Origin of the sequence: Celeribacter halophilus (assembly GCF_900114135.1) — a bacterium.
Lineage (GTDB): Bacteria > Pseudomonadota > Alphaproteobacteria > Rhodobacterales > Rhodobacteraceae > Celeribacter > Celeribacter halophilus.
Genome location: NZ_FORY01000015.1, coordinates 1 through 81,663 on the forward strand (window position 1 = coordinate 1; position 81,663 = coordinate 81,663).

Consider the following 81,663-nt stretch of genomic DNA (forward strand, 5'->3'; position numbering starts at 1 on the left):
CCCTATACGCAGGTCAAGAAGACCTGTTTCGATTTCGGTCGCGTCGATATCAAGTGGTATGAGGACGGCGTGTTGAACGTCTCCGCCAACTGTATCGACCGCCATCTCGCCAAGAGATCGCTGCAAACCGCGATTATTTTCGAGCCGGATGACCCCAACGAACCCGCCCGCCACATCACCTACAAGGAGCTGTCCGACAAGGTGAACCGCATGGCCAATGTGCTCTTGAGCCAAGGCGTCATGCGCGGGGATCGTGTGGTCATCTATATGCCGATGATTCCCGAAGCCGCCTATGCCATGCTGGCCTGTGCGCGGATCGGTGCAATCCACTCCATTGTCTTTGCAGGGTTTTCCCCCGATGCGCTTGCCAACCGCATCAATGACTGCGGCGCGAAGCTTGTCATCACCGCCGACACCGCCCCGCGTGGTGGTCGCCGCACGCCGCTCAAGGCCAATACAGACGCAGCACTCCTGCACTGTTCCGACAAGGTCCGCTGCCTCGTGGTCAAACACACGGGCGATCAGATCACATGGATCGACGGGCGCGATGTGGACGTCAAATACCTGATGGAACACGCCTCGCCCGACTGCCCGCCGCGTCCGATGAACGCCGAGGATCCGCTTTTCATCCTCTACACCTCCGGCTCGACAGGCAAACCCAAAGGCGTCGTGCACAGTTCCGGCGGCTATCTCGCCTATGCGGCTCTGACCCATAAATATGTCTTCGACTATCACGATGGCGATGTGTTCTGGTGCACCGCCGATGTCGGCTGGGTCACCGGTCACAGCTATATCGTCTACGGCCCGCTGGCCAATGGCGCCACCACGGTGATGTTCGAAGGCGTGCCCACCTACCCCGACGCGGGCCGGTTCTGGGCCGTTTGCGAAAAGCACAAGGTCAACCAATTCTACACCGCCCCCACGGCGCTAAGATCGCTCATGGGGCAAGGTAATGAATGGGTCGAGAAATACGACCTGTCCTCGCTCAAACTGCTGGGCACGGTCGGCGAGCCGATCAACCCCGAGGCATGGAACTGGTATAACGAGGTGATCGGCAAAGGCAGATGCCCCATCGTCGACACATGGTGGCAGACGGAAACCGGCGGTCACCTTCTGACCCCGCTGCCCGGCGCGATCCCGACCAAACCGGGCTCTGCGACCAAGCCCTTCTTCGGCGTGCAACCTGTGCTGCTCGACGCCACCACCGGCGAGGAACTGCACGAAACCGCCACCGAAGGCGTGCTCTGTCTCAAGGACAGCTGGCCGGGACAGATGCGCAGCATCTGGGGCGATCATGAACGCTTCCAGGAGACCTATTTCCAGCAATATAAAGGCTATTACTTCTCCGGCGACGGATGCCGCCGCGACGAAGACGGCTATTACTGGATCACCGGTCGCGTGGACGATGTGATCAACGTCTCCGGTCACCGCATGGGCACGGCCGAAGTCGAAAGCGCGCTGGTGGCCCACGCCAAGGTCGCCGAGGCCGCCGTGGTCGGGATGCCGCATGAACTCAAGGGTCAAGGCATCTACGCCTATGTCACGCTGATGAACGGCGTGGAGCCCACCGACGAGCTGCGCGCCGAGCTGGAGAAATGGGTCCGCACCGAAATCGGCCCGATCGCCAAGCCGGACTTCATCCAATGGGCCCCGGGCCTGCCGAAAACCCGCTCCGGCAAAATCATGCGCCGCATCCTGCGCAAGATCGCCGAAAACGACACCGGCAGTCTGGGAGACACATCCACCCTCGCAGAACCTGCCGTCGTGGATGAGTTGATTGGTAATTCGCTCTACCAGAAATCCGCGTAAACGCGCGCAAATATGGTAGGATACATGCATCACCCCCGACAAATGAGGGGTGATGCCCCGACCTAAATCCGGTCGGGAAGGAAAGCGGGTTCCGCGAGGAGGCGGGAGTCGCGTTTTGAAAATCCGGGCGATTTCAAAAGAAATACCCGCATTTGGGACAAAAGGGAGGACCGCATTATGGCGGAAAATTCAGACAACAATGCTTATTGGTCTGCAAACAGACGGATCATCGGCATCTCACTGGTCATTTGGTTCATCAGTTCTTTCGGCTTCGGCATCCTGCTGCGCCCATTGCTGTCCGGCATCAAGGTCGGCGGCACGGACATCGGGTTCTGGTTCGCGCAACAGGGCTCAATCCTTGTCTTTCTCGTGCTGATTTTCGTCTACGCGACGAAGATGAACCGGCTCGATAAAGAACACGGCGTGGACGAATAAGGAGCGACACCAATGGATCAGTTTACCCTCAACCTTATCGTTGTGGGCGCGACCTTTGCGCTCTACATCGGTATCGCGATCTGGGCCCGTGCCGGATCAACAGCTGAATTTTACGCCGCAGGCCGCGGCGTCAACCCCGTTGTCAACGGTATGGCGACCGGCGCGGACTGGATGTCGGCGGCATCATTTATCTCCATGGCGGGGATCATCTCTTTCGGCGGCTACAACACCTCTGCCTATCTGATGGGCTGGACCGGTGGCTATGTGCTACTGGCGATGCTGATCGCACCCTACCTGCGCAAGTTCGGCAAATTCACCGTGCCCGAGTTTATCGGCGACCGGTTCTATAGCCAGACTGCGCGCACCGTGGCGGTCATCTGTCTCATCACCGCATCCCTGACCTATGTGATTGGCCAGATGACCGGTGTTGGTGTGGCGTTCTCGCGCTTTCTTGAAGTGGACAACCTCACCGGCCTTCTGATCGGCGCAACCATCGTGTTTTTCTACGCGGTGATCGGCGGCATGAAGGGCATCACCTACACTCAAGTTGCACAATATGTGGTTCTGATCACCGCCTACACCATTCCGGCGGTCTTTATCTCCCTGCAACTGACGGGCAACCCTGTCCCGCCGCTGGGTCTTTTCTCCGACCATGTCGGCTCCGGTGAACCGCTCCTTGCAACACTTGACGGCATGCTTCGCGATCTCGGCTTCAACGAGTTCACCCAGCAGACCGACACCACCTTGAACATCTTCCTGTTCACCATGTCCCTGATGATCGGGACAGCAGGTCTGCCGCATGTGATCGTACGCTTCTTCACGGTTCCCACGGTTGCCTCCGCACGGTCTTCGGCCGGTTGGTCGCTTGTCTTTATCGCTCTGCTGTATCTCACCGCGCCAGCCGTGGGTGCAATGGGTCGTGTGAACCTGATTGATACCTTCTACCCGAACGGCACCTCCGCAGAGGCGTTGAGCGTGGAAACCATCGACAGTGAGGAAAAACTCGACTGGGTCCGCAACTGGGCGCAAACGGGTCTGCTGCAATATGAAGACAAAAATGGCGATGGCCTCATCACCTATGTGGCTGATGCCGAACTCAACGAGTTGAGTGTCAACAGAGACATCATGGTTCTGGCGAACCCTGAAATCGCGAACCTGCCGAGCTGGGTGATTGCCCTGATCGCTGCAGGGGGTCTGGCCGCAGCTCTCTCGACCGCAGCCGGCCTGTTGATGGCGATTTCTTCTGCAGTATCGCACGACCTGATCAAGTCGCAGATCAACCCCTCGATCTCGGAAAAGGGCGAACTTCTGTCCGCGCGTATTTCCATGGCTGTGGCGATCGTGATCGCGACCTACCTTGGGGCCAACCCCCCGGGCTTCGCCGCGCAAACTGTGGCTCTGGCCTTCGGTCTGGCTGCGTCCTCGATCTTCCCGGCCCTGCTGATGGGGATTTTCTCCAAACGCGTCAACAACAAGGGTGCTGTGGCTGGTATGCTTGCCGGTCTCGGGATCACCGTGGTCTATATCTTCCTGCATAAAGGCTGGTTCTTCATTCCCGGAACGAACAGCTTCACCGATGCCGATCCGCTGCTGCTGTCGATCAAATCGACCTCCTTCGGTGCGGTTGGTGCGCTGGTCAACTTCGCGGTCGCCTATCTGGTGTCCAATGCGACGGAAGAGCCGCCTGCGGAAATCCGCGAGCTCGTTGAAAGCGTCCGCATCCCGCGTGGTGCCGGTGGTGCCGTGGACCACTAAACAAGGGTCCGGACCGGCCTTCGGGTCGGTCCCTCTCCATATCGGGCGCGGGGGGAATAACCTTCCGCGCCCTTTTTCAAACGCTTTTCGGGGATTGAGCGATGCCTGACACCGCCAAAATCATGGAGTTTCTGCAAACCACGCATCCTTATGACGTGTTGCCGAAAGCCGATCTTGAAGACTTGACGGACGGGTTTTCCCGCAAGACCTATCACGAAGGCGAGGTCATCTATGCCAATGGAGACTTGCTTGAGGGGCTCTATCTCATCAAGTCGGGCTCGGTTGAAATCACCGATGCGAACGGGGCACAGATGTCCCTGTTACAAAAATCCAACCATTTCGGAGAACGCGGCTTGCTGCGTGACGGGCTTGCCGCGACCACAGCCAGAGCCGCCTCCGACTGCACAATTCTGCTGCTCGACCCTGAGACTTTCAAAAACAAAGTGGCCACGAATCCCGAGTTCGCCCGTTATTTCAACCGCGGTCGGGCACGTCCCAAAGCCGCATCCGGTCTGATGACCCAGCATGTCTCCGATCTCATGGCCACCGCGCCCGTCGCGTGTCAGGAAACCACCACGATCTCCGACTGTGCACGGCTCATGCGGATTGCGAAGGTTTCCTCCATAGCTGTCACCGAGGACCAGCGGCTCGTGGGCCTCGTCACCGTGCGCGACATGACGAACAAGGTGCTTGCCGAAGGCCGCGACACCGCCCTGCCCGTCTCCACCATCATGGCGCGCGAACCGATCACGCTGGCACCGGGTGCACTTGGCAGCGATGTGATCCACGTCATGCTGGAAAACCACATCGGGCATCTCCCCGTTGTCGAGGGGGGCAAGCTGGTCGGGATGGTCACACAGACCGACATCACCCGCTTTTTCGGCTCATCGCAAACCCAGATGGTGTTTGACCTCAGCAATGCCCAAAGCATTGCCGAAATGGCCGCTGTGACCGCCCGCCTGCCCGACTTTCTGATGCAGCTTGTCGGCAGCCATCTGGCCCATGATGTCGTCACGCGCAAGATCACGGATATTGCCGACATCGTCACGCGGCGATTGCTCAAAATGGCCGAGGACGACATGGGTCCCGCGCCCGTGCCCTACCTTTGGGCCGCCTGTGGCAGTCAAGGACGCCGCGAACAGACCGGTGTTTCAGATCAGGACAACTGTCTGATCATCGACAACGCTGCCACAGATGCAGACATCGCGTATTTCCGCAAGCTCGCGCGCTTTGTTTGCGACGGGCTGGATGCCTGCGGCTATGTCTATTGCCCCGGTGACATGATGGCCATGACGGAGCGTTGGTGCCAACCCTTGTCCGTCTGGGAAGGCTATTTCAACAAATGGATCTCCGCCCCTGACAACGAGGCGCAAATGCTGGCCTCTGTGATGTATGACCTGCGCCCGATTGCGGGGGATGAAAGCTTGTTTCTTCCGCTCCAGAAAACCGCGCTGGACGCCGCCGCGCGAAATTCGATTTTTGTCGCCCATATGATTTCCAACTCTCTCAAACACACGCCGCCTCTGGGGCTGCTCAGAGGGTTTGCGACCATCAAATCGGGCGAGTATCGCAACCATCTCGACATGAAACACAATGGCGTTGTGCCCATCGTCGATCTCGGTCGGGTCTATGCTCTTCAGGGCAAGCTCCCTGTGGTCAATACCCGCGCACGGATTGAAGCCGCGATTGAAAGCGGTCTGGTGTCGGACACGGGCGGCAAGGATTTGCTCGCCGCCTATGACATGATCGCCACGGCGCGGCTTGAGCATCAGGCCGAACAGGTCCGCGCCGGTCAAAAGCCCGACAATTTCCTGAGCCCCTCGGCCCTGCCGGCCTTTGAACGCTCCCATCTGCGCGATGCCTTTGTTATCGTGCGCACCATGCAATCCGCGCTCGGCTCCTCCGCCGTGCGGACATAACAAAAAAGGGTTAACCCCATGCTTCTGGAATTTATCGCCACAATCTCCGCCGGTGTCGGTGCCGCCGGTCTCATCCTCGGGATGCAGAAACTTCTGCGGCTACCCCTGCCCAACTGGCTGATGCCTGCCAGTGCAGGGATTGCCATGCTCGCCTTCACCATCTGGTCGGAATACTCGTGGGCCTCTCGCGCCGAAGCCGGTCTCGGTGAGGGGAAATTGGTGGCCATGACCGTCGACAAGAAACAGATCTGGCGCCCTTGGACCTTTGTGTTTCCTGTGACCACACAGTTCATCGCCCTCGACAAGGACAGTGCCAAGGTCGATGGTGAAATGGTGCAAGTCGACATGTATCTTGTCGCGCGCCGCTCCGAGAGTGCCATCGTGCCGGTGGCCTTCGATTGCCTCCTGTCACGCCGCGCCGACGCATTCGACTTGCCCGAAGGGGATCTGACGCAAGCAAACTGGTTCGATATGGACAAGAACGATCCTGTCCTGCGCACGGCCTGCGATCAGTTGAGGTAGGGCGTATCAAGGGAGGAGACATCATGGCAGAGAAACCGCGCATTCTTCTGGTCGAAGACGAAGACAATATCGCGATTGCCATCGAAGTTTTGCTGGGACGTGCGGGATATGATCTCGTGCGGGTCAGTGATGGAGACCAGGCCCTGCCCAATATCCGTGCACAACAGCCGGATCTGGTTGTGTTGGACGTCACGCTGCCGGGGTGTTCCGGCTACGAGGTCTGCCAACGCCTACGCAGCGATCCGACCCTTTCGCATATCCCTGTTCTGATGATGTCCGCCCGCGTCTCCCAAGCCGAACAGCGCAAGGGGCTTGCGATGGGGGCGGATGCTTTCCTGACCAAACCCTTTGCCATGGACGATCTCAAGGGGCTCGTCGCCCGACTGATTGCGGGAGGTCCTCATGAAAATTGAGAACTGGTCCCTCCGCCTGCGGGTCTTTCTGTTCTTCGCCTTTCTTGCCGCCGCCGCCATTGCGGCCGTCATAGCCGGGCTTGCTCTCGGGTTTTCGCGGCTGGACGTGCCGGAGGCCGCAGACGGATTCATCTTTGCCGGAGCGATTTCGGGCTTTGTGATCCTTGGCGTCGTGGCGTGGATCTGGCTGATGTTTGACGAGAATGTTGCCAAGCCGATCCAGCGTCTGGCCGGTGGCTTGCTGGCCAGCACACATGCCAATGTCGAAGATACCATAGACGACAAAACAGCACGCTATCTGGGCGATCTGGCCCCTGCGGCACGCGCGATCACGGAAAACCTCGCGGCGACACGCAACAAGCTCGCCGAGACCGTGGCGCAGGAAACCACGCGGCTCATCGAAGAAAAGGAAAAACTCACCGCGCTGTCAGCGGAGATGCCCTACGGGATGGTTCTGGTCTCCGGCCTGCACAAGATCGCCTTTTACAACGGGGCCGCCGCCGAGCTTCTGTCCTCCGATCAGGCGCCCGGTCTGGATCATTCGATCTTCGACTTCCTGCGTCCCCGCCCGATCCAGTCCGCCTACGCGCGGCTTTGTGCGGGCGAAGGCGGCGACGGTCATGTTCTGCCGCTCACAGTGGCAACGCGCCACGGAGGGCATGTGCTCTCGGCCCGAATGCGGTTGATGCATGCCCCCGACGAAGGCGATGTCGCGCCGCCCTATGTGCTGACACTGGACGATGTGACCTCCGATCTGACCATCCATGCCGAACGAGAGAAACTCCTCTCGCGGCTCTTTGCAACGCTGCGCCCCTCGATTGCCTCGCTGCAAACCACTCTGGCCGCCCGCGATACCGATGACGACCTACGCGCCGATCCGCGTCTGGACGCCGCTTTGGTGAGTGAGATGGCAAAGCTGACAAAGGTGATCGCCGCGCTTGATACCGAATATGAGACGGGTAAGGCGGAATGGTGGCCCATGGCACAGGTCCGCAGTTCCGAGCTCTGCGACGCCCTGACCGCTCAACTGCAACAGGACGACATCAAACTCGTCGCCGAGGCCGCAGATGCCATGGTGCTGACCTTGGACGCGGTGCAGATCATCTCGCTCCTGTCCCATCTCGCCCGCCACATCTCCCGCACGGGCGGACGTGCCCTGTCGTTTCTGGTCAGCCGCGACGATGCGGGCGGCGCGATGCTTGCCCTCGGATGGTCCGGCGAACCGCTTTCCGTCGATGAACTCGAAAACTGGCTCTCCGAAACCCTCGACGTAGGCCTCGTTGATATGAAAGGCCGCGACATTCTGGAGGCCCACGGCACGGAAGTCTGGCCGGAATTCGGCCCTGCCTCACGCACAGTTCTGAAACTTCCGATCCGGCAGGCACGGCGTCTGCGCCGCACACCGGGCGACGGGCGACGGGCTGTGACCTATGATTTCGACCTGCTGTCCCGAACGCCCGCAAAAGAGCTGATGGACACGCCGCTTTCCGACCTGTCCTATGTCGTGTTCGACACCGAAACCACAGGGCTTTTGCCCTCGCAAGGGGACGAAGTTTGCCAGATCGCCGCGCTGCGCGTGGTCAACGGCAAGGTCATCGAAAACGAAGCCATCGACCAGCTCGTCAATCCGGAGCGCAACATTCCGGCCTCGTCCACAGAGGTGCATCACATCACCAACGCGATGGTGAAGGACGCGCCAACGATTGATCTGGCCGGTCAGCAATTACACAGCTTTGCCCGCGGAGCCGTTCTGGTCGCGCATAACGCGCCATTCGATCTGGAGTTTTTCCGCAAACACGAAGTCCGGATCGGCGTGAAATTCACCAACCCCGTGCTCGACACCGTGCTTTTGTCCGCCATCGTCTTTGGTCAGTCCGAAGAACATACGCTGGATGCCATTGCAGACCGGCTGGGCGTCAAAATCCCTCCAGAGGCGCGCCACACCGCGATGGGCGACACGATGGCCACGGCGGAGGTGTTTATAAAACTGCTGCGCATGGCGGAGAAGAAAGGGATCATAACCTTTGGCGATGCGCTCACCGAAATGCGCAAGCACAAGCGCCTGTTGCAGGACGCGAATGCCTCTCACGCCGTGGACCTAGCGTAAGGCGCGGATCGCTCCAACGGGGCCGCGATGGTCGTAAAAGGGCACCTGCTCCGGCGGCATCCCCTTGTGCAGCGCTGCCTCCACCTCCGCCAACACAACGCGGGTGACAAAGGGCAGATCAAAGGCCCGCGCCCCTTGCAAGGTCACCCATTGCAAAAAGGAAAGCTCGTCCTCAGCCTGCGAGAAATCGTCCGGATCATTGGCGATGTGATCAGCATTCACCAAGAAGAACCGCGCATCGAACCGACGCGGACGTCCCGGCGGCGTAATGGCGCGAAAGATGAAATGCGCCTCGCTCATCTGTCTCAGGATCAGGCCGGTCTCTTCTTGCAACTCCCGCACCGCCGTATGGACCAATGCAGTCGCCAGATCGGGAGACGCGTCTTCGACCAGACGCCGCCATGTGACCGGCTCAAGAGTATCTGGCAAGGGCGCGTTGAAATCCTCCGGATCGACCGCGCCCCCGGGGAACACAAATTTACCGGGCATGAACACCGCAGACTGCCCGCGCTGCCCCATCAGAACGCGCGGCCCGTCAGGACCGTCGCGCAAAAGGATCACCGTTGCGGCATCGCGAATGGGAATATCGTATTTCATAACCGCAGCCTAAAACGCATTTAAGGCTCGCGGAAGGCCTCTCGTGACTTGTAAAGCGGTTTCAGGAGATATTGCAGAAAGGTCTTCGAACCTGTGTGCAACTCTACCTGCGCGCGCATACCGGGACGGATTTCAATCTTTTTCTGACGATCCGTGAGGCTCGACAGATCAACCGAGGCCGTCACCCGATAATAGGGCTGCGCATCCGGATCCCGCTCATCCTTGAACGTATCGGCAGAAACCACCTGCACCTTGCCCTTGAGCGTGCCGTAGATGGTGTAATCATAAGCCGACAGTTTGATAGTCGCGTCCTGCCCCGGCTCGACATGGGCGATGTCTTCGGGGCGCACCTGTGCCTCAATGAAGAGCTCCTCGTCCACCGGAATGATCTGCACCAGTTCCTCACCCGGACGGATCACGCCGCCGATGGTGGTCACGGTCAGGTTATTGACGATCCCGCGCATGGGAGCGGTGATAACCGTCCGGTTCAACTGGTCATTGGCCAGTGTCAGCGCCTGTTTGACCGAGGCAATTTCCTTGAGCGTATCGGAATAGTCCTCCGCCCGCTGCAACTCCGCCTGCGTGACGATCTCGTTATATTTGAGCTGCGCATCGGAATGGGTTTTACGCGCGCGGGTCACTTCGATCAGCGCCACGACGTTCTTTTTGAGCATGTCCTCCATCAAGGAGCGCTCGGTTTCTGCCTGTTTGAGAACCGCCAGAGCGCCATCCTTACGCGCCAGATAGTCCGCCACACGCGCCTTGAGCAACGCCTGCTCGGAGGCCAGGACATCCTGCGCACGGGCGGCCAGAGCCTCCGGCACCTCGAAACTCTCTTCCCCCGCCATTTCCGCCTCAAGGCGAAGCTGACGGACCTGCAGAGCATCGAGTTTTTCCTGAAGATCATCGGCAGAGGTGCGGAATTCCGTGCCCTGCAACCGCGCAAGCACATGCCCCTGTTCGACCTCTTCGCCCTCTTGGACCAGAAGCTCGGACAGAATACCGCCTTCAAGGTTCTGGACGATCTGCGGGCGCGAGCTTGAAATCATCTGGCCATCGGCACGCACGATCTCGTCCACCCGCGCAATCGCCGCCCAGAGGATGAAAACCAAAAGGACCAGCCCGCCGATGCGAATGACCCAACCGGGCCGATCCATATCGCGATCCAGCATGTCATCCAGCGTGACCATCAGGCGCGCCCATCCGTTTTTTGTGGCTTCGCCAAATGCGCCATCACCTGATCGCGCGGCCCGTCCACAACCATGCGGCCATCTTTAAACACCATCGTCCGATCCGTCAGACCGACAATGGGCATCCGGTGCGTCGCGATGATGGCCGTGCGGCCTTTGAGCCATACATTCAATCGCGCCACCAGCGCGGTTTCAAGCGCCTGATCCAGCGCAGCGGTCGGTTCGTCCAGAAGGCAGACCGAAGGATCTTGCAACCACATCCGCGCCCAGCCGATAGATTGCCGCTGCCCGACCGAGAGGCCTTCACCACCATCGCGAATTTCGAGATCAAGGCCACGGTGATGGCCTCGCACGAAAGCACCAAGACCCGCGAAATCAAGAGCGGCCAGAAGCCGGTCGTCATCACGTTCCATGCCGCCGAGATTGAGGTTCTCCCGCAAGGTTCCGGCAAAGAGTCGCACATCCTGTCCCAGATAGCCAACGGCCCGCCGAATGTCGCGCGGGTCGATCTGGCTCATCTCCGCCCCGTCAAGCAGGAGCCGCCCTTGCGTCGGCGCATAGAGACCGGCAAGCAGTTTCAGGAATGTGCTTTTGCCTGATCCGTTCGCGCCCAGAACCGCAATTTTCTGTCCGGGTTTGATGTCGAGCGCCGGCAAGTCCAGCGTCGGAGCACCCTCAGAATCGTAGCGGAACTGCATCTCGCGCAGCGCATAAGCCCCCGCAATCTCGGGACGGCGCAGGAAGTTCCGGTCCTCGCCTGCATCCTGAGGGGCGGTGGCAATGGCATCCAACCCGTCCAACGCGGTTTTGACATTGCTCCAGCGTGCCATCGTGCCCGAAAGCTGCGTCAAAGGCGCAAGTGTGCGCGAGGTCAGAATACCCGTGGCGATGATCGTCCCCACGGTGAATTCACCCGCAAACACCAGATAGGTGCCCGCCACAACGGCCAGCACATAGGTGAGTTGCTGCACGCCTTGCGACCAAAAGGTCAACAGACCCGCGAGCTTCCGTTGTTCTGACGATTTCGCGGCAGACAACAGGTTCAACTCGTCCCAGATGCGCCGCACACGGGTCTCCCCGCGCTGGGTTTTGATCGTGTCCAACTCGAACACAGCCTCATGCAGCAAGCGCGATGCCTTGGCCGAGGCCCCTTGGGTTTCCCGCGTCAGGCGCATCATGCGCTTTTGCATGAAATAGCCCGGCACCACCATGATGGTGGCCCCCAGCAGCAAAATCCAGACGACTGGCCCCGCGATAGAGGCGACAAGCATAAAGAACAGGAATATAAACGGAATATCCGCCACGGAACCGATGGTGGAGGCGGTAAAGAACTCGCGCACGGAACCGAATTCCCGCATTGCAGAGAACAGTCCCGTCGGCGTGGTCGGACGCGCATCCGAGCGCATCCCCAAAAGCCGCCCCATCAACATCGACTGCACCCGCAACTCGATCTGACGCCCGGCACCGTCCATCAACCGCGAACGCGCGAGTTTCAGCACCGCCTCGAAACCGATCGCCAGAGAGGCCCCCAGCGCCAGCACCCAAAGCGTGGCTTGCGACTGGTGCGGGATCACGCGGTCATAGACCTGAAGCGAGAACATTGCGACCGCCACGGCCAGCATATTGGCCAGAAGCGACCCGAGCGCGATTTCTCCGATTTGCCGTTTGAACGCCCCGAACTGCCCCCAGAACCAGTGGTTGCGCGACATATCCGGCAGGTAACTGGCCGCAATCGAATCCAGCGTTTTACCCGCCCGAATGGCCACTCCGGCAAAGAACGGCGCAAATTCCGCCAAGGGCACCTCAACCCGTTGATCCGGAGCGTTCTGTTCGAACAGGGTCAGCATTTGTCCCTTTTGCTTGAGCACCAGAACCACATGACCCGAAGACATATACGCCAGTGCAGGCCAGAGGCGGGGCGTCAATTCGCGGGGCTGCGCCACTTCGGCCTTGAGACCTGTCAGCTCCAGAGCCCGCAGCATGGCCTCCGGCGCGATATCGTCGTCGGGTTGTGCGGCGAAACTTTCGAGAATGTCGGACAGGATGGCGCGATGGCCGAACTGGCTCGCAAATTGGGCGACAAGCTCGGCACGCTGCAAGGCGCGGGGCGAAAAGACGGGCTGCGGCGGTGTCGCGGGCAGGATGTCTGCGGCGGGCATAACCTCCGCAGGGGCCGCCTCAACCGTCGCGGGTCCGGCGGGCGCAAAATCGTCCGGAAAGACTTGCGCCACCTCTTCATGAACAGGTGCTTGCGGCTCTTTTGCAGACAAATCCTGAGCGGTCGGCACCTGCGGTTCTTCGGCCTGAGCCGTCACGAGAGGAGCAGCCTCGGCCTGTGCCTTCTGCGCCTCAAGTTGCGTCTGTAACTTTTCTTCGCGCCGCGCTTTGGCCGCCGCTTTGACTTCTTCCGCATTGCGCTTGGGTCTGCGCGCCGTGTCTGCGACCTCGCGGGCACGCTCCCGACGCTGGGCCTTGGCCTCTTCCTGCGCTTTGCATTCTGCCTCGCGGGCTTTCGCGCTGGCCTCTTCGCGGGCACGGGTCTCTGCCGCAGCAGCGGACGCCTTGGCCCGCAAAGCCTCCTTGGCCGCGCGTTTTTTCTCTTCAAGCGGATCAAGGGGCGCTGCGACAGGGTCTTTTGCAGTGGGTTTGGCGCGTTTGGCCTCCGGTTTGGGCGCCTTTTTGCGCAGGGGTTGCGCTTTCCCGAGGTGCACAGTCAAAGGCTCCTTCGGAGGTTTGCGCTCATTTGAGACATCTGTCGGCACAACAGGTTTGGCCGAACTGAGTTTAAATGCAAGTTTCGGTGCTTTGCTCAAATCGATGCCCCATCGGCAAGTGCCCCGGAAACCCGCGCGATCTCCAACTCGGTCAGGGCAATTTCATATTTAAGATCAATATGTTTCAATTCTTCACGGATCATTTGCTCATACACGCTCAATACATCCATGACGGATTTTTGGCCCGCTTCGAACTGATCCTGGAAAATTCGGTAATTGGCGCGGGTCTGCTGCACCAGATCAGCGGAATCGCGTTCCTGCCGTTTGAGTGCAGACAAGCGATTATCAAGCTGCGCCCGTTTGCGTGCAGCCGATTCCCGCGCTTTGGCCACACCGGCCTGTGCCGCCGCCTCGCGGGCGCGGCTGGCCTCCATTTCAGCGGCAGTGCCAAGACCCAGACCACCGCCTTTGTAATCCACCGACGACTCGTCGCCTTGGCCAAGAAACCCTGTCACACCCAACGTCGGCAACATGGAAGCACGCTCAAGGCTGCCTTCGGCCTGCGCACGTTTGGCCTCGGCTTCGGCGCGGACAACATCAAGCTGGGTCAAGCTCTCCGGCGGCAGGCTCAAACCCGTCGCCTGTGTCAATTCGGGCAAGTTCGCCCCGCCCGTCAGCGTGGCCAGCTCTGCAGTCGCACTTTGCTGTGCCTCGCGATGGGTGCGCGCCTCATGTTCCATTTCGGAGATGATCGAGCGCACGACCCGCTGGTCCGACAGGGACGACGCGCCACCGCTCACCCGTTCACTGACAACGCGGTTGAATTCCCGCATACGTCCGAGACCACGCTCGGCCATGCTGGCCTTTTCCCGCGCTTCGGCGGTGGTGATATAGAGCTTCAGCCCGTCGAACACACGGTCATTCATGTCCTGAGACAGTGCCACGGCGGAGACTTCGACATCCGCCGCCGCGAAGGCCCGTTCGGCCTTGCGCTTGCCGTTATCGTAAAGCGTCACCTCGACCAGAAGACCGGCGACCAACTCGCCCAGAGAGTCGAGGGAGATATAGGGGCCAATTGTCGGCAGCCAGTTCTTCGACCGCGCAACCGCACGCATTTTGGATGCGCGCAATTCGGCTTCGGCCACGCCGGAAGAGGTGGAAAGAACCGCTTGGGCCACCTGATCATAGGCAGATCCCGAGGCCAGAACCGAGCGGCGATTCAACAGGTCAGTAATAATGGGGGAGGCCTCACCGCTATTCGCCACGGTCAGACTGGGGGCTTCGCTGTCTTTCACTTCGGACAGGGTGCCGGAATCGCCTTTGAGAAACGCGACAGGTTTCACATCAGACAAGCCCTGCGCGCCGACGCAGCCACTCAGGCACACCGCCGCACTCATCGCGATGCAAAGTGGTGTCCGAAATCGCATAGCTTCCCCTTGGCCCAATGTTGCGAAAGGCGGGGTTTTCACCCCGCCGCTCTCATTGTTTTCGCCCTTACGGCAACACCTGCACGTCGACATCCTGATCGACGAGCACCTGATCGTCGCCAAGCGTGTAGATGTCGTAAGTTTGTCCATCATCCGCGGAGCTTTGGCCCGTGACCTCAGCGCCTTGGAGCACCACCTTGTCATCTTCGCCACCGTGAATCGTGAGGCTTCCGTCTTCGCCGACCAGACGATCAAGGTCATCTGCCGAGAGGGTCACCTGACCACCGTTCACGAATTGCAGGTCAATCGCACCGAGGTCGAACTGGTCCAGACCGGCATTGTCGAGGTCCACTTCGAAATAGGCCCCTTCCGGACGTTCGTTCGTGGTGTCGAGCACCAGAAGCGTATCCGATTGGTTGCCCGCTTCATCCTCGGAGGCAATCACGATCTGGTCACCGTTGGACACTTCAGAGCCGAAGTTCAGCAAAGTTTCTTCGCCCAGATCGATATCCGAGTGGGAGATTTCCGTGGTCGTACCCTCTTCGTCAAGCGCATGGACCGCAATGTCGTCATCGCTTTCCGCAATATAGATCGAACGCACGCCATCAACACCGCGAGTAACGTACTCAACAACAGGCTCGCTGATCTCGGTATCAACCGTGATCGAAGTGGTTTCGGAACGGGTGTTGCCCGCAGCATCCGTAGCTTCGATCAGGACATCGGCATCATAGGTGCCTTCGCTGATTTCACCCGGTTCATAGGTAACCGTCCATGTGCCATCATCGGCCACAGCCGCCTCGCGACGCACCCCGTCCAAAGTCACATAGACCGTGGATCCGGCCTCAACCGTGCCGGTCAAGCTTGCGCCTTCGTTCACTTCCGCAAGGTTCAGGAACATGTCGCCGCCGGCATCTGCCGTCAAATCCAGCTCATTGACATAGGTGTCATAGGTGATCGTTTCCGTGAGCGACGAGGTGTTCCCCGCCGGATCCTTTGCGGAAATGGTCACATCAGCCGTGCCTTCGCCGGAGGGCAAAGCGGAAGTCGGAATGGTCGCGCTCCAGTTGCCTGCGCCATCGACCGTCGCCGTGTAGCTTTGGTTCTGATAGGTCACAGTCACAGTGGACCCGACTTCTACGGTGCCGGAGAGAGCCACGCCCGCTTGCGCTTCGGCATAGCTCACAACCCCGTCAGCCCCGCCCTGAACACCGGTCTCTGCAAAATTCGACACAAAGGTGTCAATCTCGACAGCGGACTGAACCGTGGTCGAGTTCCCCGCAGCATCGGTCAGGGTCGCGGTGACGGTGCTGTCATATTCGCCGGCTGTGATCTCGGAAGCCGCAAAGAACGCCGAATAGGTGCCGGAAGGGGTCGAAGTCACAGTGTGAGACACACCTGCCAGCGTCACGGTCACAGTTTCACCTGCGGTCGCCGTGCCGGAGATCCAGACCCCGTCGGAGGCTTCGGCCGCGTTGATCACGTTATCGCCTTCGATCGGCGTGGTCAGCGTGATATTGCCCGCAACCGTATCGACATGCACAGTGCTGGTGGTGGTGTCCGTGTTGCCCGCCGCATCGGTGGAAACTGCGGTCAGCGTGGTGTCATATTCCCCGCCGCTCAGCGTGCCCGCCGGATAGCTTGCCGTCCAGTTGCCGGAGGCATCCGCAATGGTGGTAACCGACACGCCAGCCAAAGTCACCACAACCGTCGCGCCCGCCTCGGCGGTGCCGGTGAAGTTCATGGCCTGCTGGCTTTCGGACAGGTTGATGGTCTCGTCACCGCCCGAATGCCCTGCGTCAATGGCCACGCCGGTTTCTGTGTCGATCTCGAAAGCGCCTGTCGCGGAGGTGGTGTTCCCTGCCAGATCGGTCGAAACCGCGCTGACATCCGTGGTGTAAGTGCCTTCGGGCAGGGTGCCGTTTTCATAGAGCACGGACCAAGTGCCATCCTCACCCACAGTGGTCGTGCGCTCCACGCCTTTGACCGTCACGGTCACAGATGCGCCCGCTTCGCCCGTGCCGGTGAGGGTCACGCCCGCGTTCATTTCGGAGAGGTTCACCGTGCCGTCGCCCCCCGCCGAGTCGCTGTCAACCGAGACCGAAGCCTCAAGGTCGATGGCAATATCATGGGTATAGCTCGCAGCATTGCCATAGGCATCGGTGACCGTCGCAGTGACGGTGCTGTCATATGTGCCGTCGGGCAGCGCGTCACCGTCAAAGGTCACGCTCCATGTCCCGTCTTCAGCCACGGTGGTTTCCACCACCTGACCTTCCAGCTCGACCACAACCGTCGCACCGGCTTCGGATTGACCGGACACGATCACATCATCGCTGGCCTCGACAATATTGATGACATCGTCGCCCTCGACCGTGTCAAAGCTCAGGTCCTCAGCCTCTGTGTCCACAACCAGAGTGTCCGTCACCGTTGTCGAATTGCCGGCCTCGTCAATGGCGGTCACAGTCACATCGGTGGTGTATTCGCCGGTGTCGATGGTCTCGCTATCGAACTCGGTCGTCCATGTGCCGTCTTCACCAACCACAACGGTTTGCGATCCGCCGCCAACTTCGACGGTTACCGAAGAACCGGCCTCGCCTTCGCCGGAGATCGTGAAGCTGCCGCTGTCATAAATCTCGCCGTTCACATAGTCCTCGGTGCTTTCGACACCGGAGTTGATGCTGACCGTGGGCGGGGTTGTGTCTTTGGTTCCGCCATCGCTATCATCATCGTCGCCACCGCTCAGGATCACGCCGGCACCAGCCACAGCAGCCGCTGCGGCGCCTGCGGCCCCGAGACCGGACAAGGCCGCACCTGCAACCAAAGGTGCAACAACCGGCTCGACACGTTCCAGGTCGAGAAAGGCAAGCTGGTCGTATTCGCTCCATTTGCCGGTCAGATCGATGTCCTGATAGGTCGCGACGAGTTGCCCCTCGTCCTCGGCCATGAAATCGACCTTGGTCATCAGACCGCGTTCGGAAAGCAACAGGTCATGCTCGCCTTCGAAGAAACCGTCCAACACAATAGTCTTGCCACCGATCAGCTCGATAACGAGATCCCCCCCCTCGCGCGTATAGCCCGAGATTGCAGCACTCGACATGTTGAGGGAGATGTCCTCAACCGCCTCAACCGCTATGGTTTCGCTATTGCCGGAAAGGGAAAGTGTGCCTGTGGTTACGATGCCCGCGCCATCACGGACGGAATATTGAATGCCCAACATTTTACCAATTCACTTCTGCTCGATAGGTAGCTGCATTCACACAATGCGATGCCGCTTTTGCTTTTCACGGGCGAATTTACACAAAAGTGATTCGCAGACTAGGGGAGAAATTGATGGTTGGTCACATTTTTGACGTTTTTGCCACAAAATCAACGGCAGGTTGTGGGGCAGACCCCGAAATCTGGTCCTATGACCCAAATATTGACGCATAAGCGCACAGCGCGCCGTCCTACATTGCGGCGGGAATGCGGCGCAGGCGCAGGGCGTTGGACACAACGAAAACAGACGACAGCGCCATCGCACCCGCCCCAAGCATCGGCGAGAGTTGCACCCCGAAGGACGGGTAGAGCACCCCTGCCGCCACGGGGATAAGCGCGGCGTTATAGGCGAAGGCCCAGAAGAGGTTCTGGCGAATATTGCCCATCGTCTTGCGGCTCACATCCACAGCGGTCACCACCGCGCAAGGATCACCGCGCATCAGCACCACATCCGCCGCCTCGATGGCCACATCCGTCCCTGTCCCCACCGCAATTCCCACATCCGCTGAAGCCAATGCAGGTGCGTCGTTGATGCCATCTCCAACAAACCCCACAGCGCCATGCACCTCTCTGAGTGCTGCGACCGCTTTGGCTTTACCCTTCGGCAGGACTTCGGCCTCCACATGGTCAATCCCGAGATCACGCGCTACAGCTTCGGCGGCGCGGCGCGTATCGCCGGAGACCATCGCCACTTTGATCCCGCGCGCGTGAAGTGCCGCGATGGCTTGGCGCGATGTCGAGCGGACCGGATCGGAAACCCCCAACACCATCACCGCCACCCCGTCACGCGCGACCAGAACCGGCGTGCGCCCCTGATCGGCCAGTCCCGCGAGCGGGATCTCAAAGGCGGAGGTATCAATCTTTTCGCGGGTCATGAGACGCATGTTGCCGACCAGAAGCGCGCTCTCCCCGACCTGCGCCTTAATCCCGTGCCCCGCAATCGCGCGCGCTTTCGCCACCTCGGGCAGGACCAGCCCCCGCGCCTCGGCGGCACGCTCAATGGCGCGGGCAATCGGATGTTCGGATTTGGCTTCGACAGCGGCCACTTCGGCCAGAAGTGCGGCCTCCTCCCCCGCAAGCGTCACCAGATCGGTGACATCGGGACGGCCTTCGGTCAGCGTGCCGGTCTTGTCAAAAGCGATCACCTTGACCTCTTGCAACCCTTGCAACGCATCGCCTTTACGAAACAACACGCCAAGCTCTGCGGCGCGGCCTGTGCCCACCATGATCGACGTCGGCGTTGCCAGACCCATCGCGCAGGGGCAGGCAATAATCAGCACCGCCACCCCCGCGACCAAAGCATGCGCCAGCGCAGGCTCCGGTCCGAACATCAACCAGATCACCACAGTGAGCGCCGCCAAGGCCATCACCGCAGGCACAAAATACATAGTCACCTTGTCCACCAGAGACTGGATCGGCAGTTTTGCGCCCTGCGCCTCTTCGACCATGCGGATGATCTGGGCCAGCATCGTATCCGCGCCGACTTTTTCGGCCAGATAGGTCATGGCACCCTCGCCATTCACCGTGCCCGCGATCACCGGCTGTCCTGCGGCCTTGGCCACGGGGATCGGCTCACCGGAGATCATCGCCTCGTCCACATGGCTCTCGCCCGTCAGCACCTTGCCATCCACGGCAATTTTCTCACCGGGGCGCAGGTGTAGCACATCGCCCACCCTGATCTCTTCGATCGGCAATTCGACCACAGCACCATCCCGCGCGACCCGCGCGGTTTTGGCCCGCATTCCGGCCAGTGTGCGGATCGCCTCCCCCGTGCGCCCCTTGGCGCGCGCCTCCAGCCATCGGCCCAGGAGGATCAAGGACACGATAACGGCGGCGGCCTCGAAATAAACGTTCTGCGCGCCCATCGGGAGGGATTGCGGCCAGAAGGTGACCACCGAGGAATAGAGAAACGCCGCGCCCGCCCCCAAGGCGACCAAAGCGTTCATATCCGGCGCGCCTTTCATAAGTGACGGGAGGCCTTTGGCAAAGAACACACGCCCCGGTCCGGCCAGTACGACCGCCGTCAGAGCGAATTGCACCATACGCCAGAGCCATTCCGGCACGGTCATCATCCACCAGTGATGCAGCGCAGGAACCAGATGCCCGCCCATCTCGATCACGAACACCGGCAGGGTCAGCGCCACGGCCCAGATCAGCCGCTTGCGCAATGCTCGGGCCTCGTCGGCCTTCCGGTTGACCGGTGCGGCCTCACGGTCGATGCGTGGCTTGGCCTTGTATCCTGCGCGCGCAATGGCTTTGGTCAGACTATCCGCGTCCTGAACCCCGCTCAAAACCTGCACGGTCGCGGTTTCCGAGGCCAGATTGACCGAAGCCTCGCTCACGCCTTCCTCCGCTCTCAAAGCCCGCTCGACACGCCCCACACAGGAGGCACAGGTCATGCCCTCGATGTCAAAAACCAGTTCTTCGACACGCGCCGGATAACCCGCCTTGTCCAGCACCCCGACCAGATCGGGCAGTGTCACGGCATCATCGAACATCACCTCCGCCGTTTCCGTGGCAAGGTTCACATTGGCGTCCGCGACGCCCTCCATCCCCTTCAACGCACGTTCGACACGCCCCACACAGGAGGCGCAGGTCATACCTTCGACGGATAAACGGGTGCTGTGCATTTTGTCACTCTGGCCTATGAGCATAATTCGGTTACTTATGTAGAGCACAGACCAAGCAGAGGCGAGGAGCGCCGCGCAAATTTTCGAAGAGGTGACAAGATGTCCGTTTTTTCCGTTCCCGATATGAGCTGCGACCATTGCAAGACCGCAATCACCGAAGCGATTGAGGCGGTGGATGACACGGTGGAGATCGACGTCGACATGGACGCACGCGAAATCGACGTGTTCTCCGACGCAGGCGACAAGGCTATTCTGGCTGCGCTCAAAGCAGCGGGCTATCCGGCTGAATTGAAGTCCTGAGCGAGCCTTGCGACATATATGCGGCCATACGGCTATCCGCCGCACATCAGAAAACAGGAGATCGTCGTGAAAGCAGGGATTTGGAACGGGGAGGCCTTGCGGCTCTGGTCTTTGGACACACAAGACACCGCGCCGCAGGACGCCCCCTGTCAGGCGGGGTTGGATGCCGCTCTTGAGACACATGCCCCCATGATCCTCGCGGGTACGTCCGCCGCGCCGCGCGGGCTTCCTTGCAAACCTCTGCCCGACGCCTTACAGGGCAGCCCCGCACATATTCCGCCGCTGTCACAGGACACTCCTCTGACCGTGACGAATGGTGAAGAAGTGGCCATCGCGGGGTTCATCGCGCTGCATCCCAAGTTTGACGGCATCCTCTGTTTGCCGACGGATGCAAGCACGCTTTGGGTTCATGTGAGCGCCGAAGAGGTGGTCTCCATGCGGCGTGTCCTGACGGGGGCCTTGGTGTCTGCCCTCTTTTCCGAAGGGCTGTCACTAAAGGAGGTCGAGCCGTTCAAGGACGCGCTTTCCGACACCATGTCCCGCCCCGAAATGGCCGCCTTGAGACTTGGCAGCTTGCAGACCGAAACCGCGCAACATCGTCTCGACACACCGGAAGCCGCCTCCCGCGCCAGCGCCGCTTTGATCGGCGCGGAGCTTGCGGCGACGCGGGCTTATTGGCTGGGGCAACCCGTGGCACTGATCGGCACGGCCCACCTCCGTGCGCCCTACCGTGTTGCGCTGGAAAGCCAGTTCGTGCCACTCACAGAGGTCGAGGACGCAGCGATGTATCACGCCGGATTTGCCCAAGCCAAAGATCGGATCACCGCATGAAACGCCTTTTCGGCAAGCTCGAAGACGGGCGCAACGTCGAAGCGATCACGCTACACGCGGGCGATCTCTCCGCGACGATCCTGACCTATGGCGCCATTCTCAATGATCTACGCCTGCGAGGGGTGCCTTACGGGCTGACCTTGGGCAGTCCCGAGATCAGGGCCTATGACCACGGGCCGATGAATTACTTCGGCGCATTGGTCGGACCCGTCGCCAATCGTATTGCCAAGGCCCGAACCGTGCTTGATGGCGAAACCCTGCATTTCGAACCGAACGAAGGCCCCACCCTGCTGCACAGCGGAGAGCACGGCCTGCACACAGAGCTCTGGCACACCGCTGCTTTGAGCGAGACCTCGGTGACACTCACGCTGGACTTACCCGACGGCAAGGGCGGCTTTCCCGGCAACCGGACCGTGACCGCGCAATATAGCGTGACGGATCACGAGGATGCGCCTGCGACACTCACCCTGGTGATCACCGCCACCACAGATGCGCCAACGCTGATGAATATCGCCAACCATTCCTATTGGAACCTCGACGGCACCCCCACCACGGACGGGGATTGGCTACAGGTTCATGCAGAGCACTACCTGCCGGTTGACGCACAGATGATCCCGACCGAAATCACGCCCGTGGCGGGAACCGGATTTGATCTGCGCGCGGGACATGTGCTGCGCCCCACGGATGCGCAGCGCTATGACCATAACTTCTGCCTGTCGCAAGAAGATCGAAAGATGAAACCCGCCGCCGTTTTGCGCGGCACAAGCGGGATCGAGATGCGGATGGAGACCACCGCGCCGGGGCTACAGGTCTTTGATGCGGCCCCCATTGGCAGCGGCGACATGCCAGGGCATCGCGGTGTGCCCGAGGTGGGGTTTTGTGGCGTGGCTCTGGAGGCGCAACACTGGCCGGATGCGCCGAACCATGCCACCTTCCCCTCTATCCGGCTGGGCGCGGAGGACACCTACCGGCAGGAAACGCGCTGGCAGTTTTTGACACCGTAACGCGCCCGAAGCCTCAGCCTTCGAGACCTGTTTCATACCATTTGCGGATGGCGGTCCGGCTCTCGTCATCGAGATACATATAGCTGCCCGCAGGCGGCATGGCGTGGGTCACACCGGCCTGAAGCCAGATCTCTTTGGCCAGCGTGGCCACCTCTTGCGTGGTTTCGAGCCGGATTCCCTTGGGCGGAGAGGCCATCCCCTCCCAGTAGGGTTCTTTGGCGTGGCACATGGAACAGTTGGTCACAACGATGTCATGCACATCCTCGAAACCTTCTGCGGCAGCGAATTTCTGGGCCATCGGGCCAAGTGCGGCCTCTTCGTCGCTGTCGTCCTGCATGTAGATGCCCGCAGTCGAAAGCCACATCACCGCCAGAAACAAAGCCACCGTCGCGCCCCATGTCCACCAGAGCAGGCCCTTGCGCGCGTGCATGGTGTTGAAGAAATGCCGGATCGTGACGCCCATCAGGAAGATCAGAGCCGCAATGATCCAGTTGTATTTCGACGCAAACGCCAGCGGGTAGTGGTTCGACAGCATCATGAACAACACCGGCAGCGTCAGGTAGTTGTTGTGGGTCGAGCGCTGCTTGGCGATCTTGCCGTATTTCGGGTCGGGCGTGCGTCCGGCCTTCAGGTCGGCCACCACGATCTTCTGGTTCGGAATGATGATAAAGAACACATTCGCGCTCATCACCGTGGCCGTAAACGCGCCCAGATGCAGAAAGGCCGCGCGACCGGAGAACACTTGGGTATAGCCCCACGCCATCGCCACGAGGATGACATAGAGCAGGATCATGAGCCGCGTATTGTCGTCTCCGAACTTCGACTTGCACAGCAGATCATAGAGAATCCAGCCGATAGACAGCGACACGATCGAGACAACCACCGCCACAGCGGGCGACATTTCCAGCACATTCGGGTCGATCAGATAAAGCTCCGCCCCGAGGTAATACACCACGGCCATAAGCGCAAAGCCCGACAGCCATGTCGCATAGCTTTCCCATTTGAACCAGATCAGGTCTTCGGGCATCCGCGACGGGGCGACGAGATATTTCTGGATGTTATAAAAACCGCCACCGTGAACCTGCCACTCCTCGCCATCGGCCCCCGTGTCGAGCTTGCGGTCCCGATGCAGGCCAAGATCAAGCGCGATGAAATAGAAAGACGAGCCGATCCACGAGATCGCCGTGATGACATGGAGCCAACGCAGGGCGAACTCGGCCCATTCCCAGAAAATCGGTAGCAAACTCATTTTAGCTCCCCCGGTAAGTCGAATAGCTGAAAGGTGATAGCAAAAGCGGCACATGATAGTGGCTGTCGGCGTCACTGATCCCGAAGCGGAGCGGGATCAGGTCCAGAAACAGGGGCGCATCCCCCGCCTGTCCGGTCCTGCGCAGGTAGTCCCCCGCGTGAAAGACCAGTTCATAAGTGCCGGTTTCAAACTGCTCCGCCGGAAGGATCGGTGCATCGGTCCGGCCGTCTTCATTTGTCACCGCACGCGCGATTTTCTCGCGGCTGTCGCCTGTCACGCGATAAAGCACAATCTCGACACCCGCGGCGGGAAGCCCCTTGGCCGTGTCGAGAACATGGGTGGTCAAAAAACCGGAAGTCATGGAATAGCTGCCCAAATTGTTAGCGTTTCCCCTCAAGACTGTCGGAAAGCGCGGGCAGCGGCAACAATCATTCTCGTCAGATTGGATACAAAAGAGTATTCGATGTTCTGCTAGCCTAGCATTTAGTCAAAAAACACGAAGGCCAAAGGAAATGCCAAAAAATCCGCCGCGTTATGTTCGAAACATGTCTGGTTATGGTGCCAATGCCCCCGATCCCCAGTGGCCGGGCGGTGCAAAGGTCGCTGTGCAATTCGTGCTCAACTACGAGGAAGGCGGAGAGAACTGCATTCTCCACGGCGACGCGGCCTCAGAGGCGTTTCTGTCCGACATCGCCGGTGCCGCCATGTGGCAGGGCCAGCGTCACTGGAACATGGAATCGATCTATGAATATGGGGCGCGGGCCGGTTTCTGGCGGCTTCACCGTCTCTTCACCGGCGCGGATATTCCCGTGACAATCTATGGCGTCGCAACCGCCCTCTCGCGCAGCCCCGAACAGGTGGCCGCGATGCAGGATGCCGGCTGGGAGATCGCGTCGCACGGGTTCAAATGGGTCGAACACAAAGACATGCCCGAAGACGAGGAACGCGCCGCCATTCAGGACGCCATCCGTCTCCATGAGGAAGTCACAGGCGAACGGCCCTATGGCTGGTATACGGGGCGTTGCTCGGAAAACACCGTGCGTCTGGTCGCTGAAGAAGGCGGGTTCGACTATATTTCCGACACCTATGACGACGACCTGCCCTATTGGCTCGAAGTCGGCGAACGCGACCAGCTCATCATCCCCTATACGCTCGAAGCCAATGACATGCGCTTTGCCACCTCTCCGGGCTACATCACGGGCGAGCAATTCTTCACCTACCTCAAAGACGCCTTCGATGTGCTTTATGCCGAAGGGACCGAAAGCACGCCGAAGATGATGAACATCGGGCTGCACTGTCGTCTGATCGGGCGTCCGGGAAAGCTTGCGGGCCTCAAGAAATTCATCGACTACATCAAAACCTTCGATGATGTCTGGACGCCGCGCCGGATCGACATTGCGAAACACTGGGCCAAGACCCACCCCCATAGCCGCAAAGAAAAACCCTCGCAGCTTGCGAAAGAGGAATATGTCGCGCGGTTTGGTGGCATCTTCGAACACAGCCCTTGGATCGCGGAGCGTGCTTGGGGGCTGGAACTGGGACCGGCACATGACAGCTGGATCGGGACTCACTCGGCGCTGTGCCGCGCCTTCCGCTCGTCCTCTGAGGCGGAGAAAACCGGCGTGCTCACCGCGCACCCCGATCTCGCCGGAAAGCTCGCGCAAGCCAAACGTCTGACAGCGGAAAGCACATCGGAGCAAGCCTCCGCAGGGCTTGATGCGCTGACCGACGACGAGCGGGCGACTTTCGAGAAATTGAACACCGAATACACCGAAAAATTCGGCTTTCCCTTTATCATCGCCGTAAAAGACAATACAAAAGCATCAATCCTCGCGGCTTTCCACGCCCGACTGGAACATTCCAGAGACGAAGAATTCAAAACGGCCTGTCGTCAGGTCGAACGAATCGCGTGGCACCGTTTGAAGGACATGAACTTCTGAATCGAGATTTCAATGAGCTACGAATACTCCTATTGCGCGCCGACAGGCGGCCTGCCCGATCAAAACAATCACGCCCGTGAACGCGCTGTGTTCACCAACTCTTATGCGGTGATCCCGCATGGGGTGATGTCGGACATCGTTGTGAGCTACCTGCCCGGCTGGGACAAGACCCGCGCATGGACCCTTGCCCGTCCGCTAACAGGTTTTGCCGAAACCTTTGCGCAACTGATTGTCGAGGTCTCTCCCGGCGGCGGCTCTTCAGACCCCGAACCGGACCCGATGGCCGAATGCGTCCTGTTCATCCTTGCCGGTCATGTCCGCGTGACCATCGGGGCGCGAGCCTATGAGCTGGACCCCGGCGGCTATGTCTTTGTTGCTCCCGGTGACAAATACACCGTGCAAAACGACAATGACACGCCCGCGACATTTGTGTGGATTCGCAAACGCTACGAACCGGTGCCGGGTATCGACATGCCCGAAAGTTTCGTCACCGCCGACATGGAAAAACCACCGATCGAGATGCCCAACACGTCGGGCTACTGGTCCACATCGCGTTTCGTCGACCCTCATGACCTGCGCTATGATTTCCACGTCAATATCGTGACCTTCCTGCCGGGCGGCACCATTCCCTTTGCCGAAACCCATGTGATGGAACACGGTCTTTATGTGCTTCAGGGCCGTGGCGTTTACCTGCTCAATCAGGACTGGGTCGAGGTCTCCGAAGGCGATTTCCTCTGGCTGCGCGCCTTCTGCCCGCAAGCCTGTTACGCCGCAGGTCGCCAGCCCTTCCGCTATCTGCTCTACAAAGACGTAAACCGTCACGCCAAACTGGAACTGGGATGAGCCGCACCATCACCACAGAACCTCTGACGCCGGACGCCTTTGCCCCATATGGCGATGTGCTCGACGCCAGAGGCGCACCGGACAAGATCATCAATCAGGGCAAATGTGGCCGCTATCACGACCGCGCCTTGGTGGACGTCAGCCCCGAGACCGGCGGGCGCGTCGGCCTGTCGATCTTCAAGGCGGAGCTGCGGGACTTCCCCTACACGCTCGATCTCATCGAACGCCATCCCGAAGGCTCGCAGGCCTTTGTGCCCATGTCCGCGGACCCGTTCCTTGTGATCGTCTCGGACGGACCCGACGCCACGCCCCGCGCCTTTGTCACCAACGGGGCTCAGGCGATCAATTTTCACAAGGGCACATGGCACGGGGTTTTGACCCCGATTGCGGGCAATGGTCTTTTTGCCGTCATGGACCGGATCGGCGACACGGCCAATCTCGAAGAGCATTGGTTCGACACGCCGTGGACTGTCACAAAAGGCTGAAACACACAGAGATCACGGCATTGAGCGCAATCTGCAAATTTCGCTCAATTTCCCTCTTGACCCTCTGCGCCGGGCAGTCTACCTACGCGGCACTTCGGCGGAGTAGCTCAGTTGGTTAGAGCAGCGGAATCATAATCCGCGTGTCGGGGGTTCAAGTCCCTCCTCCGCTACCATATCCCCTCACATCGCAAAGCAGACCAGATTCGCTCTTGAGCGTGCACCCGCATTTCTTGCGCCCCTTTCATGGATGCGTTCCAAAAGCCGCACTCACCTGAAGACCCAAACGGGCCAGAACACGCATACGGGTTTCCGTTTCACGCCAGAGCAGGTAACATCTCCCTATGTCGACACCCGCGCCTCTCTCTTGTGACCTTGACCGGATGATCGCCTGTCCGGCCTGTGATGCCTTGCTTGCGGATATATCCGTGGAGACGGGCGAAACCGCATCCTGCCCCCGCTGCCATACGGTGATCGAGGCCCCGCGCCCGCTGGCCATGACACGGATCATCATGTTGGCACTGGCCGCTCTGATCCTGATGATTGCAGCGGTGTTTTTCCCCTTTCTCGAACTCGGCGCGGCAGGCATGGTGCGACGGAGTTCCTTGCTGGACACGGTGATGGCCTTTGCCACCGGATTAACCGCACCGCTGACCATCGCCATGGCGGCGCTGATCGTGATTCTGCCCGTCAGCCGGTTTCTGGCGCTTCTTTATGTGTTGGGGCCTATGGCCTTTGGCTGGCATCCGGCGCGCCATGCGGCAAAGGTCTTTCGGCTGGCCGAAGCCCTGCGTCCATGGGCTATGGCGGAGGTCTTCATCGTGGGGGTGGCTGTTGCGCTGGTCAAAGTGGCCGGTCTGGCCCATGTCTCGCTCGGCCCAGCTTTCTGGGCCTTCGTCGCCTTGGTCGTTGTGACCGTATTGAAAGACAATTTCATGAGTAGAGTGACCGTTTGGAAAACACTGGAAGCCCGCCGCACATCCTGACCGCGCGTGACGCGGGTCTGATCGGCTGCACCCAATGTGGCAAGGTGCATCTGCCCACCACAGCCACCTGCTCGCGCTGCGGAGCCACGCTACAGATGCGCGACAAGGCCAGTCTGCAAAAGGTCTGGGCATGGCTGATCGCCGGAATCATCGTCTATATCCCCGCCAATCTCTATCCGATGCTCGCCACGGCCAGCCTTGGGCATACCACAGAGAACACCATTGTCGGCGGGGTGATCGAGTTGATGCATCACGGGTCTTACGGTGTGGCCGGAATTGTCTTTGTCGCCTCCATCGTGATACCGGTCGCCAAATTCATCGCCATCGCCTTTCTCGCCCTCACCGTCACCCGCCGCGTGCGCATGTCGGCGCACCATCGTCATACCCTGTTTGAAGTGGTGGAATTCATTGGACGCTGGTCGATGATTGATGTCTTTGTTGTCGCGATCCTGTCCTCTCTGGTAAGACTGGATTTCGCCGCCACAATCACTCCGGGGATTGCGGCCATAAGTTTTGCGCTTTCCGTGGCGTTTACCATGATAGCGGCGCTGAGTTTCGATGAACGCCTGATCTGGGATGCGAGTGAAGATGAGCCAAGAGAATAACCCCACCCCTCCGGTCCAGCCCGCAGACATGGTGATCGCACCGGCAAAGCGGAGCTTCTGGCGCAACCTGTCCTATGTCTGGCTCGTGCCTCTGGCCGCGCTTGTGGTCACCCTGTTCATCGCGTGGCAAAGCTGGGCGGAACGCGGTCAGCGCATCGAAATCCTCTTCGAGAACGCGGCGGGTGTGACGGCGGATGAAACCACCCTGCGCTACCGCGACGTGAATATCGGTGTGGTGGAAGACATCACCTTCGCGCCGGATCTCTCTTCGGTCGTGGTCACCGCGCGGATTGATCGCACTGTCGCGGCCTCGCTCCCGGCAGATGCAAAGTTCTGGATCGTCCGCCCTGAAGTCTCCGCAAGCCGGATCAGCGGGCTTTCGACCGTGCTGTCAGGGGCCTATATTCAAGCGGCCTTCACCCCCTCGACAGAGAACCGCGCCACGACATTTACCGGATTGGAGGAAACCCCTCTTATTTTGCCGGGGATGGAAGGCACCAAAGTCACGCTGCGCACGGAAGCGGGCACACAGCTTGTCCCCGGTGCACCGATCTTCCACCAAGGCATCGAGGTCGGCAAAATCGAGACCCCGCGTTTGCAGGACAGTGGCGAGGGCGTCATGGTTGATGCCTTCATCAACGCGCCCTACGACCAACGCCTGACCAGCGCGACGCGTTTCTGGCAGGTCTCCGGCTTTTCGGTGAACTTCGGCCCCGGCGGGCTGAACCTCTCGGTCGGCTCCATCGCCAGCCTCGTGCGCGGCGGCATTGCCTTTGACACGGTGTTTTCCGGCGGCGAACCGGTCCGCACCGGACAGATTTTCGACCTTTACGATGGCGAGGACACCGCGCGGGCCAGCGTCTTCCGCGAGAGCATCGAGAATGCGGTCGATCTGACCGTGGAATTCGACGAATCCGTGAGCGGTCTGAGCGCGGGATCCTCGGTGGTTTATAAGGGCGTCAAGATCGGCTCGGTCTCCTTCCTCGGGGCTTTCATCGAAGAGAAAGACGGAGAGCAGGAGGTTGTCTTGCGCGCCGTGATCTCTATCGATCCGCAAAGGCTCGGCCTCGCCGCCGATGCCCCCGCCGCAGAGGTGATCGCCTTTTTCTCCAACGCCGTGCAAAACGGATTGCGGGCGCGTCTCGGCACACAGAGCATGTTCAGCCGGTCGCTCATCGTCGAACTGGTCGAATTGCCCGACGCCGCCCCCGCCACGCTTGGCATTTTCGCGGAAACCGCACCGCTTCTGCCCTCCGTCCCCTCGGACCTGCCGGATGTGGGCGCGACGGCGCAAGGGTTGCTGCAACGGGTCAATGACCTTCCTGTCGAGGAGCTTCTGGACCAGACCATCGCCACGCTGGCCGCCGTCGAAAGCCTTGCGGGGGATGAAAACCTGCGTGCGGCACCGGATGCCTTTGTCGGGCTCATCGACGATGCACGCGGTCTCATCGGCAGTCCGGAGACCCAAGCCCTACCTGCAGAGTTGAATACCGCCGTCTCGGAACTGCGCGCCGTGTCCGAACAGTTGCGGCAGGCTGATGCGGTGAACCGGCTCGTGGCCGCCCTTGATGCCGCCGAAATCGCAGCCACCTCGGTGACGGATGTCGCGGCCAATATCGATGAGGCCACGCAGACCCTGCCCGCTCTGATTGAGGACTTGCAGGCCCTGACCGCAAAAGCCAATGCGCTTGAAGTCGAACAATTCCTCGCGGCGGCGCAGGCCTTTCTCGAAGGTGCAGACCGGCTGATCGACACACCGGACACCCGCGCCCTGCCCGCCAGCCTGACCGGCGCGCTGGACGAAGCACGCTCCGCGCTCTCCGAATTGCGTGAAGGCGGGTTGATCGAGAACACCAACGCCACGCTCGCCTCGGCGCGTGATGCCTCTGCGGCGGTGGAACAGGCGACAGCAAACCTGCCGGACCTCTCTGCCCGTATCGAAGCTCTGGTGGCCGAGGCTGAAAAAACGCTGTCCGAATATGGTGCGCAATCCAGCTTCAACCGCGAAACGCTTTCCTCGCTGCGCGAAGTCCGTGCCGCCGCCGAAGCGCTCAGCAAACTGGCCCGCGCCATCGAGCGCAACCCCAATTCCCTCTTGTTTGGACGGTGATCAATATGGTTCGTTTTCTCCCCCTCGCCCTTCTGGCGCTCACCGCATGCGGCAGCACGGAACCGCGCTACCTGATTGACAGCGCTCCTGCCGAGACCTCGGCCCAAGTCCGGATGCAGGTGGCGACGCTGGAAGTCCGCGATGTGTCCCTTCCGGCCTATGCCGAAGACTCGCAAATCCTGATCGAAGGGGCCGACGGGGCGTTGACGCCCTTAGACAATGCGCTCTGGGCCGACGAGCCGACCCGCGCCGTGACCATGCGCCTTGCCGAAGCCATCGGACGCGGCGGCACTGCCACGGTGGCGGTGGAGCCTTGGCCTCTTGAAACTCCGGCGCAAGCTGAGATACATGTGCTGGTGTCAGAGATGGTTGCACGCGCCTCCGGTCAGTTCGACCTGAAAGGCCAGTTCGCAATTTCGTCATATGACCATGTTATCCGTGAACGCATAAAGCGTTTCGAAATCTCGGTGCCCCTGAACGAAGCCACCCCTCGCGGGATCGCTCAAACTTCGGGGCTGGCGCTGCAAAAACTGGCAGAGCAGATCACCCGAGAACTGGCACGGTGAGTCGCGACTGATTCATTCCTGTCAAGCGCCAACTACATATTGACAGAGCGCCCCCAAAAACATCTATATGATGTTGCTTCGGTTCTATCGGCGCGAGTCGATAGCCCATAGGGCAGACCGGAAAATTCCGGCACTTCCCTTGCAACTGCAAGCGGTTAACACGGCTCACAGCGCCACGGGGAACACCTCGGGAAGGCCGGACAAGCCATATCCGCGCAGTCAGGTGACCGGCCGCAGCGGACAAAAACACGAACGGAGGGTTCGGAGGTGCGGGAGATGCCGTTTCCCTCCGCGACACGACAAGAGGACGAAAGAGCAATGACCACGCAGAACACCACCGACACCATCATCGTCTATTCCAAACCGGCCTGCGTGCAATGCACTGCGACCACCCGCGCGCTCGACGCGAAGGGCCTCTCCTACGACGTTATCGACCTGACACAGGACGACGATGCAATGAGCCGAGTGGCCGGTCTTGGCTACCGTCAGGCCCCTGTTGTCGTGGCAGGAGACGATCACTGGTCCGGTTTCCGTCCCGACATGATCGCGCGTCTGGTCTGATGCCTGCCCCGGTGCCCGGGGGGCTGTCACCAGATTGCATCCCGGATATCGTCTATTACTCGTCCTCATCGGAGAACACCGTGCGTTTTATCGACAGGCTGGGCCTGCCGGCAAAGCGCATTCCTATTTCTCCGAAGGATGAAAATCCGGTGATCGACCGACCCTTTGTCCTGATCTGCCCGACATATGCCGATGGCGAAGGGCGCGGGGCGGTTCCCAAACAGGTTATTCGCCTGTTGAACGATCCCGCCAACCGCGCCTTGATCACAGGCGTTATTGGCACCGGAAACAGAAATTTTGGCACTTTGTTTGCCTCGTCGGGCGATGTGATCGCCCGCAAATGCAATGTCCCGCTGCTCTACAAATTCGAGCTGGCGGGATTCGACGATGACATTGCCCGGGTCCGCTCGGGGTTGGAAAAAATGGGCCGGAAATTAGGGCTCACAGAAACGGGGAATGCGCCATGCTCGACGATGGGTTGAACGGCACAACAGACTACCACGCGCTCAACGCCATGCTGAATCTCTATGACGAGAAGGGGCATATTCGTTTTGAGGCTGACCGCATGGCCGCGCGTCAGTATTTCTTGCAGCATGTGAACCAGAACACCGTGTTCTTTCACTCGCTGGACGAGAAACTCGGCTATCTGGTCGAAGAAGGCTATTACGAAGCCGCCGTTCTGGACCAGTATTCCAAGAACTTCATGCGCAAGATCTGGGACGAGGCCTATGCGAAGAAATTCCGCTTTCCGACCTTTCTGGGCGCTTTCAAATATTACACCTCCTACACGCTGAAGACCCGCGACGGTCAGCGCTATCTCGAACGCTATGAGGACCGTGTGGTGATGACCGCGCTGGCTCTGGCGCGTGGGGATGAAGACCTTGCCATGTCCTTTATGGAAGAAATCCTGTCGGGCCGGTTCCAACCCGCCACGCCGACCTTCCTCAACGCAGGCAAGAAATCCCGTGGCGAGTTGATCTCCTGCTTCCTGCTGCGTCTCGAAGACAACATGGAAAGCATTGGTCGCGGCATCAACTCCGCGCTGCAACTGTCCAAACGTGGCGGCGGCGTTGCGCTTCTGCTGACCAACATCCGCGAACATGGTGCACCGATCAAAGGGATCGAGAACCAGTCCTCCGGCGTCATTCCGGTGATGAAACTTCTGGAAGACAGCTTTTCCTACGCCAACCAGCTTGGCGCACGCCAAGGGGCCGGCGCGGTCTATCTGCATGCACACCACCCCGACATCATGCGTTTCCTCGACACCAAACGCGAAAACGCCGACGAGAAAATCCGCATCAAGACGCTCTCTCTGGGCGTGGTGATCCCTGACATCACCTTTGAACTCGCCAAGAAAAACGCCGATATGTATCTCTTCTCTCCGCATGACGTGGAAAAGGTCTATGGCGTTCCCTTCTCGGAAATCTCGGTCACCGAGAAATACGAGGAGATGGTGGACGACAAACGCATCCGCAAAACAAAGATCAACGCCCGCGAGTTCTTCCAGACCATTGCGGAAATCCAGTTCGAGTCCGGCTATCCCTATGTGATGTTCGAAGACACTGTGAACCGGATGAACCCGATTGCGGGCCGGATCAACATGTCGAACCTCTGCTCCGAGATTTTGCAGGTCAACGAAGCCTCCGAATTCAACGACGATCTGAGCTATTCCCATCTGGGCACGGATATTTCCTGCAACCTCGGTTCGCTCAACATCGCGAAAACCATGGACGGCAAGAACCTCGGCCAGACCGTCGGCACCGCCGTGCGCGCGCTGACCGCTGTGTCGGAAATGTCCGCGATTGATAGCGTGCCTTCGATCCGTCGCGGCAATGACGAAAGCCATGCCATCGGTCTGGGCCAGATGAACCTGCACGGGTTCCTTGCCCGCGAACGCATCCATTACGGCAGCCCCGAAGGGATCGAGTTCACCTCCGTCTATTTTGCCGCCGTGGCCTATCATGCGATCCGCGAGAGCAACGCTCTGGCACGTGAATATGGCGAGACCTTCAAAGGGTTCGAAGACTCCGATTACGCCAACGGAAGCTTCTTCGACAAATACACCGACCGCGACTGGCTCCCTGAAAACGAGGCTGTCAAAGCGCTGTTTGATGGGATGGACCTGCCGACCCGCGAAGACTGGGCCAAGCTCAAGGACGCGGTGATGAAAGACGGGCTGTATAATCGCAACCTGCAAGCCGTGCCGCCGACCGGTTCGATCTCCTACATCAACAACTCCACCTCTTCGATCCATCCGATCGTCTCGAAAGTCGAGATCCGCAAAGAAGGCAAGATCGGGCGCGTCTACTATCCGGCGGCCTATATGGACAACGACAATCTCGAATACTATCGCGATGCCTACGAGATAGGGCCGGAGAAACTGATCGACACCTATGCGGCGGCCACCGAGCACGTCGATCAGGGCCTGTCGCTCACATTGTTCTTCCCCGCAGAAGCCACCACGCGCGACATCAATAAAGCCCAGATCTACGCGTGGAAAAAAGGCATCAAAACCATCTATTATATCCGCCTGCGTCAGGCTGCCCTTGAGGGCACCGAGGTGCAAGGCTGCGTGTCCTGCACGTTGTAAGATAAGTGAGCTGCTTGCTTCGGTGAGCAGCTCGCAACCAAAAATGTGAAATCGCAATGAAAAAGGTGTCCGAGCGCCAACTCAAACACCTTCTTCTTTCGATCCCGTTCTAATCAGACAAGGCGGGGCCTATCGAATCAGAGAGGGATGAAGTTCACATCTCATAACTACTTCTCTGTGGTTGAGTAGGCAATCCTTTTAGGAGCGCGTCTGAATAACCATTTCGAGGAGCTGGGCATGACAAAACGTCATTCTCCCCCGCCTCCCGGTAAACGGTATGTATATCGCCCATGGCGTATATGTCCGAAGACTGGGAAAAAGCTATATGCGAAGCATTATGGCTTTAAGGCATGGCCAATCTTAGTCTCTGACGACTAAAATCACTTTGAAAATATTACTGGCGGGAAACCGCCTGTAATTTTGCATTATTGGTGCGCGCATTTCTTCGCAGGCGAAAGGTGATCTTTGGCGTTCCTGCTGTTTGCTTTCCTTTCTGTATCCGATAGACTGTCAGTCTTCGTAGAATGTTTTTAAGGTAGTAAAAACATGCAAATAAAGACGGCGGACAAATGATGGGACAAAAAGTGAAGATACCCAAGGCCATCAACTGGAACCGTTTGGAAGATGACAAGGACCTTGAGGTCTGGAACCGTCTGACGGTGAACTTCTGGCTGCCGGAAAAAGTGCCGCTGTCCAATGACATCCAGAGCTGGGCCACGCTCAAGGATCACGAGAAACAGCTCACGATCCGCGTGTTTACCGGCCTGACGCTTCTGGACACGATCCAGAACACCGTTGGCGCGCCCTCCCTGATGCCCGACGCGGTGACGCCGCATGAAGAGGCGGTGTTGACCAACATCGCCTTTATGGAAGCCGTCCACGCGCGGTCCTATTCCTCGATCTTCTCGACCCTGTGTTCGACGAAAGAGGTGGACGAAGCGTTCCGCTGGTCCGAGGAAAACCCGCATTTGCAAGCCAAAGCCAAGGCCATTCTGGAGACCTACGCCCCCGGAAACGATCCGCTCAAGCGCAAGATCGCCTCGGTGTTTCTGGAAAGCTTCCTGTTCTATTCCGGCTTCTACCTGCCGATGTATTGGTCCTCGCGTGCGAAGCTGACCAACACGGCCGACCTTATCCGCCTCATCATTCGGGACGAAGCGGTGCACGGCTATTACATCGGTTACAAATTCCAGCGCGGTATGGAAAAGCTGCCCGAGAGCGAACAACAGGCGCTCAAGGACTATGCGTATAACCTCTTGCTGGAACTCTACGAGATCGAAAACCAGTATACCGAAGAGCTTTATGACGAGGTCGGCCTGACCGAGGATGTCAAAACCTTCCTGCATTACAACGCCAACAAAGCCTTGCAAAATCTGGGCTTTGAGGCGCTTTTCCCGCCGGAAGTGTCCAATGTGAACGCCGCCATTCTGGCCGCGCTCAGCCCCGACAGCGAAAACCACGACTTCTTTTCCGGTTCGGGCTCAAGCTATGTGATCGGCAAGGCAGTCGCGACCGAGGACGAAGACTGGGACTTCTGATCCCGCTTCAACACAACAAAAAGGGCAGGCATCAACAGCCTGCCCTTCTTTTATCTATACACCGAAACCTTAGCGAATCGCCAAACCCGCCTCGTCAAAGAGATGCGTGCGGCCCTCACCGAATTTCAGGCCGACCTTTTCGCCCGGCTGGTGCGGCGCGTCGCCGAGGTCGCGAATGGTCATCTGTCCGGCACCGTTTTCGGCATCGACGATGATATAGGCGTCAGCCCCCAGATACTCGACCACATCAACCACACCGTCGACATCCCCCTGACCGGCGGCTGTGATGGAAATATGTTCGGGCCGAATGCCCAGATCCTTGCCCTTGTCGCCCAGCCCCACGGCCTTGGCCGGAATGACATTCATTTTCGGACTGCCGATGAACTGCGCCACAAACAAGTTTCCGGGCCGTTCATAAAGCTCCTTTGGCGACCCGACCTGCGCGATCTTGCCGGCTTCCAGCACCACAATCCGGTCGGCCAAAGTCATGGCTTCCACCTGATCGTGTGTCACATAGATCATTGTCGATTTCAAAGAGCGGTGCAGTTTCGCCAGCTCATAGCGCATCTCCACGCGAAGCGCCGCGTCGAGGTTCGACAAGGGCTCGTCAAAGAGAAACGCCGTGGGATCGCGCACGATGGATCGCCCGATGGCAACACGCTGACGCTGGCCACCCGAGAGGTCTTTGGGGCGACGGTCCATATAGTCTTCGAGCTTGAGCACTCGCGCGGCCTCGTCGACCTTTTCCTTGATCACCTCTTTCGGTTCGCCTGCCGCCTTCAGGGCAAAGCCGACATTGTCGCGCACCGACATATGCGGATAGAGCGCGTAGCTCTGGAACACCATTGCGAGTCCCCGTTTCGAAGGCGGCTCTGCGGTGGCGTCGCGGTCCCCCACAAAAATCTTGCCGCGAGAGGTCTCTTCCAACCCCGCAATCATCCGCAGCAAGGTGGATTTCCCGCAGCCAGAAGGGCCGACGAAAATGATGAACTCACCTTCGTCAATCTTGAGGTCGACCCCCTTGATCACCTGGACTTCGCCGAACCATTTCTCGACGGCCTGTAGTTCAATGCTAGACATAGTTTACTCCTTCCCTGCCCGTTGCGCAGCGCGGCCCTGACCGCACCACGTCAGCCAGACGGCGGCCGTCCAGCCAAAAGATGCGCCGCCACATGGCGTGCCATCCATCGGATCGTAATATTCCCAAAATCCGCCCTTCTCGATGAGCTTTGCGGTCTCGTCCCGCAACCGTGCTTCAGCCTCTGTGCGGCCCATATCCTTGAGCCCCATAGCGATGAGCGAGTTGACCACCGGCCATGTCGGTCCGCGCCAATAGCGGCGGGGTTCGAACCTCTCGCTGTCGGGGTCCGCCGATGGGATGCCGTAAGAGACCTTATCCCAGATGCGGGCGAAATGCGCGTCCTGCGCCGGACGGGACACGCCCGCAAAATAGGCCAGAAACGCGCCGGACCCCAAGACATTCGCAAACCGGCCCGTGCGCATGTCATAGGCATCGAACCAGCCCTTTTCCGCGTTCCACATCTTGTCGAGACCGGCACGCAATTTGGACTCTTGCGCCTGCAAGCCTGCGGTCTCTTCTCCAAGCAACTCGCCTAGAGCGATGAGGTCGGAAAATGCCCGCAAAAGCACAAAGCTGATCCCCGGATCGGCCATCAGGAACGGTCCGTTTTCAACCATCTCCCGATCATCCCAGTTCACAGAGCGGCCAAAGGCAAGGATCGCGAGATAGCGGTCATAGTCCCATTTTTGCGGACGTTCCGTTTCCTGCACATGCGTGGTATCGCGCCGCAGATAGGGGTCATCCTCGTTGACCGGAACGCCCTCCATTCCGAGATCCCAATCGGGGCAGTTGTCCCGTCCGGACTCCCACGGGTGGATGATGGCCACAGGCCCGTCCTTGCACCGCTCCCTGATCCACCAGTCATGCCATGCAACCAGTTTGGGATAGAGCGCCTTGATATGGGGCAGGCTCGCCTCGGGGTCCATCTCATACATCTTGCGAATGAGCGTCGCGGCCACAGGCGGCTGCGAGATGCCGGAGGTCGGCGGCTCATGCGTCGCGCCCCAGACCTTCGGTCCCGGAAAGTAATCCGGATCCACCTTGTGAAAGATGATATGGGGCACCATGCCCGTGTCCCATTGCGAGGCAAAGAGCAGATGCACCTCCTGCCATGCGCGCTCCATATCAAAACTCGCATAGCCCCAAGCGGAGAACATGCTGTCCCAGTTCCACTGGTAGGGATAAAGCCGCGCCGTCGGGATCGTGTAGCCGCCACGGTCATTCCCCAAGAGGACATCACGCGCGGCTTGATCGAGCGGGTTTCCAGAAGTACTTTGAACTGTCATCTCAATGCTCACCCTTTGACGGAGCCTGCGGTCAGCCCCTTGGTCATGAATTTCTCCAATCCCAGAAACAGCGCCATGATCGGAACAGTCGCAATCACAGAACCGGCCATGAGGTGTTGTCTCGGAATTTCGGACGAGTTGAGGCTGGCAATCCCCCGCGTCAGGGTGAATTTCGACGGATCATCCAACAGCATGAAAGCCAGCAGGAATTCGTTCCACGCGATCATGAAGACATAGAGCGACACAGAGGCCAGCGCCGGAAGGCTCAGCGGCAAGGTGATTTTCCAGATCACCTGAAGCCGTGACAGCCCGTCCATCAGCCCCGCTTCTTCCACCTCCGCGGGCAGTCCGCGAAAGTAGCCCTGCAACATATACAAAGCCACAGGGATCGTCGTCACCGGATAGATCATCACAATCCCCGTGATGGAATTGCGCAGCCCCATCATGGAAAAGGCAATGTAGATCGGCAGCGCCAGCACGATCATCGGCACCATGTAGATCAACAGGATCGACCGCGAGAACGCCGCCTGACCACGAAACCGCAACCGCGCCACGGCATAGGCTCCGGGGATGGCAAAGAGGAGCGTGATGAACACGGTCAGCACCGAGATATAGAAAGAAGTCCACATATAGCTGCCGAAATTGAACTCCGTGATCAGCTCGACATAGGAGCGGAACAGCCCCCAGCCCTGCGAAAGATCAATCGAGAAATCCAAGGGGTTCTGCATCAACTGGGCCTGGTTCTTCAGGCTGGTCATCACCATCACGTAGAAGGGGATGACGACAATCGCGGTGAAGAAGATATAGCCGAACCCTTTGAGTGTGCGGATCACCGCATCTTCGAACTCATGACGAGTCAGTGCGCCCATGCTAAGTTCCTCGACAAACACCTTGAGCGGCCAGCCGATGCCGACACCAAGGAACAGAGCCGCCGCCACACGCGCGACAAGCGAGGCGTTTTGGGTCAGAACCGGCCCGATCCCGAGGCTCAGGGCAACGAAATAGACCACGGCCAGCACAACAGAGGCCGTCCGCGCCGTCCCACCCCAGACCAGCGCAAGCCCTGTGGGAATACCGAAAATCACCGACCAGATGAGCGAGGGCTTGAAAGCCTCGCCTGTGGCAAAACTCATGGCCACGGCCACCGTGACTGCGAGAACAAACGTCCAGAGCACGCCCAGAGCGGGCCCTGTCAGATATCCGAAACGGAGGTGTTTCATAGCCCCTCCTCCTTCGACATGAATTTGAAGAAGAACACGGAGAACAACAGCAGACAGGCGAAAATCACCACCGCCACCGCAGCCCCCGCACCGATGTTCGACACGGCAAAGGCCTGTTCATAGACATTCACCGTCAACACCCGCGTGCCCGCATTGCCGCCAGTCAAAAGGAAGATGTCGTCGAACTTGTTAAAGGTCCAGATGAAGCGCAGAAGGAACAACACCGACAGGATGCCCAAAAGCTGCGGCAGGCTGAGATACCAGAATTGCTGGAAGGGCGAGGCCCCGTCCATATCGGCGGCTTCATACATATCCGTCGGGATCGACTGCATCCGCGCAAGGATGAACAGAAAGGACAGCGGGAAATATCGCCAGATTTCAAACAGCGTCACCATGATCAGCGCCAAGGGCCGCTCACCAAAGAAATTGATCGCCCCGTCCGTCACACCCATCTGTATCAAAAGCGCATTGGCCGAGCCGGAGAACGGATCAAAGAGCAAAATCCACGCGAAAGCCACCGCGATCACCGGCGCGACATAGGGGAACAGGTAAAGCCCGCGCAAAATCCCCTGCCCCTTGAACGAATGGTTGAGCAACATCGAGGCGAAAAGCCCCATGATCATCGCACCCAAAGTGCCGAAGATCGTGTAAAACAAGGTCACGCCAAGGACGGACCAGAACTCGCCCCCGTCAAACACGGAAACAAAGTTCTTGAAGGTAAATTCCCCGTTCGTCAGCACGAAAGAGACTTTGCCATCAATCTGCACAGGGTCGTCGTCCACATCGCGTCCGGCGTCGAAATAGGCCTGTTCCGTGACCACAGGAATGTTCAGCGTCTCGCGATAGCCGCCCTCCCAATCGCCCAGATCACAGGACAGCCGCCCCTGAGCAATCTCGCATCTCGGATCCAGTTCCCCCGCCAGCGTCAGACCGTCGGGCCATGTGTCTTCCATCCGCACACCTGTGATCTCGGAAGACGGAGAGGAGTTGCGCAGACGGTATCTGAGAATAGCCTCATCCCCCGCTTCCGCCGGTCGTCCGCGCAAATCCTCGCGCACAACCATTTCCGGTGCCCGCAAGTCCGACAGGGAGACAGGCTTCACCGAGATCCAGAAGATCGCCAGAAGCGGCAGGATTACGACAAGTGAAACGGCGATAATAGTAGGGGTCAACAAGCCCCAAGCGAGTCGCGCCTCGCTGCGGGCCAGAGGCCCCGCTCCGCGCGGAGGTCCGATGTCCGACATGGAAAGCTCCCTGTCCGATGTAAGAATATACGAAGGGCGCGGATCATTCCGCGCCCTGAAGGTCTGAACAGTTTATTCGATGGCGCTCAGTTCGGCGTTCATTTCCGCCACAGCCGTCGCGGCATCAATGTCACCGTCGATATACTCGCGCACCACGCGGTTGATGACCTGAGAGTTGACCATCTTGGAGGCGAGCGCCAGTTGGCCTTCTTTCACGCCCCAACGCTGGGCCACATCAAGACCGGCGACAATCTCGTTGATCATCTCCTGCGCATAGAGATCACCAAGCGGGGCCTTGCGGTCCACACCGACGGGCAATTCAGCCCAGGCTTTCCCGAAGGCTTCCGGATCTTCCGCAGTGCCACGACGTGTCGGGAACATGCCTTCCGGTGCAATGGAGAGGGTTTGCAGATAACCTTCATCCATCGAGAACGCGACGAAATCCTCGGCCTCATCAATCGAGGCATCGGTGGTGATGCCGAAATAGTTGATGTTGGCATAGGCCGCGCCATCAGGATTCGACGGACCGGAGAAAGTGGTCACGATACCGGTTTTCGACGCCAGTTCGCCCGAGGTCGGATCGTCATTGATGGTGGGCGGAGCGCTGTCACGCAGACCAGCCAGTTCGTCAAGGATGAAGGGCGACCAGATGATCATTGCCGCATTGCCGGAGAAATAGAGCGTCCGCGACTGGTCCCAGTAGAGATCACCCGGAGGCGACGCATTGGCAATGGCCTTATAGAAATCAAGCACTTCCGTGGTCTTTTTCTCATCCAGCGGGGCGAAACCGTTCTCGTCCACGGGGCTCACGCCATTGGCGAGGAACACATGTTCGAGCACCTGCGACATGAAGGCTTCGTCCACTTTCGTGGCGGCGACGAAACCATACATCTCCGGCGGATTGTGCAGTTTTTCGAGAGCCGCCTCAACAGCGGCAAAAGAGGTCGGCGCTTCGAGACCGGCAGCGTCGAAGAGGTCTTTGCGGTAGACAATCATCTGGGTCCAGCCGTTGGCCGGAACAGAGGCATAGCCGTCATCCATCGCCGCCATGCTCAGCGCACCCGATGCAAAAGTCTCCGGACCGAGATCTTCGATCACGTCTGTCGCAGCATCCGTATCAAGAATCCCCGCTTCAGCCCAAGGCAGCGCATATTGCAACGGATGGTAAATCACATCCGGCAGATCGCCAGCGGCATAGGCGGCCGTGGCCCGCGTGCCCAGATCGGACTCCGTCACTGGAATCACCTCGACCGCAACGCCGGTTTTCTCTTCAAAGGCTTTGGCCATTTCTTCCTGTTTCGCCAGGCGATCCGGCTGTTCCTCGGTGGTCCAGAACCGCAGCGTCTCGGCGCTGGCGGCAAAGCTGGTCAAAGCCAGCGCCGTCGCCGCACTTGTCAAAAGGATATGTTTTTTCAATGTCATCTCTCTCTCCCTGAGTTGATGAAGTTAATCAAAAGACATGTGATCCGCCAAAAGCCGGCTCATATGTTGCGCCAATGCGTCTGGCGTCTTGGCGGGCGCCCCGACGGAGCCTCCCGGACAGAATTCCGCCGCGATCAGCTCTTGCTGAAGAGGCGCGTCCATGTTGCGCACGCGGGCGATAAACATCTCGCCCAGTGCGGCCCCTGCCTTGCGGTTGTCGACCGAGAAGGTCGCAAGCCGTGGCCACATGGCCCGTGCTTCCGGTGAACCGTCATAGCCCACCACCGACAGGTCCGAACCGATTTTCAGACCAATGGAATTCGCAAAATCATAAACCCCGCGCGCCAGCATATCGGTAGCGCACAAGATGGCTGTCGGCGGGTGGTTCGTGCTTAGAAGCTGTCGCGTCGCCTTGGCCGCCTCTTCCGGACACAAAAGCTCCTCGATCATCAATGCAGGATCGATATCCAGCCCTGCACTCTGCAATCCGGCGCGATAACCGTCACGCCGCAGATGGGAATAGGCATAGTGACTGGCCGAACCGATATAGGCGATCCGTTTGTGGCCAAGACCGGCAAGCATCGCAACGGCCTCGGACATAGAGCTTTCGCTGCGCGCATCAAAATAGGATGTATTTTGATGGTTATTGGCGCGACCGTAGCAAATATAAGGCGTGTTCTCACGCTCCAGAAAGGCAATGCGCCGATCATTCCAGAGCACACGCGGCAGGATGAAACCATCAGCTTTGCGGTTGTGCACAAGGTCGCGCATGATCCCGAGCGTATCGCCTTCACATTCGGAGGTGGCAATGGTGAGCGTCCAGCCCTCTTTCGAAGCAGCCTGTGTCAGACCCGCCAGAAACTCCGCAAGGAAAGGTCTGTGGGCATCATGTTCGGACAGTTCGATCACCAGCCCCAGTGAGCAGCTCCGTCCCGTCTTGATCGCCTGCGCCTGACTGAGCGGACGATAGCCCATAGCTTGCGCGGCCCGAATGACGCGGACGCGGGTGGTTTCTGAGATGTCCGGATAGCCGTTCAGGGCACGAGACACAGTTCCCTTTGTCAGGTTGAGCGCCTGAGAAAGATCCGTGATCGTGACCCGCGCATTGTCGCGGGAGCGTCGGTCCGGTTTGACGTCTGTCTTCACCTGATTCGCCTCCTTGTCTTCACAAGAAACTCCGAAACCGGTTTCGGCAACGGGTTTTTGTCAATTTTCGACATTCAAAGCTGCGACAAATTCGCTGCAATGCCGCATGGAAGCTCTTGAATGATCGGCAAAAACTCAGGCGATGCGGAAAACTTCGGCGGCTTCTTCCTTGGAAATACCGGATTTGTCGTGGCGTGAGGTCACACGCCCGCGTTCCATGAAAACAAGGCTGTCCGCGAGGTCATAGGCAAATTCGAAATATTGTTCGACCAGCACGATCGCCATGTCCCCGCGCTCCCGCAAAAGCGAAATCACACGCCCGATCTGCTGGATGATATTGGGCTGGATCCCCTCGGTCGGCTCATCGAGCAACAAAAGTTTCGGCTTGATGATCAAGGCCCGCGCAATCGCCAGTTGCTGTTGTTGGCCACCGGACAAATCCCCGCCACGACGATGCATGAAGTCCTTGAGGATCGGAAACAGTTCGAAAATCTCGTCGGGGATGAATTGCTCGGACTTCGGCAAACAGGCAAACCCGCTTTCGAGGTTTTCCTTCACCGTCAAAAGCGGGAAAATCATCCGCCCTTGCGGCACTACGGCCAGTCCTTTTTTGGCAAGCTCATGGGCAGGCGCACGTCCGACATCTTCGCCATCAAGCATCATCGTTCCACCCGAACGCGGATGCGTGCCGGAAATTGCCTTGAGCAGAGAGGTCTTGCCGACCCCGTTGGTTCCCATGACGCAGGTCACCTGCCCCGCCTGCGCGGTCAAATCGACATCGTAGAGGATTTGGGAGCCACCATAATGCAGCGTAAGGTTCTTCACATCGAGCATGGTCATTTCTCCTTACCGCCCCAAATAGACGTCAATGACGTCCTGATTTTGCGTCACATGATCCAGAGACCCTTCGGCGAGCACCGATCCCTCGTGCAGCACTGTCACCTTGCACTCAAGTCGCCGGACAAATTCCATGTCATGCTCCACCACCACCACAGCGCGGGTTTTCGCGGCTTCCTTGAGAATATCCGTGGTGTGTTCGCGCTCGCCGAGCGTCATGCCTGCGGCAGGTTCATCGACGAGGAGCAGCTTGGGGTCTTGGGCCAGAAGCATTCCGATTTCCAGCCATTGCTTTTGCCCGTGCGACAGTTCGCCGGATTTGCGCGACAGCTGATCGGACAAACCGATCTCACCGGCGAGTTCCTCGACCTTGGCGAAATCAGCCGGCTTGGGGCGGAAGAACAGAACCTTCAGAGGGTTACGGTCATTATTCACCGCCATCAGTAGATTTTCAAACACGGTCTGGTCCTCGAACACCGTCGGGCGCTGGAATTTCCGGCCAATGCCCGCGCGCGCAATCCGTGCTTCGTTCATACCGACCAGATTGCGGGACAGATCGCCCCAGAGCACCTTTCCCTCGTCGGGTTTCGTCTTGCCCGTCACAATATCCATAAATGTGGTTTTGCCCGCGCCGTTCGGACCGATGATCGCCCGCATTTCCGCAGGGCCGATAGAGAAGGACAGGTTGTTGATCGCCTTGAACCCGTCGAAAGATACGGAAATGCCGGAGACTTCGAGAAGTTGGCTCATTGTTCTGCCTCCTCTTCTCGCAGGCTGCCCTTATCCGGTCCCAAGGGCGCACCTTGGCGGTTGGGCGAGAGGCGTCCGGAGACAAGATCGAACAATCCGCCAATGCCTTTCGGCGCGAACAGAGTGACAAGGACAAAGGACAGGCCAAGCAACACCAGCCACCAATCCACCCATTTGATCGTGTAAAACCCGAGGTTGATGTCAGGCGCCTGTCCTCCGGTGAAATAGGTGGACACCAGCGAGACAAACACGGCACCGATCACGGCTCCATAGAGACGCCCGCGCCCGCCGATGGCCACCCAAACCGCGAGGTAGATCGAGGCAATCGGCGCAATCTCCGCAGGGTTGATGATACCCGCCTGCGGATAATACAGCGCACCACCGATGGCCGCGAGAATGGCAGTCAGAGTGAAAACAAACAGTTTGAAACCTTCAACCGAATAGCCGAGAAACCGCACCCGCGCCTCGTCATCGCGTATGCCGCGAATGACCGATCCGAATTTTCCGGAGACCACAAAGGCCGCGATCAGGTAGGTGAGCAGCAAGGCAAATGCCGAAGCCCAAAAGAACCAGATCGAGATGTTGTCCTGTGAAATCGCATCCGCGCCGGGCAGGTTTTGCAACCCCGACAAACCGTTGTTGCCGCGCAACCCGCTGTCGTTCTGGAACAGGTAGAGCGAAAGCGCCAGCGTCATCGCCTGTGTCAGGATGGAGAGGTAAACCCCCGTCACCCGGGAGCGGAAGGCCAGCCAGCCGAACACCAGCGCCAGAATGCCGGGAACCAGCACGACAAGCGCAATCTGCGCCCAGAAGCTATGAGCAAATGACCAGACGAGAGGAAAGTCGCTCGACCCGACCACGCCGAAAATCTGTGATCCGATGGCATCGGAAATCTCGGAGGGCGTGGGCGGAATAGGCGCGTTCACCATGCTTTCGACCACAATGATCTTCGTGCGCGCATACATGAGCCACATGCCGATCATATAGCCGCCCAGCCCGAAAAAGGCGAAATGCCCGAGGCTCAGGATGCCCGTGTAGCCCCAGACGAGGTCCATCGCGATGGCAACCAGCGCCAGACAGAGCGTCTTGCCCAAGGTCTTGACGAAAGAGGTCGAAAGCGCGCCGGTGCCATAGGCTTCCGACAGGAAAGTGACCACGAGGGTAAAGATCACAAGTACCGCAATGAACACCGGAAGGGAGGGGTTTTTCTTGAGAAAGTCCATGAGTTAATCCCCCGCCGCGCGGCCCTTGAGGGCGATGATGCCCTTGGGCCGGAACTGGATGAAAATGATGATGAAAACGATCATGTAGGTTTGTGCCGCAAGCGTGTTGGACGGGTTGAACCATTCGATTCCCTTTTGCAGAAAACCGATCATGGTCGCGCCCAGAAGCGTGCCCCAGATATTGCCGACACCGCCCACAACCACGGTCATGAAGCTCTGCACGATGTAATCCGACCCCAATTCCGAGGTGACTTTCGCATAGAGCCCGATGGCAACCCCCGCGACCCCCGCGATGCCGGAGCCAAGCCCGAAGGTCAGCATGTTCACCTTGTCCGGATTGATCCCCATAGAGGCCGCCATGCGCGGGTTTTGCGTCACGGCACGGGTTTCAAGGCCAAGCCGCGTCTTCTTCATGATGAAGAGGAAGACCCCGAGGAACACAAGTGCGAGCACGAAAATCGCAATGCGTATGTAAGAGATCGACACAACATCATTGATGGACAGCGCCCCGTCGAGCCAACCCGGAGAGGTGAGCGGGCGGGCCTGTGTCCCGAAGATATTCTTGGCAAGCTGTTGCAGCGCAATGGAGACACCGAAGGTCGCCAGAAGCGTCTCCAAGGGACGGTTATAGAGCCAGCGGATAATCAGCCGCTCCATCGCCACACCGGCAACAAAAGTGACAGCAAAGGCCAGCGGGATCGCAAGGATGATCGAGACGGTGTAATCGGGGACGATCTGTTGCACCACATAGCCGGTGTAAGCGCCCATCATGATAAACTCGCCGTGGGCCATATTGATAACCCCCATCACGCCGAAGGTGATGGCAAGGCCGATCGCCGCGAGGAAATAGATCGAGGCCAGAGACAGGCCGTCGAGGGTCAGATCGAACATCTGGTTCAGCCCGACAGCGCGGTTGATAGAGGACAGCACCACCTCTGCGGCATCCGTGACGGCTTTGGACGGCTCGGCATAGACTTCGGCAAAGCGCACACCTGTGACCGCGTCCTCAATGGAGAATGAGGGATCGAACGGCGGCACCACGCCTTCACGCGCCAAAGCGACATAGGCCCGATCCCGCGCCTCTTGCGTGTTCAGCGCCGCCACAGGCACGCCGCCGACCATCCCGTCTTTGATATGGGCTTCCAGCGCCGATTTGCGCGCATCCGGAGACGGCTGCGGTTCCAAAGCTCCGGCAGCAATCATGAGCGCATAGCCTTCCGAAGCGGATAGATCCCGCGAGCCGGCACGCAATTCGCGCTTCACATTGGCCGTGTCAGGCAGATCTTCGGCATAGACCGTCTTGGTGGTCAAAACAGGGTTGAGCGCAGCACGAGCCTCCAGTGACAGCGCACCTTTAAAGCCGTTAATCGCGGTCACACGGGCGGCCTCATCCGTGTCGTAAGAAATGGTCAAAAGCCGTTCCGTGACCTCTTTGAGCGCCTTGATGTCGGGATCAGGCTCCTGCGCAATGGACTCCCGCAAAGGCGCAAGGTGGGACGCTTCACCGTCACGCTGGATCGCCAGAATCGCCGCGCGGCGTCGCTCCGGATCCGGATCATTCAGTTGAAACTGCACCAAAGCCGCGCCGATCATCGCGCGGATCCCCGAATTCGGCTTGAGTTGCTTCAAATCGGATTTCTCCACAGTGCCGACACTCTGCCCCGTCGTGAAATCGAACAATTCATAGGTTTTGCTGTCGCGTTTTTCCGCTTTGAAAAACAGCCCGTCACTCTGACGTTGCCACATGTCCTTGGACTGCCACGCCTGCAACACATCTTGCGCGGCGGGAAGCCCCGAACCGGCGAGCGCCTCAATCGCCGGAGCGATGGTTTTGCGCGAAGATTTGACGATGACCTCGGCGTGTTCTTGCAACACGTCCTGAACGGTCCGGTCCTGAGCCTGAGCCATCAAGGCGCAGGTGAGAAAGAGCAGGCAGGCTGCAACAAGGCGACGAAGCATAAAATCTCTTTCCGAAATGAAGTGCGGAAGGGCGACGCTGGCCGCCCCTCCTGACGTTTCAAAGCACTCAGTAGTTGGATTTCAACTGAACACAGGTTTCGGTTTCGGTGTTGTACATGCCACAGCCGAGGTCTTTCCAATCGGACTTGAGCACGGCAGATTCGGGCAGGAAGTCTGTCCACGCATCGCCCGGAACTTCTTCGGTCTGGGAAATGATGTCGAACTGGCCGTCATCCAGAATTTCCCCGATGAGAACCGGTTTGGAGAGATGGTGGTTCACATTCATGACCGCGGTGCCACCTGTCAGGTTCGGGAATTCCTGACCATACATCTCGGAACGCACCGCATCGACATCGGTGGTGCCTGCGGCTTCAACCGCGTTCACCCACATATTGAAGCCGATATAGTGTGCTTCCATCGGATCATTGGTCACGCGGGCATCATCACCGATAAACGCGTGCCATGCTTCGATGAACGACGCATTTTCCTCGGTATCAGCGGACATGAAGTAGTTCCATGCCGCGAGATGGCCGACAAGGTTTGATGTGTCGAGGCCGGAAAGCTCTTCTTCGCCCACAGAGAAGGCGACAACCGGAATATCATCGGCAGACACACCGGCGGCGGCCAGTTCCTTATAGAAACCGATATTGGCATCCCCGTTGATGGTGGAGATCACGCCGACCTTCTTGCCATCCGCGCCCAGCGCCACGACATCCGCCACAATCTTGGACCAGTCGGAATGACCGAAGGGGGTGTAGTTGACGAAAATATCCTCTTCCGCGATGCCCTTCGACTTGAGGTAGCTTTCAAGGATGCTGTTCGTCGTGCGCGGGTAGACATAGTCCGTGCCGAGCAGCGCGAATTTCTCGACGCCCAGTTCATCAAGGAAATAATCTGTGGCCGGAATCGCCTGCTGGTTCGGTGCGGCGCCGGTGTAGAACACGTTTTTCGAGCTTTCCTCGCCCTCGTATTGCACCGGATAGAAAAGCAGACCGTTGAGTTCTTCGATCACCGGCAGGACGGATTTACGCGACACCGAGGTCCAGTTGCCAAAAATCACATCGACATTTTGCACCGTCAAAAGCTCGCGTGCCTTTTCGGCAAAGAGCGGCCAGTCGGAGGCCGGATCGACCACCACAGCTTCGAGGTCACAGCCCAAAAGACCGCCCTTCTCGTTTTGCTGCTCCACCAGCATCAGCATCGCATCTTTCAACGTGGTCTCGGAAATCGCCATTGATCCCGACAGGGAGTGCAAGACCCCGACCTTGATCGGACAATCGGCGGCGAATGCACCGGAGGCAATCGCAGTGCTCGCAAACAGCGCAGAGGCCAGCGTGGCTTTGAGTTGAATTTTCACTTCCATATTCCCTTGTTGGAAGCCGCAGAACTGTCGCGCGCTTTCATAAGAAAGCATCCATTATTTTGATTTTTATGGATAAAACGCCAACAGCCCCCTTATGCAGCGTTAAAGATTTATATCTTTTGCGTCCAGATCATCAGACCCCGACACATGTCCCCACGGCACGTCGTGACCTGTCTTTGCCTTTCGGTCTCCGTAAAGAGCACTCAAGGGGTCGACCACATGCCGCACAGAAAGTCTGGAGTTGCGCAAAACATGCACACAAGACTCTAAAGAAAATCACAGACAACAAATACAGAAGGGGCAGAAGATGCCCGCTTCTTAAGCGCTCGACTGCATCTGTGACACATTGATGTGCACAAAACAAACACGCTTTTCAGGGGATATCTCCCGCGAATCCACCCGTAACAAGTAAGCAAAGAAGGAAAAGCGTGCGGGGTCTCAACACAATATTAGGAGCTTTCTGCCATGCTGCGACCAGTTGGCCCACCTCTGATGGGGAAAGGCCATACTGGATTTGCGTATCAAGATGACTACGGAGCGTGGGATGAAAGATCGACTTGGAAATATTTTTGGCTCTGTCGCAGCTAAAATTCTCGGGATTTTATGTGCACTTGTCGGCACAACACTCGCTGCGATTCTGGTGTCCGGTTCACTGATTTCCACAATCAACGAAGAAGCCGAATCGCTCGTTTCCTCCTCCCTGCCCCCTTTGGAAACGGCCTCTGATATTTCCAATGCGGTCTCGGATTTGAAAGATGCCGTCAACAATTTACTGGTCACCAACTCCCATCTGGCAATCGAAGACGCGGTTCATGGCATCCAAAAAGCCAACGACACCCTACATGCACATATGCTGGAGGCCGATCAGAACCGCTATCCGGACTTGTCCAAAGAAATGGCAACACTCGCCACCAATCTCGAAACGCTGGAGCAGGCGCGTCAACAAGAGCTGACGGCACAAAACCTGAATATGAAAGCGCTGGCCCAACTCAGCCAGGATGCGCGCATTCTCAGCGACACACTGCAAAGCCAGATTGACGGAGCCTCCTTCTCCCTTTTGCTGGCGGGGAATACCGCGACCGCAAAATCGACCTACAATATAAACCAACTGCTCAAACGCGAGGTTGAGGCGCTCAAGCTCGCGTTGCTCCTGAAGGCCGAATTGAACCTCTCCGTCGGCCTTACACAGGCTCTGCTGGAAACCAGCGATCTCGGCCAACACAAAGAGATCCACGACAACGCTCTGGAGGGAATGGCCCGCATCGACGCGATTCTCGAAGACATGCAAAGCAACAAAACTGCCGCCGAATACATAGAACAGCTTCGCATGTCCCTGTCCTTCCACAAAGAGTTTCTGAACTTAACGCCTACAGAAATGAAAATCCGTGCCCGCCATCTGCACAGCGCACAGAACAAGCTTGATGCAGAAATTTCAAATGTGGTGGAAACAACTTTGTCCGTGCTCGACAAGGAAAGCAGAATCACGTTCTCAACCAACGAAGCCGTGCTGAATGACCTGCTGAACACGGATGTCCGCGAAATCACAGATCTCGCACGTCTGGACGCTACGATCAAAACAGTCCTTATCAAGGCCATGCAGGGTGCCGCCTCGAATAACAGTGGGTATATTCAAGCCCTTCAATTCGAAATCGACGAGATCGTTCCCAAAATCAGTGCAAAGGCCTCCATCCTCCCAGAAAAGGTCCAATCCATCCTGTCTTCGGTTCTCGCACAGGTGCATCCTGAAACCGGCCTTCTTGCAACCCGCCTCAAAGCCTTAAACGCACGCAGCGACGGTTTCGTCGCGACCTCCGCCGTCTCCGAAGATCTCCTCAGCATCTCGAAGATCGCCGTCACTATTTCAAACGACTCCATTGTCGACATCTCGCACGCAAGTCAGGTCTTGATGTCAGATGCGCAAGACGCGTCCACAACAATGAACGGAATTACCGCCTTTGCCATCGCAATCGTGCTGGCCGCTCCGGTCTTGACCTACATCTTCATCATGCGACCACTGAGTGCCGTAACCGCCAGCACCGAACGCCTCGCCATTGGAGATATGTCTGAAATCCGGCGTGTCGGCGGACGTTACGGAGAGATCGCACGACTCTTCTCTGCCTTGACCGTGTTCCGGAACAATCTTGTCGAAAAAGAGCGCATGGAGGCGGAGGCGGTTGAGCGCGTACAGAAAGAAGCCGAAGCCGAGGCAAAGGTCGCAGAAGAAAAACGTGCCCGCGAAATTGCCGAGCAGCAAAGAAAAGAAGAGCAAGAACGCCGCGAACGCGAACAAGAAGCCCGTGCAGAAGCAGAGCGTCGCAAACTCGAAGAAGCCGCCGAAGCCGAGCGCAAGGCACGGCACGAAGAACAAACCGCAGTCGTCAATGCGTTGGCAGAAGGGCTCCGTCGTCTCTCCAATGGAGATGTGCGCATGACAATCGAACAAGAATTCCCCGAAAGCTATGAACAACTGCGCCAAGACTATAATGCCGCCGTCTTGTCTCTGCGTTCCGTCGTCGAACAGCTTTCCGGCACATCGCAAACGATCCACGCAAATTCGAATGAAATCTCGAATGCCGCGAATGATCTGTCCCAGCGCACTGAACGGGCAGCCTCAATGTTGGGCGAAACCGCTTCCGCACTGACCCAGTTGACTGCAGCCGTGAAATCTGCAGCCGATGGGGCCGCCTCTGCAAATGAAACGGTAAGTGGCGCCAAAACCAATGCGCAAAACGCAAGCACAGTCGTGGAACAGGCCATTTCGGCTATGGACGCAATTTCGGACTCCTCTGACAAGATTTCCAAAATTATCTCTGTCATTGACGATATCGCGTTCCAGACCAACCTGCTCGCGCTCAACGCCGGTGTAGAAGCCGCTCGCGCCGGAGACGCCGGTCGTGGCTTTGCCGTGGTTGCCTCGGAAGTTCGCGCCCTTGCCCAGCGCTCCTCGGAAGCCGCGCGGGAAATTAATGCCCTGATTTCGGTCTCCGGACAGGAAGTCGGACGCGGTGTCGCTCTCGTTGATCAGACCGGTGAGGCGCTCCGCTCCATCGTGCAGGATGTCTCCGTCATCTCGACACATATGTCCGAAATTGCCACATCCGCAGAACAGCAATCTGCCGGCATTTCCGAAATCAACACGGCAGTCGCCAATCTCGATCAGACAACCCAGCAAAACGCCGCCATGTTTGAAGAGACCACTGCGGCAAGCTTCTCTCTGGCAAATGAGGCTTCCACCCTCAATGAGATTGTGAAGCAATTCGTCTTGAGTGAGGCTCCCGTAGGCGAGGAAGTGCATGATGCCCCTGTGATGCTCGCCTCATGATCCGAAACTCTACGAAAAATCGGAGAAACTCTTGATATGCCTCAATGCAACCCACACCAATCTAGCGGCATCTAATTCAATATAATTTCGCCAGTCAGCAAGGATTGATCGTGACCATATTCCAGAACACCCCGTTCGACCAACTTGAGGTCGGGATGGAAGCAGAAGTCCGTCGTCTCTGTGTCGCAGATGACCTTTATGTCTTTGCCCATGCGTCCGGCAATCTCAACCCTATGCACCTTCCGAAAGAGGATGGGGACAGGGACGGAAAGCCGGAATCCGTTGCACCTTCCAGTTGGGTTGGGTCGCTCATTTCCGCCGTGCTCGGGAACAAGCTTCCCGGACCGGGCACCCTCTATAAATCTCAAAATTTGAGATTTCATGCGCGGGCTCATGCCGGTGATGAGCTAATCGCCCGCGTCAAACTCATTCGCAAAAGTAGCAACCGGAGTGCAACTTTCGAAACGACTGTGACCCTTGCCGACGGAACAGTCCTCATCGACGGTGAAACCGAAGTCATTGCGCCTGCCACGAAAGAAAGTTTTGACATTCATGATGTGCCCGGACTGACCGTCGAAAGCCATCGGCACTTCGACAAATTGCTAGAAATGTCCGAAGACCTCCCTGCAACACGCATGGCGGTTGTGGCACCGGAAGAAGAAAACGCACTCCGTGGCGCAATGATGGCAGCCGAGCACAAGCTGATCCAACCCATCCTCCTTGGAGATCAGGACAAAATCCATAGCACCGCCAAGGCGCTTGGGATCACGCTCGACAAAATTGAGTTGATCCATTGCGCCACGCATCACGAAGCCGCCCAACTGGCCGTCACCATGGTCCGCGACGCGCGCGCAAATGCGATCATGAAAGGCCACATGCACACAGACGATTTGTTGCGGCCGATCCTGAATTCCCGCAACGGCCTGAAAACCGGTCGCCGTCTCAGTCATATATTCGTCATGGATGTGCCCGGCCTGGATCACCTCCTGATGGTCTCCGACGCAGCGATCAACATCGCGCCCGACCTCCCGACCAAGGTCGACATCGTCCAGAATGCAATCGACTTGGCCATCAGCCTCGGGATCGAGACCCCGAAAGTGGGCGTCCTTTCCGCAGTCGAAACGGTAAACCCGAAAATCCCGTCAACGCTCGACGCGGCCGCGCTCTCGAAAATGGCCGACCGCGACCAGATCAAAGGTGGCATTGTGGACGGACCGCTGGCAATGGACAACGCCATCAGCCTTTCGGCCGCACGCACCAAAGGCATCAAAGGCGGCGTGGCCGGACATGCGGATATCCTGATCGTCCCCAATCTGGAAAGCGGCAATATGCTGGCGAAAGAGCTGACATTCATCGCCCATGCCGAAGCCGCCGGTGTCGTCATTGGCGCCCGATGTCCGATCGTTCTGAACTCCCGCTCGGATAGTGACAAGTCGCGACTGGCCTCATGTGCCGTCGCAGCACTTCACGCAAAACGCGCACGGGAGATCACCTGATGGGCCAGAGAATCCTTACAGTGAATGCCGGATCGTCGTCGGTCAAATTCGCCCTCTACAAATCTGCAGCATCGCCGGAATGTCTCGCACGCGGTCAGGTCCAAGGCATCGGCTCTTCCCCCAGTTTCAAGTTCAAAAAGGGCGGGTCCGGCGCGACCGAACCTGTCGACGCCAAAGATCAGGATCAAGCACTGGATGTCATTTTGAGCGAGATCACTCCGCTCCTCGACGGGCAGGAGGTCGCAGGCGTCGGCCACCGGATCGTGCATGGTGGACCGCTGCGCGCAGCGCCTGCGGAACTCACAGAGGATGTTCTGGCCGATCTCGCCACGTTCAATCCGCTGGCCCCATTGCATCAGCCACACAACCTGTCGGCGGTCAAAGCGGCCAAACGCGCCTTCCCCTACGCGCTCCAGATCGGGTGTTTTGACACAGCGTTTCACCGCAACCACCCGTGGGAAAACGACATCTACGCCATCCCGCGCAAATATTACAAACAAGGGGTAAAGCGCTACGGGTTCCACGGACTGAGCTATGACTATGTCTCGCATCAACTTGTCCGCGAACATCCTGAATTGCACGGCAAACGCATTATCATGTGCCACCTCGGCAGCGGCGCCTCGATCTGCGCGGTCAACAACGGGGTCTCGATTTCATCCTCTATGGGGTTTTCACCGCTGGATGGCATCCCCATGTCCACCCGTTCCGGCCACCTTGATCCCGGTATTCTTTTGTATCTCATGGAGACGGAGGGCATGACGGCCAAAGAGTTAACCCACATGCTCTATTACGACTCAGGGCTGCTCGGGTTGTCCGGCATAAGCCATGACATGCAAGTGCTGGAAAACTCGGATGAACAAGGGGCCAAGGAAGCTGTCGAATATTTCGTTTACCGCGTGCGTCGGGAAATCGGGGCTATGGCCGCGACACTTTCGGGGATTGATGCGCTCGTGTTCTGCGGTGGTATCGGAGAAAACTCCCCGAACATCCGCCTTCAAATCATCGAACGGCTCGGATTTCTGGGCATTACCACCGACGCGGATGCCAATGCGCAGAACGCGACGCGAATATCCAAAGGGCCGACACCGGTCTTTGTCCTGCCGACCGACGAAGAACAGGTGATCGCCAATGCAGTGGCCAAGGCGCTCGCCCCCGCACATTGACGGTCAGCTTTCGGCGGTCCGCAAAACCCGCGCGGGACGCACACGCATGGCACGCCATGAAAACAGGAGAGAGGTCAGGGAGGTCACAAGCACCCCGCCCAAAACGATCCAGAGCGCGACACCGGCGGACAGGGAAAAATCGACTTCCATCACGAAATGGATCACCGCCCACGCCGCCGTCGCACCGGTCACAAGCGCCACCAGCCCCGCACCCAAGCCGAGTATCAAGGCCCGCAACGCGAAACTGGCCAGAATACGTGCACGACTGGCTCCGAGGGTTTTCAACACGGCAGCTTCATACCGCCGCCGCTCTTCGCCCGCCGCAGCGGTGCCAATCAACACCACAGCGCCGGTCACCAAAGTTGCTGCAGCTCCCAATGTCGTGGCCGCAGCAATGCTCTGCAACACAGAGACCACTCGATCAATTGCATCACGCACCCGTATCGTCGTGATATTGGGATAGGATTGCGCCAGATCGCGGATCAACGGGGCCTCGGCCTCCGGCGTGGCATAAATCGTCGCAATCCATGTATGCGGCGCACCGGAAAGGGCCGCCGGATTTATGGTCAGGACAAAGCCCATCCCCGCTCCCGAGAAATCAACAGTGCGAAACGAAGTGATTGTCCCCGTGATGTCGCGACCAAGAATATTGATCGTCATCTCGTCACCGAGTTCGAGGCCCATTTCTTCGGCCTCCTCGGCAGCAAAACTGATCTGAGGCGAAGTCTCCTCCGGCCCCCACCATGTCCCTTCGGTGATCTCCGTATTCTCCGGAGGGGTTGCCGCATAGGTGATGCCACGATCCCCGCGCAGCACCCAATGCGGTCCGGCCACCTCCTGCGCATCACGCCCGTTGATCTTGGTGATCAAGCCGCGCAGCATTGGAGCAGCTTCGAACCGGCTTACACCGGAATCGCCTTCAACGCGCGTCGTCAGACCTTCGATCTGGTCCGGCTGGATGTCGACGACAAAATATGACGGTGCGCGTTCGGGCAGGTCCTGCGCGATGGCGTTGCGCATATTGGCGTCAATCTGGCCAATCGCGGAGAGCACCGTCAGCCCCAGTCCGAGCGAGAGGACCACAGACACGGCCTCTCCTCCGGGGCCGCCAATAGAACCAAGCGCCAGACGCAGCGGCAACGCCCCCCGCCGCATGAGTGACAGTCGTGACAGGTGCCGCGCCAAAGCCGTCAGCCCCCGCCCCGCCAAAACGAGCAGGCCGAAGGTCACCGCGAGCCCCGCAAAGGCCCAAAGCACAAGGCCCGCATTCTCGGAAAACAGGACCGCCGCGCCGACAAGCGCCGCGATCAGAAGCGCCTGCGCCACGAGATAAGGCCAACGCGGCCAGCCTCGCAGACCGAAAAACGCATCACGATAGAGCGCCGCAGGACGAATGTGTTCGGCGCGGGCCAAAGGCCACAACACGAAAATCGCGCTGGCGAGAAAGCCATAGATGGCGGCTTCAACCAGAGGTGCGATATGGGGTGTCGCCTCGACCGGAACCGGGAGCATGGTGCGGATGAACGGAAAGGCCAGCGCGGGCACAAGCGCGCCGATCACCAGCCCCGCCACAATCGCGATTCCCGACAGGGTTCCGATTTGAAACAGATAGGCCAGAAAAATTGTGCGACGGTCCGCTCCGAGTGTTTTGAGCGTGGCGATCACGGAGATCTTCCGGTCCAGATAGGCACACACCGAAGAGGACACGCCGACCCCGCCGACCGTCAAACCCGCCAAACCGACCAACACGAGAAAAGAACCGAGACGTTCGACAAAGCGGCTCACACCGGGAGCACCATTGCGCGCATCACGCCAGCGGAATCCGCCGGATGCGACCTCCTGTTTGGCTTGCGACTTGAGCGCCTCCAGATCGGTGGCGTCCGGCAGATCCAGCCGATAGGCGCTTTCGAACAATGTGCCGGGGGCGAGAAGGCCAGTGTCCCGCAACGCCGACAAGGACACGAGACTGCGCGGGCCAAGGGTAAACCCCTCCCCTGCCCCGTCCGGTTCGCGGATTAGTTCGGCCATGACGACAAAGGACACATCCGCCAATGTGACGCGATCTCCGATGCCGAGGCCCAAGCGCTCGAACAACATGCGATCAAGCACGATCCCCGCGACCCCGTCCTGTCCGGCCAGAGCTACTGACAAAGGCATGTCAGGCGACAGACCGACCGAGCCGAGCAAGGGATAGGCGCTATCAACGGCCTTCACCTGCGTCAGGGCGCGCTCTGCGCCATAGCCGAGCATGGAGCGGAAATCCGCGATCTCGGAGAGGGCGAGAGACTGCGCCTCCATCCATGCGCGTTCGTCCACGGAGGCAAAGCGGTAGGTGAATTCCATTTCCGCATCACCGCCCAGCAGTGTAGCCCCTTCGCGGGCGAGACCTTTGGAAATCCCGTCACGCACCGATGTCACCGCCGCAATCGCGGCAACGCCCAACAACAGGCTCAGGATCAGAATTCGAAATCCCCGCACACCGGCACGCAATTCACGGCGGGCAATGGTCCATGCAAGACCTGCGCTGCTCACGCGGACACCTCCGCCAGATCGATCTTACCATCACGCAAGCGCACGACACGATCACAACGCGCGGCCAGTTCGGGGGAGTGGGTCACCATCACCAAGGTCGCTCCGTGGCGGTCCCGAAGCTGCATCAAAAGATCCATGATCGCCTCACCCGTGCTGCCATCGAGATTGCCGGTCGGCTCGTCCGCCAGCAGAATTTCGGGACGCGGGGCCGATGCTCGCGCCAGCGCCACGCGTTGCTGTTCGCCCCCCGACATCTGCGCCGGATAGTGATCGCAACGGTCGCCTAGGCCCACGGCCTCCAATTCCGCACGCGCGTGGTCGAATGCCTCCGCCACACCTGCCAGTTCGAGCGGGATGGCGACATTTTCCAAGGCTGTCATTGTCGGGATAAGGTGGAAGGACTGGAACACAATCCCCATATGATCTCTACGAAAGCGGGCCAGACGATCTTCGTTCATTGCGCTCAGATCATGCCCGAGCACAGAAACCCGACCGGCGCTGGCCCGTTCCAGCCCACCCAGAACCATAAGGAGCGACGATTTGCCAGAGCCAGACGGCCCCACAAGCCCGAGCGTTTCCCCGCGTTTGACCTCAAGAGAAATGCCGCGCAAAATATCGACCCGCCCCGCATTGCCATCAAGAGACAGCTTGATGTCCTGTGTTGCGATGATCGGTTCTGACATGGGAGTATCCTTTTGACCTCTGACACATATGGGGCATTGGCCCGCCTCGGCAACCGCTTCTCGCGCATACTCGGTCATATTATCTTGATCGCCCTGCCCGCCTTTGCATCGGCGGAGCCTGTCCGGATTGCGGCTTTGGGCGACAGTCTGACCCAAGGCTATGGGCTGGTCCAGCAGGAGGGCTTCACCACCCAGTTGCAAAACTGGCTGGATGCACATGATATAGAGGCCACGATTATCAATGCAGGCGTGTCTGGCGACACCACCGCAGGGGGGCTGAGCCGCGTTGCGTGGACATTGACCCCCGACATTGATGCGATGATCGTCGCACTTGGTGGCAATGATCTGTTGCGCGGGTTGTCGCCGGAAATATCCCGCGCCAATCTGGCGGGCATCCTTGATGTCGCACAGGAGAAAAACGTCCCCGTTTTGCTCATCGGGATGCAAGCTCCGGGCAATTTTGGCGCAGACTACAAGGCGCAGTTTGATGCGATCTATCCGGAACTGGCCCAAGATTATGGCACGATTTATGTCGAGGGGTTTCTAAAGCCTCTCACGGATATTGGCCCGTGGGAGCAGGTCTTGAAAACCCATATGCAGCCGGACGGGATACATCCGAATGCCGCCGGCGTGACGGTGATTGTCGATGCGATAGGGCCGAAGGTCGCGGAACTGGCCGAGCGCGCGCAGGAGTAGGCGCTCAGGGCTTTGGATGGTCGTCATACTCGCCGGTCAGGATGCGGTTGGCGTCCCCTTCCGGATCGTCATACTGCCGCGAGCGGATCGACCAGAAGAACCCCACGAGGCCCAGCCCGCCGAGAAAGATCGAAATCGGGATGAGATAGACCAATACGTTCATAATTTCCCTCTCAAACGCGCCCCGAAAGGTGCGTATCTCAGCGTTTCGTAAATCGCGTCAGGCGCAGCGCATTGAGCGACACCGTAATCGAACTGGCCGACATGGCAAGAGCCGCCGCCAGTGGCGTGGCAAAGCCCGCCAAGGCAATCGGCACAGCGATCAGGTTGTAAAGCGTTGCAATGTTGAAGTTTTCCTTTATCCGTTTCGTCGCGGAAACGGCAACCTGCGTGGCCTCACCCAAGGGAGCAAGGCTTTTGCCCAGCAGCACCATGTCGGAGACGACCCGCGTTGCTTCCAGCGCGGAGGCGGGCGAGATCGACACATGCGCTGCAGCCAGAGCCGCCGTGTCATTGAGCCCGTCACCAACCATCAAAACCTTGCGACCGGATCGGGTCAGTTCGGCCACGCGCAAAGCCTTGGCCTCCGGCAGACATTCCGCATCCCACGCATCAATCCCGATCCGTCGGGCAATATCCGCAACGGCGGCGGGGGCGTCACCGGAGAGCAACACCACGTCCTTGCCCTGACGCTTGAGCGCGGCCACGGCCTCGGACGCGCCCTCGCGCAAGTGATCCACAAAGGCAAAAGCCACGGGGGTCTCATCGCCAATTTTCAGATAGGTTGCCGTCTGTGCGAGCGCCTGCGTTTCAAGCCATGCAGCACGTCCCAAGCGCACAGGCATGCCGTCAAGCCGCCCTTCAACGCCCTGTCCGGGCACTTCGCGTATATCGCTGACGGGGGCAGGCTCCACACCCGCAGCCCGCGCCGCCTCATAGAGGGCTGCGGAAAGCGGATGAGCCGAGCCCGCCGCCAGAGCCATCGCCACGCCACGCGCATGAGGCGGAATATCGGCCAGATTGGAAAGCTCCGGCCTGCCCTCGGTCAGCGTGCCCGTCTTGTCAAACACAACCGTGTCCACTTCGGCCAGACGCTCCAGAGCCGTGGCGGATTTAATCAGCATCCCCGAACGGAACAACCGACCCGACGCTGCCGTGGTCACGGCTGGCACAGCCAGACCCAGCGCACAGGGGCAGGTGATAATCAGAACCGCCACTGCGATATTCAGTGAATGGCGCACATCTCCCGTGGCGATCATCCAGCCGATAAAAGCCGCGAGCGACAAAAGATGCACGGCGGGGGCATAGACTTGCGCCGCGCGATCCGCCAACGAAGTGTATTTGTTGCGCGAGGTTTCTGCCATAGCCACCAGATCAGCCATACGGTGCAGGGAGCTGTCCTCGCCCGCAGCGGTGACTTTCACCACCAGAGGACCGGTCAGATTGACCTCCCCCGCCGAGACGATGGTGTCTACGCCCGCCTCGACTGGCAAGCTCTCCCCGGTCAAAAGGGAGCGGTCCAACTCGGAGGCCCCTTCGACAACAATCCCGTCCACCGGCACCCGTGCGCCCGGAACAACACGGACCAAAGCGCCTTTTGCAAGGTCAGCAATAGAAACCACCGTGCCATCCGCCAATGTGGCACGCGGCACTTCGAGCGCGGCGAGTTCTTCGGCAGCAGAGCGCGCCACGGAGCGCGTGCGATAGTCGAGATACCGCCCCGCCAGAAGGAAGAATGTCAGCGACAGAGCCGCATCAAAATAGGCATGATGGCCGGATTCCATTGTCTCGAACAAAGACATGCCGCCCGCCAAAAGGATCGCCAGCGAGATGGGCACATCCATATTGAGGCGCTTGACCCTCAGCGCAGACCATGCGGAACCGAAGAACGGTTGGGCCGCATAGGCAATCGCAGGCAGGGCAATCGCGGCGGAAATCCAGTGGAACATATCGCGCGTGACATCGGAAGCCCCCGACCAGACCGCGATGGACAACAGCATCACGTTCATCATGGCAAAGCCCGACACGGCGATGCGGGTCAGGATCGCGCGACCTTTCCGGTCGGTTTCCGTGGCAGAGATCGCACCAGCGTCCAGTTCATAGGCCTCATATCCGGCCCGCGTGAGCGCGGAGATCAGGTCATCGACAGAGACGTCTTCGTCGGCATCGACCTGAGCGCGTTTGAGCGTCAGGTTCACCCGTGCCGCACGCACGCCCGGCTGTTTGATCAACTCGCGCTCAACCCCGGAGATACAGGCCGCGCAATAGATTGCGGGCAGGGACAGGACAAAGCGGGTATCACGCACGTCGCGTGCATGGGCCGCCTCTTCCGCAGCAGGCGCCGCGACGCAGGCCGGACAGGCCGAGATTTGAACCTCAGACATCCCTCGCCCTCCCCACCATCAGCGTTTCACGTGAATAACAACGCGCTGGGTGAAATGCGTGCCATCAAGCGCCGTGGCCACCATGCGATAGTTCCAGTTGCCCTCAGCCAGAACACCCGTTCGGGCGACATAGGCCTCGCCGTTAAAGGTAAACTCCGGCGTCTGGTCCTCTGTCACGGTTGTGGCGCGGCCCAATGTGCCGCCGATTTCCGCAACCTCGACAGGATTGCCCTGCGCATCACGGATATAGACGAACAGGTTTTCCTGATCATCCACCGCCTCGACCGTCCAGCCCAGTGCTTCCTGAGCCTGTTTGTCACGGTTGAAGGTCTGGGACACGCCATAGGAATTGGCAGTCTCCAGACCGGGGAATGTCCTTACGGCCTGCACAGCCATAAAGATATTCACCCCGATGATCACAGAAAATGCAGACACAGTTCCGATGAGAACATGTTTGCCGGTGATTTCGCGCGCCATAGATTATTGTCCTTTCCCGTTGAACACGGTGTCGACGGAGACACGTTCATTGGCCACGCCATCCTCGACCCAGAAGGTAAAGTCCGTCCGGTCGGACGTGGCCGCTTTGGAACCCGCAGGCGCCTCCACATAGGCCCGCACGATCCGCATCTCATCGGCGTTCACCGCGATCGTATCGCCAAGCGTGTTATCGGCCCCTTGCAAGGTCACCGTCAGCGTATCATCACCCGACACACTCACGCGGAACTCGCGCTTCTCGCCATGTTTGTTGCGCAGGCGCAGATCGTAGATGTTGCGGATCGCGCCATCGGATTGCAACACATAGGTCGGGTTGCGCACCGGAGCCACAGTCATATCGATATCCGAGCGGATGAACAGGGCAAACAGAAGCGCAAAACCCACGCTGGACCAGAGCACTGTGTAGAGAATCGTACGCGGGCGGAAGATGTGTTTCCAGACCGGTTTCGGCTCCTGCCCTGAGATTTCACGCGGCTCGTCGGTCAGCGCCATGTAGTCGATCAGACCACGCGGCTTGCCGATCTTGTCCATCATTTCGTCACAGGCGTCGATGCAGAGCGCGCAGGTGATACATTCAAGCTGCTGACCATCACGGATGTCGATCCCCATAGGACAGACGTTCACGCAGGCCATACAGTCAATGCAATCGCCCATCTCGGCGGCGTTGGCCCCTTTGCGGTGTTTGCCGCGCGGCTCCCCGCGCCAGTGGCGATATGCGACGACCAACGTATCTTCGTCCATCATCGCAGCCTGAATACGCGGCCACGGACAAGCGTAGATACAGATTTGCTCACGGGCAATCGCGCCGAAGAAAACGGTGGTGGCTGTCAGAATCCCCAGCGTCAGATAGGCCGCAGGATGCGCATGTCCCGTGACCAGATCGACCAGAAGGGTCGGCGCATCGGCAAAGTAGAAGACCCAAGCCCCGCCGGTTGCCAGACCGATTAGAACCCACGACAGATATTTAATCGCACGCAGACGGATCTTGCGCATATCCCATTTCTTTTGGCGATGCAGACGCAGACGCGCGTTGCGATCACCTTCGATCCAGCGCTCCACCAGAATGAACAGGTCGGTCCAGACGGTTTGCGGACAGGCATAGCCACACCACACACGACCAGCGGCGGATGTGAAGAGGAATAGCCCGAGCCCCGCCATAATCAGAAGACCGGCGATGAAATAGAATTCATGTGGCCAGATTTCGATCCAGAAGAAAAAGAACCGACGGTTGGCGAGATCAATCAGGATCGCCTGATCCGGCAGTTCGGGTCCACGATCCCACCTGATCCACGGCGACAGGTAATAGATCCCCAGCGTGACCGCCATGATGATCCATTTCAGGTTGCGAAACTTGCCTTTTACCCGTCGCGGGAAAATCGGTTCGCGGGACGCATAAAGTTTCTCTTCGGGGGGGGTGTCGGTAGAGCTCATGGAGCGTTGCCTTCTTACACTGTTCGCGTTTTCCCTTATTGCGAGGGAGGGATTTGCGCAGCCTTGATGTGAATCAAGATATTTTGAAATCGCGCTAAAGACGCATTAAAAAAACATCTTTGGGATGTGACATGCTGCCACGTCCGCGCCGCGATCCGATATTTTTCCGGTATGAGGAGACCGCAGCGCCAAGGAGCTGCGGTCTCCGGATTTGTTGGCACCGACCCTGAAGAAACGCGCGAACAGGATCAAGGGCCGGCGCCTTAACCCGGACGTTACCGTCCGGATTTCGGGGTTATTGACCGCCGCCCAGCTGGTGGACGTAGAGCGCGGCCGCATTCACCTCGGCCTGCGTCAGACGCTGACCCCAAGCGGGCATCACGCCGAAGCGGGCGTTGAACACCGTGTCATAGACCGTGTCGTGATCACCGCCGTAGAGCCAGATGGCGTCGGTCAGGTCGGGCGCACCTTGGTAGATGTCGCCGGTTCCATCTTCGCCGTGACAGGAGGCGCAGTTGTATTCGAACACTTCCGCACCGGCTGCCGCCAGTTCGACGTCATAGGTGCCGCCCACAAGATTGGTGCCATCGCCTTCCGGATCGGACAGGGACATGGCAAAGGCCACGGCCTGATCGATTTCCTCGTCGGTCAGCAACTCGTCCGCGCCGAATTTCGGCATTTCGGAATAGCGGGCCTCGTCGGTTTCGTTCCGCACACCGTGCTGGATGGTATAGGCCACCTCATCAATGGTGCCACCCCAGAGCCAGTCATTATCGAGAAGGTTCGGATAGCCGAAGTTCCCTGCCGCACCGGAGCCGTGGCACTGCGAACAGTTGGCACGGAACACGGCAGCCCCCATGTTCACACCATAGCTGTGCACATCGGAGCCCGGCTTGATCATTGTGACGTCGGCTGCGGCCAGTTCGGCATTCACGGCGGCGTTCATTTCCTCGAAAGAGGCAATTTTCTCCGCCACTTCGGCACGCGTCGACCAGCCGAGAACACCGGCGGTTGCCGATTTGATTCCCGGCCATGCGGGCATGGCAACGGTGTAGGCAATCCCCCAGAGGATACAGGCATACCAGACCAGCAACCACCAACGCGGAAGCGGGTTGTTGAGTTCTTCAATGCCGTCCCACGAGTGGCCTGTGGTTTCCACTTCTTTCTTACTCATGTCCTCGCCTCCTTTTCGGCGGGTTTGTCTTCATGCCGGAAGATGATGTCGGCCGTGTCGCGGTGTTCCTTGCGTGAACCCGGGCGGAACGCCCAGATCACAACGCCCAGAAAGAACACGAACATGGCCAAAAGCACCCAGCTGTCGGCAAATTCGCGAAGGATGTGATAATCCATCTCAAGCCCTCCTTAACGAGAGGCGTCGGGCGTAAAGGTCGAGAAATCGACCAGTGTTCCGAGCATCTGCATATAGGCGATGAGCGCATCCATTTCCGTGATTCCGTCCTTGCCGTCGAAGTTCGACACCACGGCACCCGGATAGCGCTCCAACAGACCATCAGTATCGGCCCACGGGTCGGCTTGGGCTTCGAAATCCGCCTTCGCTAGTTCGATCATCTCGTCGGTATAGGGCACACCCACGATCCGGTGCGTTGACAACAGATCCTCGATATATTCGGGCTCGATGTAACGCTCGGCGAGAAATCCGTATTTCGGCATGACCGATTCCGGAACAACCGATTGCGGGTTGGTCAGGTGATCCACATGCCACGCATCCGAGTAACGACCACCCACACGGGCAAGGTCGGGACCGGTCCGCTTGGACCCCCACTGGAACGGGTGATCGTATTTCGATTCCGCCGCCAGCGAGTAGTGACCGTAGCGCTCCACCTCGTCACGCATCGGACGGATCATTTGCGAGTGACAGACGTAGCAGCCTTCACGCACATAGATTTCCCGCCCTGTGAGCTCCAGCGGGGAGTAGGGGCGCACGCCCTCTACATCCTCGATGGTGTTTTCAAGGTAGAACAAAGGAGCGATCTCGACGATCCCGCCCACGGTGACGACCAGAAGGGCACCAACCATGAGCAAGGTGCCGTTGGTTTCGATAATCTTATGCTTATCAATGAGAGCCATAGTCCAAACCCTCCCTTATTCTGCCGGCACGGCAGCAGCGACATCCGCTTTCACGGGGCTGCGACGCACGGTCATGACGAGGTTGTAGCACATGATGATTGCACCGGTGAGGTAAAGCACCCCGCCCAAAGCACGCACCACATACATCGGATGTTTGGCAGACACGGTGTCAGCAAATGCGTTCACAAGGAAGCCCTGGCTGTCCACTTCGCGCCACATCAGGCCTTCCATGATACCGGTCACCCACATGGATGCGGCGTAGAGCACGATCCCGATGGTGGCGAGCCAGAAGTGCCAGGACACGAGGCCAAGGCTATAGAGACGCTGACGGTTCCACAGAGCCGGCACGAGGTAGTAAAGCGCACCAAAGGTGATCATACCGTTCCAGCCCAACGCACCGGAGTGCACGTGACCGATGGTCCAGTCGGTGTAGTGGGACAGCGAGTTGACCGCACGGATCGACATCATCGGACCTTCAAAAGTCGACATGCCGTAGAAGCCCACGGAAATCACCATCATACGGATCACAGGGTCGGTCCGCAGCTTGTCCCATGCGCCGGACAGCGTCATCAGACCGTTGATCATACCACCCCAAGAGGGCATCCACAGGATCACGGAGAACACCATGCCCAGCGTCGAGGCCCAGTCTGGCAGAGCGGTGTAGTGCAGGTGGTGCGGACCGGCCCAGATGTAGATGAAGATCAGCGCCCAGAAGTGGATGATCGACAGCTTGTAGGAGAACACCGGACGTTCGGCCTGTTTCGGCACGAAGTAATACATCATGCCCAGAAAGCCTGCGGTCAGGAAGAAGCCCACAGCGTTGTGACCATACCACCATTGCGTCATGGCATCCTGAACACCGGACATCACCATAACGGAGCGCGAACCCAGAATCGAAATCGGAATCGCCAGGTTGTTGACGATATGGAGCATCGCGATGGTGATGATGAAGGACAGGTAGAACCAGTTGGCCACGTAGATATGCTTTTCCTTACGCATAAAGATCGTGCCCATGAAAGCCACCAGATAGGCCACCCAGACAATGGTCAGCCACAGGTCAATATACCATTCCGGCTCGGCATATTCTTTCGACTGGGTCACACCCATCAGGTAGCCGGTTGCGGCCAGAACGATGAAGAGGTTGTAGCCCCAGAACACAAACCAGCCGAGGCCACCGCCCCAAAGACGCGCCGCCGAGGTGCGCTGCACCACATAGAAAGACGTCGCGATCAAGGCGTTCCCGCCAAAAGCAAAAATCACGGCAGAGGTGTGCAGCGGGCGCAGACGCCCGAAGTTGCCGTAGCCCTGCAGGAACTCGAAGTTCAACTGCGGGAAAGCGAGCTGGAAGGCAATGTAAGTCCCCGCGAGGAAGCCCACAACGCCCCAAGCGGCCGTAGCGATGACACCTGCACGCACAACACCGTCAAAATAGCCTTCCGGCTTTGGCTTGACGTCACCTGTCGTACGCAGGGTGTAAATAAAGGTGATGGCTGCAGCGGCCATAAAGATGAGCGCATGCACTTGATATGCAAAATCACGCCCGTAGTTGGCGGCAAGGCCGAAAAGGATCACCGCGACCCCCAGCACTGCCAGCTTAATATAGTTCCACATGTTGCGTCCCTTCGTTCATTCGCCCTTGTCAGTAGGGCATAGTCGTCCCGCGTTCGACCCACGGGTATCGACATTCAGCGGTTTGTCTCACATCTTTGTGACCAACCTTGATCTGAGTCAAAACACTGACATTTACGATTTTTATACATCAGATTCCCAGCCCGTCTTTTTCGAACCGCGATGATCCGTCGCAGCCTGTTCGCGGGACAATTGTGCCTTCTCTTGCCGATTTCACAAAGCCAAAACTGACGAAGCTCCGGCCAAACCGACACACACGGCTCTTTTGTTGATCTCAATCAATGCTACATTTTTCAGATAGAGTCATGCTCTGAGCAGAAACGACACAACGCGAGAAGGGAGGCGAACATGCCTTTCAAAACCATTACAACGATCATGTGCGACATGGAGGCCGACCGCCACGCACTTGATGCAGCGGTTGCCTTGGCACGACGCGAAGAAGGTCACCTCGACGTGATCTGTCTTGGCCTCGACCGGACCCAACCCGGTTTCTATTACGCGGGCACCAATGCCATGGCCTTGCAGGACAACCTGCAACAGGCGCAGGCTGACAGCAAAAAGGTTGAGGAAGATGTTGCCGACTACCTGAAGGCCGAGGAAATTCCTTGGGTTACCAATCCTGTTACCGCGCAAATGGCTGGCCTGACCCCGCAGCTTGCGCATTTCCTGCGCTTCTCCGATGTGGTCGTCCTGCCCCGCCCTTACGGTCCGGGTCGCGGGCACGAGCATGAAGAAATTCTCGAAGCCGCATTGTTCTCCGGTCATGTGCCTGTGCTCGTCGTTCCCGACGGCGTAACCGTTGCAGACAATATCGACCGTGTGGTCGTCGCATGGAACGAAAGCGCCGAGGCACTGGGGGCCGTGCGCTCCGCTCTGCCGATTCTGCAAAAGGCCGATCTGGTCGACATCACCATCATCGACCCGCCGCAACATGGTCCCGACCGGTCCGATCCGGGTGGCTCCCTGTGCCAGATGCTTGTGCGTCATGGTGTGCGTGCCGAAGTCTCGGTGCTGGCCAAAACCATGCCACGCGTCTCCGATGTGCTGATGCGGCAACTGACCGACAAGGATGCCGATATGCTGGTGATGGGGGCCTATGGCCACTCGCGCTTCCGCGAATCCATCTTGGGCGGCGCGACACGGCACATGCTGGAACTGGCCGAAGTGCCAGTGCTCATGTCCCACTAAAGCGTTTCGGGTCAAACCGGTCTGCGTGATTTTCCCTCGTGCGCAGGCCGGAGTCCCAAAAGAAACCCCGCAGAGTTTTCTGCGGGGTTTCTTTATTCTCGATTTTTGAACTCTCAAAAGATCAGATCAAACCGCCATCGGTGTCATCACCCGTCTCGATCTGAAGCCGGTCATAATCGGGAATGATCACCTTCCGCTTGCCCTCAAGCGTGATCACACCCTCGCGTTTCAACGCTGAAATCTGCCGCGACACCGTTTCCAGCGTCAACCCAAGATAATCCGCCATCGCCTCACGGGTCAGCGGCAACTCGAAACTCATGCCGTCGCCAGCCGTGGTCAGCTCCAGTGAGGCCTCGCGGCGGGCGATGATCGCCAGAAGCGAGGCAATCTTTTCACGCGCGGTCTTGCGACCGAGAATCAGCATCCATTCACGCGCCGCGTCCAACTCGTCGAGAGTCATCTCCAGCAAGCGCTGGCTGACATGCGGCGTGTGCAGCATCATCTGCTCGAACGGTTTGCGCCGGAAACAGCACAGGGTCAGGTTCGACACGGCAACCACGTCATAAGGCGCAAATTCGCGTCCCGGACGGCCAAGGAAATCAGACGGCAGCAAAAGCCCGACCATCTGGGTTCGCCCGTCTTCCATCGCTTGGCTCAAGGAGGCCACGCCGGTGACCACGGAGGCCACGAAATCCATACGGTCCCCCGACCAAATGATCGGCTGACCTGCCTCGTAAGAGCGATAATATTTGATCGAATCCAACTCTTCGAGCTCATCGGCCTCACATCGCGCACAAACGGCCCGATGGCGGATCGGGCACGAACCGCAATCTTTGTGGTCAAAAGTCTTGTCGCTCATGTGTGCGCTCGCAATTCTTGATCTGGGTCAATGCGCCGGATCTATGATTCACTAGAGCGTATCCGTATGAACAAACACACGCAACTCCGCAAGCTGGGCCTTTTCGACGCTCGTGTGCCTCGCTACACAAGCTATCCGACAGCGCCGCATTTTGGCAACACAACCTCTGCGGAGGATGTGGGAAGCTGGATGGGCTCCCTCACTCCTGCACAACCGATCTCGCTCTATGTGCATGTGCCCTTCTGCCGCCGCCTGTGTTGGTTCTGTGCCTGCCGCACGCAAGGCACCACAACCGCCAGCCCCGTGGCCGCCTATGTGGAAACGCTCAAAGCAGAGCTTGCCCTGATCAAGGCACGAATGCCCGAGGGAATCAAAATCGGCCACCTGCATTGGGGCGGTGGCACGCCGACGCTTCTGGACGCGCAAATGATTGCCAATCTCTCCGGCAGCATCCGCGATCTTGCCGATTTCGCGCCGGATTATGAATTTTCCGTCGAGGTGGACCCAAACGAAATCGACGATTCGCGCCTTGATGCTCTGGCCGAAGCGGGCATGAACCGCGCCTCTATCGGGGTACAGGACTTTGATCCGCAAATTCAGGAAACCATTGGCCGCATACAGTCCTACGAGACAACGAAAGCCGCCGTGGACGGTCTGCGCGCACGCGGCATCCGCTCGCTCAACGCCGACATCCTCTATGGCCTGCCCGGACAAACGCAGGAGAAAATCTCCGAAAGCGTGCAAAAACTTTTGTCCCTCTCACCGGATCGCGTGGCCTTGTTCGGCTACGCCCATGTCCCGTGGATGGCGCGGCGGCAGAACATGATCCCGACCGACGAACTGCCGACCCCCGAAGAGCGGTTGGACCTGTTCAATATCGCGCGCGATCTGTTTGTCTGGGACGATTATGCCGAAATCGGCATCGACCACTTTGCCAAGAAAGGTGACGGGCTTGAAGTCGCGCTGCGCACCGGCAAGCTGCGCCGCAATTTCCAAGGCTATACGGATGACAAATGTCCGACCATGGTCGGCGTCGGAGCCTCTTCGATTGCGAAATATCCGCAAGGCTATGCCCAGAACCAACCCGCAACCTCTAAATACCAGTCCGAAGTGCGCGCCGGACATCTGCCCATCGCCAAAGGTCATGTCTTTACCGAAGAAGACCATCTGCGGGGCCGGATCATCGAAGCTCTGATGTGCGATTTCAGGGTCGAAGCCGCAGAACTGGCGCAACGCTTCGACCTCACCGCGCAAGCCTTCGACGAGTTCGCTACAAGCGTGCAGGCAGCCTTCCCCGAGATGCTCGACATCTCGCCGGAGCGCATCGTCATCCGTGAGGAGGCGCGTCCCCTGACCCGCATGATCGCACGGCATTTCGACGCCTATGACATGACACAAGCGCAGCATTCCTCAGCGGTCTGATCTCGTGTCAAATAGATCAAAGCCCCGCCACAGGCGGGTCTTTGACTTCCCCCTCTTGCCTTCCTCCATGTTTCGCAGGACAACCGGCACAACAACCGGAGACCGATCATGGACATTCTTTCCCGCCTCGCAAACATCACCCCCCATATTCTGACGGGCGATGACGCCCTGCCCTACGGGCGCGACTGGGTGGGAAAATATGAAACCACACCTCTGGCCGTTGTGCGCCCCGGCTCCACAAAAGAAGTCTCGGAGATTCTCGCGCTTTGCCATGAAACCGGCACACCCGTCGTTCCAATGGGCGGCAACACCGGTCTGACCGGCGCGACCGCCGCCGAAGGTATGCTTGTCCTCTCTCTGGACCGGATGCAGAATATTCGCGAAATCCGACCGGACGCGCGGCTTGCCGTGGTGGAAGCAGGGGTAATCTTGCAAAACCTGCATGACGCCACCGCCGAACATGGGCTGTCCTACCCGATGTCTTTCGGTGCAAAGGGATCAGCGCGGATCGGCGGCACGCTCGCGACAAATGCGGGCGGCTCGAATGTTCTGCGGTATGGGAACACCCGCGATCTGTGCCTCGGGATCGAAGTCGTCCTTGCCGACGGGCGTGTGCTTGATCTCATGAGCGAGTTGCACAAGGACAATTCCGGCTATGACCTGCGTGACCTGATGATCGGTTCCGAGGGCACGCTGGGAGTCATCACCGCCGCCGTTCTGAAGCTCGTTCCGAAACCATTGGCCTATGCCACCGCCATGGTCACCGTGCCGACACTCTCCGCAGCCTTGCGCCTTTTGAACGCGCTGCAAACCCGCACGGGAGGCATGGTCGAGGCGTTCGAATATATGCCACGCGATTACATGGAAAACCTGGAGCGCCACCGTCCGGACCTGACCCCGCCTCTGGGATACGATCAGGATCATACCATCTTCCTCGAAATCGCCTCGACCGTGCCGCGCGACTGCACGCCGGATGAGGACGGACAGCTACCGCTTGCCGCGCAGCTGGAAGAGACCTTGGGCGAAATGTTCGAAGAGGGGCTGGTGCTTGATGCCGCCTTGGCACAGTCGGAGTCACAGCGAACCTTGATGTGGACCATCCGCGAAGTCGCCGCCGAGATTTCCGTGGCGGTCAAACCTGTCGTGATCAATGATCTTTGCCTGCCGGTCGATCAGGTCGAAACCTTCCTGAACCGCGCCGACGCCAAGCTGCGCGCGATGGATCCCGGCTTCGGCACCTGTGTGGTCAGCCACCTTGGCGATGGCAATGTGCATTACACGGTTTTCCCCTCGACAGAGGCGCTCATTGATCCGCTCATGGAAGCGGTCGAGGATATTGTAAAAGACATGCGCGGGAGTTTCTCGGCAGAGCATGGCATCGGGCTTGGCAAGCTTCCGTCCATGCGGCGGCGCAAAGACCCCGTAGCGCTGGAAATGATGCGCGCCATCAAGACGGTGTTTGATCCGAAAGGGATTCTGAACCCCGGCAAAACCCTGCCCTGAGTATAGGGTATCGCGCGGGGCCGGCGGTTATTTCCAGTCGAAGAACCCGTCGCCCGCGCGTTCCAGAAGTTTCTCCGCCATCGCGATTCCCATCGCCGCCCCGTCTTCGACCGGACCGGTCATGTCGTCGGTGAGGCTCTCCGAGCCGTCCGAACGCAGGATTTCCCCGCGCAGCCGGACCGTGCCGCCGTCGACCTCAGCCAGCCCCGCAATCGGTGTCTGACAGGAGCCATCAAGCTTGGCAAGAAACGCGCGTTCACAGGCCATCGCCTGCCCCGTCGGAACATGATGAAGCGCCGCGAGCATCTCCGCGATATGGTGATCTGCGGCGCGATGCTCGATGGAAATCGCCCCCTGCGCCACGGCAGGCAGCATCTCTTCCGCCGTCACCGCCGTGCGCGGCACATCCGCATATCCGAGACGGTTCAACCCAGCCATAGCAAGGAATGTTGCATCGGCCACGCCCTCCTCGAGTTTCTTCAGGCGGGTCTGAACGGAACCGCGAAATTCGACGACGTTGAGATCGGGCCGTTTGTTCAACAGTTGCGCCTTGCGCCGCAAGGAAGACGAACCAACCGTGGCCCCCTGTGGCAAATCACGCAGCGCCTTGCCGTCGAGCGAGATGAACGCATCAAACGGGTTCTCGCGCGGCAGGAATGTGCCCAGAACCAAACCCTCCGGCTGTTCCACCGACATATCCTTGGTCGAGTGAACCGCAATATCAACCTCACCGGACAAAAGCCGGTCTTCGATCTCTTTGGAAAACAGCCCCTTGCCGCCCAATTCCCGCAAGGAACGATCCTGCACTCGGTCGCCACGGGTGGACAGGCTGACCACCTCGAACGCCTCTTCCGGCAGGTCGAAAGCGGCCATCAGACGGTCACGCGCCTCATAGGCCTGCGCCAGCGCAAGCGGAGAGCTACGGGTGCCGATTTTCAGCGGTTGGGCGGGAGTGGGCAAGGTCAAAGTCATACCCAAGGCTTACCTGCGGCAGATCGGCCTGACAAGGCGGGAAAACCGCTTGTTTGCTTGACAAAACCGCGCAGGACAGGGACCAGTGCAGGACACGAACACGGGAGGCCGCAGATGACCGACAAGACAATTCTGAAAGCACTCAAAGGCGAGACCCAGAAAGTGCCGCCGATCTGGATGATGCGTCAGGCCGGACGGTATCTGCCCGAATATCGCGCCACGCGGGCCGAAGCCGGTGACTTTCTCTCCCTGTGCTACAACCCCGATCTTGCCGCCGAAGTGACGCTTCAGCCGATCCGGCGTTTCGGGTTTGATGCGGCGATACTTTTTGCCGATATCCTGTTGTTGCCGCAGGCTCTGGGCGCGGATCTTTGGTTTGTCACTGGCGAAGGTCCACGGCTTTCGACCATCACCGAAGACGCCGACTTCGCCAAGCTCAAGGGCAAGGACGACATCCACGACAAGCTGGCGCCGATTTACGAGACGGTCAAAATCCTCTCAACGGAACTGCCGAAAGAGACCACCCTCATCGGCTTTGCGGGCGCGCCATGGACCGTTGCGACCTATATGATCGCCGGACGCGGCACACCGGATCAGGGGCCGGCCCATGCATTGCGTGAAGGCAATGTGGAGCTGTTCGAGAAGGTGATCGACCTGCTCACGGTCTCCACAATCGAATATCTCGACATGCAAATCCGTGCGGGCGCCGAAGTGGTCAAACTTTTTGACAGCTGGGCCGGAAGTCTCAAAGGCGAGGCTTTTGAGAAATATGCGGTCGAACCGGCACGGATCATCACCCGCGAACTCAAACGCCGCCATGACAATATTCCCGTGATCGGCTTCCCGCGTGAGGCTGGCGACGGCTACATCGGTTTCCACAAGAAAACCGGCGTCGATTGCGTCGCGCTCGACAATTCCGTGACGCCAGAGTGGGGCGCGGAACATGTGCAGGTCGACGGCTGTGTGCAGGGCAACCTTGCGTCTTCGCATATGGTTACGGGCGGGCAGGCTTTGATCGACGAGGTGCGCCATGTGCGCGAGGCCTGCTCGAAGGGCCCGCATATTTTCAACCTCGGCCACGGGATCACGCCGGATGCAGACCCCGACAATGTGAGCCTGATGATCGAGACGTTGCGCGAAAACGCATAAATAAAAGCCCCGTTAAACGCGGGGCTTTTTTTGAGTATTTAAACCATCAGAAAGCCGTCACACCCATTTTGCCATGGGCGGCAGCGACATCAGCACCGCATCTGGATTGTGACCGGTCTCCAGACCGAATTTTGTACCGCGATCATAGACCAGATTATATTCCGCATAGAGCCCGCGATGGACAAGCTGGCGATCCTTGTCCGCCTCTGTCCACGGCGTATCGCGGCGCTTTTCCGTTACGCCGAGAAAAGCGGGGAGGAATGCGCGTCCTACGTCCTGGGTAAAAGCAAAATCCTTTTCCCAGTCGCCAGTGTTGAGATCATCATAGAAAATACCGCCCACGCCGCGCGCGCGTCCTCGGTGCGGGATGTAGAAATATTCGTCCGCCCACGCTTTGAAACGCGGGTAATACGCCGGATCGTGGCGGTCGCAGTGCTCTTTTTGAACGGCGTGGAAGGCCTTTGTGTCTTCGTCATATTCGATGCACGGGTTCAGGTCGGAGCCGCCGCCGAACCACCAGCCATGCGGCGTCCAGAACATCCGCGTGTTCATGTGAACGGCAGGCGTATGGGGATTTTGCATATGGGCGACAAGAGAAATGCCCGCGGCCCAGAACCGCGGATCGTCTTTCATCCCCGGCAAGCCCTTGCGCGCCGCCATAGCGTTTTGCGCCCGCTCACCGAGAGAACCATAGACGGTGGAGGCATTGACGCCGATCTTCTCGAACACACGTCCGTCACGCATCACGGACATAAGGCCGCCGCCCGCGTCCGTTCCATCCTCCGACTGGCGCTGTGTCTTGGTGACTTCGAAACGACCCGCCGGACGGTCGGCGAAAGGTCCGCTCACCTGCGTGTCTTCGAGCGCCTCGAACGCGGACACGATTTGGTCACGCAAACTGCGAAACCATGCGCTGGCGCGGTCTTTTTCTGTTGTCATCTCATCGCTCATCGGGGCGGTCCTTCTTTCTCGTCTCGGGGGCAGGTAACAGCTTTCGACCTTTGGCGGCAAGTTCCCTTCCCCTGCGACAGAAACACGCTATGCTGACGGGCAAAGTCAAAAGGAGACGTTGTTATGCGTTGGTTCATCCCGCTCGCCCTAGTCCCGCTTCTCGCCGCCTGTTCCGAACAACAGATGTGCATTTCCCGCGCGACGAAAGATTTACGTCAGGTACAGAGCTTTATCTCCGAAGCCGAAGGCAATCTGGCGCGTGGCTATGCCTTGGTCGAAAAGGAATATATCGATTATGACATCAAGCGCTGCGGCGAGCGTCCCGATGGCAAACCCCGTTACTGTCGGGTTCCCGATGTCGAAACACGGCGAGTCGCGAAGGCCATTGATCTTGATGCAGAAGCCGCGAAGTTGGCCGCTTTGAAAAAGAAAGAAGCACAGCTTTCCGCTCAGGCCGCAGCCGAGATAGAAGCCTGCAAAACCCAATATCCCGAGTGATTTCTGTCGCTTAGTGGGTCGGCGCGTGCACAGGATCAACCAAAGTGCGCCCGCCGTCCACCGTCAGGATTTGTCCCGTCATAAAGCCGGAACAGTCGGAGGTGAGATATTGCACCGTTTCGGCCACTTCCGAGGCCGGCGCAACCCGCCCCAGCGGAGTTTTGGACATGATTTCCTCACGATAATCAGGATTTTCCGCCAGCATATCCCTCAGGCTTGAACTCATCACAGAGCCAAACGCCACGGCATTCACCCGAATGCGATGGGGCGCCAGAGACACGGCCATTGCACGCGTCATCTGGTCCACAGCGGCAGAGGAGATGGAAAAGGCCAGAAGCTCCGGCTGACAACGGCGCGCGGCAATCGACGACAGGTTGACGATAGAGCCCACGACACCATCGTCGTCGCCACTTTTGTCCGAGTTCTTGATCATCCATTTCGCCACCTGCTGCGTCAGGCGCAGCGAGGTCATCAGGTTCTGCTCCAAAAGCTCGGCCACATTATCCTCTTCCACCGACAAAGGCTCGCTCATCAGAACCTGCCGCGAAGCGTTGACCAGAATATCCACCCCGTCAAATGCGTCGATCGTGGCGGAGAGCAGATTTGCGATGGTCAGCTTTTGACGCAAATCTCCGGCGAAATAGGCCAGTTTCGCGTCTTCCGCTTCGGCTTCATCCCCGTATTCGGCCATGAGGCTGGCCTCATCCATATCGGCACACATCACATAAGCACCTTGCGCCAGAAAATGCCGCGCCACCGAAAGGCCGACACCGTTGGCGGCACCTGTGACGATGGCCACCTTGCCTGCAATCGAAAAGCTCATGGGAGACTCCCTGTTGTGTTAGCGCCGATGTTAGGATTTTGATCCGGTCCTGCGAAGAGGTTTCGTCGCGTGAAGCACTTTGAAACCGCCCGTGCCGCCAATCTCGGCAATATTGCCAAAGAGAGAGGCAAGCGTCGCCTCATAAGGCAATTGCCGGTTGGCGACCAGCCAAAGCTGCCCTTGAGGGGTCAGCATACCGGCGGCGGCCTTGATAAACGCCTGACCAAGCGCGGGATCAGCGGCGCGCGACGTATGGAACGGCGGGTTCATGATCACCGCATCCAAAAGTTGCGGCGGTTTGAATTTTGTCGCATCTTCCCAATGGAACTGCGCACGCGGATCGGAAATATTGTCGCGCGCTGAGGCTAAGGCGGCAGCCTCCGCCTCGACCAGATGCAAGTCTTTCACCCCCTCGCGTGCCAGTATCGCGCGGGACAGATACCCCCATCCGGCACCAAGGTCCGCGATTCGGGCGGGCAATTTGTCAGGCAGACTGTCGACCAGCACCTGCGATGCCTTGTCGATGCGATCCACAGAAAACACACCCAGACGCGTGGTGAAACCTTCGATCAGATGCAGCGGGCCCGGATCGGCCCAATCCGAAAAATCACCGTCGGAGAACCGGAGCGCCTTACCATGCGATTTCGAGACGACCTGCACATCCGTCCGTTTGCGAATGTCTTTCAACAGGCTGTCGATGCCATCCGTCTTCTGCCCGTCCACGATAACCTGATCCGCGCGCAAAACAGCATCCGCGATCAGGGCGCGAGCCTCCGCCTTGGCACGCGGCACGGCCACGATTGCAAGATCGAAATGTCCCTCAGCGAAGGTTGTCACATCAAAGCCTTGCGCCGTGAATGCCTCAACATCCGGCTTGAACCCCTGCACAATATGCACATGCACGCCTTTCAACGCCGACAAATCAGCATCCGAACGCGGCCGATAGACCACGATACGCTCAGGCACAGGCCCGTTCAGAAGGAGAGGGAGACGCGGGGACACCATGTCAGACAGGCGAAACGCCTATTCCTTTTCCATAGTGCATTGCAGCGGATGCTGATGCCGACGGGAGAAATCCATCACTTGCTGGACTTTGGTTTCCGCGATTTCAAACGGAAACACACCAACGACTGCCAGCCCCTTTTTATGCACGGTCAACATGATCTCTGTCGCCTGCGCATGACCAATGCCGAAGAACCGCTCCAGCACCAGCACGACGAATTCCATCGGTGTGTAATCGTCATTGAGCAGCATGACCTTGTAGAGAGGCGGGCGTTTTGTCTTGGGTTTGGTTTTAAGCGCAAGTCCAGCGTCGCCGTCGCCATCCGAACGGTCGCCATTGTCAGCCATCATCTGCGGTGCGAGGATCACTCTTATCGCCTCCGATATCGCATGTCTTGAATTGGGGTCTTGCTCGAGCCGTTATATAGCCCCTTTTGCGCATGAATAAAGAGCGTTATGCCGAAACCGGTAAAGGAGCGCCGATCATATGACCGAGAAACTCGCGACAATCGCCTTTGATGCGGATGATACGCTTTGGGAAAATGAACAGTTTTTCCGTATGACGCAGGAGCGTTTCAAGGAACTGCTCGCCGACTTCACCGAGGCCGACCATCTCTCCGAGCGGCTTCTGGCCGCCGAGCGCCGCAACCTCGGGCAATACGGATTCGGCATCAAGGGCTTCGTCCTCTCAATGATCGAAACCGCCATCGAAGTCACGGAAGACCGTGTGCCCGCCTCGGTGATCCGCGAACTGATCGCCGCCGGACAAGAGATGCTGCGTCACCCAATTCACCTTCTCGACGGGGTGGAAAAGACGGTGAGAACCCTGGCCGAGGACTATGACATCCTGCTGGTGACCAAGGGGGACCTTCTGGATCAGGAGCGCAAACTCGCGCAATCGGGCCTCGGGGACATGTTCGATGGAATCGAAGTCGTCTCCAACAAGACCCCCGACATCTACCGCACCATTTTTGCCCGCCACAACACTGCGCCAGAACGCGCGATGATGGTCGGCAACTCTATGAAGTCAGACGTTATTCCGCCAATCGAAGCCGGAGCATGGGGCGTATATGTCCCACATAATTACACTTGGGAAATCGAACATGCCGAGGCCCCTTCCGCGCATCCGCGCTTTCACGAATTGCCCCGCCTGACGGAATTGCCAGGGTTGATTGACGCGATCCAAAAAAGTTGATCGCGGCACTTTCCCCGATCTAGTAGACGCCAATTCAGCAAACACCAGATTTAGGGTTGCAGCTCTGCACCGCCTCAAAACCCTTGAAAATTCTTTGTTTTCTCAAGGAAAAGCCTGTGCTACCGTCACATTAATAAGCTGGGCGAAATGATCCGGCAAGACGAGGCAGAGTTATCATGAAGAGCAACGTGCAAGCGCGGGGTTTCCTGCGTGCCGTTTCAAGGCGTATTTTCCCTCTCCTATTGATCGCATTCGCGATGTCAATCGCGGTGACCACACGGGCTATGGCAGCCGAATATGCCGCCCTCGTGATGGACGCGCGCAATGGCAAGGTGTTGCACGCCACCAACGCCGACACGCGACTGCATCCCGCATCTCTCACCAAGATGATGACCCTCTACATCACATTCGAAGCGGTGGAACATGGTGAGATCGGACTTGATGATCTGGTCACCGTGTCGCGCAATGCCGCCTCCGAGCCGCCGTCGAAACTGGGTCTGAAAGCAGGCCAGAAGATCAAACTGCGCTACCTGATCCGCGCTGCCGCCGTCAAATCTGCCAATGATGCGGCCACTGCCATCGGTGAAGCCATCGAAGGCTCCGAAGCCGCATTTGCCCGCCGCATGAACCGCACAGCCAAAGCACTGGGCATGTCGCGCACAACCTTCAAAAACGCCAACGGCCTCACCGAGGCGGGGCACCTCTCGACCGCGCGGGACATGACCGTTCTGGGGCGGCATCTGTTCTATGACTATCCGGAATATTACAACATTTTCTCGCGCAAGACCGCTGATGCCGGTGTGCGCACCGTGACCCATACCAACTCACGCTTCCTGAGTTCTTACGAAGGGGCAGACGGGATCAAAACCGGCTACACTTCAGCGGCTGGCTTCAACCTCACGGCTTCGGCCCATCGGGGTAACAAGCGAATCATCACTACGGTCTTCGGCGGTCGCTCCACAGCATCGCGCAATGCCAAGGTGACCGAACTTATGGATCTCGGCTTCAAACGCGCGCCCAACCGCGTCGCTGTCTCGAAACCCGTCAAACCGCCTTACATGGGCAAATCCGGCGGGGCAGTCATGGTTGCCGGCAATCAGGAAGCGCCCAAAGTGGCCTCGAAGATCATCCGTGTGAACATCTCGATGACTTCAAGCCCCCTCCCCAAGGCGCGGCCGCTTAAAGCTCTGGCGCCCGAAGACGAACAACTCCTTCTCGCCGCTTCTGACGATGTCCTGAATGCATTGACGAAAGCCGAGGAGGAAGAAGCCCTTCTCGCCGCGGCTGCGGAAGCTGCCGATGAAGCCAGCACGCTTTTGGCCGAAACCGCCCGCGCGCAGCAGGAGCCCATGCCCGCGGTCACGGCAGCCGTCCCAGCCATCGCGCCCCTTCCGCGCCCTGCCGTGCAGGAACAGATCCAGCTTGCATCCGTGGAACAAACTGCGGCGGCTATGCCCGCTGCGGCATCGCAAGCCCCCGAAGTTGTGACGAGAATCTCGACCTCAGGCAGTCGTTATTGGGGCATCAACATCGGCACCTATGGCTCCGAATATGCCGCCCGCAAGGAACTGTTAAGAACCGCATTGACGGAAGTCGAAATGCTCGATGGCGCGCTGCGTAAGGTGGTCAAAACCAAACGTGGCTACGATGCCAATTTCCTCGGCCTCACCGAAGAAATGGCAGCCATGACCTGTCGCCGCCTCGAAGCACGCGGCACGGAATGCGAGACTGTCGGCCCATCTTAAGCTTACCAATATTCGGATATTGAAGGCGGCCAACAAGGGGCGCCTTTTTTATGGAGCACTCATTCCACTTATTCGAGACCACCACTCGTGACCGGGATCGTTAACTGCGCTCAACGGCTGTAGCCCGAAAGAACATACTGAGCTGTAATCGTAAAATGGACCCTTCACCTCAATAGTCCAAAACATCTGACCTGCCCCCCACAAAATCCCTCATTTTAATGTAGAGTCTGCCCAATCTTGAAGGAGCAGACGAATGCGAAAGAGCCGTTTTACCGAGGCGCAGATAATCGGGATGATCAAGGAGCAAGAGGCTGGCATGCCGACGGCTGAGGTGTGTCGTAGACACGGCCTCAGCCCTGCGACGTTCTACAAGTTCAAGTCTAAGTATGGAGGCATGGAAGTCTCGGATGCTGCCAGGCTGAAAACGCTGGAGGACGAGAATGCCAAACTCAAGCGCCTGCTGGCTGATACGATGCTGGACAACGTCGTTCTGAAGGATTTGCTGGGAAAGAATTGACGACATTGACCAAG

At 58.7% G+C, this 81,663-nt stretch carries 67 protein-coding genes, 1 tRNA gene, 1 pseudogene and 1 riboswitch; of the genes and pseudogenes, 34 read left to right on the forward strand and 35 right to left on the reverse strand.

The window, feature by feature from the left end; all coding sequences use genetic code 11:
• The 7 genes from acs to BM152_RS14195 all read left to right on the forward strand — a co-directional run.
• Positions 1 to 1,809 (forward strand): acetate--CoA ligase (gene acs / locus BM152_RS14165; RefSeq protein ID WP_074914359.1); only part of this gene is annotated, 1,809 nt, incomplete at its 5' end.
• 177 nt (positions 1,810 to 1,986) lie between these two features.
• Entirely contained in the window at positions 1,987 to 2,244 is a 258-nt protein-coding gene (locus BM152_RS14170; RefSeq protein ID WP_066602706.1) for a DUF4212 domain-containing protein, read from the forward strand.
• Positions 2,245 to 2,256: 12 nt separating this feature from the next.
• Positions 2,257 to 3,999: a sodium:solute symporter family protein gene (locus BM152_RS14175; protein WP_066602703.1), complete on the forward strand. Its 1,743-nt coding sequence runs from the start codon at positions 2,257 to 2,259 to the stop codon at positions 3,997 to 3,999.
• Between the two features lie 101 nt (positions 4,000 to 4,100).
• The gene (locus BM152_RS14180) at positions 4,101 to 5,918 is read left to right on the forward strand and encodes a DUF294 nucleotidyltransferase-like domain-containing protein (protein ID WP_066602700.1); all 1,818 of its coding nucleotides are present in this window, start codon (positions 4,101 to 4,103) and stop codon (positions 5,916 to 5,918) included.
• Positions 5,919 to 5,936: 18 nt separating this feature from the next.
• Positions 5,937 to 6,440 (forward strand): hypothetical protein, encoded by a 504-nt coding sequence (locus BM152_RS14185; protein ID WP_066602697.1) that lies wholly within the window; start codon positions 5,937 to 5,939, stop codon positions 6,438 to 6,440.
• A 23-nt stretch (positions 6,441 to 6,463) separates the two neighbouring features.
• Positions 6,464 to 6,853: a response regulator transcription factor gene (locus BM152_RS14190; RefSeq protein ID WP_066602694.1), complete on the forward strand. Its 390-nt coding sequence runs from the start codon at positions 6,464 to 6,466 to the stop codon at positions 6,851 to 6,853.
• The gene (locus BM152_RS14195; protein WP_066602689.1) at positions 6,843 to 8,960 is read left to right on the forward strand and encodes a 3'-5' exonuclease; all 2,118 of its coding nucleotides are present in this window, start codon (positions 6,843 to 6,845) and stop codon (positions 8,958 to 8,960) included. The genes BM152_RS14190 and BM152_RS14195 overlap by 11 nt, the downstream gene beginning before the upstream one ends.
• Here BM152_RS14195 and BM152_RS14200 read toward each other — a convergent pair.
• The 6 genes from BM152_RS14200 to BM152_RS14225 form a co-directional block, all read right to left on the reverse strand.
• Entirely contained in the window at positions 8,952 to 9,557 is a 606-nt protein-coding gene (locus tag BM152_RS14200) for an NUDIX hydrolase (protein WP_066602685.1), read from the reverse strand. The two genes, BM152_RS14195 and BM152_RS14200, sit on opposite strands and share 9 nt — an antisense overlap.
• Positions 9,558 to 9,577: 20 nt before the next feature.
• Positions 9,578 to 10,747: an HlyD family type I secretion periplasmic adaptor subunit gene (locus BM152_RS14205; RefSeq protein ID WP_066602681.1), complete on the reverse strand. Its 1,170-nt coding sequence runs from the start codon at positions 10,745 to 10,747 to the stop codon at positions 9,578 to 9,580.
• A complete protein-coding gene (locus BM152_RS14210; RefSeq protein ID WP_082715346.1) occupies positions 10,747 to 12,906 on the reverse strand; it encodes an ATP-binding cassette domain-containing protein in 2,160 nt (719 codons plus the stop codon). The genes BM152_RS14205 and BM152_RS14210 overlap by 1 nt, the downstream gene beginning before the upstream one ends.
• A 650-nt stretch (positions 12,907 to 13,556) precedes the next feature.
• On the reverse strand, positions 13,557 to 14,888 hold the full coding sequence (locus tag BM152_RS14215; RefSeq protein WP_074914364.1) for a TolC family protein: 1,332 nt from the start codon (positions 14,886 to 14,888) through the stop codon (positions 13,557 to 13,559).
• Positions 14,889 to 14,955: 67 nt separating this feature from the next.
• Positions 14,956 to 18,102: an Ig-like domain-containing protein gene (locus BM152_RS19010; RefSeq protein ID WP_066602672.1), complete on the reverse strand. Its 3,147-nt coding sequence runs from the start codon at positions 18,100 to 18,102 to the stop codon at positions 14,956 to 14,958.
• Positions 18,103 to 18,331: 229 nt separating this feature from the next.
• Positions 18,332 to 20,770, reverse strand: a complete 2,439-nt coding sequence (locus BM152_RS14225) for a heavy metal translocating P-type ATPase (protein WP_066602671.1) — start codon at positions 20,768 to 20,770, stop codon at positions 18,332 to 18,334.
• 99 nt (positions 20,771 to 20,869) lie between these two features.
• Here BM152_RS14225 and BM152_RS14230 point away from each other — a divergent pair, with 99 nt between their 5' ends.
• From BM152_RS14230 to BM152_RS14240, 3 genes are all read left to right on the forward strand, one after another.
• Positions 20,870 to 21,070 carry a heavy-metal-associated domain-containing protein gene (locus BM152_RS14230; RefSeq protein ID WP_066602669.1) on the forward strand — a complete coding sequence of 67 codons (201 nt, stop codon included), beginning with the start codon at positions 20,870 to 20,872 and terminating at the stop codon, positions 21,068 to 21,070.
• Between the two features lie 66 nt (positions 21,071 to 21,136).
• A complete protein-coding gene (locus tag BM152_RS14235) occupies positions 21,137 to 21,901 on the forward strand; it encodes a 2-dehydro-3-deoxygalactonokinase (protein WP_066602662.1) in 765 nt (254 codons plus the stop codon).
• On the forward strand, positions 21,898 to 22,905 hold the full coding sequence (locus tag BM152_RS14240; protein WP_066602659.1) for an aldose epimerase family protein: 1,008 nt from the start codon (positions 21,898 to 21,900) through the stop codon (positions 22,903 to 22,905). The genes BM152_RS14235 and BM152_RS14240 overlap by 4 nt, the downstream gene beginning before the upstream one ends.
• Before the next feature lie 13 nt (positions 22,906 to 22,918).
• Here the strand turns inward: BM152_RS14240 and BM152_RS14245 are convergent, their stop codons facing one another.
• Together BM152_RS14245 and uraH are read right to left on the reverse strand one after the other, a co-directional pair.
• The gene (locus BM152_RS14245; protein ID WP_066602656.1) at positions 22,919 to 24,154 is read right to left on the reverse strand and encodes a urate hydroxylase PuuD; all 1,236 of its coding nucleotides are present in this window, start codon (positions 24,152 to 24,154) and stop codon (positions 22,919 to 22,921) included.
• 1 nt (position 24,155) lies between these two features.
• Positions 24,156 to 24,515 (reverse strand): hydroxyisourate hydrolase, encoded by a 360-nt coding sequence (gene uraH, locus BM152_RS14250; protein WP_066602654.1) that lies wholly within the window; start codon positions 24,513 to 24,515, stop codon positions 24,156 to 24,158.
• Between the two features lie 151 nt (positions 24,516 to 24,666).
• Here uraH and puuE point away from each other — a divergent pair, with 151 nt between their 5' ends.
• The 12 genes from puuE to nrdF all read left to right on the forward strand — a co-directional run bounded on the left by puuE (position 24,667) and on the right by nrdF (position 36,375).
• Positions 24,667 to 26,094: an allantoinase PuuE gene (puuE, locus tag BM152_RS14255; RefSeq protein ID WP_066602652.1), complete on the forward strand. Its 1,428-nt coding sequence runs from the start codon at positions 24,667 to 24,669 to the stop codon at positions 26,092 to 26,094.
• 12 nt (positions 26,095 to 26,106) lie between these two features.
• Positions 26,107 to 26,937, forward strand: coding sequence for a bifunctional allantoicase/(S)-ureidoglycine aminohydrolase (locus BM152_RS14260; RefSeq protein ID WP_066602649.1), 831 nt, complete (start codon positions 26,107 to 26,109; stop codon positions 26,935 to 26,937).
• Complete coding sequence (locus BM152_RS14265) at positions 26,934 to 27,422, forward strand: ureidoglycolate lyase (RefSeq protein WP_066602646.1); 489 nt, start codon at positions 26,934 to 26,936, stop codon at positions 27,420 to 27,422. Before BM152_RS14260 ends, BM152_RS14265 begins: the two co-directional genes overlap by 4 nt.
• A gap of 96 nt (positions 27,423 to 27,518) precedes the next feature.
• Positions 27,519 to 27,595: transfer RNA gene (locus BM152_RS14270), tRNA-Met, on the forward strand.
• 168 nt (positions 27,596 to 27,763) lie between these two features.
• Complete coding sequence (locus tag BM152_RS14275) at positions 27,764 to 28,405, forward strand: paraquat-inducible protein A (protein WP_066602638.1); 642 nt, start codon at positions 27,764 to 27,766, stop codon at positions 28,403 to 28,405.
• Positions 28,372 to 29,010, forward strand: a complete 639-nt coding sequence (locus tag BM152_RS14280; RefSeq protein WP_066602637.1) for a paraquat-inducible protein A — start codon at positions 28,372 to 28,374, stop codon at positions 29,008 to 29,010. Before BM152_RS14275 ends, BM152_RS14280 begins: the two co-directional genes overlap by 34 nt.
• Complete coding sequence (locus tag BM152_RS14285; protein ID WP_111481396.1) at positions 28,994 to 31,120, forward strand: MlaD family protein; 2,127 nt, start codon at positions 28,994 to 28,996, stop codon at positions 31,118 to 31,120. Before BM152_RS14280 ends, BM152_RS14285 begins: the two co-directional genes overlap by 17 nt.
• A gap of 5 nt (positions 31,121 to 31,125) precedes the next feature.
• Entirely contained in the window at positions 31,126 to 31,686 is a 561-nt protein-coding gene (locus BM152_RS14290) for a PqiC family protein (protein WP_066602633.1), read from the forward strand.
• A 62-nt stretch (positions 31,687 to 31,748) separates the two neighbouring features.
• A riboswitch (cobalamin riboswitch) is annotated at positions 31,749 to 31,936 on the forward strand.
• Positions 31,937 to 32,004: 68 nt separating this feature from the next.
• On the forward strand, positions 32,005 to 32,247 hold the full coding sequence (nrdH, locus tag BM152_RS14295) for a glutaredoxin-like protein NrdH (RefSeq protein WP_066602630.1): 243 nt from the start codon (positions 32,005 to 32,007) through the stop codon (positions 32,245 to 32,247).
• Positions 32,247 to 32,729: a class Ib ribonucleoside-diphosphate reductase assembly flavoprotein NrdI gene (gene nrdI, locus BM152_RS14300; RefSeq protein WP_066602629.1), complete on the forward strand. Its 483-nt coding sequence runs from the start codon at positions 32,247 to 32,249 to the stop codon at positions 32,727 to 32,729. Before nrdH ends, nrdI begins: the two co-directional genes overlap by 1 nt.
• On the forward strand, positions 32,711 to 34,837 hold the full coding sequence (nrdE, locus tag BM152_RS14305) for a class 1b ribonucleoside-diphosphate reductase subunit alpha (protein WP_066602628.1): 2,127 nt from the start codon (positions 32,711 to 32,713) through the stop codon (positions 34,835 to 34,837). Before nrdI ends, nrdE begins: the two co-directional genes overlap by 19 nt.
• Before the next feature lie 569 nt (positions 34,838 to 35,406).
• Positions 35,407 to 36,375 carry a class 1b ribonucleoside-diphosphate reductase subunit beta gene (nrdF, locus tag BM152_RS14310; RefSeq protein ID WP_066602626.1) on the forward strand — a complete coding sequence of 323 codons (969 nt, stop codon included), beginning with the start codon at positions 35,407 to 35,409 and terminating at the stop codon, positions 36,373 to 36,375.
• A 69-nt stretch (positions 36,376 to 36,444) separates the two neighbouring features.
• On the opposite strand, the gene BM152_RS14315 is transcribed toward nrdF, so the two are convergent.
• The 11 genes from BM152_RS14315 to urtA form a co-directional block, all read right to left on the reverse strand.
• Complete coding sequence (locus BM152_RS14315; protein WP_066602620.1) at positions 36,445 to 37,455, reverse strand: ABC transporter ATP-binding protein; 1,011 nt, start codon at positions 37,453 to 37,455, stop codon at positions 36,445 to 36,447.
• A 3-nt stretch (positions 37,456 to 37,458) separates the two neighbouring features.
• Positions 37,459 to 38,742, reverse strand: coding sequence for an MGH1-like glycoside hydrolase domain-containing protein (locus BM152_RS14320; RefSeq protein WP_066602618.1), 1,284 nt, complete (start codon positions 38,740 to 38,742; stop codon positions 37,459 to 37,461).
• Between the two features lie 8 nt (positions 38,743 to 38,750).
• Positions 38,751 to 39,962 carry a carbohydrate ABC transporter permease gene (locus BM152_RS14325; RefSeq protein WP_066602616.1) on the reverse strand — a complete coding sequence of 404 codons (1,212 nt, stop codon included), beginning with the start codon at positions 39,960 to 39,962 and terminating at the stop codon, positions 38,751 to 38,753.
• Positions 39,959 to 41,206, reverse strand: a complete 1,248-nt coding sequence (locus tag BM152_RS14330; RefSeq protein WP_066602613.1) for a carbohydrate ABC transporter permease — start codon at positions 41,204 to 41,206, stop codon at positions 39,959 to 39,961. Before BM152_RS14330 ends, BM152_RS14325 begins: the two co-directional genes overlap by 4 nt.
• A 72-nt stretch (positions 41,207 to 41,278) precedes the next feature.
• On the reverse strand, positions 41,279 to 42,628 hold the full coding sequence (locus BM152_RS14335) for an ABC transporter substrate-binding protein (RefSeq protein ID WP_066602610.1): 1,350 nt from the start codon (positions 42,626 to 42,628) through the stop codon (positions 41,279 to 41,281).
• 24 nt (positions 42,629 to 42,652) lie between these two features.
• Positions 42,653 to 43,774 carry a LacI family DNA-binding transcriptional regulator gene (locus BM152_RS14340; protein WP_066602607.1) on the reverse strand — a complete coding sequence of 374 codons (1,122 nt, stop codon included), beginning with the start codon at positions 43,772 to 43,774 and terminating at the stop codon, positions 42,653 to 42,655.
• A gap of 135 nt (positions 43,775 to 43,909) precedes the next feature.
• Entirely contained in the window at positions 43,910 to 44,608 is a 699-nt protein-coding gene (urtE, locus tag BM152_RS14345; protein ID WP_066602723.1) for an urea ABC transporter ATP-binding subunit UrtE, read from the reverse strand.
• A gap of 12 nt (positions 44,609 to 44,620) precedes the next feature.
• A complete protein-coding gene (gene urtD / locus BM152_RS14350; RefSeq protein WP_066602601.1) occupies positions 44,621 to 45,361 on the reverse strand; it encodes an urea ABC transporter ATP-binding protein UrtD in 741 nt (246 codons plus the stop codon).
• Positions 45,358 to 46,584 carry an urea ABC transporter permease subunit UrtC gene (urtC, locus tag BM152_RS14355; RefSeq protein WP_066602599.1) on the reverse strand — a complete coding sequence of 409 codons (1,227 nt, stop codon included), beginning with the start codon at positions 46,582 to 46,584 and terminating at the stop codon, positions 45,358 to 45,360. The genes urtD and urtC overlap by 4 nt, the downstream gene beginning before the upstream one ends.
• Before the next feature lie 3 nt (positions 46,585 to 46,587).
• The gene (gene urtB, locus BM152_RS14360; RefSeq protein ID WP_066602597.1) at positions 46,588 to 48,543 is read right to left on the reverse strand and encodes an urea ABC transporter permease subunit UrtB; all 1,956 of its coding nucleotides are present in this window, start codon (positions 48,541 to 48,543) and stop codon (positions 46,588 to 46,590) included.
• A gap of 67 nt (positions 48,544 to 48,610) precedes the next feature.
• Positions 48,611 to 49,906: an urea ABC transporter substrate-binding protein gene (gene urtA / locus BM152_RS14365; protein WP_066602595.1), complete on the reverse strand. Its 1,296-nt coding sequence runs from the start codon at positions 49,904 to 49,906 to the stop codon at positions 48,611 to 48,613.
• Between the two features lie 544 nt (positions 49,907 to 50,450).
• Here urtA and BM152_RS19305 point away from each other — a divergent pair.
• The 3 genes from BM152_RS19305 (at position 50,451) to BM152_RS14380 (ending at position 55,887) form a co-directional block, all read left to right on the forward strand.
• Positions 50,451 to 53,228, forward strand: a complete 2,778-nt coding sequence (locus BM152_RS19305; RefSeq protein WP_066602592.1) for a HAMP domain-containing methyl-accepting chemotaxis protein — start codon at positions 50,451 to 50,453, stop codon at positions 53,226 to 53,228.
• 110 nt (positions 53,229 to 53,338) lie between these two features.
• Positions 53,339 to 54,724 (forward strand): bifunctional enoyl-CoA hydratase/phosphate acetyltransferase, encoded by a 1,386-nt coding sequence (locus tag BM152_RS14375; protein WP_269446556.1) that lies wholly within the window; start codon positions 53,339 to 53,341, stop codon positions 54,722 to 54,724.
• Positions 54,724 to 55,887: an acetate/propionate family kinase gene (locus tag BM152_RS14380; protein ID WP_066602589.1), complete on the forward strand. Its 1,164-nt coding sequence runs from the start codon at positions 54,724 to 54,726 to the stop codon at positions 55,885 to 55,887. Before BM152_RS14375 ends, BM152_RS14380 begins: the two co-directional genes overlap by 1 nt.
• Before the next feature lie 3 nt (positions 55,888 to 55,890).
• On the opposite strand, the gene BM152_RS14385 is transcribed toward BM152_RS14380, so the two are convergent.
• Together BM152_RS14385 and BM152_RS14390 are read right to left on the reverse strand one after the other, a co-directional pair.
• Positions 55,891 to 58,419 (reverse strand): ABC transporter permease, encoded by a 2,529-nt coding sequence (locus BM152_RS14385; protein ID WP_066602586.1) that lies wholly within the window; start codon positions 58,417 to 58,419, stop codon positions 55,891 to 55,893.
• Complete coding sequence (locus BM152_RS14390; RefSeq protein ID WP_066602584.1) at positions 58,416 to 59,102, reverse strand: ABC transporter ATP-binding protein; 687 nt, start codon at positions 59,100 to 59,102, stop codon at positions 58,416 to 58,418. Before BM152_RS14390 ends, BM152_RS14385 begins: the two co-directional genes overlap by 4 nt.
• Positions 59,103 to 59,168: 66 nt before the next feature.
• On the opposite strand from BM152_RS14390, the gene BM152_RS14395 reads away from it, so the two are divergent.
• Positions 59,169 to 59,798 (forward strand): arylesterase, encoded by a 630-nt coding sequence (locus BM152_RS14395; RefSeq protein ID WP_414835846.1) that lies wholly within the window; start codon positions 59,169 to 59,171, stop codon positions 59,796 to 59,798.
• A gap of 4 nt (positions 59,799 to 59,802) precedes the next feature.
• Here BM152_RS14395 and ccoS read toward each other — a convergent pair whose 3' ends face one another.
• The 8 genes from ccoS to ccoN all read right to left on the reverse strand — a co-directional run bounded on the left by ccoS (position 59,803) and on the right by ccoN (position 67,807).
• Positions 59,803 to 59,961: a cbb3-type cytochrome oxidase assembly protein CcoS gene (ccoS, locus tag BM152_RS14400; RefSeq protein WP_066602579.1), complete on the reverse strand. Its 159-nt coding sequence runs from the start codon at positions 59,959 to 59,961 to the stop codon at positions 59,803 to 59,805.
• 37 nt (positions 59,962 to 59,998) lie between these two features.
• A complete protein-coding gene (locus BM152_RS14405) occupies positions 59,999 to 62,182 on the reverse strand; it encodes a heavy metal translocating P-type ATPase (protein ID WP_066602576.1) in 2,184 nt (727 codons plus the stop codon).
• An 18-nt stretch (positions 62,183 to 62,200) separates the two neighbouring features.
• Positions 62,201 to 62,659 (reverse strand): FixH family protein, encoded by a 459-nt coding sequence (locus BM152_RS14410; protein WP_066602574.1) that lies wholly within the window; start codon positions 62,657 to 62,659, stop codon positions 62,201 to 62,203.
• Between the two features lie 3 nt (positions 62,660 to 62,662).
• Complete coding sequence (ccoG, locus tag BM152_RS14415) at positions 62,663 to 64,108, reverse strand: cytochrome c oxidase accessory protein CcoG (RefSeq protein WP_066602572.1); 1,446 nt, start codon at positions 64,106 to 64,108, stop codon at positions 62,663 to 62,665.
• 295 nt (positions 64,109 to 64,403) lie between these two features.
• On the reverse strand, positions 64,404 to 65,282 hold the full coding sequence (gene ccoP, locus BM152_RS14420; RefSeq protein ID WP_066602566.1) for a cytochrome-c oxidase, cbb3-type subunit III: 879 nt from the start codon (positions 65,280 to 65,282) through the stop codon (positions 64,404 to 64,406).
• Complete coding sequence (locus tag BM152_RS14425; RefSeq protein WP_066602565.1) at positions 65,279 to 65,458, reverse strand: CcoQ/FixQ family Cbb3-type cytochrome c oxidase assembly chaperone; 180 nt, start codon at positions 65,456 to 65,458, stop codon at positions 65,279 to 65,281. The genes ccoP and BM152_RS14425 overlap by 4 nt, the downstream gene beginning before the upstream one ends.
• A 12-nt stretch (positions 65,459 to 65,470) precedes the next feature.
• Complete coding sequence (gene ccoO / locus BM152_RS14430; RefSeq protein WP_066602564.1) at positions 65,471 to 66,196, reverse strand: cytochrome-c oxidase, cbb3-type subunit II; 726 nt, start codon at positions 66,194 to 66,196, stop codon at positions 65,471 to 65,473.
• 15 nt (positions 66,197 to 66,211) lie between these two features.
• Entirely contained in the window at positions 66,212 to 67,807 is a 1,596-nt protein-coding gene (gene ccoN, locus BM152_RS14435) for a cytochrome-c oxidase, cbb3-type subunit I (protein ID WP_066602562.1), read from the reverse strand.
• A 366-nt stretch (positions 67,808 to 68,173) separates the two neighbouring features.
• Here ccoN and BM152_RS14440 point away from each other — a divergent pair, with 366 nt between their 5' ends.
• Positions 68,174 to 69,013 (forward strand): universal stress protein, encoded by an 840-nt coding sequence (locus tag BM152_RS14440; protein WP_066602551.1) that lies wholly within the window; start codon positions 68,174 to 68,176, stop codon positions 69,011 to 69,013.
• A gap of 121 nt (positions 69,014 to 69,134) precedes the next feature.
• Here the strand turns inward: BM152_RS14440 and fnrL are convergent, their stop codons facing one another.
• Entirely contained in the window at positions 69,135 to 69,872 is a 738-nt protein-coding gene (gene fnrL, locus BM152_RS14445; RefSeq protein ID WP_066602547.1) for a transcriptional regulator FnrL, read from the reverse strand.
• A gap of 66 nt (positions 69,873 to 69,938) precedes the next feature.
• Here fnrL and hemN point away from each other — a divergent pair, with 66 nt between their 5' ends.
• Entirely contained in the window at positions 69,939 to 71,294 is a 1,356-nt protein-coding gene (gene hemN, locus BM152_RS14450; protein WP_066602544.1) for an oxygen-independent coproporphyrinogen III oxidase, read from the forward strand.
• 108 nt (positions 71,295 to 71,402) lie between these two features.
• Positions 71,403 to 72,797, forward strand: coding sequence for an FAD-binding oxidoreductase (locus BM152_RS14455; protein ID WP_066602542.1), 1,395 nt, complete (start codon positions 71,403 to 71,405; stop codon positions 72,795 to 72,797).
• A 27-nt stretch (positions 72,798 to 72,824) separates the two neighbouring features.
• On the opposite strand, the gene hemC is transcribed toward BM152_RS14455, so the two are convergent.
• Positions 72,825 to 73,769 carry a hydroxymethylbilane synthase gene (hemC, locus tag BM152_RS14460; protein ID WP_066602536.1) on the reverse strand — a complete coding sequence of 315 codons (945 nt, stop codon included), beginning with the start codon at positions 73,767 to 73,769 and terminating at the stop codon, positions 72,825 to 72,827.
• 114 nt (positions 73,770 to 73,883) lie between these two features.
• On the opposite strand from hemC, the gene hemE reads away from it, so the two are divergent.
• Positions 73,884 to 74,918 carry a uroporphyrinogen decarboxylase gene (hemE, locus tag BM152_RS14465; RefSeq protein ID WP_066602533.1) on the forward strand — a complete coding sequence of 345 codons (1,035 nt, stop codon included), beginning with the start codon at positions 73,884 to 73,886 and terminating at the stop codon, positions 74,916 to 74,918.
• A 57-nt stretch (positions 74,919 to 74,975) separates the two neighbouring features.
• Here the strand turns inward: hemE and hemF are convergent, their stop codons facing one another.
• Positions 74,976 to 75,869 (reverse strand): oxygen-dependent coproporphyrinogen oxidase, encoded by an 894-nt coding sequence (hemF, locus tag BM152_RS14470; protein ID WP_066602532.1) that lies wholly within the window; start codon positions 75,867 to 75,869, stop codon positions 74,976 to 74,978.
• Between the two features lie 123 nt (positions 75,870 to 75,992).
• Between hemF and BM152_RS14475 the strand changes: the two genes are divergently transcribed.
• A complete protein-coding gene (locus BM152_RS14475; RefSeq protein WP_066602531.1) occupies positions 75,993 to 76,367 on the forward strand; it encodes a hypothetical protein in 375 nt (124 codons plus the stop codon).
• A gap of 10 nt (positions 76,368 to 76,377) precedes the next feature.
• On the opposite strand, the gene BM152_RS14480 is transcribed toward BM152_RS14475, so the two are convergent.
• From BM152_RS14480 to clpS, 3 genes are all read right to left on the reverse strand, one after another.
• Positions 76,378 to 77,190 carry an SDR family NAD(P)-dependent oxidoreductase gene (locus BM152_RS14480; RefSeq protein ID WP_066602529.1) on the reverse strand — a complete coding sequence of 271 codons (813 nt, stop codon included), beginning with the start codon at positions 77,188 to 77,190 and terminating at the stop codon, positions 76,378 to 76,380.
• Between the two features lie 30 nt (positions 77,191 to 77,220).
• Positions 77,221 to 78,141 carry a class I SAM-dependent methyltransferase gene (locus BM152_RS14485; protein WP_331711563.1) on the reverse strand — a complete coding sequence of 307 codons (921 nt, stop codon included), beginning with the start codon at positions 78,139 to 78,141 and terminating at the stop codon, positions 77,221 to 77,223.
• A gap of 72 nt (positions 78,142 to 78,213) precedes the next feature.
• Entirely contained in the window at positions 78,214 to 78,540 is a 327-nt protein-coding gene (clpS, locus tag BM152_RS14490) for an ATP-dependent Clp protease adapter ClpS (protein ID WP_170845880.1), read from the reverse strand.
• Positions 78,541 to 78,679: 139 nt separating this feature from the next.
• Here clpS and BM152_RS14495 point away from each other — a divergent pair, with 139 nt between their 5' ends.
• The 3 genes and pseudogenes from BM152_RS14495 to BM152_RS14505 all read left to right on the forward strand — a co-directional run.
• Positions 78,680 to 79,387 carry an HAD family hydrolase gene (locus BM152_RS14495; RefSeq protein ID WP_066602520.1) on the forward strand — a complete coding sequence of 236 codons (708 nt, stop codon included), beginning with the start codon at positions 78,680 to 78,682 and terminating at the stop codon, positions 79,385 to 79,387.
• Between the two features lie 257 nt (positions 79,388 to 79,644).
• A complete protein-coding gene (locus BM152_RS14500) occupies positions 79,645 to 81,132 on the forward strand; it encodes a D-alanyl-D-alanine carboxypeptidase family protein (RefSeq protein WP_231730510.1) in 1,488 nt (495 codons plus the stop codon).
• Positions 81,133 to 81,385: 253 nt separating this feature from the next.
• Positions 81,386 to 81,643, forward strand: a pseudogene (locus BM152_RS14505) (transposase); the annotation flags it as partial.
• Positions 81,644 to 81,663 lie beyond the last annotated feature (20 nt).

Bases quoted from the DNA above. Each gene is read 5' to 3' on its own strand.
- BM152_RS14170 (WP_066602706.1), top strand. From the start codon at position 1,987: ATGGCGGAAAATTCAGACAACAATGCTTATTGGTCTGCAAACAGACGG.
- BM152_RS14175 (WP_066602703.1), top strand. From the start codon at position 2,257: ATGGATCAGTTTACCCTCAACCTTATCGTTGTGGGCGCGACCTTTGCG.
- BM152_RS14180 (WP_066602700.1), top strand. From the start codon at position 4,101: ATGCCTGACACCGCCAAAATCATGGAGTTTCTGCAAACCACGCATCCT.
- BM152_RS14185 (WP_066602697.1), top strand. From the start codon at position 5,937: ATGCTTCTGGAATTTATCGCCACAATCTCCGCCGGTGTCGGTGCCGCC.
- BM152_RS14190 (WP_066602694.1), top strand. From the start codon at position 6,464: ATGGCAGAGAAACCGCGCATTCTTCTGGTCGAAGACGAAGACAATATC.
- BM152_RS14195 (WP_066602689.1), top strand. From the start codon at position 6,843: ATGAAAATTGAGAACTGGTCCCTCCGCCTGCGGGTCTTTCTGTTCTTC.
- BM152_RS14200 (WP_066602685.1), bottom strand. From the start codon at position 9,557: ATGAAATACGATATTCCCATTCGCGATGCCGCAACGGTGATCCTTTTG.
- BM152_RS14205 (WP_066602681.1), bottom strand. From the start codon at position 10,747: ATGGTCACGCTGGATGACATGCTGGATCGCGATATGGATCGGCCCGGT.
- BM152_RS14210 (WP_082715346.1), bottom strand. From the start codon at position 12,906: ATGCCCGCCGCAGACATCCTGCCCGCGACACCGCCGCAGCCCGTCTTT.
- BM152_RS14215 (WP_074914364.1), bottom strand. From the start codon at position 14,888: ATGCGATTTCGGACACCACTTTGCATCGCGATGAGTGCGGCGGTGTGC.
- BM152_RS19010 (WP_066602672.1), bottom strand. From the start codon at position 18,102: ATGTTGGGCATTCAATATTCCGTCCGTGATGGCGCGGGCATCGTAACC.
- BM152_RS14225 (WP_066602671.1), bottom strand. From the start codon at position 20,770: ATGCACAGCACCCGTTTATCCGTCGAAGGTATGACCTGCGCCTCCTGT.
- BM152_RS14230 (WP_066602669.1), top strand. From the start codon at position 20,870: ATGTCCGTTTTTTCCGTTCCCGATATGAGCTGCGACCATTGCAAGACC.
- BM152_RS14240 (WP_066602659.1), top strand. From the start codon at position 21,898: ATGAAACGCCTTTTCGGCAAGCTCGAAGACGGGCGCAACGTCGAAGCG.
- BM152_RS14245 (WP_066602656.1), bottom strand. From the start codon at position 24,154: ATGAGTTTGCTACCGATTTTCTGGGAATGGGCCGAGTTCGCCCTGCGT.
- uraH (WP_066602654.1), bottom strand. From the start codon at position 24,515: ATGACTTCCGGTTTTTTGACCACCCATGTTCTCGACACGGCCAAGGGG.
- puuE (WP_066602652.1), top strand. From the start codon at position 24,667: ATGCCAAAAAATCCGCCGCGTTATGTTCGAAACATGTCTGGTTATGGT.
- BM152_RS14260 (WP_066602649.1), top strand. From the start codon at position 26,107: ATGAGCTACGAATACTCCTATTGCGCGCCGACAGGCGGCCTGCCCGAT.
- BM152_RS14265 (WP_066602646.1), top strand. From the start codon at position 26,934: ATGAGCCGCACCATCACCACAGAACCTCTGACGCCGGACGCCTTTGCC.
- BM152_RS14275 (WP_066602638.1), top strand. From the start codon at position 27,764: ATGTCGACACCCGCGCCTCTCTCTTGTGACCTTGACCGGATGATCGCC.
- BM152_RS14285 (WP_111481396.1), top strand. From the start codon at position 28,994: ATGAGCCAAGAGAATAACCCCACCCCTCCGGTCCAGCCCGCAGACATG.
- BM152_RS14290 (WP_066602633.1), top strand. From the start codon at position 31,126: ATGGTTCGTTTTCTCCCCCTCGCCCTTCTGGCGCTCACCGCATGCGGC.
- nrdH (WP_066602630.1), top strand. From the start codon at position 32,005: ATGACCACGCAGAACACCACCGACACCATCATCGTCTATTCCAAACCG.
- nrdI (WP_066602629.1), top strand. From the start codon at position 32,247: ATGCCTGCCCCGGTGCCCGGGGGGCTGTCACCAGATTGCATCCCGGAT.
- nrdE (WP_066602628.1), top strand. From the start codon at position 32,711: ATGCTCGACGATGGGTTGAACGGCACAACAGACTACCACGCGCTCAAC.
- nrdF (WP_066602626.1), top strand. From the start codon at position 35,407: ATGATGGGACAAAAAGTGAAGATACCCAAGGCCATCAACTGGAACCGT.
- BM152_RS14315 (WP_066602620.1), bottom strand. From the start codon at position 37,455: ATGTCTAGCATTGAACTACAGGCCGTCGAGAAATGGTTCGGCGAAGTC.
- BM152_RS14320 (WP_066602618.1), bottom strand. From the start codon at position 38,742: ATGACAGTTCAAAGTACTTCTGGAAACCCGCTCGATCAAGCCGCGCGT.
- BM152_RS14325 (WP_066602616.1), bottom strand. From the start codon at position 39,962: ATGAAACACCTCCGTTTCGGATATCTGACAGGGCCCGCTCTGGGCGTG.
- BM152_RS14330 (WP_066602613.1), bottom strand. From the start codon at position 41,206: ATGTCGGACATCGGACCTCCGCGCGGAGCGGGGCCTCTGGCCCGCAGC.
- BM152_RS14335 (WP_066602610.1), bottom strand. From the start codon at position 42,628: ATGACATTGAAAAAACATATCCTTTTGACAAGTGCGGCGACGGCGCTG.
- urtE (WP_066602723.1), bottom strand. From the start codon at position 44,608: ATGCTCGATGTGAAGAACCTTACGCTGCATTATGGTGGCTCCCAAATC.
- urtD (WP_066602601.1), bottom strand. From the start codon at position 45,361: ATGAGCCAACTTCTCGAAGTCTCCGGCATTTCCGTATCTTTCGACGGG.
- urtC (WP_066602599.1), bottom strand. From the start codon at position 46,584: ATGGACTTTCTCAAGAAAAACCCCTCCCTTCCGGTGTTCATTGCGGTA.
- urtB (WP_066602597.1), bottom strand. From the start codon at position 48,543: ATGCTTCGTCGCCTTGTTGCAGCCTGCCTGCTCTTTCTCACCTGCGCC.
- urtA (WP_066602595.1), bottom strand. From the start codon at position 49,906: ATGGAAGTGAAAATTCAACTCAAAGCCACGCTGGCCTCTGCGCTGTTT.
- BM152_RS19305 (WP_066602592.1), top strand. From the start codon at position 50,451: ATGAAAGATCGACTTGGAAATATTTTTGGCTCTGTCGCAGCTAAAATT.
- BM152_RS14380 (WP_066602589.1), top strand. From the start codon at position 54,724: ATGGGCCAGAGAATCCTTACAGTGAATGCCGGATCGTCGTCGGTCAAA.
- BM152_RS14390 (WP_066602584.1), bottom strand. From the start codon at position 59,102: ATGTCAGAACCGATCATCGCAACACAGGACATCAAGCTGTCTCTTGAT.
- ccoS (WP_066602579.1), bottom strand. From the start codon at position 59,961: ATGAACGTATTGGTCTATCTCATCCCGATTTCGATCTTTCTCGGCGGG.
- BM152_RS14405 (WP_066602576.1), bottom strand. From the start codon at position 62,182: ATGTCTGAGGTTCAAATCTCGGCCTGTCCGGCCTGCGTCGCGGCGCCT.
- BM152_RS14410 (WP_066602574.1), bottom strand. From the start codon at position 62,659: ATGGCGCGCGAAATCACCGGCAAACATGTTCTCATCGGAACTGTGTCT.
- ccoG (WP_066602572.1), bottom strand. From the start codon at position 64,108: ATGAGCTCTACCGACACCCCCCCCGAAGAGAAACTTTATGCGTCCCGC.
- ccoP (WP_066602566.1), bottom strand. From the start codon at position 65,282: ATGAGTAAGAAAGAAGTGGAAACCACAGGCCACTCGTGGGACGGCATT.
- BM152_RS14425 (WP_066602565.1), bottom strand. From the start codon at position 65,458: ATGGATTATCACATCCTTCGCGAATTTGCCGACAGCTGGGTGCTTTTG.
- ccoO (WP_066602564.1), bottom strand. From the start codon at position 66,196: ATGGCTCTCATTGATAAGCATAAGATTATCGAAACCAACGGCACCTTG.
- ccoN (WP_066602562.1), bottom strand. From the start codon at position 67,807: ATGTGGAACTATATTAAGCTGGCAGTGCTGGGGGTCGCGGTGATCCTT.
- BM152_RS14440 (WP_066602551.1), top strand. From the start codon at position 68,174: ATGCCTTTCAAAACCATTACAACGATCATGTGCGACATGGAGGCCGAC.
- fnrL (WP_066602547.1), bottom strand. From the start codon at position 69,872: ATGAGCGACAAGACTTTTGACCACAAAGATTGCGGTTCGTGCCCGATC.
- hemN (WP_066602544.1), top strand. From the start codon at position 69,939: ATGAACAAACACACGCAACTCCGCAAGCTGGGCCTTTTCGACGCTCGT.
- BM152_RS14455 (WP_066602542.1), top strand. From the start codon at position 71,403: ATGGACATTCTTTCCCGCCTCGCAAACATCACCCCCCATATTCTGACG.
- hemC (WP_066602536.1), bottom strand. From the start codon at position 73,769: ATGACTTTGACCTTGCCCACTCCCGCCCAACCGCTGAAAATCGGCACC.
- hemE (WP_066602533.1), top strand. From the start codon at position 73,884: ATGACCGACAAGACAATTCTGAAAGCACTCAAAGGCGAGACCCAGAAA.
- hemF (WP_066602532.1), bottom strand. From the start codon at position 75,869: ATGAGCGATGAGATGACAACAGAAAAAGACCGCGCCAGCGCATGGTTT.
- BM152_RS14475 (WP_066602531.1), top strand. From the start codon at position 75,993: ATGCGTTGGTTCATCCCGCTCGCCCTAGTCCCGCTTCTCGCCGCCTGT.
- BM152_RS14480 (WP_066602529.1), bottom strand. From the start codon at position 77,190: ATGAGCTTTTCGATTGCAGGCAAGGTGGCCATCGTCACAGGTGCCGCC.
- clpS (WP_170845880.1), bottom strand. From the start codon at position 78,540: ATGGCTGACAATGGCGACCGTTCGGATGGCGACGGCGACGCTGGACTT.
- BM152_RS14495 (WP_066602520.1), top strand. From the start codon at position 78,680: ATGACCGAGAAACTCGCGACAATCGCCTTTGATGCGGATGATACGCTT.
- BM152_RS14500 (WP_231730510.1), top strand. From the start codon at position 79,645: ATGTCAATCGCGGTGACCACACGGGCTATGGCAGCCGAATATGCCGCC.